Here is a 113,345-nt window from a genome sequence, read left to right as displayed (position 1 = left end):
GTCGGCGTCCTGGCAGTCGCCACGGCATTGTCCGGTTCGGCCGCAGGCGTTGGCTTGGGGCTGGGTTTGTTTGGTGTTCTCTCCATCATTCGGCTCCGGTCCACGGAACTGGCCCAGCACGAGGTGGCCTACTACTTCTCGGCGTTGGCGCTGGGCTTGATCGCAGGCATCGGCGTCGAACCTCTCTGGCTGACGCTGTCCCTCATGGCGTTGGTCCTGCTGGTGATGTTCGTCGGCGACAACCCCCGGGTCCTCCCGGCCTACCGCCACCAGGTGGTGGTGCTGGACCGGGCCATCAACAACGAACCCGAGCTCTACGCCCGGCTGGAAGAAGTCCTCCACGGCACTGTCCACTCGGCCACCATTCAGGAACTGGACCTGGTGAACGACAAAACGATCGTGGACGTACGATACGCGGTGCGGCCCCTCCATGAGGACCTATCCCAGCCGCGGCACGCCCAGCTTGGCTTCAACCAACCAGCCGGTGCGTTGACCCCGGCTCCGGAGGAACTCCCGGCCCAGTCCGTGCAGCCGGTTCAGCCGGCTCACTCCGCTCAGCCAGCACCCCAGCACACCCAGCAATCCGTACCCACCTCGGCCGGTGTCGCATGAGCCGCATCGACGCCGAACCGATCATCCCGCAACTGAGCCAGCTTCCCGCCGTCGGGCTTGAAGAGCTCACTACCGAAGCCGCCCTGCTGACCCGGGTGGACCGAAAGTATCTGGTTCCTTCGGCAACGGCACGCAAGGTCCTGAGCACCTTCAGCTCCGAGGCCCGGGTCTTGGACATGGAAGGGAACCGCACGTTCGCTTACGACTCCGTGTACTTCGACACCGCCGAGTTGGACAGCTACATGCTCGCCGCGCACGGCAGGCGAAGGCGGTTCAAGATCCGTACCCGCACCTACCTGGACAGCGCGGTCAGCTTCCTGGAAGTGAAGACCGAAGGCGCTCGCGAGGCCACCGTCAAGGAGCGCATCCCCTATGAGCTGGGCGACCGGGACCGGCTCACGGAAGAGGGCCTGGCCTACGTGAATGAGACGCTGGCCGCGGCCATCGGTGACATGAGCATCGGACCGCTGGAGCCGGTGCTTTCCACCCGCTACGACCGCACCACACTCTTCCTCCCCGAGTCCGGAAGCCGCGCGACCATCGACTCCGACGTCACGTGGCAAAGCCCAGACGGCCATCCCTGGGTTTTGGACAACGCGGTGGTGGTGGAGACGAAGTCCGGCTCAGCGCCCGGCCCTTTGGACAAGCACCTGTGGGCACACGGCGTCCGGCCTTGCCGCATCTCCAAGTTCGCCACCGGCATGGCCGCACTCCACCCCGAGCTTCCGGCCAACCGCTGGAATCAAACCCTTCGACGCAGGATGCCCCTGCGCCCCCTCCACTGACATTCCCTCCACAGACTTAGGAATCCACTATGCGCTCCTTCCGCACTTCCCTTTCCGTTGCCGCCGTCGCCCTGGCCATTTCCTTGGCCGGCTGCTCCACGGCCGCCACCAGCTCAACGTCCACCGGCACCACCGGCACGTCAACCAGCACCACCCAGCAGGCCGTAACGGCCGGGACCATTGAAGAAGACACCCACTACGACAGCGACGACCTCACGTGGGACGCCGCAACGGAAGTGGCAATCAGCCTGTCCGACGGCGGCAGTAAAGTGACGTCGTCGTCCTCCACCGGCGTGGCTGTAGACGGCAACACCGTCACCATCAGCGCCGCGGGAACGTACCGCCTCAGCGGCTCGCTGAGCGACGGGCAGATCGTGGTTGCAGCCGGTGAGGAGGATACGGTTCGCATCATTCTGGACGGCGTGGAACTGGGCAACTCCACCGGCTCGCCGTTTGTAGTGCAGAGCGCCGACGAAGCGATCGTGTACTTGGACGAGGGCAGCACCAACACGTTAACGGATGCCACCACCTACGCCGACCAGGGCGAGGACTCCCCCAACGCAGCCCTCTACTCCATGGCGGACCTGACCATCGCCGGGACCGGTGCCCTCACCGTCAACGGGAAATCCAACGACGGCATCGTTTCCAAGGACGGCCTGGTGATGGCTGCCGGCAAGGTCACCGTGGACGCCGTGGACGACGGCATTCGCGGCAAGGACTACACAGTGCTGCTGGACGGCGCGTACCAGGTGACCGCAGGCGGTGACGGCGTGAAGGCAGACAACGACACCGACGAGGGGCGGGGGTGGCTGTTGGTCAGCGGCGGCTCGTTGACAGTCAACGCGGGCGACGACGGCGTAAAGGCGTTCAACACCCTCACCGTTTCCGGCGGAACAGTCACCGTGGCCGAGTCGGAGGAAGGACTGGAAGCGCAGCACATTGTGGTCTCCGGCGGCGACGTCACCGTCACAGCGAACGACGACGGCGTGAACGCCTCGGGTGGCTCTTCGACCAGTACCGATGCGGGCACGGCAGGCGGCGGAGGTCCAATGGGTGGCGGTATGGGCGGCGGGGAGACCGTTGGCGACTACACCGTGGACGTCTCCGGCGGAAACCTCACCATCAACTCAGAAGGTGACGGCCTGGACTCCAACGGCAACGCCAGCATTTCCGGCGGGACCGTGGTGGTCAACGGCCCCACCAACGACGGCAACGGGGCCTTGGATGTGAACGGTGAACTCGTAGTCACCGGCGGGACGGTTGCCGCAGCGGGCAGCGCCGGGATGGCAGTAACTCCGGGGACCTCATCCACGCAGTCCGGTGTGCAGTTGACCTTCGACTCTTCGGTGTCTTCCGGCACGCCTGTGCACATCGTCGACGCCACGGGAGCGGTGGTGGCGACATTCGTGACCACCAAAACCATCGCATCCCTGGTGTTCTCCTCCGCCGCGATCACCGACGGTGCGACGTACACGGTGTACACGGGAGGCAGTGCTGACACGGAAGCCGGCGTCACCACAGGCTCCATCGACGGCGCAGAAGAACAAGGCACCGCGACCGCGGGCCAGTACACGCAGGCCCAAGGTCCCGGTGGTGGCGGCGGCCGCTGGTAAGTCAGACAATGGGGGACTGGATTTCGGACCAGTCCCCCATTGACGTGTTTCAGAGTGTTGCTTAGGTTTAATTTGTTAGCGCTAACACAGCCCATCAGCAAGGAACTACGTGAGCAACCAAACCCAATCCCCGGTGAAGTCACCACTCTTCAGGGACCCCATCGAGGACGGTGCCGCAGATCCCACCGTCATCTACAACCCGCGCGAGCAGGCCTGGTGGATGATCTACACCAACCGCCGCACCACGGTCCCGTTCGAGGACGGACTCAGCTGGCTCTACGGTTCCAAGCTCGGAGTTGCATCATCCACGGACGGCACACACTGGGACTACCGCGGAACCCTTGAGGGCCTTGACTTCGAATGGGGCCACAACACTTTCTGGGCACCCGAAGTCTTCGAGCACGCGGGCACTTTCCACATGTACGTCAGCTACATCCGCGGCATCCCCGCCCACGGCAATCCGCATTCCATGGAAATCCACCACTACACCAGCCCGGACCTTCTGGCATGGACCCACCACGGATTAGTTCCGCTGAGCTCCAACCGGGTCATCGACGCCTGCGTGCACCCACACCCCGGCGGCGGATTCCGCATGTGGTTTAAGGACGAGGTGCAAGGCTCGGAAACCTGGGCGGCGGACAGCGACAACCTCTTCGATTGGAAGGTCCGGGGCCACGTACTGACCACACCCTCGGGCCACGAAGGGGCCAACGTTTTCCGCCTGGGCGGCTGGTACTGGATGATCGTGGACACGTGGTCCGGCCAGGAAGTGTACCGCTCTGACGATCTCGATTCATGGGAGAAACAAGGGGTCATCCTGGACGCAGCCATCGGCGACACCTTCGCACGGACCGATGATGTGGGGCCGGGCCTCCACGCAGACGTGGTTGTCAACCATGGCCGCGGATGGATCTTCTACTTCACGCACCCCAGCCGCGCCGGTGCGAGCCACCCGACTGTCGAGAGCCGGCGGTCATCGGTGCTCGTTGCCGAACTCACCGTCCATGAGGGCGTGCTGCAGTGCGATCGGAACGCGGACAGCCTGCTGGTACTGAAGCAGCCCGAGAGCGCGTAGCTTCGCAACAGGGCTCGACGACGGTAAGCGACGTGCCGCCGTCGAGCCTCCACACGGGCAGGCCGTCCCCCTTAAGGCTCCCCGCAAACTTGATGCGAACTTGAGCCAATCGAAAAGCTTCCTTGATATAGCAGCGCCACGCTGGAAGCACGAAGCACCAATACCAAGGGGTTTCGGCAACGAATTCCAGATATGAAACACAACGATGTGGGGGAAGCAATGGAACAGGCATCAGCACTCACCGAGGTGATAGCCATCAAAGGCATCATCCAGGACCAGCACCCCGTGGATTTCTATGCGCTGGGTGTCGCCGGATGCATCGACCGGCTTGCCGCACCTCTCCGGCGCGAGGGCGTCACCGTCCATTGGCACACCCCGCACCACGGCATCGAGATCTCCTCCTCAGCCGCCGCCCTCCTGTATCACGTGGCTCAGGAGACCTTCAGCAACACCCTCAATTACGCCAATGCCAGCGAGCTCACGGTCCGGCTCAACGCCGTCTACCACGGCATCCAGCTCACCATCACGGACGACGGCTGCGGTTTCGAAATCCACGCCGCGCCCAGCGGCCGCAGGCACGGATTCGGATTGCTTCTGATGTCAATAGCAGTACACGACGCCGGCGGGACAGTAGACATCGACTCCGCGGTTGGGCGGGGCACCAGTGTGAGGGTTACTCTGCCGCTGGATTGAGTCCTATTTGGGACCATATTCGGGCGCCCAACCCGTAGCCGCGCAGCTTTGCCGGACGTATTCTATAGCTACTTTTCAGCCGGGTTATCCCTACGGATTGGCACGAAAATGGCGCGGAACAAGGGTCCAAAGATAGGTCTTGGCAAGGTCCTTTTGAGGGTCTTCGGGTTCTTCTTCGTGAGCACCCTCTGCGGAGTTCTGATCACAGGATTCCTGGCACCCGTGGTTGCTTTCACCAGCACCACCGTGGGCGGTTCCCTGGGGTTCTATCAAAGTTTGCCGAGCGAGCTGAACGTTGATTCACCTTCGCTTTCCAGCACCGTGGTCTCCGCGGACGGGCAGCTCATTGCCACCTTCTATGCGGAGAACCGGGTAAAGGTCCCGCTGGAGGAGATGTCCCCGTTCATCCGCGAAGCGATCATCGCCATTGAGGACAACCGCTTCTACGAGCACGCGGGCGTGGACGCCCAAGGCATCATGCGGGCGCTGAGTTCCAACCTGACACAGGGCACCCGGCAAGGCGCCTCCACCTTGACGCAGCAGTACGTCACCAATGTGCTCAACGAGTCCCGCTTATCCGAGGGGCGTCCGGAGGATGTGGTGCTCAGCGGGCAGAAGACCGTGGGTGACAAACTGCGCGAAGTGAAGCTCGCACTTGAGCTGGAGAAGCGGTTCAGCAAGGATCAGATTCTTGAGGGATACCTGAACATAGTGTTCTTCAACCGGAACGCCTACGGCATCGAGGCTGCATCCCGCTATTTCTTCAGCACCTCCGCGATGGACCTGACCTTGCCGCAAGCAGCCCTCCTGGCTGGTCTGGTCAATGGCCCCAGCATTTACGACCCCATTGTGGATCCTCAGGCTGCACTCAACCGGCGCAACCTGGTGCTGGACCGGATGCTGGCACAGGGCAAGATCACGGCTGTGGATCACGGCGTCGCTGTAGCCTCTCCCCTTGAGCTCGACATCACCCCGTCCCTGCAAGGTTGCGCGGGTACCTCGTTTGCCACCTACTTCTGTGACTACGTCTCCCACCTCATCCTTAACGACGAGGCCTACGGTGACACCGTGGAGGAACGTGAACGCTTCCTCTACCGTGGCGGATTGACCATCACCACCACCTTGGACAGCCGGCTCCAGAACGCCGCGCAGGAGCAAGTTGACGCCTCCGCTGGCGACAACCCGGATAAATGGGGCGCCGCGATGAGCACCGTCCAGCCGGGCACAGGCAAGATCCTTGCGATGGCCCAAAACACGGTGTTCGTTCCCCAGGAAGGAAAATACGATACCCAACTGAACTTCAACGTCGATGCCAAAGACGAGAACGGCTACGACCTCAATGGCGCAGGCGGCTTCCAGCCCGGTTCCACCATGAAACCGTTCATCTACGCCGAATGGCTCAATGAAGGCAAGAATCCCACTGCAGTTGTTGACGCTTCCCGCCGGGTCTATCCAGTCGGTTTCCCGTGGCGCTCAAGCTGCGGCAGGGTCCTTGGGGGTTACAGCACCGCGCAGAAAGCCCAGAACCTTGGCGCCGATGACGACCTGCAAAACAACGACGCCGGCTACTACCGGCCAATGCCCATCAACTACGGCCTTTACAACTCCATCAACACGGCCACTTTCGCCACCGCAGCCCAATTGGATTTCTGCGGGATCCAAAAAATGGTGGACACCGTGGGCCTGCACAGCGGCTTGGACAACGCACCGGTCAACATGCACCAGATCGGCAATCTCCTTGGCTCCATTGGAGTGGCCCCTGTGGTCCTGGCGAGCGCCTACGCCACCTTCGCCAACGACGGCACCTACTGCAAGCCCATCGCCATCACCGAGATCAGCGATGCCCAAGGACGCCAGTTCCAAGCCCAGACCCCTGAGTGCAGGGAGGCAGTGAAGCCAGCCGTGGCGCGGGGCGTCAATGCCGTCCTGCAGGATGTTCTCAAAATGGGCTCGGGCGTTTACATCGAACCCAAGGTTCAAAGTCAGGCTCCGGTGGCGGCAAAAACAGGCACGTCCAATAACAACGGCGCCACCTGGGTGGCCGGCTACACCACAACTCTTGCAACGGCGTCGTTCTTCGGGGACACGACGGCGGGCCAGCAGCGGGCCGGGCAAAACGTCACCATCAACGGCAAGTTCTACAAGTCCTTGGATGGCTACATGATCGCCGGCCCACAGTGGGCCAACTACATGATGACAGCCACGTCCCTATACCCTAGCGGGCCTTTCCCGGCACCGGCCCCTCCCCCAGCGCCCACCCCGTCGACACCGCAGCCCACGCGCCGCTGACCCCACGCGTTGCACCCACCTTGCCTCGCGTTGCGAGGCCCGCTCTCCACACAATTCCAAGACCAAACCCTGCAGAGCAGGCCTCACAACGAACTTCTACAGTGCGAGCTCCATCTCCGCCTGCGTGCCGTCGTCCTCATATGCAGTGACGCCGGCGAGGTCCCGTCCGGCGATGTAGCCAAAGGTCAGTGCGGGTCCCAGGTTGATGCCGCCGGCGGGGTAATGCCCGCCCATGACACTTGCTTGATCGTTGCCGGCTACGTAGAGGCCATCTATGGGGTGGCCTTGGTTGTTGAGCGCCCGCCCTCGGCCGTCAGTTTCCACGCCCGCGAATGTCCCGAAGCTCCCTGGCACAACCCGCACCGCATAGAACGGCCCCTTCTCGATAGGCCCCAATGACGGATTCGGCCGGTGCGTGGCGTCGCCGCCGTAGCGGTTGAACGCGGATTCGCCGCGTCCGAAGTCCGGGTCGACGCCGGAACGGGCATTCGCGTTGAAGCGCGCCACCGTCCGGCGCAACTCCGCGGGGTCAATACCGCATTTGGTCGCAAGTTCTTCCAGCGTTCGCCCCTTGATGAGGTACCCGGAGCGCAGGTACGGGAAGAGCGGCACGGGCAGCGGCTTGGCCATGCCCAGAGGGAACCTACGGACAAATCGGCTGTCCGCGATTTGCCACGACTCCACAGTTTCACCGTCGGGAGTCGCTGCGAGGAGGGCCTGGACGTAGTCGTAGTAGCCATTGGCCTCGTTCACAAACCGCTTCCCGTCCGCGCGGACGCCTATGCTGCCCGGCTTCGCACGGTCCATGATGTGGGGGAACACGCCCGTCCGGCCGTTGCGGTACGGCACCAAGGACACCGGGCACCAAGCGGCCGGCGACTGCACTGCGGTGGTGAAGCGTGCACCCACGGCCTGCGCCAGGTTGATGCCATCACCGGTGGTTTCGCCCGGGGACAGCGTCCAGTGCTCCCGGCCCGTGGGCGTCTTCGGAAACAGCTCCTTGCGCCGCTGCACATCGTTGGGGAAGCCGCCGGTTGCCAGCACGACGCCGCGTCTCGCGTTGATCTGCACCTCACCTTCGGTAGAACGCACGACGGCGCCGGTCACCTTGCCGTTTTCATCGCTGAGCAGCGCTGTGGCCGGCGTGGCGACCCGGATGTCCACTCCGAGATCGTCAGCGGATTTCATGAGCCTTCCGGTCAACGCTGTGCCGTTGACCAGTTGCATGTTCCTCCGGTGCGTCAGCAGGTCCAGGAGGTGGAATCCGAAGCGCCAGCCTGCGTGGAACAGGCCCTTGGGGTTGCCCCGGGATGCCGACAGGAACTTACCAAGGTCCGGACCGGCCATGATTCCCATGCCTAGGAACGAGGTTTCGTAGAGCTGATGACGCATCTTCGCCCTCAGTCCAGGCTTGAAGGTGCGGGCGTTCAGAGGCTTAGGACCGACCGAACGATTGCCAGTTCCTGCACCTGGAAGGTCACCGTAGATGTCGTTGATTTTGCTGCCGGGAACGAACTGCAGGGACGTCTTGTTGTGGAAGAAGCCCACCATGTGCGGGGCAGCTTCAAGGAAGGCATCCACCCTGTCAGCCTGGTAGTCGTCCCCGAGAACCTCCCGGAGGTATGTGCGGAAGGTTTCCTTGTCCTCATTGACCCCTTCAGCCTTCGCCAATGGGTTGCCCGGTGCCCAAGCCCAACCTCCGGACCAGGAGGTTGCACCGCCGCAAACCTCTGCCTTCTCCACCACAATCACCTTCATTCCGTGGAAGGCTGCTGTGACAGCTGCAGACATGCCACCGGCGCCTGAGCCGATAACCAGGACGTCGCAGTCCACGGGGCTAGGTGTACTGTCCATCATTTGTTGCTCCCGGTAAGTGCTGAGATGTTGTGTGCTGGGCTGTTGACTGCTGCGGTGGTGACTGCTGTGGTGGTGAGGACGGAATCTGCCGCCGCTTTGAGATGTTTGGCCCATGCCAGTTCGCCCATCTCGGCCGCCCTTTTGTCCGATGGCGTTTCGATGCTGACCGGGGTTCCTGCGGCGAAGGTCGCGAGTATGCTCGCTAGGTGGAATTCACCGTCGCCGGGTACGCCTCGCTCCGAGCGCGACTCGACAATCAGGGCTTCCCTGTTTTCCGGCGCAGCAGCAGGACCATCGCAGAGTTGGACCAAAGGAACCAGATCCGTGGCCGCTTCGAGCTCAGCCGTAGTTGCGCCGAAGCGGTTGACGTGGAGTGCGTCAACAACAATCTTGCAGCCCGCCCGCCGGGACAGCTTCACTGCCTGGGGAAGGGAACGAACGGTTTGGTAGGCGATGGGTTCCAGCGTCGGCATGATTCCGTAGGACTTACCGTCCTGGGTCATCTGCGCGAGGTGGTCACCGAAACGGTCAAGGTCCGGGTCTGCGCAGGCCACCGTCAGTGTTGATGCCCCGAGGGCTTGGCCGGCCTCCATCATTCGCAGCCAGGCTTCGCGTTGATCCTGCCCGCTCTGCAGGCCAGTTCCGTCCAAGAGGAGAAACTCAACATCCTCAACCGTGATCCCTGTATCCGCCATCCGTTGCAGCGTCTCCTTGAGCAGGTGGGAACCGGGCTGGAGATCGTATGGCCGTTCCGTGGCAGTGACTGGACGGACTCTGGCTCCGATGAAGTCGAAGCCCGCCTGTGCCGCGATGCTCACCAAATCCGGCGGTGCGGTTCCGACCAAGGAGAGCTGGGCGATTCCCAGCCGGCGCGTAGGTGTGGTCACTTTCGGGCTCCGTTCAGGGTGAAGTCATGCTGGGTGTCGGCGAGGTCGCTGGAATGCTGCGAATTCGCCGGAACTCTCCGGCGATCCGGCACTGTTCCCGCGATCTCGGCGAAGGGGGTGTCGGCGGAGGGGGTGGCCAGTGCCGCGGCAATGCGCTGGGCTGCGTCGTAACCGCTCTTGACCGCGTTGGACACAATGGCCGGTGCCTTGTCCACGACCGTCCCGGCGAGGGCAATGGGGAGCGAAGCCGCAAAGCTGAGCTCGGCTTCCCGTTGCTCCAATGTCAGCGGTTGCTCCAGCGTGGGCGGCCCGTCCAGCGGCAGCACCGAACGCGAGACCAAAAGATCGCCCGGGGCATCAATCCACTCGTCCTCCACACCCGAGCGCCTGATCCGAACCCTATTGACGCCAGGCTCACCAGTACCGTCAAACTCCTCGATGGTGCTGGACAGGAAGATCCGCACCTTCGGGTTGGCTTCAAGCCGGGGTACTGCGAGGATCTTGGCTCGACGGCCGGACTCGGGGGCAAGGGCTTCCTGTGGTCCGACGATCAGCACAGCAGTACCAAGGGCAGCAAGGGTGTCGGCCACGCTCATGGCAACGGAATCCGCACCCCAAATTGTCACAGCCTCCGGCGCACTGACCACAGCCTCGGGCGCGCTGCCCGTGGGACCGGCCAGGCCGACGTCGAGCACTTCCGGGTGGGCGGCGAGCCATTCCCGGATGTCGGAGACCTGCGGAGAGTCGCCGCCCACGAACCCTGGAGAGGGCCTGCGGCCACCGGTCGCAATGACCACTGCCTGCGCTCCGAAATCGCGGGCCAGCGAGCCGACGTCGAACGTGTCCAGGCGGACTCCCAAGCGAACCTCAACGCCCAGGCGATCGTTTTCCGCGCTGGACCAATCTGCAAAGCGGTGGAAATCCGGCGTCGATTTCATCCGCTCAGCGAGCGCGAATTGCCCACCCGGCCGCACGCCGTCGTCCATCAATGTCACGCTGGCACCGGCTTCGGCGAGTTCGCGGGCAGCGGTGAGGCCCGCAGGCCCGGCGCCGACCACCAGCACCCGGGAGCCCGGGCGAACAACGGGCGTGGGAACGGGAACACGTGAGCGGCCAACTGCCGGATTGACCGTACAGGTGACCTGACCGAGGCCAAGGTTATCTATGCACACATTGCACGCGATGCATGGCCGGTAGCGTTCGCCCCGCAGCACCCCGCCCACGAAGGCAGGATCGGCATGGATGGCGCGGGCAAGGCTCACAAAGTCGCAAGTTCCCTGGGATAGGACTTCCTCGATGATTTCCGGGCTGTTGAGTCGCCCGGCCATACCCAGTGGAAGTCCGAACTGACGGTAGGCCTTGGCGTACTCGGCCAGGATCCCGGGCTTCCACTCCCCCGACTGGACGATCCACTCACCGGCGTCGTAGCTACCCGCAGAGATGTCCAGGAAATCGAGCTTGTCCAAGTGGGCATTGGCGATGATGGCCACTTGCTGTTCGGCGCTGATACCGTCGGCCGGACCTTCCACTACCGAGACACGCATTCCCACAATCGTGTCCGGCACGGCCTGCCGCACGGCGTCGATCACCAGGTTCATGAAGAACTCCGGTGCTGCGAACTCGTCAGTTCGGTGGTTGGAAATGGGCGACATGAACTGATGGATCAGGTAGCCGTGGGCGCCGTGCAGGTTGATCACGTCGAACCCGGCGGCCACCGCGCGGCGGGCCGCAGCCCCATAAGCTTCCACAAGTTCGTAGCACTCAGCGGCGGTGAGCTCCCGCGGAATCTCACCACCCGCCGTCGGGCAGGGAACCGGCGACGGCGCGAGGTTCTTGAAGCCCGAGACTGCCGCTTGGGCGGTGCGGCCACCGTGATTAAGTTCGACGGCGGCCAACGCACCTTCGGCGTGCAGGGCGTCGGTGAGGCGGCGAAGCCCCGGAATCATGTCATCGGTGTGCAGGCCGAGTTGGTGGGTGCGGCCCTTACCGTCAGCGCGGACGTAGGTGGCCTCCGTGGTGACCATGCCGAGGCCGGCCTTGGCACGGGTCACGAGGTAGTCGATGTATTGCTCGGTGATGAAGCCATCCGTGGTGCCATAGTTGCGTTCCATGGGTGCGGAGGCCAGGCGGTTGCGAAGGGTCTTGGGGGTGCGGCCGTTGCGACCCAGGGTCAGGGGCATTCCCGCTGCGGGCGTGGTGGGAGGCATGGTCAGCGAGCCACCTTTTCGCGGCCGCGCAGCTCGGGAATGGCTGCGTGGGAGGGCTGGGCTGGTGCGAAGCGGACGGGTTGGCCGGTGCGTGAAGATTCGTAAACGGCGAGGAGTATCCGCAAGGATTTCAGGGCGTCTTTGCCGGTAATTGCCGGTTCCGTCCCGTTTTCCAGTGCCTGGACAAAGTCCTGGACCTGCAGTTTGTGGAACGGGATCAGCTGGCCGTTGATGACGGACAGATCGACGTTCGGCTCCACGCCTTCCGGGTGGACAGGCTCGACGACGATTTGCTCGCCTACCGCCCACAGGTCCAGCCGGCCGTCGCTGCCTTCCGGAAACTCGGTGAGGGAAGCCGAAGCCCCTGTTTCGCCGGTGATGCGGAGCTGGATTCCGAGGTTGGGAGACACCGCTGTGGAGGCTTCCAGCGTGGCCATGGCTCCGGAGGTGAAAGTGATCACCGCCGTCGCGGAATCCTCTACCTCTATATAGTCGGCGTGACGGTAGGTGTTGACCTTGCCGTAAACCTCGGCCACGTCTCCCAGATACCACTGGAGGAGGTCGATCTGGTGGACCGCCTGCGACATGAGGACTCCACCGCCGTCGCTCTCCCACGTGCCACGCCAAGCATCCCTGGTGTAGTACTCCGGGGCACGGTGCAGCATGACCGAACACTGGGCCATGATGGCGCGGCCCAGTGTGCCGTCGTCGATGGCGGTGCGGATCTTTTGCGACGCCGGCCAGAAGCGGCGCTGGAAGAGTACCCCTAGCTGGACTCCGGCGTTCTCGCAGGCCGCCACCATGCGTTCGGCTGACTCCAGTTTGGTGGCAATCGGCTTTTCGCAGAGTACATTAACCCCCGCCGCCGCAGCTTTCAGCACCACTTCCTCGTGCGTGGGATGTGGGGTGCAGACAGAAACAATGTCCAGGCCCAGGTTGAGTAGTTCCTCCATGCTTGTTACCGCATTCGGTATGCCCCAGGCTTCGGCTGTGGCCCTTGCCCGGTCCGCATCCACATCGCAGACACCAACGATCTGCACGTTGTTGAGGGCACGGAAAGCCTCGAGGTGGTTTCGGGAGATGGCACCGCAACCCGCGATTCCAACGCGGAAGGTACGGGGTGCGGTTGCTGACGAAGTCATGGGTATCCAACTTTCAGGGCATGAGTCGTAGGGGTTTGTGCTGATGTGGCGAGCGCCGGAGTCAGGGGCGCGGCGGGTTGCCCGGAGGCGAACGGGTGCCGGGCGGCTGGGTGCCGCCGCCCGGCGTCGTGCTCTATCTGTTGACCTGCGCGCTACGCGGCTTGCCGAGGTCCTCGAGCGGGACGTTGTAAGTCTCGCGGGCCGTCATGATGGCGATGGCCGAGGCTGCCAGGCAAAGAATGGTGAAGCCCGCTACAGGCCACCAACCGTTGGGGCCGGGCTGTGCAAGGAGCGTTGCGATTGCGGGTGCGAATCCTGCCAGGATCAAGCCGATCTGGCTTCCGATCGCCATGCCCGAGTATCGGACTGCTGCCGGGAACATCTCCGGGAAGAAGACCGTCCACACACCGTTCCAGCAGGAGTAGAAGACGGTCATGTTCAGGAGGCCGAACAGGAAGACCATGGGGATGTTCTGCCCGCTGATGGCCCAGAAGTAGCCAATAGTGGTCAGAGCGCAGCCGAGGGCTCCCACCAGCAGGACCTTCTTCCTGCCGATGCGGTCCGAGATCATGGCGGAGATGGGAATGGTCACCATGGAGAGCCCGATGGTTACGGCGTTCACGGTAAGCATGAGGGTGCGGTCGATGCCCACGGCCGGTCCGGTGGCGTAGGCCAGGGCGTACACGGTGAAGGTGGTCTGCATGACCGAGAAGAGCATCACCACGCCGACGCGCAGGACGTCGCGCCACTGCGTTTTGAAAACTGCGACGGCGGGGATCGCCTTGGGTTTGTTGTGCTCCACGATCTCTTCGAACACAGGCGGCTCATCCAGGCGGGTCCGGATCCAGTAAGCCACAGCGAGAACCACTACCGAAAGCCAGAACGGCACACGCCAACCCCAGCTGAGGAGCTGCTCTTCGGGCAGCGCGGCCAGCGGAATGAAGACGATGGTGGACAGCACCATTCCCGAGGCGTACCCGGTCATCACGAAACTGGTGAAGAACGCGCGGCGGCCTTCCGGTGAGTGCTCCATGGTGAGTGTTGACGCACCTGCGGCTTCGGCGCCGGCGGAGAATCCTTGGGCCAAACGGCCTACCAGCAACAGCGCCGTTGCCCAGTACCCGATCTGCCCGTACGTGGGCAGGAATCCTATGCCAATGGAGGCCACGCCCATGATCACCAGCGTGATCATCAGCGCTTGTTTGCGGCCGATCTTGTCGCCGTAGTGGCTCATCACCAAGCCACCCAGCGGCCTGGCCAGATACCCGACGCCGAACGTAGCCATCGCTCCAAGGAGTGCCACTACGGGGTCGCCGCCCGGGAAGAAGATCTTGGGGAAGATCAGGGCGGCGGCGGTGCCGTAGATGAAGAAGTCGTAGTACTCCAGGGTGGATCCCAGGAAGGAGGCGAGGGCCGCCTTCTTGGGCATTTTGACGTGCTCAACCGGCGCTGCCGGGTTGACGTCCGAGGGCGAGTGCTGCTGCACGTTTCCCATACTGTCTCCTCATTGAGTGCGCGGGAAGTGGCACCGCCATGGTGCCTTGCCCGGCAAAGAATTAGATGAGTCACGAATCGCCGGCTGCCGATTTGTTGGGCAGTCCATCCTGTGGCCGTTGATAACGAATTCAGGATGTGTGGTCCAGGTCACTGGCGATAGTTCCTCTGGGATCGACTGTAGGACCCAGGTCACAGGCCGAGGGGAAACTTCCCGTTGAACGGGACACAGGCATGCCTGGCTTAGTCAGTGGCAGACAACCAGGGCCGGGATCCGTAGGGCCGACGCTCAGCACCCATGGTCCGTGACAGGCCACGGCCAGCGGCCACCAGCACCGGAAGAATCAGCCCGGCGTCCTCGTCAACGGAGGGCACGACGACGGAAATCGCACCTATGACCGCATGGCCCTGGCCGAATACGGGAACGGAGTAGGCGGTGTTCTCCTCCACAAGGACGCCGACCAACCGGGCGTAGCCGCGCTCCCGGATCAGCGCGAGGTTGGCCCTGACTCTTGCAGGATCTGTTTCCGTAGCCGGAGTGGTCTTCTCCAACGCCCCGGCCAAGAATCGGTCCTGCACCCAGCCCGGCATGTGCGCCATCATGGCCATCCCGGAGGATGTGGTGTGGATGTCCAGTCGGCCCGCCACCTCGGCCAGGTTCATGACCGTTCCATGCCGGTCCAGACGCTCCAGGTAGAGCACGCTGTTGTTCTCCACGTCAGGTATGGACAACGCCACATGCTCCCGGACGGCCGCATGAACGCCTTCAAAAACGGCAAACCCCGACGGCGGAACTCCTCCAAGGGGTTGCTGCGGGAGGCCAGCTCCCACATCTTCATGCCGACCCCAAACTCCCCTGAAGCATTACGTTCCAGGAGTCCACTGGAGGCCAAGTCCATGGCCAGCCGATGCACGGTACTGCTGGACATCCCGGTAATCCGGACCAGCTCCTTGAGTGGAAGCCACGGTTGGCCCTTGGAGAACGCATCCATGATTTTCACAACACGCTCAATGACGGACTCCCCCGACGCTGAGTTAGCCATGATGCCTCCCGTTAGCTTCCCGGCAATCCGGCCACCCCGGACGTCCCGGACGTGAACCCAATATAGCCTTGCACTTGACCTTGAAAATGTGGGAGGCAACGTGGAACTGCGGCAAATTGAGGCCTTCCTGGCGGTGGCCGAGGAACTTCACTTCGGCCGCGCGGCGGAGCGGCTCCGGATGGCGCAGTCACCACTGAGCCAAACCATCAAAAAGCTCGAAAAGGACTTGGGGTCGGCGCTGTTCGAACGCAACACCAGGTCTGTCACGCTAACGGCAGCGGGGCATTCACTGCTTCCGCACGCCCGGAAAATCCTCGACGAAGTGGACTTGGCCCGCCGTGCAGTGAACGCCGGAACCGGGACCGTTTACGGCAAGCTTGCCATTGGCTTTTCCGGGGCGTTGAACCACACCACGCTTCCCCCTCTGGCGCGCGCTCTTCGCCAGCATTACCCGCAACTGGAGGTGACATTGCATGGCGGGCTGCTGACCCAGGAAGCACTCCATCAGTTGGGCAACAACGTGTTGGATCTGGCCTTCATCGGCCTCCCCATCGACTCGCCGTCGTTAGCCACCCGCCGGATTGCCACGGAGCGTCTGGGGGTCACAGTTCCCGCGGACCATCCGCTGGCCGGGCAGACGTCGGTAGAGATGGCCGAACTCGCAGGCGACCCCTTCATCACCATGCCTGCCGCTCAAGGGTCCACACTCCGGGACGTCACTTTCGCAGCCTGCGCCGCTGCTGGATTCCGGCCCCGCATCAGCCAGGAAGTGGCCGATCCGTACACAGCACTTTCCTTGGTAGCAGGCGGCGTGGGAATCAGCCTGATGCCCGAATCCATCCAAGGAATCATGCCGGCGGGCACCGTCTTCCTCACCTTGGCAGGGGAGGATGTCCTGCTGTTTTCAGGTCTCGCGTGGAACCCGGCAGCAACGTCGCCGGCCATCCGTGCAGCCCTGCGGTTGGCCGAAGAAGTGCTCCCCACCCCGGCACCCTGATCACTATGTGTTTTTCGCACATAGTGAGAGAGCAACTAAGTATTGGACAAGAGCTAATAGTTTGCCCAGCATTGAGGAAAGCCCCCACTCACTCAATGAAGAGGACACCCTCATGGCCACTTTCGCCGTTACCTACGCTTACTCCCCCACAACATCCGCCAGCCGGGATACGGTCCGTCCGTCTCATGTCGAGTTCCTCAAAGCCCAGTTCGACGGCGGTCGCCTCCTGAAGAGCGGACCCTTCGGTCCCGAGGAAACTCCCGGCGCATTGCTGATCATTTCCGGCGATTCCAAGGCCGACGTCGAAGCCCTCATGGACCAGGATCCATTCCAGCTCGCCGGGCTCATCCAGGAACGCACCGTGCGCCAGTGGAACATCTTCTTTGGCGCTGACACCGTGGTGCAGGACGCTCAGCCCGCGGGCCACGCTACGGGCCAGGTCTGAGGTCCGGGAATGCTCTCCGCAGTCACCGTCTCCCAGGAAACCATTGAATTCCGGGACTCCCCAGAGCCCACCCTCCAATCAGGCCACGCCCTTGTCCGGGTCCACAACGTCACTCTGTGCGGCACCGACCTCCATATCTGGGAAGACGACTACCCCACAGATTTGCCGCTCATCCAAGGTCACGAATTCTCCGGGATCGTGGAGGCCTTGACGCCCGGCGAGGTCTCGAACGACGACGCTGCCATCGCCATCGGCGATCGCGTGGCCGTCAATCCCATCATCTACTGCGGCAAGTGCCGCCCATGCCTGACGGGCCGCTACAACGTCTGCCACAACGTAGGCTGCCTGGGATGCTACTCGGACGGAGCGCTCACTGAACTGATCAGCGTCCCACTGGACAAGCTCTGCCCGGTGCCGGACGAGCTCCCGTTGGATATCGCTGCCATGGGAGAACCAGCATCCATCGCCATGCAGGCAGTCAACCGGGGCCGGCCTGAGGCCGGGGAAACCGCGCTGGTGCTGGGCAGTGGTCCCATCGGCTTATTGGCCACCCTGTATCTGACAGAGTTGGGAGTCACCGTGGTCTGCGCTGATACCGAGCAGCACCGTCTGGATCTCGCCGTCGAGTTCGGCGCCACGGACACTTTGTTGGTGTCCCCGGGGAGCGATTTCCCGGACGCACATCAGGGACCTCGGTTGGATGCACTCACCGATGGCTACGGGCCCCAGCTGGTCATCGAGGCCACAGGCGTCCCTTCGTCTTTGGAGAACGCCATCAGGCTTGTGGCAAGTGCCGGGAGAATCGTCCAAGTAGGCATTTCGCCCAGACAGGCCAACGTGTCCATGAAGGACATCCCTTATAAGGAACTGGACATCATGGGAAGCCGCATGAGCCTCAACCTCATCCCTGACGGTCTGGCCCTCCTGGCCAGACACCCAAAGCAGGCCAGGGCCCTCATGACCCACCGCTTCGCCTTCGCGGACTTGGAACAGGCATACCGCCTGATGCAGGGACGCACGGAAAAGATCGGCAAAATCCTCATCGAGATGCCAGCAGGAACCACCGCATGAGCACCCCCATCCTCACCGCACCCGAGCAACTCAACGCAAGCTACGACGTCGTCATCATGGGCAGTGGCGCCGCCGGGCTGGTGGCTGCCGTCCGCTCGGCCGACGCCGGCCTCAGCGTCCTGGTTGTGGAAAAGGCTGACCTGCTGGGAGGCACCACGGCGGCTGGGGGTGGCGTGATGTGGGCGCCCAACAACCATCTCGCCAAGGCTGCGGGATACCAGGACAGCCATGCCGACGGCGTCGAGTACCTTTCCGAGGCGGCCGGGCACGTGATGACGGCCGAGGAGATCGAATGGTACGTGTCCACTGCGCCGCGGGCCGTGGAATTCCTCAACCGGAACACGAAGGTTTCCATGGTTCCGATCGCCCGTCCGGATTACCACATGGAGTGGAAGGGATCCGCAGATGGGGGCCGGGGCCTGGATAACAACGCGTTCGATCCCCAGGATTATCCAGGCCTTTCGGAACTGATCCGGCCGTCCTCCTATTTCCCGCTGCTCACTATGACCGAGCGCGATGAACTCAATGGCCGTGCGGCCGATCCGGCGCTCCTGTCGCGCCGGGCCTCCTCAGGGATCCGGACCATGGGCGGTGCACTGGTGGGCAGCCTTGTGGCGAGCGCTTTGGATCGTGGTGTTCACATCGTTGCCTCCAGTCCTGTGGAGGACTTGTCGCCGTCCGGCACCGGATGGAACGTGCGTCTCGGCGGCGGCGCCGGAGCGCACGTGGCCGCGACCGCCGTCGTACTCGCCTCCGGAGGGTTCGAATGGAACCCGCGGCTCCGCAGCGCCTTCCTGCCGTATCCGATGACGCCCATCAGCGCACCGTCCAACGAGGGCGACGGGTTGGAACTGGGACTTAAAGCCGGAGCGGCTGTGGAGGACATGTCCGCTGTGTGGGGCGTTCCTGTCATATCGACGGCGGCGCATCAGTACGATGGGCAGCGTTCCGGCCGAATGGGGAACGTCGAGATGACACTCCCGGGGTCCATCACCGTGAACAGCGACGGCAAGCGTTTCGTTAACGAAGCCCTCAACTATCACGATGCCAGCCGGGTTTTCGCGTCCATCAACCCGCACACCGGACGGCAGCAGAACAACCCCGCCTGGCTGGTGTTCGACTCCACCTATCAGGCCAAGTACCCCGTGGCGGGCTCCACTCCGGGCTTGGCAGCCGAGTGGATGGTGTCTGCGCCGAGCCTTGAATTGTTGGCACTGGATCTGGGCATCAACCCGGCCGGGCTGGACGCTACGGTTGCCCGGTTCAACGCTGACGCTGCCCTTGGGGTGGACACGGAGTTCGGACGCGGCGCCACCCCGCAGGACCGATTCCTGGGCGACGCCGGCAACACTCCCAACCCCTGCCTTGCGCCTCTACTTGCGGCACCGTTCTACGCCGTTCCCATCCACGCCGGGGTATTGGGCACTTCCGGCGGGCTTGCCACGGACGCCAACGGGCGAGTGCTCGACCATCGGCAATCGCCCATTCCGGGGCTCTACGCGGCAGGCAACGTCTCGGCCGGCGTGTTCCGAAACAATTACCCCGGCGGGGGCGCCACACTGGGCTCGGCGATCACGCGTGCCTTTGCTGTTGGGGAGGACCTGGCGGCCCGGCTCACGTAGCCGCATCTTAGGGGACACCTACGTTTTGGGGGACGAACGCTCGACGGCGACTACCGCCGTCGAGCGTTGGGCGTTGCGAGGCCCGCTCTGCGCCCTATTTCGTGCGCAAGGGGCGTAAAGCAGGCCCCACAACAAACACCCCCCACGTTGCCAGGCCCACTCTGCGCCCTATTTCGTGCGCGAAGGGCGCAAAGCAGGCCCCACAACAAACACCCCCACGTTGCCAGGCCCACTCTGCGCCCAACTTCGTGCGCGAAGGGCGCAAAGCAGGCCCCACAACGCACGGGCTAGCGGGCGTAGCGCTCCGCGAAGTTCCTGAGCACCCGCATCGGCTCCGTCACGGATGATTGGCGCGCCGACTGGATGAGCTCGTCGGCCGTGTGAGGCGGGAAGTAGCCAGCGTTCTTGTAGATGTCGATGCGCGTGATCAGCCCGTCGGCGTCGAGTTCGGGGTGGAACTGCGTGGCGTAAAGGTTGTTCTTGATCCGGAACATGTGCACCGGGCAGGCAGCTGAACTAGCTAACAGCACGGCGTGTGCAGGGAGTTTGCTGCACGCTTCCTTGTGCCCAACGAACGCCTCAAAAGAGCGGGAGACTCCGTGAAGTATGGGATCGCGTTCTCCCTCCGCCGTTAAAGTGATCTCCGTGGCTCCAACGGGCTCCCCGAACCGACGATCAATCACAGCGCCCTGGTGCACGCCCAAGGTACCAACGCCGTAGCAGGCACCCAGGAACGGGAAGTCATCGGCCACGATTCGGTCCAGTAACGATGAAAGTTCGGCCTCAACCCGGATCTGGTCTGCGCTCTTCTCCTCCACAGGATCGCTGGAGGTGTACGGGCTGCCGCCGACGATCACACCGGAATAGTCGGACAGTTCAAGGGCCGGCAAAGGCCCGGATTCCAGCCGAATGCGGACCAGTTCTTCCGGTTTCAGGCCACAGTACCGGAGGTAGGCCTGGTACTCGTCATCGGCTGCGGCGTCTTCGGCTCGGGTGGCCAGCAAGAGAAAGGGCTTCACAGGCCCAGTCTGCGCGAGGAATGACTGACGGACAAAGTGTGTTGCTAACCGGAGGGGGTTTCTGACAGAGACTCCCTCGCATCGCCGTGGCTGCATAACGTTGTAGGGACCCCTATGAACTAACCCTTTATTCATTCCAGAGGAGCAATCTTTGAAGCAGGACCCCGTGGTCGTCGGAACGCCATCAGCCGAGGCGTCGCGTGCTGCAACGCAGCAACCGAAGAAGATCCCGTGGGGCGGGCTGTTGGTCTTGGCGGCTGCTGGTTTCACTGCTGTCACTACCGAGCTCCTGCCGTCGGGTCTGCTCCCCCAAATCAGCCGTGATCTGGGAGTGGACGAATCGGCCGTGGGTTCTCTGACTGCCGTGTACGCAGCGATCATCGTCTTTACTGCCCTGCCTCTATCCCGGTTCCTCGCTGGACGGTTTCCCCGCAAGACGCTGCTGATAGCCACCGTGCTGGCGTTTGCCCTCAGTAACGTCCTCCTGGCCTTCAGCCCGACACTGGGTTGGGCTATCGGAGCGAGGCTCCTTGGCGGCATAGCCCACGGCATGTTGTGGTCAAGCATGGCCCCGTATGTTGCCCGCATTGTGCCCGCCCATTCAGTAGGCAAGGCCATGGCTGTGGTGTTCAGCGGCAACAGCATCGCGCTGGCCGTGGGTGCTCCCATCGGAACGCTCATGGGTTCACTTATGACGTGGCGTGCCTCGTTCCTGGTGTTGGCCGGGGTGGGCGTCCTGCTGGCCGTATTGGCTTTCTGGCTCCTCCCCGGCGCCCACGACCAAGCCAGCCAGAAAACCCCTTCCCTCCGGGCGGCCATGAAGCTGCCCGGCGTGGTCGCAATCGCCATCGCATGGCCACTCTTGTTGCTGGCCCATTTCACGCTGTTCACCTACGTTGCGCCCTTCCTCCTCGCATCAGGACTGCCGGAGTCCGCCACCAGCATCTCGCTGTCCGTGGTGGGAATTGCCAGCTTGGTGGGCATCTGGATTGCCGGCATGACCGCTGACTCCCGCCCGCGCACCTCGGTGATTGCCGCCGTCGTACTCTTGACGCTGGCGTTCGCCCTGCTTCCCGCGCTGGGCGGCACCTGGGTGGGCGCGTTCGGGTTGATGACGCTCTGGGGCATCGCTTTCGGCGCCGTGGGTATCTATAATCAGGCCGCGATTCTCCGTGCCGGTGGTGAGCACAAGGATGCTGCCAACGGCCTCACCGTGGTGACCATTCAGCTGGGTATCGCCGTTGGGGCTGTCTATGGCGCCTTCGCCCTCACCTCGGTGGGGGCACAGTTGGTGCCTCTGGCCGCGGCCCTGCCCACGGCTATCGCCTTGGTGATCATCATCGCCAGCCGTCGCGGAGGCTACCCCGCCGGACCCCGGGAGAAGCGCCGTTAACATTTCCGAAACATGCCAGTGACGTGATCTTCACGAACGGGGTATTTCTGTAACTTAGCTGCAACTTAGCTCTTCTGAGTCGGAAACATAGCTCACCGAATATTGATCGGGGGGTTGGACTCAACGAGAAGGGAACGCAGGTGGAGATCTCTGCGCAACACGTCTGGATGATGTTGTCGGCGGCAATGGTGCTGTTCATGACCCCCGGCCTCGGCCTTTTTTACGGTGGCATGACCCGCGCCAAGGCAGCGCTCAACATGATCATGATGAGCTTCATCTCTGCGGGCATCGTCGGCGTGGTGTGGGTTCTGTGGGGATACTCGATGACCACTGGCGACGGCTTCCTCGGCCTGTTCGGCAACCCCTTCGCACACTTCGGCCTGCAGGATCTGATCGGCTCGCCCGATCTCATCAAGGCAGGCTTCGCTGCCACGTTCGCCATCATCACAGTGGCCCTGATCAGCGGAGCAATTGCCGACCGCGCCAAGTTCGGAGCCTGGGCACTGTTCGTACCGATCTGGATCACCGTGGTCTACTGCCCGCTGGCCTACATGATCTGGGGCGGCGGCCTCATGAGCGCCGGCGGTGCCGTGACGCAAATCTTCGGCCAAGTCATCGACTTCGCCGGTGGCGCAGTGGTTGAGGTCAGCTCCGGAACCGCCGCTTTCGTCCTCGCATTGATCGTGGGAAAGCGACACGGATTCGCCAAAGACCCCAACCACCGCCCGCACAACGTGCCGTTCATCATGATCGGCGCGGCCATTCTCTGGTTCGGCTGGTTCGGATTCAACGGCGGCGCAGCAACCACCGCCGAGCAAGCCGGCCTCATCTGGATCAACACCCTGGTCACACCGGCAGCAGCAATGCTCAGCTGGCTCATTGTAGAAAAAGTCCGTCACGGTCACCCGACATCGCTGGGTGCGGCGTCCGGCGTCGTGGCCGGCCTGGTGGCCATCACGCCTTCCTGCGCCAACATCAGTCCGCTTGCCGCACTGGGCCTTGGCCTGGTTGCCGGCGCCGCCTGCGCCGTGTTCGTGGACCTGAAGTACAAGTTCGGGTTCGACGACTCCCTGGACGTGGTGGGCGTGCACTTCGGTGCGGGCGTCATCGGCACCCTCTCCCTGGGCTTCATCGCGTTCCCCACCGAGGGCACGGCCGGCGGCCTCTTCTACGGCGGCGGCCCGCAGCAGCTGATTGCCCAAACAGTTGCCGTACTGATCACCATCGTCCTGTCCGGTTTGGGCACACTGGTGATCGGCCGGATCATCCACAAGACCATCGGATTCCGGGTTCCCCTGGAGCACGAAGTCACCGGCGTGGACCTCACCCAGCACGCAGAGTCCGCGTACGAGTTTGGCCTCACCGCCCACGGCCACTTCCGCCAGCAGCAAGCTCACCTCTCAGCCCTGATCGCCCGGAAACCGGCTCCAGCTGCCCCGGAGGCCAAGGAAGACAGCTTCGCTTAAAGTCCTCACACACAGAACAGCAGCCGACGGCGGAACTCAGGTTTCGCCGTCGGCTGCCGTTGTGTGCCCCTCACCCGGGGCCGTTCCAGAGTCGCTGCCACCACGTTCGTTTGCCGGGCGGGTCAGGCTCCGGCTCGGGTGGGGCTGCTGCGGCCCTGCGCTCCCGCCACCTTACAATTTCAGCCTCCACGTCGCGGAGCTTAGTGATCACTGGCGGGCCGCCTTGTAATTGCCGCCGCGCCTCCACCACGCGTTTGTTGAAGTCCTCCAGCAGATCCCGGACTTGTTTCTCGGTGTATTGCAGGTCCACCTTGGCGTCGAGTTCCGAGTCCTCAATCCGCAGTAAGATGGCGGGCGGCCCGATGCCGCTGAGCCGTTCACGCTGGATGAGCCCCTTGACCCACCAGTCGGGGTCGTAGTGCTCCCCCAAACCGGGGATTGGTTTGCCGGCGTACTTCAGGTTGTCGAACTTGCCCTGGTTCATGGCATCGCGGATGAGGTATTCAACCCGTGCAGCGTCATCCACCTTGCGGCGTTTCTCGCGTTCTTCGGCATCCGCGGCCTCAAGCTCTGCGTCTTCCTCGGCATTCCCGCCCCAAGACCGTACTGCCCGCAGTTCCGCGCCCCGCTCGAGCTTCCGTCTGAAGGCGTTGTTCTCGGCATTCACGTTCCCCGCCACCTCCTCACACGGCAGCCCTCGCCTGCCGGAAATCGTGGTCTCTGAGTCCAGTATTGCGCACGCTGTGGGTGGCCCGGGCCTCCACCACCCACATTAAAACTGAAACAGCCCCGACACGCCGCCGAAGCGGAGTGTCGGGGCTGTTGTCCTCCCAAAGTGGGTGGATGGGGCCAGTCTGGGGCACGTGGAGCTACGCGCGAACCGCCATGCTCGGGTCCAGTTGCTCGATGCCCTCCGGCGTCACCAGGACAACCCGGGCCGTGCAAATGTCGTAGAACAAGCCAGTGGCCTCAAGTTGACCGGACGCCAAGGCAGGCCCGGTGACCGGGTGTTCTTCCAGCTTCCGGAGTTGGAGGGCCACGTTCACCATGCTCAATTGGTCCAGCCGGCTGTAACCCTCAGCCGCTGCAGCAATCGCTACAGGGTGGCCGGTCATCAGGGCAGAGTAGCTCGGCCGGGCGTGCTCCAGCCACGTATCAAAGCCTTTGCCCATGGCCGGCGCAGCCCCCTCAGCATCGGCAATGACAGCTTTCATCGCACCGCAGTTGGAGTGCCCACAGACCACAATCGAGTCCACGGACAAGCCCTTGACGGCGAAGGACAGGGCAGAGTCGATCGAAGCATCGCTGCCGTCATTGCACACCACGTTGCCAATGTTCCGGAGTGTGAGGAGGTCGCCGGGCCCGCTGCTGGTGATCAGGTTGGGATTGACTCTGGAGTCCACACAGGCAACAAAGAGCGTGTCCGGATTCTGCCCTTCGGTGAGGTCCTGAACCAGGGGCCGGACCTTGTCTGCGTGCCGCCGGTGATACTTATCGATGCCCAGGAGGATTGACCGCAGCGGCAGCCGCCCGCCGTCGTCGTGAGCTGGGGTGACACCGGCAGGCAACCAGGACGTACGGGGCGGCAGCGGGAATTCGCGCGGGTCTTGGCGCTGCGGGGTGTTGTCCGCGGCGTCGCTGAATGCAGTGGTTCCGTGCTCTTCGAGGATCACGGAGGCGCCGGTGTTGCGCTGCTGCTTCTGCCAAGCGACCAGTGCTTCGCGGAAGGCGTGGTCAAGGTAGTCGGCGTTGAGTTCCACCACCACATCCTGGCCTTCTGGCACGGAATGGAGGACGCGGTTGAGCCGGGGCAGCGCGAAGAAGCTGCAGGAGCCGGCGATGGTCACGCGCCACGGCAGTGCTTCTGCAGAGGGAGCGTGCGCATGGATCTGTGCCCGGAGCACGCGCCACAGGACGCAGAGGGCGGCCAGTGCGAGGCCGATAATGACGCCTTCAAGGAGGTTGAGGGCCACCACGCAGACCAGGGTGACGCTGTAGACGAGGAGGTCTCCCGTGCGGAGGCTGGTGCGGATGTCCGCGACTTTGATGAGCTTGGCGCCGATCACCAGCAGGAGCCCGGCGAGCACGGACAACGGAATCAGTTGGATGAGTCCGGCGAAGAGGGCCGAAAACACCAGAACCCACACGCCGTGCAGGATTGCGGAGGTACGGCTCTTCGCTCCGGCTTCTACGTTGGTGGCACTACGGACAATCACACCGGTGACGGGCAGCCCGCCGAGCATGCCGGAAACGACGTTCGCGGAGCCTTGGCCCACGAGTTCCCGGTTGAGGTTGGTGCGCGAGCCGCCCATTTTGTCTACGGCGACGGCTGACAGGAGCGACTCAATGCTGGCGATCAGTGCCACCGTGATGACGGCCATGGCCGCGGCTCGCCAGTTTCCGTCGGGCAGGCTTGGGAGGGCGATGGCGTCGAAGATGGAGCCGCTGAAGCTGATGCGCTCCACGCTTGGCGCAACCGCAACTGACAGCGCCGTCACGGCGACGACGGCGGCAAGCGGCCCGGGGATCTTCCGGACTGCGGCGGGGAGGAACTTCCACGTCAGCAGAATCGCGACGACGGCCACGCCCAGCAACGCCGAGTGCAGCTCGACGTTGGTGATGGCTGCGGGGAGCGCTGTGAGGTTTTCGATGGCAGATCCAGCGGCCTGACCGCCAAGAAGTACGTGGAGTTGCTGCAGGATGATGGTGATGCCGATGCCCGCGAGCATCGCCTTGACTACCACCGGCGAGACTGCCAGCGCAGCACGCCCGATGCGGCTGACACCCATGAGGAGCTGCACGACGCCGGCAGCAGCGGTGATTGCGCATGTCACCTGCCAGCCGAACTCGTCTACCAGACCGGCAACGACGACGGTCAGACCGGCGGCTGGGCCGCTCACCTGCAGTGGGGAGCCGCCCAGGCTGCCTGCAACAATGCCGCCGACGGCTGCGGCAATGAGGCCCGCCATGATCGGAGCACCTGAGGCGGCGGCGATGCCGAGGGAAAGCGGGAGTGCTACGAGGAAGACGACGAGCGATGCGGGTAGGTCTGCTCCCAGGTTGCTCAGGAGGCTGGTCTTACGGGCCTTGGGGCCTGGCGGGCTGTGTGAGTCGGCGGGAACGGTGGCGGATTCGTTGGACTGCGGCATGGGAACTCCTAGCTCTGGACTGCTGACCTTTCCAAGCTACGGAACTTGTCACCGTTAATGACAACAAGATGTGACAAGCGTGACAAAAGCTGTGAAGATGCGCTTCATGTTGGGACCAATGGGAACTTTGGCGGGGGTTGAGCGCGTTGGGGGTCCGAAGCTTTGGCCGCTGGATGAAACATTGGGACCCGGATCACATTCAATGCGTGGGCGGCTGTAAACTTCGCTGGTTGAAGCGATAGTCGCTCATCGAATTTATTGGGGGTTGAGCCTTGGCTGCTCGGGGTATATCCAGGTCTTTTGTCGGTGCCGCGGGGAGGCGTCTTGCTGCCGGGCTTCTTGTGCTGCTCACGGCGGCGAGCATCCTGGTCGGAGTGGGAGCCGGGTCGGCGCAGGCTGACATTCTGACTGACCAAAAGTTCAAAGGCAGCATGCCTATAGACGAAGTGTTGAATGCCAAGACCAACAAGATCTACGTAACGAACTACACCGCCAAGTCGGTGATGGTCGTTGATGGAAACACCATGACCTCGAAATCGATCGCCGTTACCGAATTTCCCGAGGAAATTGCCGTCAATGAAATTACCAACAAGATTTACGTCTCCCATGCTGGCAGCAAAGTGGTCACAGTAATCGACGGCGCATCTGAAGTGACGACGACCATCGCTCTCGCGGCACGCCCATCGGTTCTCGCCGTCAACAGCACAACCAACAAGATCTACGTTAGCCACAGGGGCGCAGGACTCTCAGTTATCGACGGGTCCACTCGGACAGCTACTCTTTTGCCTTCGCCCTTGGCTGTTGAATCAATGGCCGTTGATGAGACAGCGAACCGGATCTTTGTCACGGATTGGGTCGGTAAGAAGACTGCGGTTCTCGACGGAGCTAACCACACTTTCAGCACCATTGACCTTGGATGTGTCGCCCAGTCCATGGTCTTGAATAGCGCTGCCCAAAAGATTTTCTTTGCCTGCCCGGCCGCCAAGGCATTTGCGGTTCTCGATGGACAAACCAATGCTGTGACTGTTGCTCCAACTGGAACAGATGCGCGTCCCGGGGTCATGGCCATCAACCGCAAAGCCAACATGGTCTATGCCTCAGATGAAGGCGGCCAGTACCTGACGGCGCTCGACGGTGCCACCCTGAAAGTTACTAATACCCCGGTGGACGACACCAATTATCAGAGCATGGCAGTCAACGAAACCACCAATAAGGTCTATGCATCTGATCTTTACAACTACCGTGTAACGGTATTTGATTCGCAGGCAAACCTGCTGGGTGATGTCAGGGACTTCAATAATCCGGCTGACCTGGCCGTGAACGAGGCCACGAACAAGATCTATGTCCTCGACTCAGGTGCCGCTGAAATCCGGATCATTGACGGGAAGAACGTTGCGCCGGTCTTCACCTCCGGTAACCCGCCAAACGCAGGGACTGTCGGGGGCCGGTACCAGCACTACATCACGGCTAGCGGCTCGCTGGTACCCCAGTTCAAGGTTGCAAGCGGCTCATTACCGCCCGGCCTCACTCTGCAATCACTAAATCCTGGCGGGGTGCTAACCGGCGTTCCCACCACACCAGGCACTTACACGTTCCGCGTCGCGTCCACTAATGGCTACGGTTCAGATGCGATCAGCGCACTCCTGACCATCACGATCAAAGCGGCTAGCGTGGGGCACGACTTCAACGGAGACCGAAAGCCCGATGTCCTTTCCCGCGATGGAAACGGGAACTTGTGGCTTTACCCCGGTCAGGGCAACGGTGGCTGGCTTCCGCGGATTCAGGTTGGCCAAGGCTGGAACGTGATGACGTCCATGGTTGCCCCCGGAGACTTCAATGGGGACGGCAATGCCGACGTTCTGGCGCGTGATGGCGGCGGCGCACTCTGGCTTTACCCAGGCAACGGCGGAGGCGGTTGGTTTGCTCGAGTCCAAGTGGGACAGGGATGGAATTCGATGAGCGCTGTCACAGCAGTCGGAGACCTCGACCTTGACGGAAGTGCCGACTTGGTAGCCAGGGACGCGGACAGCTACCTCTGGCTCTATCGAGGGAACGGAAAAGGTGGCTGGCTTCCGCCGAGCCGGATGGGGAACGGGTGGCAGGTATTGACTGCGATGATGGGGCCCGGCGATTTCACCAAGGACGGCGTTCCCGATCTTCTGGCTACTGACGGCCCCGGAGCATTGCAGGAATACAGAGGTCACCAGACACGGTATGAGTGGGGAGTGCATTCGTACTTCACCGGCCCCACCACCGTAGGCAACGGCTGGAACGCCATGACATCAATCATCGGCCCCGGCGACTTCAACGGCGACGGCAACGTGGACCTCCTGGCCCGTGACGCAGGCGGAGCCCTCTGGCTCTACCCCAGCAACGGCCAGGGAGGCTGGCTCCCCCGCGGCCTGGTCGGCTCCGGCTGGAACGCCATGAACCTGATCATCTAGCGCACCACGAAACAAAGCAAAGCGGACGACGGCGGGAACCTCCCGCCGTCGTCCGTTTGCTTTCCGCACACATAACCTAAGGTTCCTTAGTTTAGGCTTGGCATCATGAGCTATTCCGAAGCCCAGCCCGTCCGCATCAGTTCCGAACCTGCGCAGCTGCAAGCCTTGGAGCCTGTGCTCGAAAAAGTGCGGGCAGCAGTGGGCGACGTGCCGACTTTGCTGACCCTGGCCGAGGACATCGGCCGGACCGCCCCAAAGCCCGGAGAAGGAAACACCGCCAAGCTATGGGAACTGTTGGCCTCCGTGACAGCCGTGGACGTCGCGGCCGGACGAGTCCTCGAACCGCACCTCGACGCTCTCGCGATCCTCGCCCAGGCCGGAGTCGAAGCCGGGGCTGACGGCGAACACGAAGGAACATGGGGAGTCTTCGCAGCGGAAGGCCCCGGAACAAAGCTCGAGGCCAAGCGAACCGCAAACGGCAGCTACGTCCTCAACGGATCCAAGCCGTGGTGCTCACTGGCCGCGCAGCTGGACGGCGCCGTCATCACCGCCCACACGGAAGACAACACCAGAGCGGCCTTCGCCGTTGACTTAAAGCACCAAGGCGTGACAGCGGAGACACCTGCGTGGACCAGTCGCGGCCTGCAGGAAATCCCCAGCGGAACAGTCCACTTTGACCAAGTGGAAGCACGGCCCGTCAACCACGGAAACTGGTATTTCCAGCGCCCGGGTTTCGCTTGGGGCGGCATGGGTGTGGCTGCGTGTTGGTTAGGCGGAGCCGTCGCGGTAGCGCGAGACTACACGGATGCGTTGACCAAGGCCGCAGCCAACGGCCGCGAACCGGACCAGATTGCGCTGGCTTCCCTGGGCGAGATCGACCGTATCCTTGCCACCACCACGAGCCACCTCGCCCAGGCAGCGGAACGAATCGACGCCGGTGATTTGGAAGGCTCAGATCCCGACGGACCAAGCCCCTGGCCCGAAGCCCTCCGTATCCGCGGAACTGTTGCCACCGCCGTCGAGCGTGTCCAAACCTTGGTGACGCAGAACCTGGGCCCCGGCCCGCTGGCTTTCGACGAAGCTTATGGCAAGCGCATGGCGGACCTGTCGCTGTACATCAGGCAGCATCACGCCATGCGGGACGACGCCCAGTTGGGCGCCCTGGCTCTGAAAGGGGACCGCAGTTGGTAGCTTTCTCGCACACAGACACCGGCACGTCGGAGTCGGAATGGGCTGCCAGCGGGGTTGCTGCCTTGCCCGAACTGCCCCTGAGCGCAGACGAACTGGCTGACATGACGTTCGTAGTTCTCGCGGCCCACCCGGACGACGAAACACTGGGTGCAGGCGGTTTCCTTGCCAAACTTCATGAAGCCGGAGCTGCAGTGGAGGTTCTGCTGTGCACCGCCGGCGAAGCTTCGCATCCTGACTCGCAAACCACGACGCCGGAACAGCTTGCCGCTGTCAGGCTCACGGAGTTCGACTCGGCAGTGTCCGGGCTGAATCCCAGCGCCACGTGGCGGTTCCTGGAACTTGCCGATGGGCAGCTCGCGGCCAGCACGGAGAGGATCGCGGACTCTCTTCGGGCAGCGGTTGCGGGAAGGCCGGCAGACAGCGTCACGATTATTGCCCCCTATCGCCATGACGGGCACACCGACCATGACACCCTTGGCAGCATCGCCGCGGAAGTCGCGGCACAGGGCGGCCATGGCCTGCTGGAGTATCCCATCTGGTACTGGTTGTGGGCTGGTCCGGATGACTCCACATGGAACTCGTGGGTGCGGGTGCCGTTAGCGGATCAGGATCAGCGCGCCAAACAACGGGCAATGGGTGCCCACCTCTCCCAAACGAAGCCGCTGTCCGATCAACCCGGAGATGAGACGCTCCTTTCAGATACGTTCCTTGAACACTTCAGAAGGCCATGGGAGGCCTTCGCTTGGCATCCTTCCACGGCCGGGAGCAACAGTGCCGCGGACGCCGAGCGGATCTTCGACGAGGTCCACTCCAGGGAGGAAGATCCCTGGAGTTACACCACCAGCTGGTACGAACGGCGCAAACGGTCACTGACCTTGGCCGCGCTGCCGGAGGAATCATATGAATCCGGGCTGGAACTGGGTTGCTCCATTGGCACTCTCAGCGAGGAACTCGCCCAGCGCTGCCAACAGTTCCTTGGAGTGGACGCCAGCAGCGCAGCCCTTGCTCAGGCAGCTAAGCGGCTCTCACGGTTCCCCTCGGCAGAGACCCGGCACCTGACCATGCCCGGCGAGTGGCCCGAGGGCACTTTCGATCTTGTGGTGCTGTCCGAGACGGGCTACTACCTTTCGCCGGATGAACTCACGGAACTCCTGGCGCGGATTGAAGCGTCCACGCGGCCCTGCGGGACCTTGGTGTTGTGCCATTGGCGGCACCCGATTTCGGGCTGGCAACTGGACGCCGAAGCGGTCCATGCCATGGCTCGTAAGAAACTCGGCTGGCCCACGCACGGCCTCTACCGTGAGAAAGACTTCATGTTGGAGATCCTTCTGGCACCTGAGAGGACGCCATAACCATGACCGGGCCTTTGGAGATCAAGAGCGTGGCAGTGGTCATGCCCGCCCACAACGAGGACCAACACATCGGGAAGGCACTGGTGGCACTAAAGGCCGCCGCGGACGCACTCAACCGTGATTGCCCAGGCGTGGAGGCCAGGATGGTGGTGGTCCTGGATCACTGCACCGACCGCTCTGCGGAGATTGCCGCGGCGCACACCTCCGGCGACAACCGCTTCAGCGTGGTCAACGTGAACCTGCGCAGCACGGGCGCGAGCCGGGGCTTTGGCTTCCGCGCTGCCTTGGAAAGCCTGCGAGCTAATGACACCGCCGGTATCTGGCTGGCCACCACGGACGCCGATTCCGTTGTTCCCCGGCACTGGCTGACGGGGCAAGTGGAATTGGCCAACGCCGGAGCGGACGCCCTCCTTGGGTCCGTGGAACCCGACCCGGCGGACATGGACCCGGCCATCCATCGTCGTTGGATGGAACTCCATCCGTTCCGGGAGGACCACCAGCACATCTACGGCGCCAACTTGGGAATCCGGGCCTCGGCCTATATCAGTGCGGGAGGCTTCCCCGGGCTGCGCTCTCACGAGGACCGTGTTCTGGTGGAACGGCTCCGTCACCGAGGTTTCGCAGTGTCAGCCACGGACACCATCCGCGTTGTAACCTCTGGGCGGACACATTCCCGCGCGCCGGAAGGGTTCGCCGCGTATCTACGCTCCCTCGCAGCCGAGCTTCCGACTCCCGCCAGCGGCTGATAGCCAGCGGCTAAACCGCCAACGCCCCCTCCAACGCGGCAATCGCAGCCTTCGTGATCGTTCGGCGTTCGCCCGTTCCGTCAACGCTGAGCAGAATCCCCCGGTTCGAGTACGCCGCCAGCACTGGCTGCGTTTGGTCCCGATACAGCTCAAGCCGCCGCTGAATCACGGGTTCGGTATCGTCGGCGCGTCCCTGTTCCTGCGCCCTGCGGAGCATCCGGGAAAGCAATTCGTCGTCTGATGCGGTCAACTCGAGAACTACTTCAAGGGTTTGCTGACGGTCGGCCAGGATCTCGTCCAGGGCGCCGATCTGGATGACCGTCCGTGGGTAGCCGTCCAACAGGAACCCGGCCGCCGCGTCCTCTTCATCAAGCCGCGCCCTCAGCATGGCCGTGGTGACGTGATCCGGCACAAACTCCCCGCGATCCATATAGCCGCTGGCTTCTGCCCCCAATTCCGTTTTGTCGCGGACGTGGTCACGGAACAGCTCACCAGTGGAAATGGCGGGGATCCCAAAATGCCGGGCAATGTGCTCTGCCTGCGTACCTTTACCGGAACCGGGAGGACCCATGATGATCAATCGCGCCATGACACTGGTCCGTTTCGAGAGGCAACAGGGACTTAACCATACGCCGACGACGACGGGAGGCACCCGCCGTCGTCGGCATCTTTTTGCTTTGAGTTCAGTGATCAGGCATTGGCAAGCACGGCGTCGATCTGCCCGACTGCTTCCCGCATTCCCTCATCCATGCCCATCTCGACCATCTTCTGCATCTGTTCTTCGGAGTCGAAGGTGGACGTGATGGTCATGCGGGTGCGGTTTTCCAGGGGCTCGAGTTTCACGGTGGCGTGGGTGATACCCAGGTCATCTACCGGCTCGCCTTGCTCGTCGGCGAATCCGTCGTCGAACTCAAGGTGGTCCGGGGAGTTGATGGCGGTGAATCTCCACCAGCCCCGCGCTTTGGTGCCGTCCGGCCCGGTCATGTAGTAGGCGGCCTTGCCACCAACGGTAAATTCATGCGTCTCAAAAGTGGCCGGCCAGGTGGGCGGTCCCCACCAGCGCTCAAGCTGCCGGGGGTCTTCCCAGATCCTCCAGACGCGCTTCACATCGGCATCGAATTCGGAAACAATGCTGAAGCTCAGGGCCTCAACGTCCTTGTTTACGCTGACAACAGTCATGGCAGATCCCTTTCATCATCTTCGGCGAGTATGTCCGCAATCCGGTCGGCTCGTTGCCTCCAGATCATTTCCAGTTGATCCAGCAGATGGCGGGCTTTCTGTAGTCCTTCATAGTTTCCCCGCACGATCTGTTCCCTCCCACGCTTCTCCTTGGTCACCAGGGAGGCCCGTTCCAGGACCGCAACATGTTTTTGTACGGCCGCGAAACTCATGGTGTAGAGCGCAGCAAGCCCGGAGACCGAGTACTCCCCCTCGGTCACCCGGGCCACGATGTCCCTGCGGGTGGCATCGGCCAAAGCCTGAAAGATCCGGTCGATCTCGGCGTCGGAGAGGTGTGTACGGAGCTGATCTACAACCATTTGGTTGTACGATACCCCCGCACGCCATGCCATGTCAACGGGTTATCGACGCGACAGTCCGCCGGCGACAGTTCGCTGGCGACACGCACATTCACCAGGGCCACCCACCCGCGCCACCAATCGCCTTCCCGGCGCTCTCTCACATAACGCGCCATTTCCGCCGACGCTCTATCACCGGGTGATAGAGCGTTGGGCGAAAAGGGGCTGTTATGTGAGAGAGCGCTTGGGCTGACCGGGCCTGTTATTTCCCTCCTCAAAGACCGACAATGTAAGTATGCTGATTATTATCGGGCAAGACTAAGAGGAGGACACAGTGACCACAAAAGTGAACAAGACAATCATGGTCAATGTCCCGGTCAGTACGGCCTACAGGCAGTGGACCAAGTTCGAGGAGTTTCCACACTTCATGGGCGGCGTTGAGCGCGTGACACGGCTCAGCGACGACCGGCTGGAATGGGTGGCCCAAATCGCGGGCGTCCATCGCCGCTGGGAAGCCAAGATCGTCCAACAGGACCTGGACCGAGCGGTGGCATGGGCCGCCGTTGAGGGTGCCAAGAACGCAGGTTGGGTTGATTTCAAAGAAGCAGGCCCAAGCCAGACGTCACTGCATCTGTCCTTGGAATACGAACCGCACGGCGTCCTCGAGTTCCTGGGCGACAAGTTGCACATTGTTGAAAGGCAGGCTGAGTCAGACTTGAAGAAGTTCAAGGAGTACATCGAAAAGCAGGCACCGGAGACCGGCGACGAGAACCCCAGGCCAGGGACTGCCGCTGCCGGGGCGTCGGCTACCCCCGCCTCGGACTCGACACCGATCGTGGATCCCATCACCCACCCGTTCGATCAGACCAACGGCTTGGCCGACGTGGATGGTGACTCCGACGAAACCGCCGAGAGCGACACGCGCAGTGCCGCAGAACGGAAGCAGGACGAGGACCGCGGACCGGGCTTCATACCGCCACAGAGCGGCTTCCTGCCTGGACAGCACTAATCGCTCGCGAAACAACCATGACAAGAAGGTAACAAGCGCATGGTGATCGCTTCAGGTCTCCTGGGAGAGTATCTGGTGGAGCTGCCGGTGAAAGTCAAAGGCTGACTTATGACAGCTGGCGGGAGCTCAGCGCCAGCTCTGGTTACACGGAGTAATGAGCAACGTGTAATCGGTCACACTTAGCCGAATTGACTTGTCAACGGCGCCGGGCAGCATGAACCATGAATGAGGGAATTCGTTCCCGCACAAGCTGAATCAGCAATCCTCACCGACGAGGATGCGGGCCCCGGGCGAAGAAGCTTGGGGCTGTCACCGGCCTGAGTGAAAGTACTGACAATGACGACACATACTGACTCCATCACGCTGAAAATCTGGGACAAGTCGGCAATCGACCACACGATCGATGCCGCCATTGAATCCCTCTCCCACCGCGCTGCCGCCGAAAACTGCGGAATCGCGGTAACCCTTAGCGGCCCCAAGACCTTCACGGTCAGCCTGAACCGCTAAGCAGCTCAAGCTCCACGAAAGAGGACGACGCCGGGACGCCCCGACGTCGTCCTCTTGCGTTAAAGCGCGCCACGCCACATCAGTACACCCACCCCAAATGAGTACAGCCATCCCAAAGTCAGTACAAGTGGGCCCCTACCCCGAAACGTGACGGAGCTCAGAAAGTCCTGAGCAAACCTTGAGACTTCCTTGATGGTTTCCCTCCCCTGATCTTGCGTTCGCGTTGGAACTCTAAGTGAGTCAACGCTTCAAGGCACGAACGGAGGGATCACAATGCTCACGGAAACAACAGCGGCACCTGCCCCGGCAAGCGCCCCGGACACTGCAACCAGGCGTCGCCGATCCCACCGTGCGGCTGGCGGGGTAGTCACCGTCCTGGTTCCGGCGCACAACGAGTCCGCCGGCATCACCGAGACGCTCCACTCCCTGAACAACCAGACCCATCGCCCGGATCGCGTCATTGTGGTGGCAGACAACTGCACTGACGACACTGAAGAACTTGCACTAGCCCAGGGTGCCGAGGTGATCCGCACTGTGGGGAACAAGGACAAAAAAGCCGGTGCCCTGAACTTCGCCCTCAGCCAGCTCCTTCCTGATGCCGACCCCGAGGACTTGGTCCTGGTACAGGATGCCGACTCACAACTGGCCCTGGACTTCATTGAAAACGCCACCAAGAACCTGCTGGCCGACGAACTGCTCGGCGCCGTTGGCGGAGTGTTCAGCGGCGGCCCCGGCGGCGGCTTTGTGGGCCACCTCCAGCGCAACGAATACGCCCGCTACGCCCGGGACGTGAAGCGACTTCACGGCAAGTGCCTGGTGGTCACCGGCACTGCAGCCCTTTTCCGTGTCAAGACATTGCGCGACGTCGTAGCCGCCCGGTTGAAGGGCACACTCCCTCCCGGCAACGGCAAGGGCGGCGTCTACGATACGTCGGTTTTGACCGAAGATAACGAACTCTCCTTTGCCCTGTTGACCCTGGGCTACCGCATAGCATCTCCCTCGAACTGCACGCTGGTCACAGAGGTCATGCCCACGTGGCGTGAACTGTGGTCCCAGCGGCTCCGGTGGAAGCGCGGCGCGGTGGAGAACTGCGTGCAATACGGATGGACCAAAGTGACTCGGCCGTACTGGGGACGCCAGTTCCTCTCCATGATCGGCGTCGTAGTGACGCTGGCTTACTTTGGTTCCCTCCTGTTCGCGCTGATATCCGGAATGGGCCTGAACCTTCAGCCTTTCTGGATTACCGTCACCGGCATTTTCATCCTGGAACGCATAGTTACTGTGCGCTTCCGGGGCTGGAGGTACATGCTCCTGGCCGCAACCATGTACGAAACCGTGATCGACATCTTCCTCCAGGCTGTTCACGCCAAGGCGTACCTGGATGCAGCATTCAACAGAAAGAAAGTTTGGTAACTGACTCATGTACAACAACCCAGTAGCCCCAGTGACAGGGGCAGCAGCAGCCGGAATGGGTTCCGGAACGCTCGCATTGACCGGTGCAGGGGACCTCTTCTGGTTCGCACTGGCAGCCTTTGCCATGCTGGCACTCGGCCTTGCCATCAAGAGGATCGTCCCTGTCCGGGCCCAAAAGGGCTAGGCCGGAGCATCCAGGCCGGCCACTTAGCCCGCAGTTGTGTCGCTACCCCCAGCGCGACACGACTGCGGGCTGAGTGCATCCGGACTACCGGCCTACAGAACCAGTGCCGTGCCGGCCGAGAATTTAGCCACCGTGGTGTAGCCGGCCTTGGAACCTGTTACCCGCACACTCATGGAATCAGCCTGGTCAGCGCTCACCAGCTTGTAGCTCCTGGAGGTAGCTCCGGCGATTGCCGCACCCGACCGGTACCACTGATACGTCAGGGTGCTCCCGGACGTCCACGTTCCGGGGTTGGCCGTGAGCGTAGAACCCACGGCGAGCGTTCCGGTGATGACGGGGGTTGGGGCTACCAGCGTCCCTGCCACCACGGTTGCCGTGGGTGCGGACTCCTTGGTGGCTGTGGCATATCCGGCTTTGGTTCCCGTTACACGAACCGTCAGAGTGCTACCTTGGTCGGCTGCTGCAAGGACCCGGGCGGCACCGGTTGCGCCGGCAATTGCTGTGCCGTTCCGGAACCATTGGTAGCTCAGGGCGGTTCCTGTGGTCCAGGTTCCCGGTGCTGCTGTCAGCGTTGAGCCCACAGCGGCCGTGCCTGAGACGGTGGGCGTTGGTGCGGTGAGCTGACCTTGATCTGCAGGCACGAAGGAGAAGTCACGGATGGTCACCGTTTCAGGAGAAACGTGTGCGGCGTCCCCTCCGCCACCACCGGTGACCCACAGGTTGAAGTGAATTTGCTCCTTTGCCGGAAGCGGGACAGTAGAACCTTCAAGGACAGTCCGCTTCAGGAGGGTTCCGTCGTAGCCCTCGCCTGCAAACGTCTCATACGTCAGCTTGCCCGGTTCCCACACCATCCTGTGAGTGAGAATTGGAGCATTGGTGACATCGAAGGTGACAGTGTTGTTTCCCTGTCCGGGCGGCAAGGTGGCGTCAAACCAATATCCATGCCCTTGGGTCACCGGCCAATCCTCACCGTACGCGGCGCCCCCGCCCCAGGCCGAGGCCTCACAAAGGTCAATCTCCGTGTATCCGGGCTCGGCATTGGGATCGTACGTGAACAGGCAACCCCACACCACTTCCTTCTGCAGGGAACTGACGTCTTTTTCCACGGTAGTGCTGTACGTTCCGTACCCGAAACCTTCACGCGTGGACTGGAACTCAGCACCCTTCGGAGCCGAGCCGGTGGGGTTGCTGATGGAGAGCTTGACGTACCCGTTGGCATCCGGGTTACTCACATTATTCGCATCCCAACTGGCGTTATACATGGGCGCCCCGCCCCAAAAACGCTTCTGCCAGTTGAAACCTTTCCAGGCAAAACTTCCCACCGGGCCGGGATCCTCAGCCATGGGCGTGGTGTCCGCCGCATGTGATGGACCTATTCCTGTGAACATCGATAAACCGACCGCAACGATGACGGCCAACCCCATTGCTTTTCTTCCCCCATGTGGAAGGAGCCTCACTGACAATGCCATAGCTGTTTCCTCCTGCTGATGCGCCCAGACCCGTCAACGGCTGATGCCGGTGACCGCAACGACGTTCCACCCCCGAGGAACGCCTGTCCTCGATTATCAAGTAGCAAGGGCCCTGTCGGAAGGAAAATGAACAAGCAAAAATCATTGGCCCGACATCAGTTGGATAACGGCGCCAACTCCACGAGTAGCCTTGACGTGTCCGAGAGACTTTTTCCGCCTCGCCAAACCCGGGAGGGAACATCACAATCCGCAGCGCTGGCATCCTCCTTCACCGGCGAAACACGGCCGGGCAATTGGAGCTTTGGATAGCCCATATGGGTGGACCCTTTTGGGCCCGCAAAGATGAACACGCCTGGTCTATTCCCAAGGGAGAATTCCCTGAGGACGAGGACGCACTGGTTGCCGCCCAGCGGGAATTCACTGAAGAAATAGGCACACCGCCACCGTTGGCGGATTACGAACTTTTGGGCGTTTTTAAACAGCCCTCCGGAAAGCTGATCACCGCGTTCGCGGCAGAAGCCAGCGACTTTCAACCGGAAAAGATTGTCAGCAACACCTTCCCCATGGAATGGCCCAAGGGCTCGGGTGCCATCAAGGATTTCCCGGAGATCGACGACGCCAGGTGGTTTGAGGAAACAGTGGCCCGGACCAAGCTCGTCAAAGGGCAATTGCCCATTGTGGACGCACTGGTCCGGCACCTTGATGAGAAAACCCTATAAGGCCGACCAGCCGCCGTCGGACGCCAGAATGGCGCCGTTGACGTTGGTGCCGTCGTCACTGAGCAGGAAGGTGATGGAAGCAGCCAATTGTGCTGCGGTTGCGGGGGTGGGAACAGTGGCCTGCATCAGGGGACCCAAGCGTTCAGCAGCCAACTGCGATCCCCAGTTCGCCACAATGTTGGTGATGGTTGGCCCCGGAGCCACAGCGTTGAAGCGAAGCCCCTTGGGTCCGTACATCACGGCAGAATTCTTGGTCAGGCCCACCACCGCATGTTTGGACGCGGTGTAGGCGGCCCCGGCGGCCGAACCACGCAGGCCTGCCTCGGAAGCAACGTTCACGACGGAGCCCGTTCCGGCATCGAGCATCAGTGGTACCACTGCGCGGGTGAGGCGCATGAGGGACGTGACATTGATCCGGAAAACCCGCTCCCAGAGCTCGTCATCAACCTCGTGAATCGGCGCAAAGTTGTCCATGATTCCCGCAACGTTGGCCAAGGCGTCCACACGTCCGTCCGCAGCGGCGATGACAGAGGCCACCGTCTCTTCAGAGGAAATGTCGCCAGCCACCGGTATCAGGTCCAGGCCGGCGTTCTCCTCCACAAGAGCCTCCAACCGTTCTTGGCTGATGTCGGCAGCAATGACCCTGCCGCCCTCCTTTGCAATCCGAAGCGCGGTCGCCTGGCCGATTCCCGAGGCTGCGCCCGTGACGATGATGGTCTTGCCGGCGAAACGGCCGTTGGTAATGGCCTCCTGCCATGAAGCGTCGTTGCCCATGATGTCCTTCCGATGATTGCTGGGTGATCCCGCCAGCTTATGACACTCTGTGTCATTATGTAAGAGTGAATACTGGAGGAATGACTTCGGAAGTTGCCAAACCCCCGCGTCCCAGCGGCCGGCCCGCCACCATTGACCCAGACGCCGTGGCCGGACTGGCCTTGGGCCTCTTCGCTGAACACGGGTACGAGAACACCTCCATGGAGGACATCGCCAAGGCCGCCGGAATCGGACGCAAGAGCCTCTACCGCTACTTCGCCAGCAAAGCCGACCTCGTGTGGGGCGGAAGCGAACCGGTGGTGGAAGCCTCGACGCTCGCCTTCGGCTCGTTCCACGGCCCCGGAAAGTCCGACGGCGGCGTGCTGGCCGGGTTGCGCGCGGCGGCGATAGCGGGGGTTGCCGTCATCCCGGACCTGTCCGTCACACGCGGCAGACTCCGCCTGATTGCCGAGCACCCTGAACTGACCAGCCGCAGCTACGAGTCCCTGGCACCGCAGCGCGAAAGGGCCCTGGCTTTCCTTGTTGAGAATGGCTTGCCCGACTCTGCTGCCCGCTACCTGAGCGCCGCGTACCTCGCAGCCACCTTCGAAGCATGGATGCAGTGGGCGGCCGGCGCGGATCCAGATCCGACCCCGTTCCTGCTGGCCGCCCTGGAGGTTTTGAAGGTTCCCGCTGGCTAGCGGCTCTTTCTGGCGATGAATTGCCGGATCCACTCAACCGTCTCCCGGTGGTCCAAGTGAAGGCCGTGCCTTGCACCAGGAACCCTCACCAGGACGGAGCGTTGGATGTGTTCACGGAGCAGCAGTGCATTGGGCAAGGGCGTGAGCACGTCCTCAGTTCCATGGAGTAAGAGCGTGGGGGCTTGGATGAAACCGAGATGACTCCAGGCGTCGTGCTCGCGGCTAGCGTTAAAGTGTCGCGCCTTGGCCCATGCCGACGCGTGGGAGTTGAAGAACGTGTGAACCGCCGCAGGATTGCTTTGCGCCCATTCAGCATCGAAGAAGAGCGGCTCCAGCCGGGACATATCTCCACTGGTCAAGGCGTCCAATGCCTCTCGATCCGGCTGGGTCACAGCGTCGGGCCACTTTCCACCGCTCGTTGCGGCAAGAACCAGCGTACGGACTCTCTTCGGGTAGTCGATGGCCAACCACTGGGCTATGCGCCCGCCCATCGAATGACCGTACACGTGTGCTAAATCCACACCCGCGGCGTCAAGGACGGCTACGGCATCCTCGGCGAGAAGCCGCGTCGTTTAGCGCTCGGCGTCACCCTTCCCACTCCGACCAATCCCGCGGTGATCGAAGCGAATGACGCGGTATGTGCGGGACAGAAGTTCCGCCGTCGGACCCCAACCGTCCATGGACGTGGCCTGTCCTGCGATCAGGAGCATTGGTTCACCCTCGCCTTCGGACGTCCATGCGAGTTCAGCGCCGTCGGCGGCCTCAGCAAAGTTCACCGTGCCACAGTATCCGGGCCGCCCTCAAAGCGCTGCGGCGCAGGACACAGTGTGTCAATCAGCAGTGAAGATGTCCTCGATGGCGCAGTCGAAGGTCCTGGCAATCTGGAACGCCAACGGCAGCGAGGGATCGAACTTCTCCCGCTCGATGGAAATCACCGTCTGGCGGGACACTCCGAGCGCGGCAGCCAGATCCGATTGCGTCCAGCGCCGTTCCGCGCGACGCTCCGCGAGGTTGTTCTTCACTTCAGAGCCCGGTGGCGGATGACGAGGTAGCGCGCTCCAACGTCCACCGCGCTCAAGCCGACCAGGGCCAGAAGGATCGGAAGGGCATCCACAGCGATGCGTCCGATGACCAGCACCATAGCAGCCGCGATGGTGGCGACGAGGACGTCGATGAAAGATCCGGCGCCGGCTTGGCGCATCCACTGCAGCTCCACGCTCTGTTCGCCGTGGGCATCGCGGGCCACCGTGTGGTTCGACACGAAAACCTTGGCACCCAGCGACATAGCCGGGTAAACGGCACAAAGGGCTCCGATCCCCGCAGCTAGCCAGAAGTCATCCGGGTTTGATGCACCCACCAGGACAGAAACCGCCATGGTCAGGATGATGCCGAGCGACACCGCCAACACGTAGTGATGGAACGGTGCCCGCCTAGATGTAAAGGAAGCTTTACTCATCTTCAAAGTAAAGCACCCTTTACATGTGGAGGCAATGGTTGCGCATCGGGGCTAGCGTTGGGGGATGAGCGCTGACTACAGGTACGACGTCGAGGTGCTGCACCTTTTGGTGTCGCCGGCACACGCCTACTTCGGCCGCGCCCGCGAGGGAGCTGCAGATGTCCCCACCACCGACGCGGACCACGCGGAATTGGTAGCGGGCAAAGGCATCGTTGGCGACCGATTCTACGGCAAGGCCGCACACATGGATGCTGCCGTGACGCTGTTCGCGGTGGAGGCACTTGAGTCCATGGCAGCCGAGCTTGGGGCTGGACCGTTTGACCCTCTCCTGACCCGTCGAAATGTGGTGCTGCGAGGCGTTGAGCTGGCTCCCCTGCCCGGACACGAGTTCACCCTTGAGTCCGGCGGAGACACCGTGCGGCTCAAGGCCGGGCGACCCGCCCACCCCTGCGCCTGGATGGATGAAATGCTCGCTCCGGCGCCCACAAGGCGATGCGGGGGCGTGGTGGCGTCCGGTGCCAGGTGATCACAGGCGGCGTGCTGCATCGAGGCCCGGCAGTACTCGTGAGCCCCGTGCCGCTCGACCCTGCTAAGGCCGGGGACGCCAACGTGCTGAGGCCATCGAGGTTGCCATAATCCCGTCGCTTCCAGCCCTTCTTTGAGCCATCAGTACACCAAAATCAACCTATACTAGTTGCAAAGCGGCCCATCGGCGTCGAAAGTTGGGCCAGAAGCGACAGGCCAGAAGCGTACGCCGCGCCTCACACCTCAGAGACGGGCGCCGCGAACTGGGCCTCGTACAGTCGCGAGTACGCCCCACCCGCGGCCAGCAGCTCCGAGTGTGTCCCCTGCTCCACGATCTGCCCGGCCTCCATCACCAGAATGAGATCGGCGTCCCGGATGGTGGAGAGCCGGTGGGCGATCACGAAGCTGGTTCTGTCGGACCTCAACGCGTTCATGGCTTTCTGCACCAGCACCTCTGTCCGGGTGTCCACGGAGCTGGTGGCTTCATCCAGGATCAGCACCGATGGCCTGGACAAAAACGCCCGGGCTATGGTCAGCAACTGCTTTTCGCCAGCGGAGACATTCCCGCCTTCGTCGTCCAGCAGGGTGTCGTAGCCCTCGGGCAAGGACCGAACAAAGCGATCCACATAGGTTGCCTGGGCGGCCTCCACAATCTCGTCCTCGGAAGCCGTGGGACGACCGTAGGCGATGTTGTCCCGGATGGTCCCGCCGAACAGCCAAGTGTCTTGGAGAACCATCCCCATCCGCGAGCGCAGTTCCTGCCGCGAGAGAGACGCAATATCCACGCCGTCCAGGGTGATGCGCCCGGAGTCCAGCTCGTAGAACCGCATCATGAGGTTCACCAGGGTGGTTTTCCCTGCTCCCGTCGGCCCAACAATCGCGATGCTCTGCCCCGGCTCGGCAACCAGACTGAGGTCGGTGATCAGCGGCTTGTCCGGCGAGTACCGGAAGGACACATTCTCGAACACGAGCCGCCCGCGGCCGGCACCTGCCTCGGAAGGTGCAGGCTCAATAGATTCTTCATCCTCATCCAGCAGATCGAACACCCGCTCGGCTGATGCAACGCCGGATTGCAGCATGTTGGCCATCGAGCCGAGTTGGGCCAGTGGCATGGTGAACTGCCGCGAGTACTGGATGAAGGCTTGGACGTCACCCAACTGCATGGAACCGGAGGCGACTTGCAGGCCACCCACTACGGCGATCCCCACGTACACCAGGTTTCCGATGAACGTCATGGCCGGCATGATCAGGCCGCTCACGAACTGCGCCCCGAAGCTCGCCTGGTACAACTCCGAGTTCTTGAGACGGAACTTTTCCTGCACCTCGTTCTGCCGTCCGAAGACTTTCACCAGCGCATGCCCGGTGTAGGTCTCCTCGATCTGGCCGTTGAGTTCACCGGTGTTCTTCCACTGCGCCACGAACAATTTCTGCGAGCGTTTGGCGATCAGCAGTGTGGTTCCCAGCGTCAGCGGAATGGTTACCAAGGCGATCAGGGCCAGCAGCGGTGAGAGCAGGAACATCATCACCAGCACACCCAGCACGGTCAGAAGGGAGGAGACCACTTGGCTGATGGATTGCTGGAGGCTTTGGGAGATGTTGTCCACATCATTGGTGACGCGGCTGAGCAGTTCTCCACGCTGGATCTTGTCGAAATAGCGCAGGGGGAGCCGGTGGATTTTCGCTTCGATCCGCTCGCGGAGGCGGTACACGGTCCGCTGAACGACGCCGTTGAGCACGTACGCCTGCATCCAACCGAACGCTGAGGCCAGGACATACAGCGCCAGCGCCCACAGCAGCACCGAGGACAGCGCAGCAAAGTCGATTCCGACGCCGGGAGTGAGCGTCATGGCGCTTAGCATGTCGGCCTTGCTGTCGTCGCCAGAAGCGCGCAAGCCCGCGATCACGTCGGCTTTGGAGGCGCCGGCGGGAAGCTGTTTTGAGACGACGCCGGCGAAGATCAGGTTGGTGCCTTCGCCCAATAGCCTCGGACCAATGACAGACAAGGCAACACTGGCCACGGCGAACACCAGCACCAGCGTCAGCCAGAACCGCTCCGGCCGCAAGGTCCCCAATAGCCGCCGGGCTGAAGCACTGAACTTCGATGCTTTCTCAGCCGGAATGTTCATCCCAGCGAAGGGTCCTCCGCGGCCCGGTCCCATGGCTGGCCGTTGAGGACCGCGCGGCCCGGCTGATACTGCACTCATGCTGCCTCCTCCGCCGCGAGCTGGGAGGACACGATTTCCCTGTAGGTTTCGGAGGTCTCCAGCAACTCATGGTGCGTTCCGCGCCCAACAATCCTGCCGTCGTCGAGCACTAAGATCTGGTCCGCATCCGCGATGCTGGACACGCGTTGCGCCACGATCACCAGCGTGGCTCCGTTGGTGTGGCGTTTGAGGGCCTGCCGGAGCCGGGCATCGGTGGCGGTGTCCAAGGATGAGAAGGAGTCGTCAAAGATGTAGAGCTCCGGCTGTTTCACCAGTGCCCGGGCGATCGCAAGCCGTTGACGTTGCCCGCCGGAAACGTTGGTGCCGCCTTGCGAAATGACCGCATCCAGTCCGCCTTCCATTTCCTCCACAAAATCCCGGGCCTGAGCCACGGACAGCGCCTGCCACAGCTCGTCCTCAGTGGCATCGGGTTTGCCGTACTGAAGGTTGCTGCGGACCGTTCCGGAGAAGAGGTAGGGCCGCTGCGGCACCAGCCCGATGTGGCCCCAGAGCAGATCCGGGTGCAGTTCGCGGACGTCCACGCCGTCCATCCGAACCGACCCGGAGGTGGCGTCGAACAGCCGAGGCATGAGGTTCACGAGCGTGGTTTTGCCGGCCCCGGTGCTGCCGATGATTGCGGTGGTCTCCCCCGCTTGGGCGGTGAAAGAAAGCCCGCTCAGCACCGGCTGCTCGGCACCAGGGTAGGCGAATCCGACGTCGTGCATCTCCAGTTCGCCGCGGCGGATACCGCCGGTGACAGGATTCGACGGCGGCTGGACGCTTGATTCGGTGTCCAGCACCTCGCCGATGCGATCGGCCGAAACGGACGCGCGCGGGATCATCACAGCCATGAACGTGGCCATCATGACGGACATCAGGATCTGCGTGAGGTAACTCAGGAACGCGATCAGGGTGCCAACTTGCATGGAGCCGTCCTCGATCCTGAAGGATCCGAACCAGATCACCGCCACGGAGGAAACGTTCATCACCAGCATGACCACAGGGAACATGAGAGCCATCAGACGGCCGGCCCGCAGCGCAACGTCAGTGACGTCGTCGTTCGCTTTGGCAAAACGGGCGGCTTCCATGTCCTCCCGGACGAAGGCCCGCACCACACGGATACCGGTGAGCTGCTCACGGAGGACCCGGTTCACGGCGTCGATCCGGACCTGCATCTTGCGGAAGAGCGGCACCATCCGCGTCACGATCAAACCGACGGCCACCAGCAGCACCGGCACGCAGACGGCGATCAGCCAGGAGAGTTGGGCGTCCTGCCGCACGGCCATGATCACGCCGCCAATGCTGAGCATGGGTGCCGCCACCATGAGCGTGCAGGACATGAGCACCAGTTGTTGCACCTGCTGGACGTCATTGGTGGAGCGCGTGATCAAGGACGGCGCCCCGAATTTGGTGACCTCCTGCTCGGAGAACTCCCCCACCCTGCTGAAAATTGCGTCGCGAAGATCCCGGCCCATGCCCATGGCGGCCTTCGCGCCGAAATACACGGCCACCACCGCACACGCGATCTGCACCAGGGTAATGAGGAGCATGAGCCCGCCCATGCGCAGGATGTAGTCCGTGTCCCCGGTGGCGACGCCGTTGTCGATGATGTCCGCATTGAGTGTGGGAAGGTACAGGGACGCGATGGACTGCGCCAGTTGGAAGAGAACGACGGCGATCAGCAGCCGCTGATGCGGCCGCAGGAAGCGAACAAGAACCTTCCACAGCATAGGGTCTCCGAACCAAGGGTTGTGAACCGAAGGCCAGTTTACGTCTGGTTGCTGTGGGCAACTAGAGGGATGTGAGGGGTAATGTCAGGGACTCCCTCACACCGGTCCGGCCCCATAACGTCGAAGTAGTCATCAGCCCGAACTGCAGAGGAAACCAATCATGGAAAAGCGCACACTCGGTACCGGCGGCCTGGAAGTTTCCGCCATTGGCATGGGATGCATGAGCATGAGCGGCGGCTACAGCGAACGGCCGGATCGCGACGAAATGATCTCCCTCATCCGCACAGGCGTGGAACGCGGCGTGACGTTCTTCGATACCGCCGAGATCTACGGGCCCTACGCCAATGAGGAACTTGTTGGCGAAGCATTGGCACCGTTCAAGGATCAGGTGGTCATCGCCACCAAGTTCGGCTGGGACATCGACCCCGCTGAGCGGAAGCCAAGCGGCAAGGTCACCAGCAGGCCCGAGGTCATCAAAGAAGTAGTTGAGGGATCCCTGCGGCGGCTCCGCGTGGACGCACTGGACCTCTACTACCAGCACCGCGTCGATCCGGAGGTGCCAATCGAGGACGTGGCAGGTGCCGTCAAGGAATTGGTAGACGCCGGAAAGGTGAAGCACTTCGGTATGTCGGAGGCAGCCGCAGGCACCATCCGGCGAGCCCACGCAGTTCTCCCCGTGGCTGCGGTTCAGAGCGAGTACTCGTTGTGGTGGCGCCGTCCGGAGGAAGAAGTCCTGGGTGTATGCGAAGAGCTGGGGATTGGTTTTGTACCCTTCAGCCCACTCGGCAAAGGTTTCCTGACCGGCACCATCAACGCTTCCACCAGCTTCGAATCCGGCAACGACATCCGCAGCACCATCCCCCGGTTCACGCCCGAGGCCATGCAGAACAACCAGGCCGTGGTGGACCTCCTCGCCGGAATCGCTGAACGAAAAGGCGCGACGCCGGGCCAGATCGCCTTGGCATGGCTGCTGGCACAAAAGCCTTGGATTGTTCCCATTCCCGGCACACGGAAACTGCACCGCCTGGAAGAAAACCTGGCCGCGGCCGACGTCGAACTCTCATCTGCTGAGCTGGACGAAATCGAGGCGGCCGCGGCGAAAATCACCGTGGAGGGTGGCCGCTACAACGAGGCTGGCGAGCGGATGACCAACCTGTAAACCCGTGCCGGCGTCGCAGCCGGACAGTAGGCTGGAAACGTTCGTGTTGAACCGCATCGAAGGGACTTGAGTTTTGGCTTACATCACCGTCGGAAACGAAAACAGCACTGAGATTGAGCTTTACTACGAGGACCATGGGACCGGCCAGGCAGTGGTCCTGATTCACGGCTACCCCTTGGATGGGTCCTCCTGGGAGAAGCAGACAGCCGCACTGCTGGACGCCGGCTACCGCGTCATTACCTACGATCGCCGCGGGTTCGGTAAGTCCAGCCAGCCCACGGAGGGTTACGACTACGACACCTTCGCCGCTGACTTGAAGACCTTGCTGGACACGCTGGACGTGAACGACGCCGTTCTGGTGGGATTCTCCATGGGCACAGGCGAGGTGGCGCGCTACATCAGCACCTACGGTTCGGCCCGTGTTGCAAAGGCCGTGTTCCTCGGTTCGTTGGAACCGTTCCTGCTGCAAACCGACGACAACCCGGACGGCGTGCCGCAGGAAGTCTTCGATGGCCTCGCCGCCGGCGTCAAGGCTGACCGCTACGCCTTCTTCACCGAGTTCTTCAAGAACTTCTACAACAGCGACACCTTCCTGGGCACGGATCGTCTCAGTCAGGAAGCCGTGAACGCGAGCTGGAACCTGGCCAGCAAGTCGGGTGCTTTCGCCTCGGTGGCCGCCCAGCCCACGTGGCTCACCGACTTCCGTGCCGACATCCCCAAGATTGACGTGCCTGCCTTGATTGTTCACGGCACTGCGGACAACATCCTGCCGATCGACGTCACCGGCCGGCGTTTCAAGGACGCCCTGCCCAGCGCCGAGTACCTGGAAATCGAAGGCGCGCCGCACGGCTTGCTGTGGACGCACGGCGCCGAAATCAACGAGGCCTTGCTGGCGTTCCTCAAGAAGTAAAGCCCGGGAGTTTGTGTACAGCAGATGACCTTTAGAAGGCGTTTTAAGGGCATTTGCTGTACACAAACTCCTACTTCTTCAGGCGAAGCTTCCGCGCCTTCTTTCCCTTCCGCAGGTACTCGTCCAGCGTCGCTTCAGCGGCGGTGCTTTCCATCACATGGAGCACTCCATAGGTGAAAGCGCCGTTGCTGACGCCCGGCGCGGACCCCAGCTTCAGCAGTTCCGTTTGGGCCACGACGCTGTCCTGATGGTCGCCAAGGATCGATTGAATCCTGTGGGCGGCATCCTCCAGCTTCACCGCGGGTTTGCCGTGGATGGCCTCCACTGCCGCTGCGGCAAAACGCAACTTTTTGGCGGCCTTCCGCACTTCGTGGAACGCCGTGTCGCGTTGAGGCCCGACGGCGGCTCCCACCGCTGCGTCATGCCGTTTGCGGAGCCTTTTGCCGGCTTTGTTGACGAGCCTTGCCGTGGCCTTCTTCGCCGGCGCGGAAGCCTCTGATGTCAGCGGCGGATGACTAAGAAAGGACTCCAGATTGTCCAGCAACGTGAAGTAGCGCGGGCTGTTCAACCGGTTCTTCACGGCAGACATCGCATTCCGGGCCCTCAGGGTCATTCGCTCTTCCAACTCGTCCCCGAGCTGACCCAGGACAAGCTTCCCCGGCAATTGATCGAGGCTGACCTTCAACCGTTCGTGCAAAACCTCCACATCGCGGTACCGGCCAAGTGTCTTTGCAAGCGATTTCAGCTCCCTTTCCAGATCCTTCACCGCGGCCTGCGCGAAAAGCTCGCTATAACCATGCAGCACTGCACGGATTCGGCGAATCTGGGACCTCATTTGGTGGACTGAATCGTCCCGGGCGAGGCGTACGTGGGAGTCCTGGAGGAGCATCTCAGCCACCTGCTCCTCCAGATAAAGGAGCACTGGTGTCACTGCAGGACCACTATCGCTGGGCGCTTCACGTTCTGTCTGTTCCGACGTAGGCCAAGCGTCGCCCAACGCAGTAGCCAGTTTGGAGGTACGCTCGCTCGGCTTTGCTCCGGCCTGGGAAAGTTGCTGTGTCAGTGTGCCCAGCAGGGTGTCGTCACCGTCGTCAGTTCCATCCGGTGCCAGCTCCACCTCCCATTCCCGCCAGGTCATATCGCGCGGTTCGCCGAGCATCGACCGGGCGCGGACGCGGTCATCCACAAAGTCGGCCATGCGGTGGCCATCCTTGCCGTACAAGGAGTAGCTGGTACGTTCCGTGTTCAGAGTTGCGATGGCGGCCACTGCATCACCCCGGGTGTAGGCCAGTATGCGGTCCATGAGTTCAACCGGGACAGTATCGGCAGTACCCAAAGGTGCCTGAATCTCCGTTCGCCGTCCCGCGCTATGTGGGAGCTTCAAGTGCCAGCCTGCATCGGGTCCCCCTGTGCGGCGGCGCAGCGTGATCCCGCGGGCGGCGAGGGCCAAATGCCGTGTATCGAAGTAGACGGCTTCCAGGTTGTACGTGCCAGGCTCGCCCACACGGCTTACCCCGTCAATCGCGTCAAGGCGTGGCAGCGGCGTGGACGCTTCGGCGTCGAATTTCTGCTCAGCTTCCACGCTCCAAGACGTTGCCATCGCTGTCAGAACTCCTTCTGCCGCTGGTCTTAGCTATGCCGCGAGGGCCGGCCCTTGTGGTGGCCGGCCCTCGCTAGTGCTACTGATGATTCGATATCCAGTTTGAACCAGTCCTCAGCCTGGCGCCAGAGTGCCTAGAGACCAGGAGCGCGCGGCTGGGGCGGCTCGGCAGGCCCCTCATTGGCCGCGGGGGCTGAGAGATCCGGGTCGACGGACGGGAATTCGGCTGTTGCCACTCCCCCGCTACCAAAAGGTTCACCGGTGTCATCAACATCGCCCCCGGACACCGTGCCGCGCCAAGCACCCGTTTCATGGCCTTGGGCTTCAATGAACTTCTTGAACTTGTCCAAATCCGCGCCAACCCGGAGGCTGTCCGCACCAAGGGCTGAACCCGCCTTCTCAGCAAGGCCCTCGGGTTCCCAGACAATCTCAACGTTCACCCGCGTGCGGCTGGCGTCGAGGGGCTCAAAGCTTACGGTGCCGCCGTTGCGGGGCCCGTCAACGCTGGCCCAACTCACCAAGGTATCCGGGACTTGCTCTATGATCTGCGCGTTGTACTCGCGCTTCACTCCACCCACGTTGGTTGAAAAGTGCAGGCCGGTCTCGTCAATCTGCTGTACGGCCTCCACTCCATTCATGAACTGGGGGAACGCCTCAAACTGTGTCCACTGGTTGTAGGCGACAGATACGGGGACATCCACTTCGACTGATTTATGGACGGTAGCCATAGATTTTGCTCCTTCGATCTCGTCTCGGGTGCTCATGCTGTACTGCTGGTGGCGCGCCAGCCAGCTGGCTGCTTAACCAGTGGCGCGCCTGTCTAAAGCGCGCCAGCCAAAGCTCTTAGCCGGCGTCGAAACTTTCTTCGTCATCGTCGTTGGGAGACTCTTCCTCAGGAAGGTCGTTGCCGCTTCCGTCCGGAAGGTTGCCGTTATTGCCGTCAGGCAACGAGGACTGCTCCGCGTGGGCCTGCTCCTCAGTACCGCCGAATCGGCCGGCACCGGGCTCGCCCGCACTGTCTGAGTCCTCAGGATTCAGGTGGCTGAGGTTTGGCGCGCCAGTGCCCTCTCCGAGGGAAGCCTCCTCGATGTCTTCTTCCACGCGGGGCTGTGCCTGCCCTCCGCCGGCTTCCTGCTCCGCGGTAGGAGTGCCGTAGCCTCCCACTTCCTCTTCCGGTGTGGCATTCTGCTTGTCCATGTGAACTGTCCTTTCCCTGAGCGGTGGAACGTGTTAATGGAACACTTCGAACCTATAAGGCCCCTTGGTGGCATGTCCATGCCTTTGACGATAATAGTCAGCAAACTTAGTAAAAGGCCATTCGGGGGCTAGGATGCCGCCGCGGGTTGGATGCCGCGGGTCGGATGCCATCACGGCAGGCGCCATCAGCGGGCGTGAGTGTGCGCGGGCTTGAGTGCGCGCGGGCGCCAACGCGCCGGAGAGGTGTCCTGCGGATCTACTTATGACGGCTGTGGAATCTCACAGCCACCCTGAGGATCCAAGCCTGTGTAATTCAGCGGGCCGGCAACGATATTCAGCGCTATGGTGGCAAACTGCGAACACTGCGCGGGCGGTGATGTGAAATATCCCCGCTGACCGGCAGCAATAGCTCCAATAATGAGCCACACCACCACCAACAACCCGATGATTGAACCGATTCGCATCTTTTTCCCAATCGCTAAGACAAGGCCCGGCAATTAGCAGCAAACCACAGATCCTGGTTTGCCATGAGAGCGCGGCCGCGGACGGGATATCTCCTGCTCGCGGCCGCGCTGGTGCCGATCAATCCGTAGGATTTGTTTCGGTAGTCAGACCACGCGGGTCCGCGGTCTTCTCGTCCTTTTCTTCGGCTGGTCCGGGCGGACTGGCCGATTCGCTGGGACCGGTATCGACGGCGTCGTCCGGACTTTCCGACGAAGCATCACCTGCAGGCACTTGGCTGCTTTGGCCGGGCGTCCCCGGATCCCTGGGAATAGGGTTGCCGGGGGTGGTGGTCCCATCGCGAACTTGGGCAAAACCTGCAACTTCGCTTGGGTCTGTTGTCATACGCGCGACCGGCCTCGGCCTACTACCCAGCCAATCAGTGCCAGCACCAGCAGGATGATTCCCACCCACAGCAGGAAGCTGAGGGCCTGATTGAATCCGCCTACCAAGAGCAAGATGATCGCTATAACACCGGCGATTATTAAGAGAGTGTTCATTGAGCTACGCATCCCTTTCAATAACTGTTGTCTATTCAGGAAGGCGTCCGCTGGTACTCCATTACTGAAGCGCCACCCATGCCAACGGGCACCGATGAGAGAATTTCTTCCCTATATCGCTTACGTACCCCCACGGAATTAGTTCAAACGGACCCTCTGCCCGTGAAGGGGTACGTACATAGCATCATGATAGGCGCGCATTAGGCCGGAACGAAGTATTCAGAGAGGAAACTTAGTAGCCCTTTGTGGAGAACGCTCCCAAGGCGCGGCTGATCTCCAAAGCAGTCCCCGCCGCCGCCTCGCCGTACTCCTGGTACTTGGCCGGAACAATTCTGCTTGATGGTCCGGAAATGGAGATAGAGCCCGCCGCGACACCGCCCGTGCCCAACAAGGGAACACCGATTGATGTGATTCCTGTGCTGAGGCCTTGCTCGTTGATGGAGTACCCCCGGGCCCTGGTGTCTGCGATCATCGCCCGAAGCCGGGCAGGGTCTACTACGGTCTGGGGCGTCAAAGCTTCCAGCGGACCGGCCAGATATTCATCCACAAATGCGTCGTCGGCTGCCGAAAGGTAGGCCATCCCCGTGGAGGAAGCGTGCATGGGGAGCCGCGAACCCAGGGGCAGGAACGCCCGGAGAACGTGCGGGGTGTCCAGGCGCTCGATGATCAGCATGTATCCGCGGTCCGGCACGGCCAAGTGAACGGTCTCGGTGGTGTCCAGCTGCAGCGCGTTCAGTGGGCCCATGGCGGCGTCACGAATGACCGAACCGCTGCTTCCACGGCTCGCAACAGCAAAGGCGTGGTTGGTCAGCACCCATTTCCCGGCCTGGGATTCCGACTGCGTCACCCACCCCAATTCACCCAGTGTCCTAAGCATGCGCAGCACCGTCGCTTTGGGTACGTCCACCTCGCGACTTAGCTCAGACAGGCCTGCCGGCTGGTTGTCCGAGACAGCCTCCAATACACGAATCGCCGTGACCACGCTCTGCGTACTCATCCACACTCCTGCTTGACCGACTTCCCTCAGTGCCCTACATTACAGGCGACTTCCCAAAATGAACCAACGGTTCATCCAGTGAACCGATGAAGCAAGCTAAAGTTTTGCAGGCACGAAAGGTGCACACCATGCTCAAACCACTCCGCGGGATAACCGTTATCGACCTCAGCCGTGCCCTCGCCGGCCCCTACTGCACCGCGCTCCTGGCCGACATGGGTGCCAGGATCATCAAAGTGGAAAGCGTCAACGGCGGTGACACGGCCCGCCAGTGGCCCCCGTTCCAGGACGGCCATAGCTTGTACTTCGACTCCGTTAACCGCAACAAGGTGTCCGTTTGCTTGGACTTCTATTCAGATGAAGGACGCGAGATCCTCTCGGGCTTGATCGAGGACGCGGACGTCCTGGTGGAAAACTTCAAGCCCGGCACACTGGAGAAAATGAGTTTCACTCCTGCCCGGCTGGAAGAGCTGAACCCGGGGCTCGTGGTGGGCTCCGTGACCGGATTCGGAAACACCGGCCCCCTCAAAGACGACGCCGGGCTGGACCAGGTCATCCAAGGAATGTCCGGCCTGATGTCCGTCACCGGCCCCGGACCGGGCTCGGCCTACCGCGTAGGTGTGCCCATTGTGGACATCACCTCAGGAATGATTTGTGCTTTTGGAATCGTGGCCTCGCTCATGGGTGCACGGAACGGCGAGCGTCCCAGCCGAGTGTCAACCTCCCTGCTGGAAACAGCACTGAATCTCTCCGCTTTCCAAGGGCAGAAGGCCCTTAGCCTCGGCGAAGCACCCACGCCGCAGGGCAACAACCACCCTGTGATCGCCCCCTATGGCATGTTCGCCACGGCCACGGAGTCCATCAACATTGCCGTGGGAAGCGACAAGCAATGGCGGGCGTTCTGCGGCTTGCTCGGTGTTCCCCGGGCCGTAGAGGACCCCAGGTTCGTTACCGGGGCGGACAGATCTGCCAACAGGGATCAGTTGTCGGAGCTCATCGAAACTGCCCTGGCGGCCAAATCCGCCGCCGAGTGGGTTCCTCTGATCAGCCAGGCCGGCATACCTTGCGGCCCTATTTATGACTACAAGCAGGCCCTCGCCTCGGAACAGGTTGCCGCCTTGGGACTCGTGCAACGCCGCGAGCGCCTGGACGGCTCCGAGCTCCCCCTGCTCCGCGGCCCCCTCAGCTTGGATGGCGAGGCCAGCGCAATCCTCTCGCCCCCACCGCTTCTGGGCGAACACACCGCAGATGTACTGATGGAGTTTGGAATGACGCACGACGACGTCACCCGGCTTGAGCGCGAGGGCCGCATTGTGTGCGGGCCGGCAAAGATCGGAGCACAGCGATGACCACAGTTTCTGACGTCAGGGCTGGCCGTATGGCCGTCTCGATCACTGACGGTGTGGCCACCGTGGAGATCAGCAACCTGGCACAACGAAACGCCCTGACCCGGTATATGTGCTTGGAGATCCAGGAACTGATGCCGCGTCTGGACGCTGATCCGGACGTTGCCCTGGTGGTGCTAAGAGGGACCGGGGACACGTTCTGCGCCGGGGCCTCCATCAGTGAACTCTCTTCGGTGCTGGTGGATCCCCAACCGGACGGCACCACCGTGGATCATCTCAGTGGGGCCGATTCCGCCATCGCTTCCCTGTCCAAGCCTTCCGTCGCTTTGGTGGATGGCGCCTGCATGGGCGGCGGCTGGCAGATCGCCTCAGCCTGCGACTTCATCATCGCCAACGAACGTGCAGTGATCGGGCTGACTCCGGCCAAGATCGGGATCATTTACCCCCGCCCGGGCATCGAACGGCTCGTCCGGCTTGTGGGACATGCCAACGCCAAGTACATCCTCCTCAGCGGACTGACGTTCAGCGCAACCGAAGCCCGGACGCTCGGGCTGGTGGCCGACGTCGTGCCTTCCGAATCCTTTGAAGACAAGTGCGCAGCACTTGTCAGCACGCTGCGGAGCCGCTCCCGGTTCTCCATGCATGCCATGAAAAGACTGATGGACGCCGCCCCATCCGATGTTGATCGGGAATGGGCTGAGGCTTGGTCGGCGATGCCGGACAGCCCGGATATGGGGATCGGCATCAGCGCATTCCTGAATCGGCAACAACCCCGCTTCACGTGGCGGCCTGTGGACTAAGCTGCCCCGTGATGTGATCTGCGCCTCAATCGGCACAAGTGGCGCCCTCCCCGCGTTGTACATGGAACGAGTTGTACAGAAGACGAAGGGAGGGCTCATGCTCATTGTTCTGACGGGAATTGACGGCTCAGGAAAAACGACGGCGGCCCGTGCCTTGGTCGATTCGGCTCGCGCTGAAGGACGAAGCGCCCTGCTGCTCAGTAATCACGCTGCCCGGCGGAGGATGTCGCTGTTGTCCCAGCGGTTTGGATGGACAGCGGCACCACGCGTATTGGACTTCATTGAAACCGGCGTTCGATTGTTCAACGTTCTGGTCAACCATGCACGGGCCCGGCAGTTTGATGGCCTGGTGGTGATGGACCGCCACCTCCACTGCCAGCTGGCACTCCGGAAAGCATACGGCTTGCGGCGTGGGCGGCTGCTTCCGTGGCTGCTGGAGAAGCTACCCGCAGCCGACCTGCACGTCCACTTCGACACAGATCCCACCGTTGCCCACGCGCGGGTCATGGCACGTGGCACGGACCAGGAGACGGTTGCCGAACTGACGGCATTCCGGGATGCTTACCGTTCCCTACCTGAGTATGAAAGCTTTGTTGAGGTGGACGCCAACGGCGAGCCCGGCAACGTCCTGGCCCAGCTGAACCGGGTCATCACCTCCGCCAGCAAATCCCCCGGCCACTTGACCAGGTGACAGATAACGTCCTACTGAGCGCTCATTGGAGCGCTTGCTATCACCCAGTTGGGCGGCCCGTCGCACTCAGGCCACGCGACCACTGGACTAGTTCCCCATCCCACAACCAGTAGGCTCGCCCCATGCGCACACTTGGCAAACACTCCCATGGACGTCACCAATGATTTCAGAGGCCCGAATCAGTCGCGGCTCTCAGAAGGTCATCGCTAGCGTGGTGGGCCTGCTCTGTTTCTTCATCATTGCAACGGCCATTCCCAGCGGAGTTCTGATGATGAGCGCAGCGCTGGTTGCGGCGATTGCGCTCCTGACAGTTTCGGTACTCCGAATAAGCGTGACCATCGAAGCGACAGGCCAGAACCTGACGGTCAAATGTCGGCCGTTCTACTCCAAGACAATTCCGCTGCAGGACATCGGTGATGCCTCCCCTGCGCCATCCAGTTCCATGATCGAAGGCTTCGGCGTCCGGTACTTGGGCCAGCGAACGTGGGGGCTGCTGGTCGGCGGTCCGGCCATCGTCCTGGAGACCCCCAGCCGCACGTGGCTCATCTCCACGCAGGACCCCGAGTCCACAGCAGCGTCCATCCTGACCCATGCTGGCAAACTGAGGGACAGATGACGGCCTATTGAGCCCTCAGTAGAGCGTTTGCTGTTACCCAGGTGGGTGCGCAGGTACGTTATTCTCTCGGCCGCATCAGCGGCGGGTTCAGTACCGCGCGGGTGGGCTGGCCCGGCGTCGGACGCGCCTCGGGGGCGAGCCTGAACAGGGCAGCCGGCCGACCGGCGTCGCCCGTTGTCATTCGTCCTGTGTCCTCCAGGAAGCCCGGCGTTCCGGTGGCTTTTCTGTGGAAGTTCCGCGGGTCAAGGCGCGTCCCCCACACTGCCTCGTACACTGCGCGGAGCTGGGCGATGGTGAATTCTTCGCCGCAGAATGCGGCGCCCAAGGGTGAGTATTCGAGTTTGGACTTTGCCCGCTCCAAGGCGTCGTCAAGGATGCGTGCGTGATCGAAGGCCAGCTCAAGCTTCCCGTCAAGGATGTCCCGCACCGGATACCAAGCGGCATGTTCAGCGTCGCTGCCCGCCGACAACACCGGAAAGTCCGGTGCCAGGAGCAGGTGCGCCACAGTGAGGACGTCACCGCGGGGGTCGCGCCCCTTCGGGCCATAACTACCCAATTGCTCCAGGTGCCCGGGAAGATGCTCGACGCCGGTCTCCTCCGCAAGTTCCCGGCCCGCAGCTTCAAGCAAATCCTCGCCCGCAAGGACGAAGCCACCCGGCAGTGCCAGCTTGCCGCGGAAGGGCTCGATGAGCCGGGTGATGAGCATGACGTTCAACTGGCCGTCGCGCACAGTGAGGGCGACGACGTCCACCGTCACCGGGAAGCGCTCGGGTGCTGGATGGGATGCAGACATGCGTCAATTGTAGATAGTTATCGTCATGTTGACAATAAAGTTCGGCGACCCCTACTGTGTAGTTATCGTCAACTTGACGAGAAGCAAACGAAAGAGGCGAACATCATGGCAAACATCAAGCGCTACCCCTGGATCAGCCACTTCCTTGGCAGCCCCACCGGTTACGTCGTCCACCTCCAGAAAGGGTCCGTCAGGCACCAAGGAGTTGGTCAGGCATTCTTCTTCCGCCCCGCGAACTCCGTGTTGAGCGAGGTACCCGTGGACGATCAGGAACTGCCCACCCTCTTCCACGCCATCACCCGCGACCACCAGGACGTCAGCGTTCAGGCCAACGTCACGTACCGCTTCATTGATCCCGTGGCCGTCTCCACCCGCCTCGACTTTGGCTTGCAAACTGCGGGCAAAGCACCTGCAACCGGACGCGAGCAGGTCTCCACGATCATCGGCCAGTTGTGCCAGAGCCACGCGATCGACCAGATCGCCACCACCACACTGGCCGAGGCACTGGAACGCGGAGTCAGCCAGCTCCGGCTGGTCCTCACCGAGGCACTGCGGGCCGACGCGAGGCTCCAGTCCACCGGCATCGAAATCCTCGGCGTGCAGGTACTGGCCATCCGACCCGAGGCCGACGTCGAACGTGCGCTGCAGACACCCGTGCGTGAACAGCTCCAAGCCGAAGCGGACCGGGCCGTGTACGAGAGGCGGGCGGTCGCCGTCGAGCGTGAACGCACCATCTCCGAGAACGAGATGGCCAGCCAGATCGAGCTGGCCGTACGGCGCGAAAACCTGGTGGCCCAAGAGGGCGCGAACGCCCGCCGCGCTGCTGAAGAGAAGGCCGCCGCGGGACTCATCGAGGCCCAAGGTTCAGCGGAACGAAAGGGTATTGGCGCAGCAGCAGAGGCGAAGCAGATCCGGCTCGTAGGCGAAGCAGCTGCAGCCCGCGAAGCCGCCACCATGGAGGTCTACCGCGGCATGGAAAAGGCCACCCTGCTCGCTTTGGCACTCAAGGACGCAGCCGGCAGCCTGCCGAACATCGGGAACCTCACCATCACCCCGGACCTGCTGAGCGGAGCACTCGCCGGGCTGTTGAAGGAACCCAACGCTACAGCCGAAGCCAAGTAAGGTCACCCCATGGCAACCCCGCGCATCGTCATCGTCCACCGGCGGACCGAACTCCAGGAACTCCTGGACCGGCACGCCACCCGCGGCCAGGCCGAATTTTTCCTCCGCACCCGCGGCCGCAGCATCCAGGACGTTCAAGACCGGCATGACCGCCTGACTGACGCGCTGGCAACCATCAGGGCTTCCGTACCATCTGATTGGCGGCAAGCCGAGGTGGAACGCGCAGACCTCAGCCGGTTCCTGCTCACCGCCGAGGACATTATCGCCGTGGTAGGTCAGGACGGACTCGTGGCGAACGTTGCCAAGTACCTGAATGGCCAGCCGGTGATCGGCATCGATCCTGAGCCAGGCGCAAACCCGGGCGTACTGGTCCGGCACACCCCCGCAGCGGCCGCAGCACTTATGGCTAGTGGCGATGCTGCCCGCCTTCGCTGCCAAAATCTCACCACCGTGACGGCAACCCTCGACGACGGTCAGCAGCTTTCGGCGCTCAACGAAGTTTTCGTCGGGCACGCCTCACACCAATCCGCCAAGTACTCCATCACGGTCCCGAGCTTCACGGTTCCGGGCGGGCAGAATGAGCGGCAGTCGTCGTCGGGCCTTATCGTTTCCACGGGCACCGGCGCCACGGGCTGGTGCGCCTCGATCGCCTTGGAACGCGGCGGACGGGCCCTCCCGGCACCCACCGATCCGCGGCTCGCGTGGTTCGTCCGCGAAGCATGGCCCTCCCCCGTCACTGGAGCTTCACTGACCGAGGGTGTCCTGGAAAGCGGCGAGGTTCTGCGGATTACCGTCGCTTCCGATCAGCTGGTGGTCTTCGGCGACGGCATGGAAGATGACCGGCTCACGGCATCGTGGGGACAGGAGATCACGGTGCAGTTGGGGCAGAAGCCGCTACGGCTGGTGGCATGACGTCCACTGACCCAGCCGATTGATAGGCATAAACTATCGGAGCCCCCACCCAGGATCCGAAAGAAACCCATGGACACGCGAAAGCTCAAGTACTTCCTCGCCGTCGTCGATCATGACGGGTTCAACCGGGCAGCCGAGCATCTCCTCATTGCGCAACCGTCGCTGTCCCAGACCATAGCCGGCCTGGAGAAGGAACTCGGCGTTCCGCTCTTCCACCGCATCGGCAGGCGGGCCGTGCTGAGCGAGGCGGGCAAGGAGTTGGTGGGACCAGCCAGGCTGGTTATGCGGGACCTGGATGCAGCACAGGCAGCCGTCCAGTCCCTGCGGGGGATCCGCAGCGGGAAGCTGGACATCATCACCATGCCCTCCCCGGGAATCGAGCCCCTGACCTCCATGATCTCGGCGTTCACGCAACGCCATCCGTCCGTTCGGCTCAATGTTGGTGCGGCTTTCACTCCGGAGGAAGTGATCGAGTCGGTGCGCAGCGGCAGCCACGAGGTAGGGCTGGCCGGTTCTTCGACGCCGGTGAAGGTACCCGGCGTCGAGGTCCTTGAACTGGAGCGGCAACCGCTCATCCTAATCGTCAATCCACGGGCGGACACGTTCCCCTCCACCCACACAGCGATCCAGCGCGAGGAACTCGGCGGCCACCGGCTGATCGCCAGCCAGCGGGGATCACTCATGCGCTGGCTCGTGGATGATGCGTTGGCCCATGGCGTGGAGGTGGAGATCGTGGTGGAAGTTGCCCACCGGACCTCCATATTGCCGCTGGTCCTGGCCGGTGTGGGGCATGCCGTGATGCCGTCGTCGTGGGCGCCCACTGCTCATAAGGCCGGGCTCCGGACCTTGCTGGTGGAACCGGTGAACTACCTGGATGTCGCGGTGCTCAGCCGGAAGGAGAACCTCACCCCTGCGGCCAAGGCCTTCCTACAGGTTGCTGCCTCCCACACCGCCAGCACTGCTGGGACCAGGGAGTGATAGGTAGTACCTATCAGCCGTATCGAAACCTGGTCTTGGACGCCGACTACCCCTCCGCCGTCTACTTGAAGAGGAAGAACAGTGTGACCCGGCTAACAGGCTCACTGCTAACAAACTCAACGAGGAGGTAGGCATGAGCGCCACCCAGAAATTCAGCATCGCATCTATCCCCGCCGACGGCGTAGGCAAGGAAGTTGTTTCCGCCGGCCGCCGCGTATTGGACGCTCTGGCTGAGAACTCCAACGGCAAGTTCGCGTTCGACTGGACCGAATTTCCGTGGGGATCGGAGTACTACGCAAAGACCGGGCTCATGATGGATCCCAAGGGCCTGGAAGCCCTGAAGGACTTTGACGCCATCTACTTTGGAGCCGTTGGCTGGGAGAACGTACCGGACCACATCAGCCTCTGGGGCCTGCGGCTGAACATCACGCAGAACTTTGACCAGTGGGCCAACATCCGCCCGGTCAAATTCCTCCCCGGCGTCCAGTCCCCACTCCGCAAGGCTGACAACACCGAACTCGACTGGGTGGTTGTCCGCGAGAACAGCGAAGGCGAATATGCCGGCCTTGGTGGTCGCAACCTGAGCGGCCGAGGCCCCGGCAACGAAGTCGCCCTTCAGACTGCGCTCTTTACCGAAAAGGGCTGCGAGCGCATCATGCGTTTCGCGTTCGACCTCGCCCGGACCCGCACCGTGAAGAAGGTTTCCTCGGTCACCAAGTCCAACGCGCAGCAGTACGGCATGGTGCTCTGGGACGAAGTCTTCAACCGCGTGGCCCTGGACTACCCGGATGTCCAGACCGAGAGTGTGCTGGTCGATGCGATGAGCGCCAAATTCATCCTCAAGCCCGAGGACCTGTCGGTGGTGGTGGCGTCCAACCTCAATGCCGATATCCTCTCGGACCTCGGCTCGGCACTGGCCGGCAGCCTTGGCCTGGCCGCCAGCGCCAACCTGAACCCGGAGCGCCGCTTCCCGTCCATGTTCGAACCGGTCCACGGCTCCGCACCGGACATCGCCGGCCAGGGAATCAGCAACCCGATCGGTGCGATCGCCAGCGCCGCGCTCATGCTGGACCACTTCGGCCTGCATGAGGAAGCCCGCCGTGTGGAGGCCGCCATCGAAGCCGCCACCGGTTCAGGCCACTTGACCCGCGACGTCGGCGGCGACGCCACTACCGAGGATGTCACCGAGGCCATCATCAAGGCACTGGTCACCACTCTCGCAACCGTCTAAAGCGCGGACTCAAACGTTCGACGGCGGCCGGCCCGCCGCCGTCGAACGTTCCCTTCAGTTTCACTCCAGAGACATTCCACAACGAGGTAGGAATCATGGACCACAGCAGCACCCACGGCGCAGCCGCTTCCGGCACATCAGCCACTTCAGGCACCAAGGCGCCACCAAAGACCCGCTGGTACAGGCAGTTGTATTTCTGGGTATTGACCGCAATCGTTGTCGGCATCCTGGTCGGATGGCTTGCCCCCGCGGCCGGCATCGCCATGGAACCGATCGGCACCACGTTCGTGGATGCGATGAAGATGCTCATCGGACCCATTGTCTTCCTGACCATCGTGGGTGGCATCGCCAGCGTGGCCGACCTGAAGAAGGTGGGAATGACGGGCTTGAAAGCCCTGACCTACTTCCAGATCGGGACCATCTGCGCCATGCTTTTCGGCCTCGTGGCCATCAACATCTTCCGGCTCGGTGACGGCGTCAACGCAGATGCGAGCACTATCGAAACCTCCGACTCCGCAGCCAAGCTGATCGACGCCGGCCAGCACCAGGAATGGTGGCAGTTCCTCACGCACATCATCCCCGAAAGCATGGTCTCGCCCTTCGTTGAAGGCAACATCCTGCAGATCATCTTCATCGCAGTGATCTTCGGCATCGCCCTGAACGCCATGGGCAAGGTCGGTGCCCCCGTGCTGGACGGCGTCCAACGCCTCACCAGCGTGATGTTCAAAATTCTGGGCTTCATCATGAAGGCCGCCCCGCTGGGTGCCTTCGGGGCCATGGCCTACGCCGTGGGCAAATACGGGGTCTCCTCACTGACCAGCATGGGCGGACTGATCGCCCTGTTCTACGTCACCTCGATCCTGTTCGTCGTGATCGTCCTCGGCTCCGTCATGGCGTTCCTGAAGCTGAACATCTTCACCATGATCCGCCACCTCAAAGAGGAATACATGCTCATCCTGGGCACCTCCACCGCCGAGCCCGCCCTCCCCGGCCTGATGCGCAAGCTGGAGCACGCCGGCGTGAAGAAGGAGACCGTTGGCCTGGTAGTCCCCACCGGCTACAGCTTCAACCTGGACGGCGCCGCGATTTACCTCTCCCTCGCCGCCCTCTACATCGCCCAGGCCACCAACACGGACCTCACCATCGGCCAGCAACTGGGCCTCCTCGCCGTCATGCTCCTGACCTCCAAGGGCGCGGCAGGCGTTGCGGGCGGCGGGTTCATCGCCCTCACCGCAACACTGACCACCCTTGGCACCATCCCCGCGGCCGGCATCATGCTCATCTTCGGCATCGACAAGTTCATGTCCGAATGCCGCGCCCTGGTGAACTTCACCGGCAACGCCGTCGCCACGCTCTTCATCGCCTGGTGGGACCGCACCCTCGATGCCGACCGCGCCCGGCGGGTCTTCCGCGGCGAACCGGTAGAACCGTTGCCCTCCGAGGACCCCGTCCACGCTGACCAGGTCACCGACATCGACGACGACCTGATCGAGTACGGGCACCACGGGCCAAAGGACCCCTCATCTGGTGCGGGACCTGCCTCGGACCATGGACCATCCAGGCCAGCCGCCTCAGCCGACCGCCGCCCCGCCTACTCGGAGACCGTCTGAGATGACCCGCACCGTTCTCATTGCTCCCGACAAATTCAAAGGCAGCCTCACCGCCGCCGAAGTAGCCGCTGCACTGGCAGCAGGGCTCCGCTCAGCAGGGTCGGATGGTTCCGGAACGGTCCAGTGCGAGCTCCTTCCCCTCGCAGACGGAGGTGATGGCAGCGTTGACGCCGCCGTCACCTCCGGCTTCGACCGCCACTCCGTCACCGTCACCGGCCCCACCGGGCAGTCGGTTCACGCCACCGTAGCGTTCGACGGCGTTACGGCAGTGGTGGAGGTCGCCAACACCTGTGGCCTGGCCGTCTTGCCGGGCTCCGCCCTTGCCCCACTGGATGCTTCAAGCCGTGGGTTCGGCCAAGCCGTCCGGTTCGCGTTGACGCTGGGTCCATCCCGGGTTGTGCTGGCTTTGGGCGGCAGTTCCAGCACCGACGGCGGCATGGGAATGCTCACCGCCCTGGGCCTGCAGTTCCTGGACAACTCCGGTTCTTTGCTGGAGGGCACCGGCCGCTCGCTGCCCCGCCTCCACTCGGCGACCGGCTCCCTCATCCCGGAGCTGGACGGCGTCGAACTCATCCTCGCCACAGACGTCCACAACCCCCTGCACGGGCCCACCGGCGCGGCGGCCGTTTTCGGCCCCCAGAAGGGCGCCACCCCCGCCGACGTCTCAACGCTCGACGCCGGGCTGGTCCACTTCGCTTCAGTCCTCACCGACGCCGGACTCGCTGATCCCGGACTTCCCCACCACCCCGGTGCCGGAAGCGCCGGCGGCATCGGCTTCGCCTGCCTGCTCCTCGGCGCAAAGCAGGTCTCCGGCGCAGACTACTTCCTGGACCTTCTGGACTTCGACACCCGCAAAGACGCCTGCGATCTGGTCATCACCGGTGAAGGAAGCATCGATGAGCAGACGCTGGCCGGAAAGCTGCCCGCCGCCGTCGCCCGCCGTTCCCTTGGGCGGCCCATCGTCGCCGTCGCGGGACGCTCACTGCTGGTACGTGAACAATGGACCGAAATGTCCCTGACGTCCGTCTACGCACTGACCGACTACACGGACAAGGACTCCTCGATGGACCCCGGGTTGTCGGCAGAGTTGCTGCGGTTTATTGGGCGGGAGATCATCGAGGACGTGTTGGGGATGGCACGGGCCTGAAGGGAGCCAATTAATCCACTCGGTGTAGCATGGGTGGCTGGCCCGCCTCCTGTAGGCTCGGGCACTCCATGTCCAGACTCATACGAGGAGCCTCGTGAGCTACCCCGAGAACACTGTCCAGACGCCCGCCCCGGCCATAAAGCCTTCCGGTAAGCCCGGCCGGGACGCCCTCTGGGGATGGTTGATCGGCCTACTCTCCGGCATTCTGGGGCTCGCGCCGTGGTGGATTACAGGTGCCACGCTTCCGCTACAAAATTTGTGGGCTACGCAGGTTATGCCAGCTCAGATGCCTCCTGCCCTTCTACCCCTGAGCCAGTACGAGGCGACCACCATCGTCGCCCTGCTTACGGTCGGCGGAGCGCTTGCCGGATTGGCCGTTCGCGTCTGGTCACCAACCCGCCGCCGACTCGCCATGTGGTGCGCGGCTGCCGGCGTCTTCGCGGTGCACTTCACCGCCACCGTGCAATCGTTCTCCGTGTTGCACGAGGGACTGGCTCCGGGAACATTGTCCAGCCTCTATTTCGGCGGCCTTCTGGCGGGCGTGATCGGCTCAGTGATTGCGTCGTTTGTGGCCATGCTGCTCATCGCGTCCCCATCCCACGTCAAAGCCACCATCGGCTTTGGCCTCATGGCCATTCCGGTCACTTCCTGGGCTGTGGTGTGGATAGCGAGCGTAGTGGGTTTCCTCAACGTTCCCACCGCGGTGCCTACTGTTGCCCGATGGGTTCCGGCCGTGCTGGTGGGTTGTGCGCTGGCGTGGTGTGGTCTCCGTCCACCCCGGCGCGCGGTTGCCTGGGCACTGAACATTCTCTTCCTGTGGCTGCTTCCGGCATTGTTCACCGCCGTCCAATCCGTCCTCGGAACCCGGGTGCTGGCCGGAGACATCCCAGAAATGTTGTCGAGGGGCCGCGAAGTGTTCATACGCGTCCTCGGACCGGACGGAGGGGCGTTGCCCACGATTCTGCTGGCTCTTGCCATCGGATTGGTGGGCGTCGGCGTCCAGGAAATATTGTCCCGCCGGGGTTCCCGGCAGGGAGCCAGCCAGTAGAGCATCCGCCGGCGGACTCTTGGTTACCGCGGCGACGTTGTAGTCGCCTCCTGCTCTGGCTACCGGGGCAATGGAGGCAGCAGCACCCGCGTCTCACCGACGTCAAGCGTGACCTCACGGGATGAGTCCACGTCTGCGGGAGTCTTGATGACGTAGGTATGTGGGGCCATGTCGGCTGTGCAGGCCTGTGCATCATGGGTCGCGACCTCCAACTTCACGTGCTGTGAATTGAGCACCTGAATCGACGAGGGGAAAGCCGGACAGCTGGAACTGCCGCTGAGGGCGACCGCAAACTTTGCACCGGCGTCCAACCATCCGGCCGCTGGACCCAAGGAAAGGTACGGCTCCTTGGCGTGGGTATCCAGATCAGCGGTAATCGCCTCCGACGGAAGTCCGCCCCTGAAATCAGACTCGGAAATGGACGATGGTGAGGCCGCGCATCCTGCGAGTATCGCGGCCAAGCCCACAACAGTGACACCACATGATTTCCCCATAAAGCCGAGGCTACGCCGTCAACGCAATCCTGTGCGCACCGACGTCGATGTTCAGCAAAACAAAGCAGCGTTCGGGCGATACTTGACTCTGACACTGTGGAAGACGAGAGAACTGAGTCATGTTATCCATCGGAGCTTTCGCGCAGATCGGGCAGGTGACCCATCGGATGCTGCGGCATTGGGACACCGCGGGTTTGCTCGTACCAGCCCACGTTGACGAGTTCAGCGGCTACCGGTCCTATGATCCGTCTCAACTTGAGCGGCTTCACCGCATTGTTGCCCTGCGCCAGCTTGGCTTCGGCCTCAACGACATCTCGTCGATTCTTGACCAAGGCGTCGAGGCTGATCGGATCGCGGCTCTCTTGCGGATTCGCCGCGCAGAAGTTGAGCAGGAACACCGGATCGCTGCTGCAAGGCTCCTGGACGTGCAACGCCGGCTCCATCTCATCGAGAAAGAGAATCACATGTCACAGATTGAAATTATCGAAAAATCCCTGCCGGCCGTACGCTTGGCAGCCCGCCGCGCGGTCGTAGCCGAACAACCCGAGGTTGCAGGCACCGTGGGGCCCGCCTTTGACGCTGTCTCGCAGATCATCGGGGGCGAAAGTGGAACGTTGGAGACACCGGTTGCGCTCTACGAGACAGTTGAAGACGGCCTGCAAATCATCGCAGGCTATGCCTATTCGGGACCAGCCCGCGAAGGCTTCGAGATCGTTGAACTGCCCCAGGTCGAGAATGCCGTCTGTGGCGTTCACTTAGGCTCCATGGAACACATTGCGGAGAGCTGGCAGGCGCTTCATTCGGAGATCTTCGCCCGGGGGCTCGTACACTCCGGTCCGTGCCGGGAACTGTACGTCCGGGCGGTGTCAGACGATCAATCCGACTGGGTGACCGAGCTGCAGCAGCCTGTTCGCCGCGCCTGAGGCATCGCGAGGGTTTCCCACAGTTAGTGGTGGACGCGGTCCGAATGCGGAGTCCTGTTATGGACGCCGCATTCGGCAGCTCACTGGCCACCCGCAACAGGTGGCAACAATTCCGTCCGTGGTGTGGTGGCTCGAAGCACGCGTTGGACGTGCAGGCCCGCCCAATCGGGCTCAAAGGCATGGGTGCGAAGGAGCCATCGGTGGAAAACCGGACCCAAGAGCAGTTCTGCAGCTGAGTCCGGATCATCGACACCCCCTTGACGAAGCCGGTCAGCAATTGCCCTGAGTTCAGGCAGCAGCAGCCGTTCCCGATATTGGGAGGCCAGCACCTCATCAGACTGGATGGCTGCGGTGACGGCTCGCAGAAGGGGCTCCTGCGTAGAGTTGGTCAACTCTACGATCGTCGCAACGACGAGTGCTTCCAGGTCAACCGCCAGATCGCCCGAGTTGGGGACGTGGACCATGCCGTCCTCGCCGAAGCTCCGCGCCAGGAGTGCATCGAACAGAATCGCCCCGGTCGAGGGCCAGGTGCGGTACAGCGTTTGCTTGCTCACTCCGGCCCGCGCCGCCACACCTTCCATCGAAATGCTTCCGAGGCCGCCTTCCCGGACCAGGGTCAGTGCCGCCTCAAAGACCAATATTCGAGTTCGCAGACGCGCCATATTCCTAGGGTACCCGCTAAAACGAGACGGTCCGTCCAGTTATTGATATGGTGGAATCATGGCTTCACCCCAAACATGGATGATCTCTGGCGCGAACCGAGGGCTGGGACGCGCTCTGACTCTCGCTGCACTCGAAGCAGGTCATGCAGTAGTTGCTACGACACGAGGTGCTCACTCGCTGCCGGACCACCAACGCCTCCTGGTGCAGGAACTCGATGTTCGCGACCGGCGGGGCGCCTTCGCCGCCGTCGATCAGGCCGTCGCGGAATTTGGGCGGCTGGATGTGCTCGTAAACAACGCGGGATACGGCCTCATCGGTGCGGTAGAAGAAGCAACCGAGGACGAAGCACGCGCCATCCTCGACACGGACCTCCTAGGTCCACTCTGGCTTAGCCAAGCCGCGATTCCGGTCATGCGCCACCAGGGACGTGGGCACATCGTCCAGATCTCAACTGTCGGAGCCGTGGGGACCATGCCTATGCTGGGGCTCTATAACTCGGCCAAGTGGGGCCTGGAGGGATTCACCGAGGCGATGGCTGCCGAGGTGGGCCGGTTCGGCATCCGGGTCACCTTGGCCGAGCCCGGTGCGATCGATACAGACTGGGCCGGCGGCAGCATGCATTTCTGCGCTCCGCTTGCCGCCTATGACGGACTGCGAACCGAACTGTTCGGCACCGCAAGCGTACCTTGGCCGCCGTCGGAAGCCGCCGGGGGAACTTCACCAGAGGATGTGGCAGCCGTGATCCTCGCGCACGTAGGGGACGTAGATGATCCGCGACTTCGACTTCTTATTGGTGACGACGCACCGGGTCAGGTGAAGGCGGCGCTGAAACTGCGTTTCGAAGATTACGAGCGGGACGCCCGCTTCAGCGATCACCAAGCCGGAAGCGGCCTTCGGGCGCCCGTTCCTGGCGACAGCGGACGCTGCTTAGCTCTGCGACTCTCCCCGAAACCCGACGCGAAGGCTGCTCCACCGCTTCCCCGTACGAATCGAGCTGCCAATCTATCGCCAGGCGATCGCCGAACAACCGCCAAACCCAATCCCGGTCGGCTGGGTAGACCGTCCACTCCACGGAGTCGCCCACTTCGATGAGCAGATGATCTTCCGCAATTTGCCAGTCCGTGAGCCACACAAGCATGCCACCATCGTCGCAGACACCGGCAGCGTCCAGGGTGCACGATGTGGCGTCGTGTGGGGCCAGGAACGGGGGCGGGACCCCCCGCGCCGCCCGGCGCCTTACCCTCAATCCGCCCTTGAATTCAACCGTTGTCCCCAGGCAAACCCCGCGATAGGGTGACCGGACCGTCCACCACATCACCGTCTGGAACAACTCTGGGAGACACCATGACTCATGTGAGACGTCAATTGGCTGCGGTCACGGCAGCATTGGCACTGACCGCGACGAGCGGCGCGATGGCCAGTCCGGCCTTCGCCGACCCCCGCCAAACCGACAAGACAGCCACGGCCACAGGTTACGGCGGTGCCGTCAGCACGGTAGATCCAGAGGCTTCCGCAGCCGCAATCGAAGTACTACGAAAGGGCGGCAATGCTGCCGACGCCGCCGTGGCCGCAGCAGCAACCCTGGGTGTTACCGAGCCCTACAGCGCCGGCATTGGAGGCGGTGGCTACTTCGTCTTCTATGACGCGAAGACCAAGCAGGTGGGAACTATTGACGGGCGCGAGACAGCTCCGGCGGGTATCAAGCCGGACGCCTTCATCAACCCCGCGGACCCCGACGGCAAGCCCTACAAATTCACACCGGACCTGGTCACCAGCGGAGTCTCCGTGGGCGTCCCCGGCACGCCCGCCACGTGGGAGCGCGCGCTGGAACGCTGGGGAAGCATGGACTTGGGAGACGCGCTGAAACCAGCCATCAAGGTGGCAAACCGCGGTTTTGTTGTGGACCAGACCTTCCGCCAGCAAACGTTGGACAACAAACTCCGGTTCGACGCGTTCACCTCCACACGGGACCTGTTCCTGCCCGGTGGTGACGCTCCCGCCGTCGGAAGTGTCTTCAAGAACCACGATCTTGCGGCGACGTACAGGCAACTGGCCAAAGAGGGCACTGACGCCTTCTACGGCGGCCCTCTCGCCGAGGAAATCGTCAAAACCGTGCAAGCTCCACCCAAGACGGCAACAACAGAGCTTCCTGTCCCCGTTGGTTCCATGACCACCCAGGACCTGGCCAACTACAAGGTGGTGGACCAAGATCCCACAAAGGTTGAGTACCGCGGCTACGACGTCTACGGCATGGCTCCTTCCAGCAGCGGCGGCACCACGGTGGGTGAGTCCCTGAACATCCTGGAAAACTACGACCTCAAGGGCATGACGCCAGTGGATGCCCTGCACCACTACTTCGAGGCCAGCTCGTTGGCCTTCGCGGACCGCGGCGCTTACGTTGGCGATCCTGCTTTCGTGAAGGTCCCCACCAGCACGCTGCTGGACGACGTCTTCGCCAAGGAACGCTCCTGCGAAATAGATCCGGCGGCGGCAGCTCCCAAGCCAGTAGCCCCCGGCAACGTAGAAACGTACGACGGCGCGTGCCCGGCTGCTGCTGCACCGCTCGCCAATGAGACGGATACAGAGAACATTTCCACCACCAACCTGACGGTCGCCGACAAGTGGGGCAACGTGGTGGAATACACGCTGACGATCGAGCAGACGGGCGGTTCGGGAATCGTTGTTCCGGGCCGGGGCTTCCTGCTGAACAACGAGCTGACTGATTTCAGCACCGTCTATGACCCCAAGGACCCCAACCGGATCGAACCGAACAAGCGGCCGCGGTCCTCGATGTCGCCCACCATCATCTTGAAGGACCAGAAGCCGTTCCTGGCACTGGGCTCCCCCGGCGGATCGACCATTATCACCACTGTGCTGCAGACCATCCTGAACCGCGTGGACTTGGGCATGACGGTTTCGGAGGCCTTGGCTGCCCCGCGGGCTGCACCCCGGAATGGTGCAACCATCAGTTCGGAGCCAGCCTTCATTGACGCGTACGGCCCTGCGCTGGAGTCGTTGGGGCACGATCTGGTTCCGGCCGGGGACGCTTTCACGTCCGCGGCTGAAATCGGGGCGGCAACCGCCGTCGAGTTCAATCCGGACGGATCTTTGACCGCGGCAGCCGAGCCCCAACGCCGTGGCGGAGGTTCGGCGATGGTGGTGAAACCGGCAAAGCCTGGAAAGTAAACCTTGGCGCAGTAGATCCATTCACGGTTGGCGGTTTTTCCTGACCTCCCGGTTGAACCTCCACAGTGTCACCAAGGACGCGGCCGCTATGAAGATCCCGGAAAGGATGGACCACCACGTTTGCTCTGAATCGGAGACGAAAACGGTCACGGCATAGGCGCCCAGGACCAATGCCAGAAAGAGCCATACCAGCGGACTGCGGTTCATTGCGAATTCCTTTGTTGAAGTAGATGAAATGTCATGCCAGATCCCGCTTCAGAAACATCCCGAACGCAACCGCTGTAACCACTACAAGCCAAATCATGGCCCCTGCAAAAGAACCTGTGGCTGGTATGTGGATTGCTATGTGGTCAGCCCAGTCAGCGGCCAAGACTGGGAAGAGGAATTGTTCGGTGTTCCTTGAGGTGGCTGATAGGAGGTCAGGAAGTACCAGGCTCAACGGCACCGCGAAGAGGCTCACCATGTGGCTCCGGATGAGGGATCCCAGCGCAAAGCCCCACATCGATCCCATAGCGGCCGTGCCAGTGAAAGCCAGAACTGCATAGGGTGTAATTCCCCAAGCGCTGTCCATAAGTTCTCCGGAAACTCCGAACAGCACTCCAACGGTTGTTCCCGCAAGGAGCGCCGCCAGGACGGTGCTGACTAACCTGGCAGTGAACGCCGGTGCGCGCTGAAACAGCAAGACCCTGCGCGTGAAACAGCCCGCCCTATAGTCCGAGGTAAAGGAGAACGACCCCATCACCGCAGCCACTATGAGCATGAGCGACATGCTGGCTTGACGGAGAACAAGGTCGAACCCCGGTGATGTTTGAGATTCCAGTCGCCCCATGCCAATGAGTACGCCCACGAGCCCTACCACCAAGAGGGCGCATAGGGCTGATCCCAGCCACAACCAGGGCCTTCTGACGTCAGAGTGAAAGGCTGACACCATCTAGAACTCCTTCCCTAGGAGAAGACGCACGGCACATAGACCTGCCGCCATGAGCCAGCCAAGGGATACAAGGAGAGCAGGAAATGGTGCCAGAAGTCCGTCGAAGGGCAGGGACGCAATTCCCGCCAAAGCTCCGGAGGGAAGCCAGCGCGCTACTTCCGGTGCACTTGCCATGAGTGGCACCTCGACGGCCAGCGGAATCAGCAGGGTGAGTATGGTGGTCGCGTAGTAGTGCCGGATGATCCAACCCAGCGAACATCCCCACAATGAACCCATGGTCGAGGCCAGCACCACACCCGGCATCTGGTTCCAGGACTCTGCCGCCAGCAGTTTGCCCAGAACACCTGGGGGCAGTGAAAACGCCGCACTTACGCCCCAAAGCACTGTTCCTGTGGTGACCGTAGCGAGGCCAACAATCGCTGCGGCCAAGTATTTGGATATCAGCACCTGCTTCAGCCCTGACAACACCACACTGCGCCGGAGTGTTCCGTAATAGGATTCCCGGGTGACCACATAGCTTCCTGCGAACGTAGCCACGGGTGCAATGCTTGCTGAAAGAGTCCAAAATGTCCGGACGTTGTCCGCGGCGGATAGCCCTTCTGAGTTATCTGGCCAGCCCAGGAAGTTTGCAACGAACCAAGGGACCAATGCGGTAAAAGCCAGAATGCCGAGCACTGAATAACCGCTGACATACCGCAGGAGCTCTGCACGGAGTCCACTGCCCATGGAACTTACTGCCGTTCCATTCACCGGTTGCCCTCCAGAATCTTGAAGTACGCGGATTCCAGGCTGCCCCCACCGAGCGCTTTGGCCTCCTTGAGGGTTCCTCGAAACAGGGTCCTTTGCCTGAGAACCACAACCTCGTCCGCAACCTGTTCCAACTCCATGAGTTGATGGCTGGAAACGAGGGCGCTCCCGCCGGATGCGGCGAATTCCCGGAGGAACCTCCGCAGCCACTGGACACCCTCAGGGTCCAGGCCGTTAGCGGGCTCATCAAGAACAAGCATCTCCGGACTGCCCACCAGGGCGGAAGCAATCCCCAGGCGTTGCCGCATTCCCAGCGAGTAGTCCCGTACCTTCTTGTTTCCTTGAGCTGCGAGATCCACCAACTCAAGGACGCGATCCACAGTCTCCGGCTCAGCCCCCACGGCCAGCCGGCAGATCTGCAGGTGCCGGCGTCCTGTCAGCCCGGGCTCCACGTCCATTCCGTCCAGGTTCACGCCAACTTTGGTGGCGGGCCGGGGCAGTATCCGGTAGTCACGCCCGAAGACGGTTGCACATCCGGACGTGGCCTCCACAAGACCGGTCAGCCCTGCGAGCGCTGTGCTCTTTCCCGCCCCGTTGGGTCCAATCAGGCCCACCACCCGCCCGGCCGGGACATCGAACGTTAGGTCTTCAACAGCAAACCGCGGGCCTCTCTTCTTACTAAACGCCTCGAAGCTGGCGTGGACAATCATGAGTGCCCTCCCTTGGATTCGGTGGTTTGCCCGGACTGCACTGGCCACAGCGGCGAGTTCATGGCCGTATCCAGCAGCCACTCCCCCAAGCTCATCTCCCGCTGGCTTGTCACTTCAGCACGACCAGACGAGGACAGGTTCATGCCTGATTCCAACTCGCTTGGGTAGGCAAGTACCGGCAGGTTGTTCCCGGCCAGTGCAACCGGGGCTATGGTGTCCAGCGCTGCCATGGCGTTCGACGGCGGCGGGTCACCAATGGTGGCCCGGCCCAGGTTCTCGTGGATGATCATTCCCTGCGATTGGAGCGTGACGTGATCGCCGGGTTCGAACGCGGCGCCGGAACCTTGCAGCGGTGCCACGATATTCAGTTCGCCGTTTACGTAGGTGTAGCCGGCTACGGTCACGGGTCTTACTGGAATGGAGGCTATGAGTGCTCCGGCGGCCACAACACCCAAACCGACAACCAGAACCTGCCTCCACGCTGGGCTTCCATTCTTGGTTGCTGCACGGAAAAAGGCGACGACACCCTTGGCGGCCATCACCAGCAGCAGGCAAAGAACACCGAAAACAACCAGGTGCCCTGCATATCCAAGTTGCAGGAAGATGGGCACAAGCCTTTGGTAGCCGATCACCATGAAGGCAATCCCTGACAGGAAGCTTGCTAGACCGAACCAGGGCAAGAGACCTTGGTTCGGGATACAGCGCCGGGATCCGAGAACGCGGGAGCTGACGACGTCGGCCAGCGCATCGATCGATTTCTTCCGGAGATGGGGAAGGTCCACGGCGGACATCAAAGCCACGTAACCGTCCAGTTTGATGAAGGGAAAGAGGTTCAGCACCGCCACGGCGTAGCAAATCAATCCGTAGAGAACAGCTGCGTCCTTCACTGATGACTCCGGGAGGAACACTTGCACTGCGATCACAATGCTCCCCAAGGCAACGTGCACCAAAGGACCGGCAAGAGCGACGAGCACCCGCTGCCTGCGCGAACTTAGCCGCCACCCATCGGTAACGTCGCAGAAGAAGGCTGGTGAGAGGTAGAACAGCATGATCCCGATCCGCCGCGGCGTGCCCCCAAAGTAGGTAAGCGCCATGCCATGGCCCAGTTCGTGCAGCAACGTCGACGCGAACATCGCTGCCACCACGTACAGATAGGCCTCCATAGGAAGAGGGGTAGACAGGACACGCCACATGCTGGGCCCCGCAAAAGACGCACCGATCAATCCGCTGAGCAGGAGAAGCAACGCTGTGACGGCGCCTGCAGGTCTGATCATGGCTGTGACTGCCGGGCGGAAACTCTCCAACAGCTGTGCCGGATTGAAAAGGGTGAACTGCACTGTGAAGGGCGGCCTGAACTGGATCCGTCGAGTCTCAGCCGGACCCGCGCCGTCGTCGAAAATTCCCGTGTGCGCCAGCTGGCGCACAATCCCTTCCACGTCCGCAGGCGTCCAAAGTGGTCCCAGCAGCTGGGCGATCTGGGCCGGTTGCATGGAGCCGTCCACCGCTTTCAAGACATCGGCGACGTCGGAGGAGACCCGCGCTTTCGGCACGCCATTGATGGCGACAATCCACGGCCCGCCTTCCTGCAACGGCCGGTCGATGGAAGCTGCCGACGCGAGCTGCACCGGCCACTCGAGCCCGCCATGTACAGCCTTCCCGGGCCTGCTCATATCAACGGATGAGGCGTTGCAGGGCAGCCCGGCATCACGAACAGCTCCTTGGTCTCGTCCATGGTCAAGGGAACAGCCCCCGGGCAGATGGTCTTGCCGGCCGTCCAACCCAGCTCTTGGATAGCTGGAGGAAGCCTATGCGTGAGGTTGACCCAGTGGGTGCGAATGTTTCGTCCGGCCAGGTACTGCACCAGACCATCCACGTCGGGCGTGGGCCGGCATCCAGGAAAGCTGGATGGTTTGAAGGACCCAACCCACTGCCGCAATTCGGCTACCGCCGGTGCAGTCGTCCAGAAATCAGCGCGGGAATCGTCGTCGGTCACGGGTGCATACGTCCCTGCGGTGGGCGAGCGGCCGGAATCCGAACCGGTTGGGACCCGCCCGGCAGAAGGCATGCGTGTGTGGAACAACTCCCGGATTTGGAGACCTTCTTGAAGCGCTCCCCTCAACGCCACCACTGGGTCCGAGGCAGATTTGAGTCCCACAGCGCCGAATCCGGCTGAACCGTTTTCCTCAGTAATGATGCACACGGCGGTCAACAGCGGAGCATCGTTGCTCGGAATGAAGGCGAGGATGGGCTCAACACCGGCTGCCCGGGCAGCCACAAGGAGCAGGCTAAGTCCTCTGGCTTCAGAAGACTGGCGCACCATCACGGGCATGCTCTCTGCGTCGAACTTTTCCAATGGGATCCTCTGACGCCACGCTGTAAGGAAGGCGTCGCGTTCCATGACTTCTGCGATCCCGGAGCGCTGGGCGAAGGATTCCGAGGGTCCGGACGCCGCGCCGTTGGGCGAGGGATCGAAGTACCTGTCCCACGGTTTCGTTTGTCCGCATCCAGGGGAGTAATCAACAACAGGGGCGGGCACTAGCGAGGGCGCGCCACTCAACAAGTCGATGGCACGGTACCAAGGGAAGTCCCAGTCCAAGGCGGAGGCGCATCCCAGGCCGGCGCCGACAAAGTCAATTTTGGTGCCGGGGCTGCCGTTCCCGGCCAGCAGATACTCGGAATCTTCCGGCACGGGAACCAGGGCGAATCGTTCAACCGCTTCGCCGGCGCCTCTCGTCAGAGACGCCCGCTTTGTGACATCAAAGGCCCCTACTGCAGAAGCGATCCGAGCACCCGGTGTGCTGTTGGCTAATCGCCCCACGGTTCGCCACAGCCCCACATCATTGGGTACATAGATGGAGGCTTCAGACACCAGCCCCAGGGAAGGGTGCAGCGTTCGTACGGGATCTACGCTCATTTGCCGCAAACCCATAGCTCCACATCATTCAAACCCGGGCTTGGCGACGCTATCCGTACCGGGCGGCGCTCAATAGTCTTTAGTCCTTCTGCAGCGATCTCTTCCTCGAGGAGGCTGTTGCTCAGGAAGGCGACGTCGCTTGCGTAGGCGGAGGACCTATATGTCCCGTCCAAGCCAAAACTGACATGGATCATGGTCACGTGACGCGCTCCGTTGGCAGCGTCCCGGCCTTCCGCAGTGATCAGGAACGAATCGTCCCCCAGAGCTGAAACCGTGCAGCGGCCTCCACTGCCTAGTGGGGCTTGGTGGTTGTCCGCGTTCAGGACCGTCAGTAGGAATTGACCGTCCGGCGTTAAACATTCGCGCACTCTACGGAACAGCTCCCAGCGCCCCGCCGGATCAAGGAGCGTGATGGAACTGGCACCGAGAACCACACAACCGAAACCGCCGTCGATCTCAAAGCGGGACATGTCCGCCTCCACCAGTTCAACCTTTACATCGCGGGGGTTGAAGGCTTTGGTGTCTGCCTTCTCCTTCAGCATGGCCAACATTTCCGGTGACGAATCGACCGCGGTGAGTGGACGCCCCAAGGCAAGGAGGGGTCGCGTGATCCGTCCGGACCCTGCCGCTAGTTCCAAGATAGGCCCGGAGGTTTTCCGCGCAGCGGCCAGGATTTCGGGAAGCTCGGTGAGGTCGTTGGCGGTGATCTGGTCGTAGAGTCTCGATCCCGAAACGCTATACAAATCCTCAGGAGGATCGACGTGTCCAAGGATCCGCAAAATGGCGTCGGCGGTCTCATCTGGTGCGGTGTTCATCAGCTCGTGCTCTCCGGGAGTCGGTGTGGTGGTGTGGGTTCACGCGGGTGGTGGCCAAGATGGCACCACCCGCGTGGACTTGCTTAGGTAGCGGCGAGGCCGACGACGACGCCGGCAATGATGATGACGTCACCAACGCGGATGTACCACGGTGTATCGTCCGGGGTGTCGAGGTTTTCCAGCTCTTCGATGGTCAGCTGAAGGTTCGAGGCTGCGATCATTGACTTCTCCTTTCTTAGGTCTCTGGATACGGAGCGGAGCTTGTGTAGCGGACCCCTGATTAGGTGATGCTGACGGCGATCAGGCCGATGGCAACTCCTTGGGAAACACCGATGAACCAGTTGTTGAAGTCCGGGGTATCCATCGACTCGATCTCCTGGACGGAGATGTTGAGCTGATTTTGCATTCGTTTTCACCTCCCTTCAGTGCGCGTTTTGAGTTGGCTGCGCGATCAGGTGATGGCCACCGCGATGCCCACCAATGCCAGTCCTGCCGTGATGCCCTTGATGCGTTCGTCCCAGTCGTCCGGAACGTCCATGGCCTCCAGCTCTTGGATGTTGAGGTCCAGGGCTTTGAGTGCTGTGCTGTTCATGTACTCACCTCCTTCCTCTTGTCGCTCGTAGATCACCCGGTTGGGCGGACAAGACTGTGGGTCCTCGCCGCGCTATGGAGGACGTACTGAATCTGCGCGGCGTCGATGCCGCGAAGCATGGGCAGTGATCCGCCCCAGTTTCGGATAGCAGCTTCCGTGGTTAGGTGAAGCGTTTCGCCGCCGATGTTCTCGAGTCCGGCGATACCCCACCGCCGGATCAGGTGGTTGATACCAGGAGCCGGATCCGGGTCCAGCTCAGGGACCGCCTCGGTGACCGCGGACCACAGTTGTTGGAGCCTCCGGCGGTCGCCCCAGGCTGCTGCACCGTTGGTGATTTCGGCCCAGATAGGCCCGATCACAGACGCTGTCGCCGTCATTTTTCTCGCCCCTGTCACGTACGCGAGCTCGTTTGCGAGGTACCAGTGCCTTGCCCCGTAGGGGTTGCGGCCCATGAGTGCCCATCCGGTGTGCGTCTCCATGCTGAGGCGGGCCGCAGTTAGGCGGAGTTCCGCCGTATCGTAAAGAGTCAGCCGCTCTCCCAACCGGACCATCCGTTGGATGAGGACATGGCCGTCGTCGTCAAAGATGCTGTGCTGGCTGCCAACCATGGTCCCCGCCACTCTCAGCAGAGCTTCAAGCAGGCCTTCGAAAACCAGATACTTGGGCAGGGTGGCCAGATGCCCGGCGTCGAGCATTGCCACGTCACCCGCCAAGTTACGCGAGGCAATCAAGCGGCGTCCGACGGCGGTGTCCAGGCACGCTACAGCGCTGACTTCAGCGCCGGTACCCACCGTGGACGGCATGAGAATGGTCTTGGGACGATCGTTGGGGTTAGTGATCGGTGGCAACACCAACAGTCCGGAGCGCTTGGCGTGGCGTTCAGCGAATATGGTCAAAGCGGGGTCAGCGGTAAAGATTGCGGCGAGCTTTACCGCGTCAAGGACTGAACCGCCGCCAAGTCCCACCACCGTCTGAAGTCGGTTTTCGCGGATGAAGCGGCCCACGGTCCTCAGCGTTTCCACGGTGACGGGCTCCGCAGTCAATTCCAGGACAGCTGAACCTTTGAGGTCACCTTCAAGAAGTTTGTCTCGGTGCACTTTGAGGTCCCGATCGACTACCAAGCCCGTTCTGCCGCGAGTGAGGCCGCCCACGTACTTTGGTGCCGTCCCGTCGTCGGCAATGACGCATCGGGTCCTCAAGCCGTGATCGGCAATCACTCGAAAACTCCGTCGCGTTCGGCACTGAACAGGCCTGCCTTTACTGCGGCCCGGAGCTCTGCAAAGTTGTCCTCCGTGTAAGTCAGGGCAGGCAGCAGTTGGATCCGCCCAGGCCCCGGCTGGACTATGGAACCGGCTTGATGAATGTTCCTCACTACAGCCAGGACGCCGTCGGAAGAAAGCGGCATGCCGTTTTTTGCGTGAAGCTTGAGGCCGCGCATACAGCCGCGACCCGTTGAGTTGCCTACACCCGGGGTGTGTTGAAGGTCTTCAATGAGTTGGTTGAGACCCTCAGCCACCTGCTTGTTCAGGGTGTGGTGGTCCAAGCGCTTCATCTCAGCGATGGTGCTGAGGATCGCGGCACATGTTGCCGGGGTTCCAGCTTGGGTTTCCCCGTGAACAAAGATGGACTCTGATGCGTCAAAGAGTTGGGTTACGCGATGGGCTATCAAGAGGGCGGCGCAAGCGCTGGTGCCATTGGTCAGGCCCTTTGACGTAATAATAATGTCCGGCTGTTGAGGCCAGGCATCCGAGGCGAACCAGCCTTCTACCCTGCCGAAGCCGGTGGCAACCTCGTCGGCGACCACCAGGTAGCCGTGGTGGTCCCGGTGTTTGATGACCTCCTCAATGAAGCCGTCCGGCACTGATTCCGCGCCTGAACCCAGGACCGGTTCCATGATGACGGCCGCGATCCTGTGCCCTTCCCTGTGCATCAGCCGGGTGAGTTCCGCGCCGTCGTCGTCGAATCTGATGTGGCGGATATTGCGCCGGTCCACGCCGTAAACTGCCTGTCCGAGTTCATCACCGCTGAGGGCTTGGCTTCCATAGGTCAGCCCGTGGTAGCTGCCACTCAGGCCAACAATGAGCTTCCTCTCGGGCTGGCCGTTCAAAACAAAGTACTGGCGGGCGAGCTTCATCGCTGCGTCATTGGCCGCACCGCCAGAGGTGGAAAACACCACTCGTTGGAAGTCATGTGCAGGCAGACTCAGGAGGGCCCTTGAAGCCTCGACCGCTTTCCGGTGGGACGTGCGGAACAGCGGAAGGTAGGAGGCGGCGTGAAGTTCTGTAGCCACGGCTTCAGCTATTTGTTGGTTTCCGTAACCGAGATTGGTGTTCCACAGGCCGCTCTTTGCGCAGATCCGTTGCCGGCCGTCCTCGAAGGTGACGTGCACGCCGTTGGCGCTGACCGCCGTGTAGCCGGCCTCGTCGAAGTCATGCTGGGTGGTTAGCGGAACCCAGAGGGGAAGTTGTGTCCGCGGGGTTGGCAGGACCGGCTCAACAGTCATCGGCCCGCACCCATGATGTCGATGCCCAGCTGTTCAAAATGCGTGACCACCGCTCTGGCGGCACTCTCAGCCACATCAGCTGAAACCTTGAGTGCGGGTGCCACCACCCTGGCGGCAACCTGGATGTCTCGCATGGTGGAGACGGCCTCAATAATGGCGGCGGCGTCCGTGCCGATCTTGAAGAGCCGGCCCGTCTTAGGGTCCAGCAGGGTGTATTCGGCAGCCCGCTTGAGGATAAAAGGAGCGTCCGCTGACGGGAGGCCGTCATTGAGAGTGGCGCCGTAGAGACTGGTGCCGAATCCGACCAGGCTTGTGGTGGCCCGGTCTTCACGGGGAATGAACTTCCAAGCATCCAAGGCGGCCAGGTAGCGCGGGATCCAGGTCCTGGCCTCAAGGGAGTCCTGAATGTCCCAGGGGTAGTAGACAGCGGCAACGGCGGACTCCGGCCTCAGAGAAACGGCCCGGACTCTGATGTCCGGAAGCGAGTCACCTACCTTGCCGATTTTGGTTCCGTAGGGACCGGACCTGACGGAACCATCCCAGGTGATGTGAAGCCGCGTCAGCAACAGGGTGTCCTTCGCGGCCCCGCTCAACAACCCGCGCTCCGCCAGGACGGCGTTGACCTCAGTGAGTTGCTGGACAAAATGGCCGGAGCGGACAGCTTCTTCTGCATCGTCGAAAAAGGCTTGCCAGTCCTCCTTGGTGGTGATCCTGACTACCGTCACACCCACCAGATTGACGAACGGGATAGCCACATAGTCCTGAATCTCCAAGCTGAGGGTGCCGTCCACCAGGAGCTCTTCCCCCGCGGCGTCGAATGACCCCGATGCCGTGACGATGCCGTCATCGACTTTGTCGCCGTTCAGAACCAGAACCGTAGAGCCTTCGCCGGCAAGAGTCTTCGCGTAATCGGCGTGCTCGGGATTCTCAACAAAAATAACGTGACCCGGTATCCGTCCGGGTACCCCTGTGATCCACTGATCCACAGCGGCGGCAATGCTCTGTTGCTGACTCAGCTTCATTTCCCCAACCCCATAGTTGTCTTCACCGGCAGCTCCGCATTTAATCCGGGGCTGCGTTCTGAGAAGGACACTATGGGCGGGTTCATGGCCCACAGGGCGGAAAGGCGAAACTAGGTGGTGATTTGGCCGAAATTAGGGGTCAATTTGGAGCAACTAGGTGGCGTTTTGGGGTGGCCTAGGTGTGCGGAGCCAGCGTCTGATTGCATGACATCGGGCTCGGCTTGGGAGCGGCTATGCTGGGGCCCTCGCCGATTTGGGGACGTCTGAACATGAAGAAGAAACACGGTAAAAGTGCCAACAGCTATTGGCTGACGCTGGCTGGCTGTTACGGGCTGACCATCGGCGCCGCCACCATGGCAGCGATGCCGTGGCTTTTGATTGTGGGCGGCGTTTTCATTGTCTTCCCCTTGATCGTGGGGTTCTTCTACGGCCAGATCGGCCGGAAGGTCCAGTACCACCTCGCCCCGGAAAAACCGGCGATCGTCATCACAGCCACGGCATTTGCCATCGTGGCGATGTTCCTGCGCGGCTCACCCATCGTCGCCTGGGCCGGGCCACTTCTGGGCTTTGCCACCTTCGTCGGCACGTACCTTTGCCTACGCCGTTATGGTCACTTCCATCGGAGTGCCCCCGAGTTTTCGCTCAATCAGGAAAGGGAGCACGCAGGCTGATCTCCGGCGGTCAGGCTCGCGTCATCGGTCGCCGGTTAGCATGCCTTATGGAATCCTTCACCTGGGCTAAACCCTCCACTGATCACTCGGCACGAACCAAGGTAGCCGTCCTGCTTCCCGGTTCCGGGTACCCGGTTGAGGGCCCAGTCCTGTTCTGGGTTGGTGAAATGCTGGGAGCACTGGGCTGGCATGTTCAGGCTGTCCGGTGGACTCCTGACGATTTGCCCAGTGCTGGCCCTCAAGAGTTCGCGGCCGCTGCCGCTAAGACGGCTTTCGCGGCCGCACCAGACGCCGATCAACGATTGATTGTCGCCAAGTCCTTAAGCACTTTGTGTATCCCTTGGGCCGAGGAAGAGCGCGTCCCGGGTATCTGGCTGACGCCGCTGCTCACAGACGAGAGGGTCAGAAGTACTATCAGCATGTCTTCAAAGGAGGATCTCTTTATCGGCGGTTCATTGGACAAGCTGTGGGACGGCGGACGTAAGTCTGAGAGTGCCGGTACGTTCTTTGAGGTGCCCGGGGCCGATCATTCCCTGCAAATCCCGGAAGATTGGCGGGCCTCCCAACTAGCTCAAACCGAGGTGTTCGATCGGATTGAGGCGTTTGCGGCGGGGCTGCCCTCTACTACATAACTGCGCAGCCGACGCCAGTGGTTGTCCCGTCAGATGAAACCTAAACGGCCTAGAAGCTTGTACGCTTCGGTGTCCTCGCATGTTGGCATGGATAGCTGCGTCACGAACTGCGAGCTGCACGCACTCGATAGGTGGGAGCATCGACGCGCCCCTGTAAGCGCATTCAGGCATCTTAGGTTCGGTCAACAGGCGGACCTTCGGCGCAGCACTTCTGTGCTGATGCAGCGGCTCCCTTGTACGCAGGCAGATGGTACGACGAATTGGGGGATATAGGCCTATGGCGGCATGGGGGACAGCAGCCGTGGATTTGTCGTGCGCGCGGTTTACATGAGGAAGCCAAGGACTGCCTCGGCGGGTGTGGCTGCCGTGGCCGTGAGCCTGGCCGCGCTTCAGCTCGGTAACGGTATGGCCGTTGGGCTCATTGGAGCTGCTGGCGCAGGAATTGCGACGTGCCTGAGAGTAGGAATCGGAGCTTTGGCGCTCCTTCCTGCCCTCTGGTTTGTAAGATACTCCGCTGTGGTATCCCTGCGCCGCATCGTCGGCTACGGTGTCGTTTTGGGATTGATGCAGCTTTGCTTCTATCAAGCAATTTCCCATATTTCGCTGTCTCTAGCGGTTTCCATTGAATTCATTGTCCCCTTGGTACTCGGCTGTCTGTGTACGCGCCCTCGGGCGGTCCGGCTTGCGGTTTTGGGCGCCGTGGCAGGACTTTTCCTCATTGTGGACTACGCCAGCCGACCGGATCCCGCGGGAATCCTGTGGGCCGTGGCTACCGGGATTCTGTTGAGCGTTTATATCAAGGTGGGGACGACTATGCCGACTGCGTCCCATCCGCTGGCAGTGTTATCCAAGGCTTTGTGGGTCGCGTTCCTAGTTGTTCTAGCAGGGCAGATCCTAACCCCAGTTCCTGACTTGCAGACAGCAGACCGGTGGGTGGGCCAGGCGCTTGTCGTGGCACTGCTGACCATAGCTATTCCATTTTCTCTGGAACTTTTCGCCATGAAGCGTCTTCGCGCGCTTCCCTTCGCAATGGTGTCGGCTTTGGACCCCGCGTTGGCTGCGATCGTCGGCGTACTAGGCCTTAACCAGTACTTGGACGGCCGACAGATCACGGGGCTGATCGTTCTCACCGGGTGTGCCGTACTTAGCGTCTGGACGGATGCTCGCGCCCAAACAAGCAGACAACTGAAATCTAAAAAACGAGGAGCATAAGTTGAAACCAATGAATTGCTGTGGCACCCACCTTGTCTGACTCGTTCCTCCACACGTGCCGGGACTGAGAGGGATGCGTTTGTGGCTGCTGTGGGTGCGGGGTTGGACGTGGGCGGGCATGGATGACACCTCAGCCTCCCTTTAGACTCCATCTGAACATCATTCCGTTCTTTTTCTGGTACTACCCCACGAGAATTTGGCCCCGAAATATTTGACGACGCTGTATCCAAAAGTTCCAGCAAGGATTTTCGGAGTTCTTTCCACGTTGCGTGCCGGTGCTCCAATTCTTCAAACCCCGCATTTGTCAGTTGATAACATTTTCGCAGCGGACCGGTAGGTGATATTTCCCACCTATAGGTGGCTATTCCTTGGTGCCTCAATCGATTCATGAGTGCGTATAAATCACTTTCACATTCGCTATATTCTGGCCAATATATGGCCCGATGACCGCCTTCGGAATAGGACTCGTCGTGATGGCCATTGCAGTCGCAGTAGATCGATTTATTGGGTTGCGCCGAAGGCAACGGCTAATCGCGGGAGAGCATGAGTGAACGCACTTACGCCACCAGCCGCCCCTCCGGACGTTGACGCAAGGACATCACAGCGAGCGCGTACAGCAACCCCCGGGCCACGCCGAACAACCACGGGAACGGCAGGTCGAAGCCCAACCAGAACACCGCTTCGACAGGTAGGAGAGCCAGCCCAAGAACAAGCCCGGACCGGCGTCCCTTCCATGCGAGCCAAGCAGCCCACGACGCCACCAACACCACAACCAGGAATGCCATCAGCAGCGACACGAAGACCCAGCCGTCCAGGCCGTCCCACGGTCCCGCGTACATCGGGAACAGGTCCATGAACATTGGTAGATACCCGTTTTGGAGGAGGTAGATGCTGACTGGAATCGCAGGAATCCCGAACGCCGCCGCGTAAATCCAGGTCAGCACGGCCGCCACACGCGCTTTCTGCATAGCCTTCCCTCGATTCGGCCCGCCCTGATCCACTGCTCAGTACAAGCAGATAAATCCAGTGTGGAACAGAGGATTCACGAGTGGAAGCCCTCTGCGCTAGGCTTCCTCGAACCAGCCCCGCGCCGGGTTGGAGACCTCGGGCGCTTCCCGGAAAACGCCGGGCTGCGCCACCCAGCCAACCCCGTTGGCGATGACCTTCTGGATCTGCGGCTGGTGGTACACCGGGTATTCCTGGTCGCCGGGGCTGAAGTAGAAGATCCGTCCCTTGCCGCGGGAGAACGTCACGCCGGAGCGGAACACCTCTCCCCCAGTAAACGAGCTGATGAAGATCAGGTCATCGGGTTCTGGAATGTCGAACAGTTCGCCGTACATTTCCTGCTGCGGAATCACGATAGGGCTCTCAATGCCGGCCGCGATCGGGTGCGAAGGCTTCACCGTCCACACCAGCTCGCGTTCGCCCTCGTTGCGCCACTTCAGCGAGCACGTGGTCCCCAACAATCGAGTGAAGATCTTGGCGAAATGCCCGGAGTGCAGGACCACGAGGCCCATGCCGCCGAGGACATGCCGCTGCACGCGCTCCACTACTTCCTCAGCGACTTCCCCATGGGCGATATGCCCCCACCACAGCAGCACGTCGGTCTGCTCCAGAACTTCTTCGGAGAGCCCGTGCTCAGGATCGGCGAGTGTCGCCGTCGTGATTTCGGAGTCCGGGTAAAAGCCGCGGAGCCCGGCGGCGATTGCGCCGTGGATCCCTTCGGGGTACATCTCGCCGATCGTGGCGGGCTCGTTACGGGCCTCGTGCACGGCCTCGTTCCAGACGACAATCTTCAATTTCGCATCAGACATTTCAGAGCACCACTTCACGTTGTTCGAGGGCGGATTTGTAGCAGGCATCGAGCACCAGGGCACGGCTCAGGGCGAGTGAGCCGTCATGGCTTCCCCATACAGTTTCGCCGCCGCGCACGGCAGCAATGAAATCGTCGACGACGGCCTGGTGGGCTCGCCCGGGTTCGGCCACCACCTCAAAGTCGGCGTTCTCGCCGTCCTTCTCGGTGAAGACGTGAACGTCCGCTACCGGGTTCTCGGAGGCGCCCACCGAGCGCAAGTCCGCTCCGCCGTCGGTCCCGTAAACGGTGAAGTCCATCAGGTCGCGCTCGTCGCGGTACGTGGCCCATCCCGCTTCGAGGATCAGGGTCCCGCCGCCTTCCAGCCGGATGAATGCGGAGGCGAAGTCTTCCACTTCAAACTTGTGGCTGGAGTTCGACGCCGTGTACCGGGCGTTGCCGCCGAGGCCGCGCGGACCAAGTTCGGAATGGGTGGACGCCGAGACGGCCAGCACCTTGGGCTCGCCCAGGAGGTGCAGCGAGTAGTCCAGGACGTGCACGCCGATGTCGGCAAGCGGGCCGCCGCCGGCGAGTTCCGGGTTGGTGAACCAGCTGCCCAGCATCGGAATGCCCTGCCTGCGCAGCCAGGATGCCTTGGCGTAGTACGGGCGACCCAGCGTCCCGGCGTCGATCACTTCCTTGAGCGCCTGGATGTCGCCGCGGCGGCGGTGGTTAAACGCAACGTCAAGGACGCGGCCAGCCTTGCGGGCGGCGTCCACCATCTGTTGACCCTCGACGGCGTTACGCGCCAAAGGCTTTTCGCTCAGCACATGCAGTCCGCGCCCGAGCGAGGCAATGGCGATGGGCGCGTGCAGGAACGTCGGCACGGCGACGCTGACGGCGTCGAGGCCTTCGAGCTCGATCATGTCTTCCCAGCGGGCGAACGCGTGGGGGATGCTGTATTCCTCCTTCAGCTGGGCAAGAAGATCAGCTTCCATGCCGGCGACGGCGACAATTTCGACGCCGTCGATGTTGCTGTACGCCTTGAGGTGCTGCTGGCCGGCCCAACCGATGCCCACAACTCCCACCTTGAGGGTTGCGGACGGGGCCTGCTGCTGAATGCTCACGTTGTTCCTGTTCTTTCTGTGGTTACTAGGTTTGGGGTTAGCCCTTGACCGCGCCGGCCGTCATGCCGGAAACGATCCGCTTCTGGCACACGAGCACCAGGATCACGAGTGGGACGGTGATGATCACCGACGCTGCGCTGATGGTGCCGAGGGGTTGGTCGAACTCGCTGGTGCCGCTGAAGAACGCAATCGCCACCGGGACGGGTCGGGCTTCGGGCGAGGTGGTCAGTGTGACGGCCAGGAGGAATTCGTTCCAGACCGAGATGAACACCAGGATCGCCGTGGTCGCCAGGCCGGGAACCGCCAGCGGCAGGATCACCTTTCGGAAGGCGACAAACGGTGTGGCGCCATCCATGTACGCGGATTCCTCCAGCTCACGCGGGATCTCCTTGAAGAAGGACGTCAGCGTGTAGATCGCCAGCGGCAACGCGAACGTCAGCTTCGGGATGATGAGGCCGAGCAGAGTGTCGTACAGCCCGATCTCGCGCCAGATGGAGAACATCGGGGCCGCGATGGCGATGGCCGGGAACGTGGTGACCGAGAGGATCAGCGTCAGGATCATCGCCTTGCGGCGCATCTTCAGCCTCGCCAGCGCATAGGCGGCGAAGGACGCGAACACCAGCGCCACCGTTGTAGTCACGACGGCGATAATCACCGAGTTGCGCAAGGCCAGGAGGAACTCGGGGTTCTGGAAGACCACCAGATAGTTCTCGAGGGTCGGCTGGCTCGGGAAGAGCTCGCCTTGGGACAGGCTCGCACCCTTCTTAAGGGAGGTGTTCACCAGCCAGTAGAACGGGATGAGCGAGAAAGCCATGACGGCCACCACGAACACCCAAACCAAGGGGTGCAGCTTCGATTCCCCACGCAAGCGACGCTTCGGCGCCTTGCGCCCGGTGGTGAGTTCCGCCGTCGGGCGTTCTGCAATCAGCGTGCTCATTGTTCCTCCTTCGCGACGTCGCGGATGTTGCCGCCGGCGAAGCGGACGTAGATGACCGAGACCACCATGACGGTAAGGAAGGTCAGGATGGACAGCGCCGAGCCTTCGCCCACCAGCCGATTTTCGCGCAGTTGCGTGTAGGCGAGCATGGACATGGATTCGGTGCCGTTGGCGCCGCGGGTGAGCACGAACGGGAGGTCGAAGACGCGGAGGGCATCCATGGTGCGGAAAATCGCGGCGAGGACGATCGCCGGACGCAACAGCGGCAGGGTGATGTTCACGAAGGTCTGCCATTTGCTGGCGCCGTCAAGTTCCGCGGCCTCGTACGTTTCCGCGGAGATGACCTGCAGGCCAGCCAGGATGATGAGCGCCGCGAAGGGCGTGGTCTTCCAGACGTCGGCCATGACGATCACGGCCATCGCGTAGCCGTGCTCACCGAGCCACACGACGTCGCCGCCCGGCAGCCCCAGCGTGGAGAGGACGTTGGTGACCAGGCCCATATTGGGCTGGAACATCGTTTGCCAGGTGATGGCGCTGACCACGGTGATGATGGCGTACGGCAGCAGAACCACGGTGCGCAGGACGGCCCGGCCCTTGAACGCGAGGTTGAGCAGGAGCGCCATGGCCGTGCCGAGGACGAGTTCCAAGCTGACCGACAAACCCGCGAAGAGGAAGGTCTGGCCAAACGCAGCCCACCACTCTTGGCTTGCCAGGGCGTTGATGTAGTTTTCCAGGCCGACAAAGCGGGACAGGCCGGCGGTGCGGACGCTGTACTGGTTCAGCGAGAGCCAGATGGCGTAGCCGATGGGGACTGCCGCAACCAGCGCCATGATGACCAGCGACGGTGCGGTCATGCGGAAGGCGAGCTTGCGCTCGGCGCGGTCGCGGCCGCTTGTTTTTGCTGGGCCGCGGCTTGCCGGGATTGTTCTGATGGCCATGACTAGAAGCTCGCCTTGGCGGTGGTGATTTCCTCGGCCATCTTCTGCACGGCTTCCTCGGTGGAGGCAGTGCCGGAGAGGACGGCATAGACGTTCTTGTAGATCGCCTGGCTGATCTGCGGGTAGACCGGGGAGATCGGGCGCGGCTTGGCACCCTTCACCGAGGCGAGGAGTTCCGTGGCGAACGGCATCTTCTGGAGAACCGCCGGGTCAGAGTAGGCAGCTTCGTTGACCGGGGCCTGGGAGTAGTCCATAGCCACGTGCTTCTGCCAGTCCGGCGTGGTGGCGAAGTCGATGAACGCGACAGCTCCAGCCTGGTTGGTGGAGTGGGCCGAGATCGCCAGGTTCCAGCCGCCCAGCACGCCGGAAGCCTTGCCGCCTTCCCATGCCGGCAACGGCGCGACCGCGAAGCTCGACGCCAGCGGTGTCGCGTTGAGCAGGCGATACACGTGCGGCCAGTTGCGCTGGTATCCGAAGTCGCCGGACTCGTACGCGAGGCGGGCGGGGTCTTCGTTGTAGGTGAGGACGGCGCGGTCGGCTGAGCCGTTCTTGAGGCCGTCGCTCATGAAGTTGAGGACGTCACGGGTTTCCTTGGAGTCGATTGTGACGTCGCCCTGGTCGTTGAGGACTTCGCCGCCTGCGCTGTAGAGCATTTCGAGGAAGTTCACCGTGAGGCCCTCGTACTGCTTGCCCTGGTAGACGTATCCGTTGCCCGGGGCCTTGGCGGCTTCCGCGTAGAGCTGCTGCCAAGATTCGGGCTTGGCCACCTTGTCCTTCTGGTAGTAGATCAACCCGGCGTTGGTGAAGAACGGCGAGCCCCAGTACTTGTCCTGGTACTTGGTAGTTTCCACAGTGGAGGGAATGAGCCGGTCCTTGTTGGCCTCCACCAGCTTGGTCTGGTCCAGCAGCCAGCCCTGCGAGGCGAACTCGGAGGTCCAGATGACGTCCGTGACAAAGAGGTCGCACTCAGTGGACTTGCCCTCGAGCCGCTGCACGATCTGCGTGCGGGCCTCATCCGTGGTGGCGCCGATCTCGGTGTACTTGGCCGTGACCTTGCCGTTCGCCTTGGTGAACGCCTCCGCTGTGCCCTTGTAGATACCGCTCGCGTCCTTGACGCCGCAGATGTTCACGGCGCCGCTGGCATTAGCGCCCGACGCCGGATCGGCAGCTGCCGCTTGCTCGGCACCTTGGGGTGCGGCTCCCCCGCCGCATGCGCTGAGGAGGAGGGCGGCTGCTACTGCGGTTGCGGCTCCGAGGCCCTTCGTCTTTCGGGTGGCTTTGTTCTGGAGCGGTAGAGCAGGTCGGTTCAAGTCCACAAGTGGCTCCTTTGGTGACTGTGGGTGGCGTTCAGTGCGCGTTCTGGCTGTCCCGCGTGCTGAGGGTGGCTTCTTTGCCGGTGTTGCCTGTGGTTCGTGGAATCGATTCCAAATGTGTTCAAAAGAATCGGCCTTGCGGCCGTGGAATCGATTCCAAAGTAGTGTGACAGGGACCACTGAGGGCTGTCAACCCTCTTTATTTTGTGGAGTCTCGGATGACGAGTTCGTGCGGGAGGAACGTCCGGCCGCGGCGGTGTGAGCCCTCGACGGTCATCCGGTCCAGGAGTTCAGCGAAGGCGACTCGGCCCATCTCATACGCCGGCTGTCTTACGGTAGTGAGCTCCGGGACGCACATTTCTGCCTGGGCTGAGTCATCGAAACCGGCTACGGCGATGTCCTCGGGAACCCTAAGACCGGCGTCCGTGAGTTCACGGACGCAACCTGCTGCGACTACGTCGGTTCCGCAGAAGACTGCATCCGGAAGGTCTTTCGTCTCCAGGAGCTTCTTTGTGAGACTACGACCGGCGTGGAAGCCGAAGTTGCCCTCTCCCAGCAGGATCTGGTCTTCTTCCAAGCCTGCTTCCTTGAGGGCCTGCCGGAATCCTTCTTCGCGCAGCCGGCCTGAACGGGCGCCTCTATGGGCAAGCATTGCCAGCTTGTTGGCGCCGGTATTGATCAGGTGTTTCGTGATGTCGTATGCGGCTTGGCGGTCATCGATGGACACGCCGAACGCTGCCTCGGCGTCGACGATTTCACAGACCTGGACCACGCTCATTTGCTCGGCGACGGTGTTGACGTCCTCGTCCGGCATCGTCGGCGAAAAGATCACCAATCCGTCTACGGAGCCGTTGCGCAGCATATCGACTAGTTGCTGTTCGCGGTCGAGGTCTCCGTCGGTGGCTGCGATGAGGCTGACGTAGCCGGAGTCCGCGGCGGCGTCGCCGACACCTCGAAAGACTTCGCTGATCACGAGCGAGTCCAGATTCTTGGCGAGGGCAAGGACGCGCATTGTGCGGTCTCGTCTTAGGTCTCGTGCCGAGGCGAGAGGGCGGTAGCTGAGCTCCTTGATGGCGGCGTTGACCTTCTCCTTGGCCGCCGCGCTGACCGCCGAACTTCCGTTCATGACGCGCGATACCGTCCCCACGGACACACCCGCAGTCTTCGCGACATCCTGAACTGTCGGCCGAGCCATTCGTATGTCCTTTCGCGGGCAGTGAGGAGGATCCTTGCCGCCATGCCTCTGCCGTACCAACCGGCGTTCCTCAGCATAGCTGGAGTATGGAGAGCGATATGGGCTGATGGGTCAGTCGAAGTTACACCGCTGGCGCGATCACTGAAATCGGTCATAAGGGTACCGACTCGGGGATGGGGCGTGCCGTGCCACTACGCTACACAAAGAACCAACACCACCTGCCAAAGTCTCGTCAAAGGCGTGAACTCATCAACATTGAGAAAATCAAGATGAGACAGTTTGCTCAGACATCGCAAACCACTGATACAAAGGCATATGGATTGACCATGACGTTAGGAGAGGGGTTGCGTCAAAGGATCCATTGTTGAGATTCTCATTTAGCGGGTGGAAGACTTCGATCCAGAGGAGTTCACCCTGTAACGTAACTTCGTCCCGGCATTGCCGTTGACTCCGTTAAGTCAGGGGAACCATCACAATGAAGATCCCTTACGTATTACTCCGCGCAGGTGATGGCCTATCCGTCACTGACAATCACGTCCTGCAAATGCTTACGCACCTTGAGTGGGATGCAGCCTCTCTTACGTTGTTCCATCGTGAGGGTTGGTTTGCTTATCCCAAGGTTGTGGCAGTCAACTTCAGAGTTCGACCATTGAGTTTTGCTGGCTCACTCCGCACAGTCAGCAGGACGAACAAGCGCTAGCAAATGCTCGGCCGATAGCGGTGGCCCCCTGGCACATCCCCTGCGTCGTGACGCTCCTGCACTTGGTTCTCCGGCCCGAAGACGACCTTTATTGGTCACCCAACTGAGTGCTGTGATCGGCTCCTCGTGGGGCTGGCTCTTGATTTGCTGTGTCACTGGACGGAGCCACTAGCTGGGCAGCTACCCTGAACTCATGGGTGAGCTTGAAGACGCGCTGGCGGCTAAAAGGACGCAAGATGCTGCACGGATGCTGCAGGAAGCGGCCCGAGAGCGGGAAGCCCGAAAACAAGGGGCCGAGCTGGCAAAGGAATTCCTGCTCGCCGCCTCACGTCTCGGGATAAGACCGGACAAAGTCCTCGAGCATGTGACGTTCGAGTACCACGAGCATCCGAACTCCAGCAGCCGGTACGCGGACCGGACGCGCGGTAAAGACATCTCACGAGTCAAGGTCGCAGAGTGCTGGGACATCTATGAGTACCTGTTGACCACGGATGGCCATCGGGCTGTCCCCACCTACGCACGCTCCGAGACCCACCGTCGTCTCTTCGGCAAGCCGTACAGCATCGGAGAGGAAGGCTGGGAAATGTGTTTAGTCTCTTCGGATTTTCATGGCTACGTCGGTGACAACTACCGATCCCTGAAAGAGATGATGGTCGAATACATCGGCCGACGTGGTCGGGCATAGTCGTGCTTCCCCTTGCATGGCGGTGTGATAGTTTGTCAAGCCCGCGAGTTCACTTGGTGGGATCGTCATGATCGATATCGGAAGCCGACTCTAGCGAGATTCTGTCAAAATGGGCGGTCGCCGTTCGGCGGTTTTGCCGAACGACTGCCACAGATACAGGTGAGAGAAATAAGGGGGAACATCTTGACACAGGACTGGACGGAGCGTCTTAAAGCGGCCTTCCCGGACCAATCGCACTTAGTAAACGGGAAAGCGGAAAATTTTGATTTTGCTATCGACCGCATAAATTTGTTCGGTGGCCAATCGATTCCACTCCAGCGTGCAGGGGTCACCGCCATTGTTGGTGCCAACAACGCCGGCAAGTCAACGGTGCTCCGCGAAGTGTCGGAAAAGCTATCCCACATCCCCGGATACCACGAGCAACCTCGAGTGGCCGTCGACTCACTTGATCTGTATGCCCAAGGTAGTGAGGCCGATGTCGTTTCATGGCTGGGGCAGAACTCGGATTTTGTGGTCAGAGATTCATCCGCAGGCTTCCAATTAGGAGGGAATGTCCTTCCCCCTAGCTCCCTGGTTATGACCTGGAAGGATCCGCCCATGGAACTTGGGCACCTAGCCAGTTCTCTGGTCTTCTATGGCAATGCCCAAGGTCGTTTCGCGCTTGGAAGTGTGGCGGAGATGCGTGAAATGGCTGGGGATCCACCACAGCATCCGGTTCACTATCTACAGGACTCAAAAACTCTCCTCGAAGAGGTGAGTAGCGTGTCACGGGACGTGTTCGGGCTCCCGCTGACTCTTGACACGCTTGGTCGCGCGGTTCGCCTCCGCGTTGGGGAAATGGGAATGGAAGCGCCCCGCATAAACGACATTCCCGTCGAGTATCGCGATCGGATGGCATCTCTACGACCGCTCGATGAGCAAGGTGACGGAATGCGGAGCTTGATGGGCCAATTGCTTCCGATCGTTACAGCGACTTATAGGGTCGTCATTCTCGATGAACCTGAAGCGTTCCTGCACCCGCCCCAGGCTCACGCTCTCGGTGCACAGCTGGGGCGCTTGGCCGCAAAAACAGGCATTCAGATTCTTATTGCGACTCACGACCGCAGCTTCATAACCGGGCTTCTCGATTCAGGAGTAGACGTTTCGGTCGTTCGGCTGTCCCGGAGCGAGGGCACTCCAAAAGCAAGCCAGCTCGATGCAGTCCAACTGCGGGGCCTCTGGACTGACCCGGTACTGAAGTACACAAATGTGCTGGACGGTCTCTTCCATCGTCTTGTGGTGCTTGCGGAGGCCGAAGGTGACTGCGCATATCTGGCCGCAGCAGTCGACTGCGACCGCCGGACGGAGGGACCTCTACCCAGAAATGAAATTTTGTTCATCCCCACTGGTGGAAAAGATGGCATGGCCAAAGTAGCTGCTGCACTTACCGCCGTTGATGTTCCGGTTGTGGCCGCCCCCGATCTGGATATGCTCTCCGACCAAAGGAAGCTGCAAACCTTAGTCGAGTCTGTTGGCGGAAATTGGACGGATGAGATGACCAAGCAGTGGAGGCTTGCAACCGTCGACCTGAAAGCACGAAGAGAACCCGCCAAAGTCGGCCATGTGCTGGACGCAATTATCGCCGCACTGAACGGAAAGCGAGACGCACAATTCTCTCCTAAAGATAAAGAGGCCGTGCTCGCCCAACTCCGAACCCAGGGCTCGCCATGGACCCCGGTTAAGGACCATGGCATGTCGGCCTTCAAGGGCTCCGCCCGGAAGGCAGTTAGCGCGCTCCTCGAGTTGCTGGAGGATGCAGGCATAGTCCTGGTTCGAGAGGGGGAACTCGAGCGTCTCGCCCCAGAAATCGAAGCGAGGAAGGGCCCTGGCTGGTTGCAGGCTTCGCTGGCAGACGGGCAGCAATGCAACCAGACGACCCAAGCGCACATTGACCGCATCCTGAGCGCTGGGGCCGCAAAACTTGATCGTCAACGTCCCGAATCAAAATGAGGACGGCCACGAACCTATCGCTGAGCGGTCCTTGTCGGTCCTCCATCACTTGCCGGTACAGCCCGGCAAGTAGCCTACCGAAAGCCCCGAGCACCCCAGCGAACATCGATTTAGGGCGCCCGTTCGCCAAAGCAAGCTCACTGCGACTCAGAAGCCCATCCCCAACTCTCTGCTAATACACTTCACGGCGAGACGATATACCAAGACGTTTTCCAAGGCCGAGGGCCCCTCAACTCAGGGAATTTCTTGCTGCTTCTGTTCAGGGGCACGGCCATCCACCCTGTCTTATGAATCATTAGTTTCCTAAGACACCCGTACGCCAAGGCTCAAAAGTGTCTGTACTCAGCGCCACACTGGTTCCATGGAAGGAATCCACGAGCTGCAGCCGCGGAAATGGGGGCTGTTCGAGCCGGTGGTGGCGATAAACACCGCGGACGGATCGGTTGCATTTGCTGAAGAGATGGCGCGGAGTGCAGGTGCGGCGTACTACGACCACTATGGATTTAGAGGTTCCAAGCAAATTGTCTGCATCGATTGTTTGGAAGATGGATCCACGGTGCCTGTCGTACTGGTTGAGACGAGGGACCGCGGCAATTACTTCCGCCACCCTCCAGGAGCATCTCCTTGGGGAAAAGGACAGCATGGGGAAACAGCCCAACATGTTCAAGGCAAACGTCTACTCGCCAACTGGGCAAGGAATCAGGAGTGCATAATCCCTGGATCAGTCCGGGAAGAACATTGGCTCGATGGAGCGCGCCTAAGAAGTGACGTTGGGGCGACCCTGAGTAGCGGAGTCGATATAGCATTTGAGCTTCAGCGTTCCCCATTGAACACGGCGGACTGGGCCAGGCGCCATGGCGGTTACAACCGACGCCGGGTGCTGGACATTTGGCTGTGGTCCCCCACTGTTGTCAGGCCTGTAGTTGGACCACCTGGCCGCAGCGTAGTAATCGATATTGAACGCAAAGCTGTTGGAGTTCTACTCTGCCGCGGCGGTGAAGCTGGTTACATCCACCCCACAGCCCTGCGTTACCCCTTCAGCCCATCCTTCTTCGCGCTTGCTCCACTCGAGCAGTGGGGCATCCTGCCCAGTGGAGAGATGAAGCTACCAGCCTCACTCCAGAAGTACATTCTCCCTGGATAGCGCATGGAAGAAGCCTGCGCTTCTTGAGGCGACGCACTTTGGATGTCAGAAACGTTCGTCTCCCATTCTGACCAACTTAGATATCGACCTTGAGTTCTGACTCTTCGGAAATCCATACTCCCCCGGGCACCGTCCTTCAGATTATGCCTGAGGTCAATAACGGTCGTTTTTGACTCCGGCAGGGCAGGCTGAGGGATGATCGTGGCGGGTCGGCTGGGACGGCAGGTGAGATCTCATTGGGTCATAGTGGCAGCGTTACGGTAGCGGTTGGCGAGTACGGTAAATGCCTCGGCGAGTTGGGGAGGGTCGAGGACCTCCATCGGCACTTCGAAGCGGCCGTATGATGAGGCGAGTGAGCCCCAGGACCACGATCCGGACTCGAGCGTGCAGCGGTCGTCGCCGTAGGGGCGGACGGTGCCGTCGCCTGCGAACGGCAGCACTTCCTCGATGGGTAGATTGAGGATGACAGTGCCGCGGCAGGGCCACTGATTGACGTTGGCGCCTTTGAAGCGGGCGGAGACGAATTCATTCACGTCGCCTCCCGGTACCTCGCGTGGGGTGAATCTGGGACCGGTGGGGGTGCGAGGTGTGATCCGGTCGGCGCTGAACATGCGCCAGTCGTCTCGCTGAAGGTCCCAGGCGAGGAGGTACCAACGGCCCTGCGCGGTGACGAGGTGGTGCGGCTCAACTCGGCGGGGAGGGTGAAACGGGTCCTCTGTAGGCGCGGTGCGCGGCGCGTAGTCGAAGCGGAGAACCTCGCAGGCGCGGATCGTAGTCGCCAGCGACAGCAGCACCTCCATGGAGATAGCCCCGGGCATTCCTTCTCTTGGCCGCTGCAGGATTGCGGTGACCTCCAGCGCGTCGAGACGGTGACGTAAGCGTGGAGGCATGACCTGCCGCATCGTGGCCAGAGCCCGGATGGCACCCTCACCGATTTCAGCCCCCGCGATGGTGGCGGTCTGCAGTGCGATAGCGATCGCCACGGTCTGATCGTCGTCGAATAGCATCGGCGGCAGTTCACTGCCAGCTGCGAGCCGGTACCCGCCGTCGCTTCCCATTGTCGCGTCAATCGAGTAGCCCATCTCACGGAGGCGCTCGATGTCGCGCCGCACAGTCCGGTCGCTGACCTCAAGCCGCTCAGCGAGCATTGAGCCCGGCCAGTCACGTCGAGTCTGCAGCAAAGACAGCAAATTCAGGAGTCGCGACGTTGGGGTGGTCATGTCTTCAACTCTACGACCGAAGTAGGACACTAGCTGACCTACTGGACTGGAAGGCTGGAACATACCAGCCGGGTTCGGTCGGTATCCAACGTTAAGGAGCAACAAATGAGCATCCAGACCACCACCCACCTGAACTTCCTCGGCGACGCTCGCGCAGCGCTGGAGTTCTACGGCTCTGTCTTCGGCGGCAATATCATGATCAACACCTACGCCGACTTCGGAATGCCCGCAGACGTCCCGGGCTCGGACAAGGTGGTTTTCGGGGCCGTTGCCGCCGAGAACGGCTTCCGCATCATGGGCTACGACATCCCCGGCCGGACCGAGGGCGGTATCGCCAGTGGTGGCGCGACCCACCGCGTGAACCACACGACGGTAACTGAGCAGGCTCTGTTTGTCTCCATCAGCTCCGACAGCATCGAGGAGCTGCAGGGCTACTGGGACGGCCTAGCCGCCGATGCCAAGATCGTCGAGCCCCTCGCCGCCTCCACTTGGAGCGCCGGCTTCGGGATGCTCACCGACCAGTTCGGCGTCACCTGGAGTGTCAGCGTCACCGCGAACTGATCCGCAGCCTGCACCCATCGCAGTACCCCCGCTACATTCCCGCTGGTCTCCGTACAGAGCGTTAGAGCGATTCACCGCTCGTATTCGCTCTGTTGCCCTCGAGGACGGCCAATCATCCCGGCACGTGCCGTCGCGGCTCGGGGTGTTGTGGCCGCCGTGCCTGGCGCCTGCGGGAATGAGGCTTTCATGAGGCGTTGCATCTTCTCCAGGCGTGGGTCACTTTGAGGCGCGGTTTCGGGCTCTTGTGGCTCGTCCGGTTTTGCTGCGTCGGCCATGAGCTGATCGATGCGTGCCGTGTTGGTTTGGGCGGCTTTGAGTGCTGCGGTGTGTTTGAACGGTTCTGCCAGCGCCTTGTCTGCTTGCTCGATACGGGTGAGGGCTTCCTGGCGTCGTGTTTCGACGTCGGCGGCGAGCCGTGGCAGGGAGGACACCCTGTTTTCGAGTTGCCTGATGGTGCCAAGGTCAGCTGAGAGCAGACCCTTGCGGGATATCTGGGTGGTCGCCCTGGGCACACCCTCGACACGTACCTCTACCGTGGAGCGGTCGAGGTCCCGTCCGGGTACGAGCTTGGCCCGGAGTTCGTGGCCTCCGAGGGTGGCGATGGTGCCGAGTTCGTCGTCGCCGTAGAGGTTCATGAGCCGGTGGTCTTGCCTGCCTGCCCATGTCCGGAGGGCTTCGGCGGCGTCGGTTCTGTTGTCGAAGCTCTGGCCGCCGATGGTGGCTTTGAAGGCGTCCGCGGTGGTGTCCACGGTCCGCGCTACGGCGGCGTGGATCAGTGGCAGGTCTTGGGCTGCTGCGTCGGCTGCGGCTTGTTCTCCGCGTTTGGTGTGGTTCACCGCGACGAGGTTGCGGTTGTACGCCCGGTCCAGGCGGCTGAGGCGGGCGAGTTTCTGGTCGGCGACGGCCTTTTCCAGTACCAGCGGGTTGCCGCTGGTGATGGCTTTGGCTTGGGCGAAGTTCAGGGTGTCATCCCCGATGTCTTCGATTTCCCTGACGTCCAGACGACGGCGCATGATCTGGTTGATGAACCGGTACTTCCGCTCCAGTCCCTGCCACGAAGGAATCGAAGGATTCCTTGGTGACGACTTGGGAGATGCGCACTTCGCGGTTCTGGTTGCCCTGGAGCAGGATGCGGCCGTGGCGTTGTTCGACGTCGGCCGGCCGCCATGGCGCGTCCATGTCCACCAGGTGCACGGCACGTTTTTGAATGTTCGTGCCGACACCAATTTTCGAGGTGACCCAACCAATACGGCGATTTGTCCGGAACGGGCGGCTGCGAACAGCCGACCTTTCTCGTTATCGTTTTTGGCTTCGTGGATGAACCTGACCATGTGTTCGGGCACTCCCCGGCGGCGGAGCTGGTCTTTGAGTTCGCCGTAGACGTTCCACCTCTTCGAAGGTGTGCCGAAGTCGCAGAAGACCAGCTGCAAGGCACCACGGGCCGGTTCCAGTTCCCCGGTGGAGGGGTCGGTGAAGATGCGGTCTTTGTGTTCTTCGTACACGCTGGCCAGCAGGTCAGCTATGGCGCTGATCTTGGTGGGTCCGTGCTGGAACAATGCGGGATCCACGAGCCTCAAGTCCAGGGCGCGCGGTGGAGAGCGCCCGCCGGGCGCTGGCCCTGGACCAGCCCGTGACGGCGACCAGCTCGTCCAGAACCAATCCCTTGGCGTTCTTGAAGACTTCGCATAATCGGCTGCGTACTTCTTCGTGATTTCCCTACGCGTTGCCATCGACAGGTCCCCCCTCATCGTTGCCGCCGCGCCCACAGCGGCCCGTGATTTCGCGAGCGTTTGTCAAATGAGGCACGCATGCCGTGTCGCGAGCACTACGTGTGAGTCTCGGTCCCCCTTGACTCCCACCCCCTCCTTCCCTAAACTTTTCATAAAGCAGAATCTAAATTCCACAAAGCGGAAACTGAAGCCAAGCACCAAGGCAGCAGCCAAGCAACCCGGAAGATAGATCAAAGCCCCTCCTCGGAAGGACCTACGATGACGTACACAGTGAACTGCTCCATCCTCCTGACGGAGCTGCCCTTGCTCGAGCGCCCCGCCGCCGCGAAGGCAGCCGGTTTTGACGCCGTCGAGTTCTGGTGGCCCTTCGAAACCTCCGTCCCCACCGACGCACAAGTAAGCGAATTCGAGAACGCCATCAAGGACGCCGGCGTTCAGCTCACGGGCCTGAACTTCAACGCCGGCAACATGCCCGGCGGCGACCGCGGCCTGGTTTCCTGGAAGGGACGTTGCTCCGAATTCAAGGACAACATCGACGTCGTAGCCGGCATCGGTGAGCGCCTCGGCTGCAAGGCCTTCAACGCCCTCTACGGCAATCGCCAAGACGAGTTCACCCCTGAAGAGCAGGACGAACTCGCCGCCAAGAACCTCGCCGCAGCAGCTGCCGGCGTCGCACGTATTGGCGGCACCGTCCTCCTCGAACCGGTCAGCGGCGCACCCAAGTACCCGCTCCTCACCGCCGAAGACGCACTCAAGGTCATCGCCCGCGTCAAGGCAGAATCCGGCGCACAGAACATCAAGCTCCTCGCCGACTTCTACCACCTGGCAGTCAACGGCGACGACGTCGAATCCGTCATCGAGAACCACGCCAAGGACTTCGGCCACATCCAGATCGCCGACAACCCCGGCCGCGGCGCTCCCGGAACCGGCAACCTCCCCCTCGGCGAATGGATCGCCCGCAGCCGCGAACTCGGCTACGACGGCTACATCGGCCTCGAGTACAAGGAACCGCAGGAATCGGCCTTCAGCTGGGCCATCCGCCAGCGCGCCAACGCCAACTAGCATCCAGCACACCTGAGCTAAAAAAGACTTTCAGAAAGAGAACAACAATGAGCAACGTTGCAGTCATCGGACTCGGAATCATGGGCCTCCCCATGGCCATCAACCTCGTCAAGGCCGGCCACACGGTCACCGGTTTCAACCGCAGCCAGGACAAGATCGACAAGCTCGTCTCCGAAGGCGGCCAGGGTGCCACCAGCATCGCTGACGCAGTCAAGGACGCCGACGTCGTCATCACCATGGTCCCGGACTCCCCCGATGTTGAGGGTGTAGTCAGCGGCAAGGACGGCGTCTTCGCCAACGCGAAGAAGGGCACCATCTGGATCGACGCATCCAGCATCCGCCCGGACGTGGCCAAGCGCCTCTCGGACGACGCAGTAGCAGCCGGCATCCGCCCGCTCGACGCTCCCGTATCCGGTGGCGAACAGGGCGCAATCGACGCCGTCCTGTCCATCATGGTCGGCGGCGAAGCGGCTGACTTCGAGGCAGCACAGGATGTCCTCAACGCAGTGGGCAAAACCATCGTCCACGTCGGCCCGTCCGGCTCCGGCCAGACCGTCAAGGCAGCCAACCAGCTGATCGTGGCCGTCAACATCCAGGTCCTCGGCGAGGCCATCGCCTTCCTTGAGGCCTACGGCGTAGACACCGACGCAGCACTGAAGGTCTTGGGCGGCGGCTTGGCCGGTTCCAAGGTTCTCGACCAGAAGGGTCAGAAGATGCTGGACCGCAACTTCGACCCCGGCTTCCGCCTGGCCCTCCACCACAAGGACCTCGGCATCGTCACCTCCGCAGCCCGCGAAGCCAACGTCGCTGTCCCGCTCGGCGCAGTCGTCGCACAGCTCGTCGCCGCAACCGTCAACCAGGGCGACGGCGGCCTCGACCACTCGGGCCTCTTCAAGCAGGTCCTCCAGCTCAGCGGCCGGAAGTAAAGCACCCCCGGCCAAAGCCGGACTAAAGCAACGAAAGCAGGGAACCCGCCGTCGTACTTAAACGACGGCGGCTCCCTCACCACACCCAAAAACACCACAGACTTCGCCCGAAAGGGCAAAAAACAAGGAGTACACCATGGCAAAGATGCGCACCGTTGATGCGGCCGTAGCCATCCTGGAAAAGGAAGGCGCAACCGAAGCTTTCGGTCTGCCCGGCGCAGCGATCAACCCCTTCTACTCAGCAATGCGTGCCCACGGCGGCATCCGCCACACGCTGGCCCGCCACGTTGAAGGCGCCAGCCACATGGCCGACGGCTACAGCCGCGCAGCTGATGGCAACATCGGCGTCTGCATCGGCACGTCGGGCCCCGCTGGCACGGACATGATCACCGGACTGTACGCAGCCCAGGCTGATTCCATCCCCATGCTCTGCATCACCGGCCAGGCACCCGTAGCCAAGCTGCACAAGGAAGACTTCCAGGCTGTGGACATAGAGTCCATCGCCAAGCCGTTGACCAAGTTCGCCATGACCATCCTGGAGCCGGGCCAGGTTCCCGGTGCGTTCCAGAAGGCCTTCCAGCTGATGCGTTCGGGTCGTCCGGGCCCGGTTCTGTTGGACCTGCCCATCGACGTTCAGATGGCCGAGATCGAGTTCGACATCGACGCCTACGAGCCCCTGCCCATCGAGAAGCCCAAGGCTTCCCGCAAGCAGCTGGAAAAGGCTTTGGACCTGCTGACCGCATCCCAGCACCCGCTGATCGTTGCCGGTGGCGGCATCATCAACGCAGGTGCTTCGGCCCAGCTGGTTGAGCTGGCCGAGATCCTGAACGTTCCGGTGATCCCCACCCTGATGGGCTGGGGCGCCATCCCGGACGACCACCAGCTGATGGCCGGCATGGTTGGCCTGCAGACCTCGCACCGCTACGGCAACGAGACGTTCCTGCAGAGCGACTTCGTGATCGGCATCGGCAACCGTTGGGCCAACCGCCACACTGGCGGTCTGGACACTTACACGGCCGGCCGCAAGTTCGTTCACATCGACATTGAGCCGACGCAGATCGGTCGCGTTTTCTCGCCGGACTTGGGCATTGCGTCCGACGCCGGTGCGGCGCTGGACGGTCTGTTGGAGCTGGCCCGCGAACGCCAGGCAGCAAAGACCCTGCCGGACTACTCGGGTTGGGTTGCCGAGTGCCAGGAGCGCAAGGGCTCCCTGCACCGCAAGACCAACTTCGACAACGTGCCCATCAAGCCGCAGCGCGTGTACCAGGAGATGAACAAGGCCTTCGGCCGCGACACCACCTACGTGTCCACCATTGGTCTCTCGCAGATCGCCGGCGCACAGATGCTGCACGTGTTCGGTGCCCGCAAGTGGATCAACGCAGGCCAGGCCGGCCCGCTGGGTTGGACCGCTCCCGCTGCCTTGGGCGTTGTTCGTGGAACCCCGGATGCCACTGTTGTTGCCCTGTCCGGTGACTACGACTTCCAGTTCATGATCGAGGAACTGGCCGTAGGCGCACAGTTCAACCTGCCGTACATCCACGTTGTGGTGAACAACAGCTACCTGGGCCTGATCCGTCAGAGCCAGCGCGGCTTCAACATGGAACAGAACGTTTCCCTGGCCTTCGAGAACATCAACTCCCCGGAGACCAACGGCTACGGCGTGGACCACATCAAGGTTGCCGAGGGCTTGGGCGTCAAGGCCATCCGCGTTGAGGACCCGAACGACCTGCCTGCCGCTTTCGACAAGGCCAAGGCTCTGATGGGCGAATTCAAGGTTCCCGTGGTGGTTGAAGTAATCCTGGAAAAGATCACCAACATCTCCATGGGCGTTGAGATCAACGGCGTGAACGAGTTCGAAGAGTTGGCAGAGACCGCGGCGGACGCACCCACCGCGATCCTGACCAAGGCCTAGAGAAAACAGTAAGGAGGCACCGGAATGCGTGTTGTCATCGCCCCGGACAAATTCAAGGGCTCGCTGTCCGCGCCCGACGTCGCCGAGCACCTGGCAACAGGGCTGCTGGCGGGCTACGGGCACAACGGCTTTGAAGCAACACGCATTCCGGTGGCCGACGGCGGCGAAGGAACCATCGACGCCGCCATCGGCTCCGGCTTCACCCGCCGGACCACCACCGTCACCGGCCCGCTCGGCGAGCCAGTGAAGGCCGACTTCGCGGTGCGGGACCAGGAAGCTGTCATCGAAATGGCGGCAGCTTCCGGTCTCGCCCTCCTCCCGGACGGCCCCACGTCGGAAACGGCCAAGACAGCCACCAGCATCGGCACGGGCGAGCTCATCCGCGCCGCGCTGGACCTCGGCTGCCGCAAGATCATCCTGGGTGTAGGCGGCAGCGCCAACACCGACGCCGGCGCAGGAGTCCTGCAGGGCCTCGGCGCCGTCTTCCTGGACGAGAACGGCAACGAGCTCCCCGGCGGCGGTGCCGCCTTGGCACAGCTGAACAGCATCAACTTCTCCAACTTCGACGTCCGCGTTGAGGCAGCGGAGTTCGTGTTGGCGTCCGACGTCGACAATCCCCTTTTGGGGGCCAGCGGAGCCCCAGCCATCTTCGGTCCGCAGAAGGGCGCGACGCCGGACGACGTCACCTCGCTCGATGCGGCACTGAGCCACTTCGTCGACGTCCTTGCATCCACAACCGGGCAACATGCCAAATTCGCGGCCAAGGCAGAAGGCGCAGGAGCAGCAGGCGGCGTTGGCTACATTGCCATCGCGGCGCTGAAGGCAGAGCGGCGGCCGGGCATCGACGTCGTGCTTGAATTCACTGAACTGGAAGAACGCCTGAAGGGCGCCGATCTGGTGATCACCGGAGAAGGCAGCCTGGACGAGCAAAGCCTGCTAGGCAAGACCCCCATGGGCGTCTCGCGTGCAGCGCAGCGGAACGGGGTTCCCGTGATCGCAGTGTGCGGGCGGAGTACCCTAAGCCGGGAACAACTCACGGATGCCGGCTTCCACACGGTCCACGCACTGACCGATCTGGAAAAAGATGTCCAAAAATGTATCGCTGAAGCAGGTCCGTTGCTTGAACAATTAGGTAAGCACATAGGCGTGTACCTGGCGGAACGGACCGAAAACAAGGAGTACCTCAATGTCTGAAGCAATCGGCGCCTATGACCTCGTTATCCGGGGCCAGCGCATCCTGACCACCGCCGGTATCGCAGCCCGCGAAGTCGGGATCCGCGATGGCATCATCGTGGCCATCGAACCCCTGGGCAACGGCCTAACGGGCAACGAGGTCATCGAACTCGCAGACGACGAAACCCTCATCCCCGGCCTGGTGGACACCCACGTCCACGTCAACGAGCCCGGCCGCACTGAGTGGGAAGGTTTCGCCTCCGCCACCCGTGCCGCAGCTGCCGGTGGCGTGACCACCATCATCGACATGCCGCTGAACAGCATCCCGCCCACCACCACCGTGGACGGCCTGGAGCAGAAGCGCGTCGTAGCCAAGGACCAGGCGTTCGTGGACGTCGGATTCTGGGGCGGCGCCATCCCGGGCAACAAGGCCGACCTCCGCCCGCTGCACGACGAAGGCGTCTTCGGCTTCAAGTGCTTCCTCCTGCACTCCGGCGTGGACGAGTTCCCCCACCTCGATGCTGACGAGATGGAAGAGGATATGAAGGAACTCAAGTCCTTCGACTCCCTCATGATCGTGCACGCCGAGGACTCCCACGCGATCGACCGCGCCCCGCACCCCGGCGGCGACCACTACGAGACCTTCCTGGCATCCCGTCCCCGCGGCGCCGAGAACAAGGCAATCGCCGAGGTCATTGAACGCGCCCGCTGGACCGGCGCCCGCGCCCACATCCTGCACCTCTCCTCCTCCGACGCCCTGCCGATGATCGCCTCGGCAAAGCGCGACGGCGTCAACCTCACCGTTGAGACCTGCCCGCACTACCTGACGCTCATGGCCGAAGAAATCCCCGACGGGGCCACGGCCTACAAGTGCTGCCCGCCCATCCGTGAGGCCTCCAACCGCGAGCTCCTCTGGAAGGGCCTGCAGGACGGCACCATCGACTGCATCGTCTCGGACCACTCCCCCTCCACACTGGACCTGAAGGACCTGGAAAACGGCGACTTCGCCGTGGCATGGGGCGGCGTTTCCTCGCTGCAGCTGGGCCTTTCCCTGATCTGGACCGAAGCCCGCCACCGCGGCATCCCGCTGGAACAAGTTGTCTCCTGGATGGCTGAGAAGCCCGCCGCGTTGGCCCGCCTGCACAACAAGGGCCAGCTCGCTCTGGGCTACGATGCCGACTTCTCCGTCTTCGCCCCGGACGAAGCCTTCGTTGTGGACGTCACCAAGCTCAAGCACAAGAACCCGATCACGCCGTACGACGGCCGTCCGCTGGCCGGCGTCGTCCGCAAGACCTACCTGCGCGGCACCCCCATCGACGGCCAGAACCCCGGCGGCAAGCTGCTCCGCCGCGGCAACGTTTAGGTCAACCGTCATGGCAGTCAATGCCTACGGGCCACCGCCGTCGCGAGGACCCGCAGCACGCGGCGTCTCCGCGCGGCGCACCGGCCTGAATCCTCGGAACCTCAACGATCGGAACGGCCTGACAGCGCACGGGCTGGCCCTCTGGGTCAACCCCGCCGAGGGCGACGAAATCGATCCTGAGGTCTGGGAGCGGGCAGCACGACTTGTGCTGGCCCGTGCCATGAAACTTGCCCCGGAGGCGGAAGTCCGCATGTGGCCCGCCACCGGGGCAGAGCACTCCGGCGTCGGCGACACTTCCTGGGGCGGCACTCCGCAGGAAGCCGCCGACGCCGGTACCAACGGGCGCTCTTCGAGTACGGTAACGCTCGCCGATGCCCTCGCGGACGCCCGTTCGGACGCCCGCGCTGCCGGAAATTCACCCTCCAACGGACAATTCACCAGCGCACGCGAGGGTGATTTGTCCGGCGGAGGGGGACGCACCGAAACCGGAAGAGGGGGTCAGTCCGAAACGGGTGACAGCACCGCCGTCGAGCCCGTAACGTTGGCGAGCCGCCGCAGCCAACTTGCGGTAGACCTCGCCGCTGAAGTAGTCCTCCTGGATGGCGAGCCGGTTGCCTTTACTGGCATGGAATACAAGCTGCTCCGCTACCTCGTGGTGAACTGCTCCCGGGCCATCAGTCGTGAAGAATTGCAACGTTTTCTGGAGTCATTTGACCTCCCCGGCGCGGCATTTCGCTCGATCGACGTTTATGTTGGAAGGGTGCGGCGGAAGCTCGGCTCCGCCCGACACACCGTCGCCACCGTCCGTGGTGGCGGCTACCAGTTCGTGCCAGGCCCTTATGCCACAGTGCGCGGACCTGCGGAATACAGCATCTAAGTTCGCTGTTCTGTCCTATAGACAATCCGTTTTTTGAATGATGAATGCCGGCTGTTTGCCGGTGAAACGTAAAGGATCGCCATGACCCAGAAACTCCTCGTCGGAACGCAAGCACCTGATTTCGCGCTTCTCGACGCCGACGGCACCAAGGTCTCGCTGTCCGACTACCGCGGACGCAACGTCATTGTGTACTTCTACCCGAAGGCCGCCACCCCCGGCTGCACCACCGAGGCCTGCGACTTCCGCGACAACCTGGCCAGCCTGCAGGGCAAGGGCTACGAGGTTATCGGGATCTCCCCGGACGCTCCGGAGGCATTGTCCAAGTTCACGGGTGACTTTGCGCTGACCTTCCCGCTGCTCTCCGACGAAGACCACAAGGTTGCCCTGGCATATGGCGCCTGGGGCGAGAAGCTAGTTGACGGCGAGATCCACGAAGGCCTGGTCCGCTCCACCGTTGTGGTGGACGGCGAAGGCACCGTGAAGCTCACCCAGTACCAGGTTGCCGCCCAGGGCCACGTCCAGGCGCTCAAGGAAGAGCTGGGCGTCTAACCCTCTCTCACATCCCGCGTGCTTGAGCGAATCGCTCTCTCACATAACTGCACAAATCGTGTAACGCCCGCCCACTTTTGTGAGCGGGCGTTTCATGTGTCGTGACTAAACGTGACAAATACCCAGCAGCATTAGTTAATGGAGCCATGGTCTCTCCCACGCCCGTGCGCCACGCTGTCGTTGTCGAAGACGATGCTGACATTCGCGGACTTCTTGTTCTCGTCCTGGAGCAGCTCGACTTTGTGGTGACCGAAGCACCTGACGGTCTCTCCGGCGTCGAGGCTGTCCGCAGAACCAACGCCGAATTGGTGACGCTGGACATCAACCTTCCGGACATCGATGGCATGGAAGTCTGCCGCCGACTCCGCGAATTCTCGGACGCATACATCCTGATGCTCACGGCCCGTGCCGATGAGATTGACCGGCTCAACGGCCTGGACACAGGCGCCGACGACTACATCAACAAGCCTTTCAGCCCCAAGGAACTCCAGGCCCGTATCCGCGCCTTGTTCCGCCGGGCCCGCACGCCTGCCGCACCCGCCGAGGACCAGCGCCAAACGGACGAGCTCGCCCGCGCAGCGGTGGTGCAGCAGAGCCTCTTGCCGCGCGAAACGGTCCGCCTCAAGGGCTACGACGTCGCAGGCGCCTTCCGCCCTTCGCGCAGCGTGGGCGGGGACTTCTACGACTGGTACCAGACCCGCGACGGCATGCACCTCACCTTCGCCGACGCCATGGGCAAAGGAATGGGAGCCGCCCTCATCGCAGCAACGGTCCGTGCAGTGATGCGCTCGGTAGCTGACACCCCGGCCATTGACGCCGCGTTTGGCTCAGCCAGCGCCACCATCACTTCTGACTTGGACCAGTCGGGGTCCTTCGTCACCATGTTCCACGCGCGGCTGGACAGCGCCAGCGGGACAATGAGCTACATCGACGCCGGTCACGGCCTCGCGCTGCACGTTCCTGCTGAGGGGGCGGCTCGCCGCTTGGTTTCTGCGGGTCCGCCGGTGGGGATTCTGGACGACCAACTGTGGCCGGCTTCGGAGCTGCAACTGGAGCCGGGCGATTCCTTGGTGATCGTCAGCGACGGCGTGTTGGACGCGCACGATTCCCTGGAGGAGTTCCAACGGAACGTGGAGAAAGTGGCGCGCACCGGGCCTACGTCGGACGACGTGTGCGCCGCCCTGCTGGAGTTGGCACCGGCGTCAACCGCTGAAGATGACGTAACCGCCGTCGTCGTACGCCGAAAACCACACGCAGAACTGTAGATAACAAAAGGGGGGATTTGTGACACGTTTCTGGACCCGGCTGATCGTTCTTCTCACAGTCATTTTGGGCGTCAACTATGTTGCGTGGCGCTGGATGGCCTCGCTGAACTGGGACGCGTGGTGGATCGCGGTCCCGCTGGTGCTTGCCGAGACATACAGCCTGATTGACGTGATGCTGTTCGGCCTGACGGTGTGGAACATCAAGTTCCGCAAGCCACCGCCTCCGGCCCCCGAGACTGCCACCGTGGACGTTTTCATCACCACCTACAACGAGCCCCTTGACCTGGTGATGACCACCGCCCTGGCCGCCAAGGACATTCGCTGGCCCCACAGCACCTGGATTCTCGACGACGGCAACCGCCCGGAGATGCGCGAACTCGCCGAGTCGAACGGGATCGGTTACGTGACGCGAACCGCCGATTGGACCCCGGACATGCCGCGGCACGCCAAGGCGGGCAACTTGAACAACGCGCTGATGCTCACCTCGGGCGAGTACCTGTTGATCCTCGACGCCGACCAGATCCCCGAGCCGGACATCCTGGACAAGACGCTGGGCTACTTCAACGACGACAAAGTGGCACTGGTCCAGACCCCGCAATACTTCATCAACGTCCCCGCCGACGATCCCCTGGGCAGCCAGGCACCCCTGTTCTACGGTCCCATCCAGCAGGGCAAGGACGGGTGGAACGCCGCGTTCTTCTGCGGCTCCAACGCGATCCTCCGCCGGGAGGCCCTCATGCAACTGGGCCTGGTGGGCTACGTCAAAGCCACCGAAAAGAGTATCCGGCGTGCCCTCGCTGCATCCCGGACCGCCATCAAGAAGGCCCGGCGGTCACCCGAGGCGGAGAATCCGCTGGTGGAGCAGATGCTCAACGAGGTTGAGGCTGCTACCGAGTCCGCCCAGAAGGAACTCGAAGCCGGGGCATCCCTCAGCGAAATCACCTACCGGGTCCGCCGCCAAGTGGATGACGCTGTGCGCACCCTCGTGGCCGCCGACTTCTCCGCACTCCAATCCGACCTCGAAGAGATCGCCGCCATGGAACTCGCCCACGTCGGAGAGTCGGGCGTGACCACCGTGGCGAGTGACGCCGTCGACCGCATGTCCGGACGCGACTGGTCCCCCTTGGGCGCGCTCGAATCCGTACACGCCGTCCTTGACGCCATCTCCGTGGAACGCTCCGACGAAGCCCAGCCGATCATGCCGCTGGCCACCATCTCCGTCACGGAGGACATGGCCACCGCCATGCGCCTGCACGGCCTGGGGTGGAAGAGCGTGTACCACCACGAAATCCTGGCCAACGGTCTGGCGCCCGAGGACCTCAAAACCATGCTCACCCAGCGCCTCCGTTGGGCCCAAGGCACCATGCAGGTGCTGCTCCGCGAGAATCCGCTGGTGCAACGCCGGCTCACGTGGGGCCAGAGGCTGATGTACTTCTCCACCATGTGGAGCTACCTGAGCGGATTCGCGGCCGTGGTGTATTTCGCCGCGCCCATCATCTACCTGACGCTCGGCATCCTCCCGGTGAGCAGCCTCAGCTACGACTTCTTCATCCGCTTCATCCCGTTCATGGTGGTGAACCAACTCTTGTTCCTTGTGGCCGGGCACGGCATTCCCACCTGGCGCGGGCAGCAGTACAGCCTTGCGCTGTTCCCCACCTGGATCAAGGCCTGCACGACGGCGGCACGGAACGTTTGGTTCGGGCGTCCCCTCGGGTTCGCGGTCACCCCCAAGGCACGCCAGAGCGGCGGACCCAGTTGGAGCCTCATCCGTCCCCAGATCATTGTGGCGGTGCTGCTTGCCATAGCGCTGGTAGTTGGCCTTATCCGGCTTCTTGCCGGAATGTCCGAGCCCTTGGGCACACTGGTGAACGTGGCATGGGTTGCGTTCGACCTGGTGGTCCTGAGCGTTCTGGTCAAGGCAGTTTTGTACAAGGGTTTTGAGCCTGAAGGTGTTGGGCCGGAGCGCCCCGAGGAGAGGAATGCAGATGCAGTTTAGCTACGAGGTCAAAGACTCCTACGCGGAGGTGAAGAGCGTGGGCCGGCTGAACATGGTTGCTGCGCCCAAGCTGCGCGAAGTAGTGAACGAAGTGGTGGCCGGTGGGTCCAGCCGTGTTGTGGTGAACCTGGCCGAGACCGACTTCATGGATTCCTCCGGGCTCGGCGCCCTGATCGGCTGCCTTAAAGCCGCCCGACAAGCCGGCGGGGACCTCCGGATCGCCGGCGTTCAGCCACAGGTCAAGATGGTCCTGGAACTGACCAACATGGACAGGGTACTCACGGCCTACCCTTCAGCCGAGGAGGCGTTCGGCGATGACTGAGGTCATTGCCCGCCGGGGATTCCACGGGCCGTCCAATGAGGAAGCAATCGAAGCCATCCACAACGAGCTTGATGCCCTCTGGGACGACGCCTCCTTCGTGCCGGACATGGACCGGATGACGTTCGCTACGGCCGTGATCGAGGCCGCCGCAAACATCGTGCAGCATGCGGAGCCTGTGGCGGAGAAGCCCGTAGAGATCGACGTCGACATCAGCGTCCAGCCCTCCCGGCTGATTGCCCGGGTCAGCGCCCACAACGCCCGGGAGCCCTTCGCGGATGACATGCAGGCGTCCATGCCGGATGCGGAGGCGGAGTCCGGGCGTGGGTTGGCGCTCATCGAAGCCTTGGTGACCACAGTGACCTTCGAACGCCAGGACGGCACCAACACCTGGATCCTGACCCGCAACACCTAACCCTCTCTCACATCCCACCGGTCATAACCGCACGCTCTCTCACATCCCACCGGTCATAACCGCACGCTCTCTCACATCCCACCCCCTTGAACCGAACATTGAAGTGCAACGGGTTGTTCTGCCCATGGCCAAAGCGCAACGCAGCGTGACAGCATTCGGTGAGATCCGCCGTCGAGCACTAACAACATTGGGGAACGAAATGAACCGCCGCATGCACCGAAACGCTTGGGCGCTTGTTGCTGCCCTGGCGGTGGTGACCGTTACTGCTGGCTGCAGCAACACCCCTAACGACCCAAAACGGGAACCCAGCAACGCTCCGGCCGTTACCGTCGAGCCCGCGCCCGTGGCCGAAAGCGCCGCCAAGTACAACGCGCTGACCGCTGACCTAATTACCGCCTTGGAAGCGAAAATGCCGGACATCACCTGGACCGTGGATGATCCGGCAAGGATGAGCCGCACCCAAGACGGCAGGTGCATGCTCTCGCCGCGAAGCATGAAAAGCAGCGCAGACATCGTGGAGCCCTCCAAGAACTTTGAGGACGTCTTCGCCGCAGCCGATCCCGTCCTGGAAAAGCACGGATTCTCTGCCTTCGACGGCACGGATCCAGTCCCGGGCGGCTGGGTGGTCACGCGCAGCACGAATGGCTCCGGGGCCACGGTGACCATCGAATCCAAGAGCCCGGCGTACCTCAGCGTCACTGTTCCGGTCACGTCCGAGAACTGCGATTCCAACGAAATTCCTCAGGGGGACAGATAAATGGCGGGATTCTACGGTGCTGATATTGCCCAATTGCGGGCACTCGCCAAAACGATGTCGAGGCAGTCCGAACGGATGACCTCGCTGTCCATGGAACTGAGCAACCTCATCAGCAACGCGCCGTGGGATGGTCGCGACGCCGTGATGTTCCGCACCGCTTGGGACTCCGAGCACCGTCCCATGCTGAAGAAGATCTCCAGCGAACTGCAGAACCAAGCCAACGAGCTGATCCGCAATGCGGACGAGCAGGACAAGTCCAGCTCGGGTTCCTCGGGCTCCGATCGTTCCGGGCGGGGAGATTCGAACCCTCCCGGCGACCCGGGTCCACTGGATCCGGATAAGCCCGACGTCGATGTGCCCGGCGATGTCCGCAACGACCCCGATGCCGGGGACCCCAGCGACATCAATCAAGGACAGATTGGCGACTGCTGGCTGTTGGCAGGAATCGGTTCGGTGGCCCAGGTGCTGGAGCGCGAAGGCAAACTCGACGAATTCCTCGAAGAACACATGCGCCCCGTGGGCGACCCGCCAACGCACTGGGTTGTCACTCTTTACGAAGATGGCGAACCCGTGGAGGTCACTGTGGAGGCCAAGTCTGTTGACGGCGGAGTCCGCGGCGCCGACGGCGAACCCAACTGGCTCTCCATCTACGAACGCGCGGCAGCCGAGCACCGCGGCGGGTCCTATGACGACATCGACGGCGGCTTCAGCAACGAAGCCATGGAGCTGATGACCGGGCAGTCCGCTGACAAGGATGGCGAACTGAACTTTGATGCTATTGAGGACAAACTCTCGGACGGCCAGGCCATTTCCGTGGGCACCGAGGACGTCAAGGACGACGACTTCGACTGGGTCTGGGAGTCCGACGAAGTCAACCGAACCGACGTCGTGCCCAACCATGCGTACGTTGTGGTTGATGTGAAAACCAACGACGACGGCGAAAAAGTGATCGTCTTGGCCAACCCGTGGGGACCCTCCGGCGGTTACATGGAAGGCGACGACGACCTCAAGTCCGGCACCCTGGAACTGACCGAGGATGAGTACAAGGAAAACTTTGACTCCGTGTACTCCGTGGACGTGAAGTAAGGATGGCCGTGGAACAGCTGGTAACAGTCAAGCAAGGCATGCAGCCCACTTTCGACGGCGTCAAGGTCGGAGTGGTCAAAATCGGCATCGCGGACGGCGCTCCGGCCATCCAGTTCTGGATCCGGACCGCCGAACAGCAGCGAAAGCAGGCCTTCCGCGAGGGGCAGTCGGTCACCCTTCCGGGTGCTGGCCTGCTGACGGTCACGTCGATCCAACCCGCGGAAGGAACCACCGCCGCATCGGCGACCTTAACGTACGACGCCGGTAACGACACCGATTGAGCGTCGGCGCCGGACGGGGTGAGAGAGCGATCCGATTAAACGCCCGGGACGTGAGAGAGCGATCCGGTTTGCGGTCGTCAAGTT

The 113,345-nt window shown here is 62.2% G+C and carries 110 protein-coding genes and 5 pseudogenes (1 of these 115 running past the window's edge); 61 read left to right on the top strand and 54 right to left on the bottom strand.

Features of this window, described 5'->3' with window-relative positions:
- The 6 genes from EU811_RS08180 to EU811_RS08155 form a co-directional block, all read left to right on the top strand.
- Positions 1-612, top strand: the 3' portion of a protein-coding gene (locus EU811_RS08180; RefSeq protein WP_142937984.1) for a DUF4956 domain-containing protein. It extends 117 nt beyond the left edge of the window; only the last 612 of its 729 coding nucleotides appear in the window; its start codon lies off the left edge, out of view; it ends in the stop codon at positions 610-612.
- Positions 609-1,397, top strand: a complete 789-nt coding sequence (locus EU811_RS08175) for a polyphosphate polymerase domain-containing protein (protein ID WP_142937983.1) — start codon at positions 609-611, stop codon at positions 1,395-1,397. Before EU811_RS08180 ends, EU811_RS08175 begins: the two co-directional genes overlap by 4 nt.
- 29 nt (positions 1,398-1,426) lie before the next feature.
- On the top strand, positions 1,427-3,010 hold the full coding sequence (locus tag EU811_RS08170) for a carbohydrate-binding domain-containing protein (RefSeq protein ID WP_142937982.1): 1,584 nt from the start codon (positions 1,427-1,429) through the stop codon (positions 3,008-3,010).
- A 109-nt stretch (positions 3,011-3,119) separates the two neighbouring features.
- Positions 3,120-4,085 (top strand): family 43 glycosylhydrolase, encoded by a 966-nt coding sequence (locus EU811_RS08165; RefSeq protein WP_202979307.1) that lies wholly within the window; start codon positions 3,120-3,122, stop codon positions 4,083-4,085.
- Between the two features lie 192 nt (positions 4,086-4,277).
- Complete coding sequence (locus EU811_RS08160; protein WP_165450172.1) at positions 4,278-4,778, top strand: sensor histidine kinase; 501 nt, start codon at positions 4,278-4,280, stop codon at positions 4,776-4,778.
- A 108-nt stretch (positions 4,779-4,886) separates the two neighbouring features.
- A complete protein-coding gene (locus EU811_RS08155) occupies positions 4,887-7,067 on the top strand; it encodes a transglycosylase domain-containing protein (RefSeq protein ID WP_142937981.1) in 2,181 nt (726 codons plus the stop codon).
- 96 nt (positions 7,068-7,163) lie between these two features.
- On the opposite strand, the gene EU811_RS08150 is transcribed toward EU811_RS08155, so the two are convergent.
- From EU811_RS08150 to EU811_RS24135, 7 genes are all read right to left on the bottom strand, one after another.
- Positions 7,164-8,924, bottom strand: coding sequence for an FAD-dependent oxidoreductase (locus EU811_RS08150; protein ID WP_162520267.1), 1,761 nt, complete (start codon positions 8,922-8,924; stop codon positions 7,164-7,166).
- Positions 8,921-9,811 carry a sugar phosphate isomerase/epimerase family protein gene (locus tag EU811_RS08145; protein WP_142937980.1) on the bottom strand — a complete coding sequence of 297 codons (891 nt, stop codon included), beginning with the start codon at positions 9,809-9,811 and terminating at the stop codon, positions 8,921-8,923. The genes EU811_RS08150 and EU811_RS08145 overlap by 4 nt, the downstream gene beginning before the upstream one ends.
- Positions 9,808-12,018, bottom strand: a complete 2,211-nt coding sequence (locus EU811_RS08140) for an oxidoreductase (RefSeq protein WP_142937979.1) — start codon at positions 12,016-12,018, stop codon at positions 9,808-9,810. The genes EU811_RS08145 and EU811_RS08140 overlap by 4 nt, the downstream gene beginning before the upstream one ends.
- 2 nt (positions 12,019-12,020) lie before the next feature.
- Positions 12,021-13,160: a Gfo/Idh/MocA family protein gene (locus EU811_RS08135; protein ID WP_142937978.1), complete on the bottom strand. Its 1,140-nt coding sequence runs from the start codon at positions 13,158-13,160 to the stop codon at positions 12,021-12,023.
- Positions 13,161-13,293: 133 nt separating this feature from the next.
- Positions 13,294-14,655: an MFS transporter gene (locus tag EU811_RS08130; RefSeq protein WP_142937977.1), complete on the bottom strand. Its 1,362-nt coding sequence runs from the start codon at positions 14,653-14,655 to the stop codon at positions 13,294-13,296.
- A gap of 242 nt (positions 14,656-14,897) precedes the next feature.
- A complete protein-coding gene (locus tag EU811_RS24140) occupies positions 14,898-15,386 on the bottom strand; it encodes an IclR family transcriptional regulator domain-containing protein (RefSeq protein ID WP_238703345.1) in 489 nt (162 codons plus the stop codon).
- Positions 15,314-15,697, bottom strand: a complete 384-nt coding sequence (locus EU811_RS24135; RefSeq protein WP_238703344.1) for a helix-turn-helix domain-containing protein — start codon at positions 15,695-15,697, stop codon at positions 15,314-15,316. Before EU811_RS24135 ends, EU811_RS24140 begins: the two co-directional genes overlap by 73 nt.
- Positions 15,698-15,797: 100 nt before the next feature.
- Here EU811_RS24135 and EU811_RS08120 point away from each other — a divergent pair, with 100 nt between their 5' ends.
- From EU811_RS08120 to EU811_RS08105, 4 genes are all read left to right on the top strand, one after another.
- Entirely contained in the window at positions 15,798-16,694 is an 897-nt protein-coding gene (locus EU811_RS08120) for a LysR family transcriptional regulator (RefSeq protein ID WP_142937976.1), read from the top strand.
- A gap of 112 nt (positions 16,695-16,806) precedes the next feature.
- On the top strand, positions 16,807-17,139 hold the full coding sequence (locus tag EU811_RS08115; RefSeq protein WP_142937975.1) for a YciI family protein: 333 nt from the start codon (positions 16,807-16,809) through the stop codon (positions 17,137-17,139).
- Positions 17,140-17,148: 9 nt separating this feature from the next.
- Entirely contained in the window at positions 17,149-18,210 is a 1,062-nt protein-coding gene (locus EU811_RS08110) for an alcohol dehydrogenase catalytic domain-containing protein (protein ID WP_142937974.1), read from the top strand.
- Positions 18,207-19,832: an FAD-dependent oxidoreductase gene (locus tag EU811_RS08105; RefSeq protein ID WP_142937973.1), complete on the top strand. Its 1,626-nt coding sequence runs from the start codon at positions 18,207-18,209 to the stop codon at positions 19,830-19,832. Before EU811_RS08110 ends, EU811_RS08105 begins: the two co-directional genes overlap by 4 nt.
- Before the next feature lie 287 nt (positions 19,833-20,119).
- Here EU811_RS08105 and EU811_RS08100 read toward each other — a convergent pair whose 3' ends face one another.
- The gene (locus EU811_RS08100) at positions 20,120-20,851 is read right to left on the bottom strand and encodes a glutamine amidotransferase (protein ID WP_142937972.1); all 732 of its coding nucleotides are present in this window, start codon (positions 20,849-20,851) and stop codon (positions 20,120-20,122) included.
- Positions 20,852-21,017: 166 nt separating this feature from the next.
- On the opposite strand from EU811_RS08100, the gene EU811_RS08095 reads away from it, so the two are divergent.
- Both EU811_RS08095 and EU811_RS08090 read left to right on the top strand, forming a co-directional pair.
- Positions 21,018-22,244, top strand: a complete 1,227-nt coding sequence (locus tag EU811_RS08095; RefSeq protein WP_142938009.1) for an MFS transporter — start codon at positions 21,018-21,020, stop codon at positions 22,242-22,244.
- Positions 22,245-22,384: 140 nt separating this feature from the next.
- Positions 22,385-23,710 (top strand): ammonium transporter, encoded by a 1,326-nt coding sequence (locus EU811_RS08090; protein WP_142937971.1) that lies wholly within the window; start codon positions 22,385-22,387, stop codon positions 23,708-23,710.
- Between the two features lie 70 nt (positions 23,711-23,780).
- On the opposite strand, the gene EU811_RS08085 is transcribed toward EU811_RS08090, so the two are convergent.
- The gene (locus EU811_RS08085) at positions 23,781-24,377 is read right to left on the bottom strand and encodes a DnaJ family domain-containing protein (RefSeq protein WP_142937970.1); all 597 of its coding nucleotides are present in this window, start codon (positions 24,375-24,377) and stop codon (positions 23,781-23,783) included.
- A 202-nt stretch (positions 24,378-24,579) separates the two neighbouring features.
- Positions 24,580-26,859: a SulP family inorganic anion transporter gene (locus EU811_RS08080; RefSeq protein WP_142937969.1), complete on the bottom strand. Its 2,280-nt coding sequence runs from the start codon at positions 26,857-26,859 to the stop codon at positions 24,580-24,582.
- Positions 26,860-27,290: 431 nt separating this feature from the next.
- Here EU811_RS08080 and EU811_RS08075 point away from each other — a divergent pair, with 431 nt between their 5' ends.
- From EU811_RS08075 to EU811_RS08060, 4 genes are all read left to right on the top strand, one after another.
- Entirely contained in the window at positions 27,291-29,303 is a 2,013-nt protein-coding gene (locus EU811_RS08075; protein ID WP_142937968.1) for an FG-GAP-like repeat-containing protein, read from the top strand.
- Positions 29,304-29,408: 105 nt separating this feature from the next.
- Positions 29,409-30,494: an acyl-CoA dehydrogenase family protein gene (locus tag EU811_RS08070; protein WP_142937967.1), complete on the top strand. Its 1,086-nt coding sequence runs from the start codon at positions 29,409-29,411 to the stop codon at positions 30,492-30,494.
- On the top strand, positions 30,488-31,846 hold the full coding sequence (locus EU811_RS08065) for a bifunctional PIG-L family deacetylase/class I SAM-dependent methyltransferase (RefSeq protein ID WP_142937966.1): 1,359 nt from the start codon (positions 30,488-30,490) through the stop codon (positions 31,844-31,846). The genes EU811_RS08070 and EU811_RS08065 overlap by 7 nt, the downstream gene beginning before the upstream one ends.
- 2 nt (positions 31,847-31,848) lie before the next feature.
- A complete protein-coding gene (locus EU811_RS08060) occupies positions 31,849-32,592 on the top strand; it encodes a glycosyltransferase (protein WP_142937965.1) in 744 nt (247 codons plus the stop codon).
- Positions 32,593-32,602: 10 nt separating this feature from the next.
- Here EU811_RS08060 and EU811_RS08055 read toward each other — a convergent pair whose 3' ends face one another.
- The 3 genes from EU811_RS08055 to EU811_RS08045 form a co-directional block, all read right to left on the bottom strand.
- Entirely contained in the window at positions 32,603-33,181 is a 579-nt protein-coding gene (locus EU811_RS08055) for an adenylate kinase (RefSeq protein WP_142937964.1), read from the bottom strand.
- A gap of 101 nt (positions 33,182-33,282) precedes the next feature.
- Positions 33,283-33,771 carry an SRPBCC family protein gene (locus EU811_RS08050; protein ID WP_142937963.1) on the bottom strand — a complete coding sequence of 163 codons (489 nt, stop codon included), beginning with the start codon at positions 33,769-33,771 and terminating at the stop codon, positions 33,283-33,285.
- Positions 33,768-34,130: an ArsR/SmtB family transcription factor gene (locus tag EU811_RS08045; protein ID WP_142937962.1), complete on the bottom strand. Its 363-nt coding sequence runs from the start codon at positions 34,128-34,130 to the stop codon at positions 33,768-33,770. Before EU811_RS08045 ends, EU811_RS08050 begins: the two co-directional genes overlap by 4 nt.
- Positions 34,131-34,443: 313 nt before the next feature.
- Here EU811_RS08045 and EU811_RS08040 point away from each other — a divergent pair, with 313 nt between their 5' ends.
- The 4 genes from EU811_RS08040 (at position 34,444) to EU811_RS23785 (ending at position 37,222) form a co-directional block, all read left to right on the top strand.
- Positions 34,444-35,118 (top strand): SRPBCC family protein, encoded by a 675-nt coding sequence (locus EU811_RS08040; protein ID WP_142937961.1) that lies wholly within the window; start codon positions 34,444-34,446, stop codon positions 35,116-35,118.
- A gap of 336 nt (positions 35,119-35,454) precedes the next feature.
- A complete protein-coding gene (locus EU811_RS08035; RefSeq protein ID WP_178994140.1) occupies positions 35,455-35,625 on the top strand; it encodes a hypothetical protein in 171 nt (56 codons plus the stop codon).
- 273 nt (positions 35,626-35,898) lie between these two features.
- Positions 35,899-37,038: a glycosyltransferase family 2 protein gene (locus tag EU811_RS08030; RefSeq protein WP_142937960.1), complete on the top strand. Its 1,140-nt coding sequence runs from the start codon at positions 35,899-35,901 to the stop codon at positions 37,036-37,038.
- A gap of 7 nt (positions 37,039-37,045) precedes the next feature.
- Positions 37,046-37,222: a hypothetical protein gene (locus tag EU811_RS23785; protein ID WP_165450171.1), complete on the top strand. Its 177-nt coding sequence runs from the start codon at positions 37,046-37,048 to the stop codon at positions 37,220-37,222.
- Between the two features lie 92 nt (positions 37,223-37,314).
- Here the strand turns inward: EU811_RS23785 and EU811_RS08025 are convergent, their stop codons facing one another.
- Positions 37,315-38,565, bottom strand: coding sequence for a hypothetical protein (locus tag EU811_RS08025; protein WP_238703343.1), 1,251 nt, complete (start codon positions 38,563-38,565; stop codon positions 37,315-37,317).
- A 365-nt stretch (positions 38,566-38,930) separates the two neighbouring features.
- Between EU811_RS08025 and EU811_RS08020 the strand changes: the two genes are divergently transcribed.
- Positions 38,931-39,410, top strand: coding sequence for an NUDIX domain-containing protein (locus EU811_RS08020; RefSeq protein WP_142937959.1), 480 nt, complete (start codon positions 38,931-38,933; stop codon positions 39,408-39,410).
- Here EU811_RS08020 and EU811_RS08015 read toward each other — a convergent pair.
- A complete protein-coding gene (locus tag EU811_RS08015; protein ID WP_142937958.1) occupies positions 39,405-40,184 on the bottom strand; it encodes an SDR family NAD(P)-dependent oxidoreductase in 780 nt (259 codons plus the stop codon). The two genes, EU811_RS08020 and EU811_RS08015, sit on opposite strands and share 6 nt — an antisense overlap.
- 80 nt (positions 40,185-40,264) lie before the next feature.
- Between EU811_RS08015 and EU811_RS08010 the strand changes: the two genes are divergently transcribed.
- A complete protein-coding gene (locus EU811_RS08010; RefSeq protein ID WP_142937957.1) occupies positions 40,265-40,864 on the top strand; it encodes a TetR family transcriptional regulator in 600 nt (199 codons plus the stop codon).
- Here EU811_RS08010 and EU811_RS08005 read toward each other — a convergent pair.
- The 4 genes and pseudogenes from EU811_RS08005 to EU811_RS07995 all read right to left on the bottom strand — a co-directional run.
- Positions 40,861-41,412 (bottom strand): annotated as a pseudogene (locus EU811_RS08005) (alpha/beta fold hydrolase); the annotation flags it as partial. The gene EU811_RS08010 and the pseudogene EU811_RS08005 overlap by 4 nt on opposite strands.
- Before the next feature lie 24 nt (positions 41,413-41,436).
- The gene (locus EU811_RS24130) at positions 41,437-41,640 is read right to left on the bottom strand and encodes an alpha/beta fold hydrolase (protein WP_238703341.1); all 204 of its coding nucleotides are present in this window, start codon (positions 41,638-41,640) and stop codon (positions 41,437-41,439) included.
- A 54-nt stretch (positions 41,641-41,694) separates the two neighbouring features.
- Entirely contained in the window at positions 41,695-41,886 is a 192-nt protein-coding gene (locus EU811_RS08000; protein WP_142937956.1) for a helix-turn-helix transcriptional regulator, read from the bottom strand.
- The gene (locus EU811_RS07995) at positions 41,883-42,320 is read right to left on the bottom strand and encodes a hypothetical protein (RefSeq protein WP_142937955.1); all 438 of its coding nucleotides are present in this window, start codon (positions 42,318-42,320) and stop codon (positions 41,883-41,885) included. The genes EU811_RS08000 and EU811_RS07995 overlap by 4 nt, the downstream gene beginning before the upstream one ends.
- A 64-nt stretch (positions 42,321-42,384) precedes the next feature.
- On the opposite strand from EU811_RS07995, the pseudogene EU811_RS07990 reads away from it, so the two are divergent.
- A pseudogene (locus tag EU811_RS07990) lies at positions 42,385-42,956 on the top strand (MOSC domain-containing protein).
- A gap of 125 nt (positions 42,957-43,081) precedes the next feature.
- Here EU811_RS07990 and EU811_RS07985 read toward each other — a convergent pair.
- Both EU811_RS07985 and EU811_RS07980 read right to left on the bottom strand, forming a co-directional pair.
- Positions 43,082-45,049, bottom strand: coding sequence for an ABC transporter ATP-binding protein (locus EU811_RS07985; protein WP_142937954.1), 1,968 nt, complete (start codon positions 45,047-45,049; stop codon positions 43,082-43,084).
- Positions 45,046-46,779, bottom strand: coding sequence for an ABC transporter ATP-binding protein (locus EU811_RS07980; RefSeq protein WP_142937953.1), 1,734 nt, complete (start codon positions 46,777-46,779; stop codon positions 45,046-45,048). Before EU811_RS07980 ends, EU811_RS07985 begins: the two co-directional genes overlap by 4 nt.
- A gap of 160 nt (positions 46,780-46,939) precedes the next feature.
- Here EU811_RS07980 and EU811_RS07975 point away from each other — a divergent pair, with 160 nt between their 5' ends.
- Positions 46,940-47,938, top strand: coding sequence for an aldo/keto reductase (locus EU811_RS07975; RefSeq protein WP_142937952.1), 999 nt, complete (start codon positions 46,940-46,942; stop codon positions 47,936-47,938).
- Positions 47,939-48,011: 73 nt separating this feature from the next.
- Positions 48,012-48,848 (top strand): alpha/beta fold hydrolase, encoded by an 837-nt coding sequence (locus EU811_RS07970; protein ID WP_142937951.1) that lies wholly within the window; start codon positions 48,012-48,014, stop codon positions 48,846-48,848.
- 70 nt (positions 48,849-48,918) lie between these two features.
- On the opposite strand, the gene EU811_RS07965 is transcribed toward EU811_RS07970, so the two are convergent.
- The 6 genes from EU811_RS07965 to EU811_RS07940 all read right to left on the bottom strand — a co-directional run bounded on the left by EU811_RS07965 (position 48,919) and on the right by EU811_RS07940 (position 53,643).
- On the bottom strand, positions 48,919-50,448 hold the full coding sequence (locus tag EU811_RS07965) for a CYTH and CHAD domain-containing protein (RefSeq protein WP_142937950.1): 1,530 nt from the start codon (positions 50,446-50,448) through the stop codon (positions 48,919-48,921).
- A gap of 134 nt (positions 50,449-50,582) precedes the next feature.
- Complete coding sequence (locus EU811_RS07960; RefSeq protein ID WP_142937949.1) at positions 50,583-51,176, bottom strand: SRPBCC family protein; 594 nt, start codon at positions 51,174-51,176, stop codon at positions 50,583-50,585.
- A 115-nt stretch (positions 51,177-51,291) separates the two neighbouring features.
- Positions 51,292-51,645, bottom strand: coding sequence for a hypothetical protein (locus EU811_RS07955; RefSeq protein ID WP_165450170.1), 354 nt, complete (start codon positions 51,643-51,645; stop codon positions 51,292-51,294).
- A 582-nt stretch (positions 51,646-52,227) separates the two neighbouring features.
- Complete coding sequence (locus EU811_RS07945) at positions 52,228-52,491, bottom strand: hypothetical protein (protein WP_142937947.1); 264 nt, start codon at positions 52,489-52,491, stop codon at positions 52,228-52,230.
- Positions 52,488-52,646 (bottom strand): hypothetical protein, encoded by a 159-nt coding sequence (locus tag EU811_RS23780; protein WP_018778776.1) that lies wholly within the window; start codon positions 52,644-52,646, stop codon positions 52,488-52,490. The genes EU811_RS07945 and EU811_RS23780 overlap by 4 nt, the downstream gene beginning before the upstream one ends.
- A gap of 232 nt (positions 52,647-52,878) precedes the next feature.
- Positions 52,879-53,643: an IclR family transcriptional regulator gene (locus tag EU811_RS07940; RefSeq protein ID WP_142937946.1), complete on the bottom strand. Its 765-nt coding sequence runs from the start codon at positions 53,641-53,643 to the stop codon at positions 52,879-52,881.
- Positions 53,644-53,771: 128 nt separating this feature from the next.
- On the opposite strand from EU811_RS07940, the gene EU811_RS07935 reads away from it, so the two are divergent.
- The 4 genes from EU811_RS07935 (at position 53,772) to EU811_RS07920 (ending at position 57,093) form a co-directional block, all read left to right on the top strand.
- Entirely contained in the window at positions 53,772-54,989 is a 1,218-nt protein-coding gene (locus EU811_RS07935) for a CaiB/BaiF CoA transferase family protein (RefSeq protein ID WP_142937945.1), read from the top strand.
- Entirely contained in the window at positions 54,986-55,786 is an 801-nt protein-coding gene (locus tag EU811_RS07930) for an enoyl-CoA hydratase/isomerase family protein (RefSeq protein ID WP_142937944.1), read from the top strand. The genes EU811_RS07935 and EU811_RS07930 overlap by 4 nt, the downstream gene beginning before the upstream one ends.
- A 97-nt stretch (positions 55,787-55,883) precedes the next feature.
- A complete protein-coding gene (locus EU811_RS07925; RefSeq protein WP_142937943.1) occupies positions 55,884-56,477 on the top strand; it encodes an AAA family ATPase in 594 nt (197 codons plus the stop codon).
- A 160-nt stretch (positions 56,478-56,637) separates the two neighbouring features.
- Positions 56,638-57,093, top strand: coding sequence for a hypothetical protein (locus tag EU811_RS07920; protein ID WP_142937942.1), 456 nt, complete (start codon positions 56,638-56,640; stop codon positions 57,091-57,093).
- Positions 57,094-57,151: 58 nt separating this feature from the next.
- Here EU811_RS07920 and EU811_RS07915 read toward each other — a convergent pair whose 3' ends face one another.
- Entirely contained in the window at positions 57,152-57,886 is a 735-nt protein-coding gene (locus EU811_RS07915) for an NUDIX hydrolase (RefSeq protein WP_142937941.1), read from the bottom strand.
- A gap of 105 nt (positions 57,887-57,991) precedes the next feature.
- Between EU811_RS07915 and EU811_RS07910 the strand changes: the two genes are divergently transcribed.
- The 7 genes from EU811_RS07910 to EU811_RS07880 all read left to right on the top strand — a co-directional run bounded on the left by EU811_RS07910 (position 57,992) and on the right by EU811_RS07880 (position 65,934).
- Positions 57,992-59,008 (top strand): SPFH domain-containing protein, encoded by a 1,017-nt coding sequence (locus EU811_RS07910; RefSeq protein ID WP_142937940.1) that lies wholly within the window; start codon positions 57,992-57,994, stop codon positions 59,006-59,008.
- Between the two features lie 9 nt (positions 59,009-59,017).
- Positions 59,018-59,920, top strand: coding sequence for an NAD(+)/NADH kinase (locus EU811_RS07905; RefSeq protein ID WP_142937939.1), 903 nt, complete (start codon positions 59,018-59,020; stop codon positions 59,918-59,920).
- A 69-nt stretch (positions 59,921-59,989) separates the two neighbouring features.
- Entirely contained in the window at positions 59,990-60,898 is a 909-nt protein-coding gene (locus EU811_RS07900) for a LysR family transcriptional regulator (RefSeq protein ID WP_142937938.1), read from the top strand.
- Positions 60,899-61,031: 133 nt separating this feature from the next.
- A complete protein-coding gene (locus EU811_RS07895; protein ID WP_142937937.1) occupies positions 61,032-62,129 on the top strand; it encodes a tartrate dehydrogenase in 1,098 nt (365 codons plus the stop codon).
- Between the two features lie 95 nt (positions 62,130-62,224).
- Positions 62,225-63,739 (top strand): C4-dicarboxylate transporter DctA, encoded by a 1,515-nt coding sequence (gene dctA / locus EU811_RS07890; protein ID WP_142937936.1) that lies wholly within the window; start codon positions 62,225-62,227, stop codon positions 63,737-63,739.
- A 1-nt stretch (position 63,740) separates the two neighbouring features.
- Entirely contained in the window at positions 63,741-64,886 is a 1,146-nt protein-coding gene (locus EU811_RS07885; protein WP_142937935.1) for a glycerate kinase, read from the top strand.
- A 94-nt stretch (positions 64,887-64,980) separates the two neighbouring features.
- Positions 64,981-65,934 carry a hypothetical protein gene (locus EU811_RS07880; protein WP_238703340.1) on the top strand — a complete coding sequence of 318 codons (954 nt, stop codon included), beginning with the start codon at positions 64,981-64,983 and terminating at the stop codon, positions 65,932-65,934.
- Between the two features lie 59 nt (positions 65,935-65,993).
- Here EU811_RS07880 and EU811_RS07875 read toward each other — a convergent pair whose 3' ends face one another.
- Positions 65,994-66,428 (bottom strand): hypothetical protein, encoded by a 435-nt coding sequence (locus EU811_RS07875; protein ID WP_142937934.1) that lies wholly within the window; start codon positions 66,426-66,428, stop codon positions 65,994-65,996.
- Between the two features lie 119 nt (positions 66,429-66,547).
- On the opposite strand from EU811_RS07875, the pseudogene EU811_RS24125 reads away from it, so the two are divergent.
- Together EU811_RS24125 and EU811_RS24120 are read left to right on the top strand one after the other, a co-directional pair.
- A pseudogene (locus EU811_RS24125) lies at positions 66,548-66,700 on the top strand (MerR family transcriptional regulator); the annotation flags it as partial.
- A 192-nt stretch (positions 66,701-66,892) separates the two neighbouring features.
- Positions 66,893-67,351 carry a GyrI-like domain-containing protein gene (locus tag EU811_RS24120; protein ID WP_238703347.1) on the top strand — a complete coding sequence of 153 codons (459 nt, stop codon included), beginning with the start codon at positions 66,893-66,895 and terminating at the stop codon, positions 67,349-67,351.
- Positions 67,352-67,431: 80 nt separating this feature from the next.
- Here the strand turns inward: EU811_RS24120 and EU811_RS07865 are convergent, their stop codons facing one another.
- Complete coding sequence (locus EU811_RS07865) at positions 67,432-68,013, bottom strand: TetR/AcrR family transcriptional regulator (RefSeq protein ID WP_142937932.1); 582 nt, start codon at positions 68,011-68,013, stop codon at positions 67,432-67,434.
- A gap of 58 nt (positions 68,014-68,071) precedes the next feature.
- On the opposite strand from EU811_RS07865, the pseudogene EU811_RS24715 reads away from it, so the two are divergent.
- A pseudogene (locus EU811_RS24715) lies at positions 68,072-68,617 on the top strand (SDR family NAD(P)-dependent oxidoreductase); the annotation flags it as partial.
- A 262-nt stretch (positions 68,618-68,879) separates the two neighbouring features.
- Here EU811_RS24715 and EU811_RS24710 read toward each other — a convergent pair.
- The gene (locus EU811_RS24710; protein WP_446698045.1) at positions 68,880-69,152 is read right to left on the bottom strand and encodes a DUF6578 domain-containing protein; all 273 of its coding nucleotides are present in this window, start codon (positions 69,150-69,152) and stop codon (positions 68,880-68,882) included.
- Positions 69,153-69,358: 206 nt separating this feature from the next.
- On the opposite strand from EU811_RS24710, the gene ggt reads away from it, so the two are divergent.
- Positions 69,359-71,200, top strand: coding sequence for a gamma-glutamyltransferase (gene ggt, locus EU811_RS07855; protein WP_142937931.1), 1,842 nt, complete (start codon positions 69,359-69,361; stop codon positions 71,198-71,200).
- 21 nt (positions 71,201-71,221) lie between these two features.
- Here the strand turns inward: ggt and EU811_RS07850 are convergent, their stop codons facing one another.
- From EU811_RS07850 to mpaB, 13 genes are all read right to left on the bottom strand, one after another.
- Positions 71,222-71,407, bottom strand: a complete 186-nt coding sequence (locus EU811_RS07850; protein ID WP_142937930.1) for a SoxR reducing system RseC family protein — start codon at positions 71,405-71,407, stop codon at positions 71,222-71,224.
- A gap of 31 nt (positions 71,408-71,438) precedes the next feature.
- Complete coding sequence (locus EU811_RS07845) at positions 71,439-72,131, bottom strand: hypothetical protein (RefSeq protein WP_142937929.1); 693 nt, start codon at positions 72,129-72,131, stop codon at positions 71,439-71,441.
- Entirely contained in the window at positions 72,132-72,668 is a 537-nt protein-coding gene (locus EU811_RS07840) for a hypothetical protein (protein ID WP_238703338.1), read from the bottom strand. It lies immediately after the preceding gene.
- A gap of 209 nt (positions 72,669-72,877) precedes the next feature.
- A complete protein-coding gene (locus tag EU811_RS07835) occupies positions 72,878-73,588 on the bottom strand; it encodes an ABC transporter ATP-binding protein (RefSeq protein WP_142937927.1) in 711 nt (236 codons plus the stop codon).
- The gene (gene mpaP / locus EU811_RS07830; RefSeq protein ID WP_142937926.1) at positions 73,585-75,258 is read right to left on the bottom strand and encodes a daptide biosynthesis intramembrane metalloprotease; all 1,674 of its coding nucleotides are present in this window, start codon (positions 75,256-75,258) and stop codon (positions 73,585-73,587) included. Before mpaP ends, EU811_RS07835 begins: the two co-directional genes overlap by 4 nt.
- Positions 75,255-76,502 carry a YcaO-like family protein gene (locus tag EU811_RS07825; RefSeq protein ID WP_142937925.1) on the bottom strand — a complete coding sequence of 416 codons (1,248 nt, stop codon included), beginning with the start codon at positions 76,500-76,502 and terminating at the stop codon, positions 75,255-75,257. The genes mpaP and EU811_RS07825 overlap by 4 nt, the downstream gene beginning before the upstream one ends.
- Positions 76,499-77,317, bottom strand: coding sequence for a daptide-type RiPP biosynthesis methyltransferase (gene mpaM, locus EU811_RS07820; protein ID WP_142937924.1), 819 nt, complete (start codon positions 77,315-77,317; stop codon positions 76,499-76,501). Before mpaM ends, EU811_RS07825 begins: the two co-directional genes overlap by 4 nt.
- An 83-nt stretch (positions 77,318-77,400) precedes the next feature.
- On the bottom strand, positions 77,401-77,538 hold the full coding sequence (locus tag EU811_RS23505) for a daptide-type RiPP (RefSeq protein ID WP_160147629.1): 138 nt from the start codon (positions 77,536-77,538) through the stop codon (positions 77,401-77,403).
- A 59-nt stretch (positions 77,539-77,597) separates the two neighbouring features.
- Complete coding sequence (locus EU811_RS24555) at positions 77,598-77,723, bottom strand: daptide-type RiPP (RefSeq protein WP_274595832.1); 126 nt, start codon at positions 77,721-77,723, stop codon at positions 77,598-77,600.
- Positions 77,724-77,768: 45 nt separating this feature from the next.
- On the bottom strand, positions 77,769-77,909 hold the full coding sequence (locus tag EU811_RS23500; protein WP_160147628.1) for a daptide-type RiPP: 141 nt from the start codon (positions 77,907-77,909) through the stop codon (positions 77,769-77,771).
- 32 nt (positions 77,910-77,941) lie between these two features.
- On the bottom strand, positions 77,942-79,126 hold the full coding sequence (mpaC, locus tag EU811_RS07815; RefSeq protein WP_142937923.1) for a daptide-type RiPP biosynthesis dehydogenase: 1,185 nt from the start codon (positions 79,124-79,126) through the stop codon (positions 77,942-77,944).
- Entirely contained in the window at positions 79,123-80,412 is a 1,290-nt protein-coding gene (gene mpaD, locus EU811_RS07810) for a daptide-type RiPP biosynthesis aminotransferase (protein WP_142937922.1), read from the bottom strand. Before mpaD ends, mpaC begins: the two co-directional genes overlap by 4 nt.
- On the bottom strand, positions 80,409-81,434 hold the full coding sequence (mpaB, locus tag EU811_RS07805) for a daptide biosynthesis RiPP recognition protein (protein ID WP_142937921.1): 1,026 nt from the start codon (positions 81,432-81,434) through the stop codon (positions 80,409-80,411). Before mpaB ends, mpaD begins: the two co-directional genes overlap by 4 nt.
- A 269-nt stretch (positions 81,435-81,703) precedes the next feature.
- On the opposite strand from mpaB, the gene EU811_RS24115 reads away from it, so the two are divergent.
- The 3 genes from EU811_RS24115 to EU811_RS07795 all read left to right on the top strand — a co-directional run bounded on the left by EU811_RS24115 (position 81,704) and on the right by EU811_RS07795 (position 83,949).
- Complete coding sequence (locus EU811_RS24115) at positions 81,704-82,105, top strand: hypothetical protein (RefSeq protein WP_238703337.1); 402 nt, start codon at positions 81,704-81,706, stop codon at positions 82,103-82,105.
- A gap of 47 nt (positions 82,106-82,152) precedes the next feature.
- The gene (locus EU811_RS24110; protein ID WP_238703336.1) at positions 82,153-82,737 is read left to right on the top strand and encodes a hypothetical protein; all 585 of its coding nucleotides are present in this window, start codon (positions 82,153-82,155) and stop codon (positions 82,735-82,737) included.
- 516 nt (positions 82,738-83,253) lie between these two features.
- Entirely contained in the window at positions 83,254-83,949 is a 696-nt protein-coding gene (locus EU811_RS07795; RefSeq protein ID WP_160147627.1) for an EamA family transporter, read from the top strand.
- 290 nt (positions 83,950-84,239) lie between these two features.
- Here the strand turns inward: EU811_RS07795 and EU811_RS24705 are convergent.
- The 8 genes and pseudogenes from EU811_RS24705 to EU811_RS07755 all read right to left on the bottom strand — a co-directional run.
- Positions 84,240-84,473: pseudogene (locus EU811_RS24705) on the bottom strand (PadR family transcriptional regulator); the annotation flags it as partial.
- 33 nt (positions 84,474-84,506) lie between these two features.
- Complete coding sequence (locus EU811_RS07785; RefSeq protein ID WP_142937919.1) at positions 84,507-84,917, bottom strand: hypothetical protein; 411 nt, start codon at positions 84,915-84,917, stop codon at positions 84,507-84,509.
- 96 nt (positions 84,918-85,013) lie between these two features.
- On the bottom strand, positions 85,014-85,763 hold the full coding sequence (locus EU811_RS07780; protein ID WP_142937918.1) for a ThuA domain-containing protein: 750 nt from the start codon (positions 85,761-85,763) through the stop codon (positions 85,014-85,016).
- Position 85,764: 1 nt separating this feature from the next.
- Positions 85,765-86,868 carry a Gfo/Idh/MocA family protein gene (locus EU811_RS07775; RefSeq protein WP_142937917.1) on the bottom strand — a complete coding sequence of 368 codons (1,104 nt, stop codon included), beginning with the start codon at positions 86,866-86,868 and terminating at the stop codon, positions 85,765-85,767.
- A gap of 37 nt (positions 86,869-86,905) precedes the next feature.
- Positions 86,906-87,805, bottom strand: a complete 900-nt coding sequence (locus tag EU811_RS07770; protein ID WP_011776118.1) for a carbohydrate ABC transporter permease — start codon at positions 87,803-87,805, stop codon at positions 86,906-86,908.
- The gene (locus EU811_RS07765) at positions 87,802-88,743 is read right to left on the bottom strand and encodes a carbohydrate ABC transporter permease (RefSeq protein ID WP_142937916.1); all 942 of its coding nucleotides are present in this window, start codon (positions 88,741-88,743) and stop codon (positions 87,802-87,804) included. Before EU811_RS07765 ends, EU811_RS07770 begins: the two co-directional genes overlap by 4 nt.
- Positions 88,744-88,745: 2 nt before the next feature.
- Positions 88,746-90,059: an ABC transporter substrate-binding protein gene (locus EU811_RS07760; RefSeq protein ID WP_142937915.1), complete on the bottom strand. Its 1,314-nt coding sequence runs from the start codon at positions 90,057-90,059 to the stop codon at positions 88,746-88,748.
- Between the two features lie 196 nt (positions 90,060-90,255).
- Positions 90,256-91,251, bottom strand: coding sequence for a LacI family DNA-binding transcriptional regulator (locus EU811_RS07755; protein ID WP_142937914.1), 996 nt, complete (start codon positions 91,249-91,251; stop codon positions 90,256-90,258).
- An 893-nt stretch (positions 91,252-92,144) separates the two neighbouring features.
- Here EU811_RS07755 and EU811_RS07750 point away from each other — a divergent pair.
- From EU811_RS07750 to EU811_RS24700, 3 genes are all read left to right on the top strand, one after another.
- Positions 92,145-92,636 carry a hypothetical protein gene (locus EU811_RS07750; protein ID WP_142937913.1) on the top strand — a complete coding sequence of 164 codons (492 nt, stop codon included), beginning with the start codon at positions 92,145-92,147 and terminating at the stop codon, positions 92,634-92,636.
- A gap of 183 nt (positions 92,637-92,819) precedes the next feature.
- Positions 92,820-94,625: an ATP-dependent nuclease gene (locus tag EU811_RS07745; protein WP_142937912.1), complete on the top strand. Its 1,806-nt coding sequence runs from the start codon at positions 92,820-92,822 to the stop codon at positions 94,623-94,625.
- 361 nt (positions 94,626-94,986) lie between these two features.
- Entirely contained in the window at positions 94,987-95,769 is a 783-nt protein-coding gene (locus EU811_RS24700; protein ID WP_446698044.1) for a competence protein CoiA family protein, read from the top strand.
- 233 nt (positions 95,770-96,002) lie between these two features.
- Here the strand turns inward: EU811_RS24700 and EU811_RS07735 are convergent, their stop codons facing one another.
- The gene (locus tag EU811_RS07735) at positions 96,003-96,989 is read right to left on the bottom strand and encodes a helix-turn-helix transcriptional regulator (RefSeq protein ID WP_142937910.1); all 987 of its coding nucleotides are present in this window, start codon (positions 96,987-96,989) and stop codon (positions 96,003-96,005) included.
- Between the two features lie 105 nt (positions 96,990-97,094).
- On the opposite strand from EU811_RS07735, the gene EU811_RS07730 reads away from it, so the two are divergent.
- A complete protein-coding gene (locus tag EU811_RS07730) occupies positions 97,095-97,550 on the top strand; it encodes a VOC family protein (protein WP_142937909.1) in 456 nt (151 codons plus the stop codon).
- Between the two features lie 71 nt (positions 97,551-97,621).
- Here the strand turns inward: EU811_RS07730 and EU811_RS07725 are convergent, their stop codons facing one another.
- Entirely contained in the window at positions 97,622-99,118 is a 1,497-nt protein-coding gene (locus EU811_RS07725) for a hypothetical protein (RefSeq protein WP_238703335.1), read from the bottom strand.
- A gap of 420 nt (positions 99,119-99,538) precedes the next feature.
- Between EU811_RS07725 and EU811_RS07720 the strand changes: the two genes are divergently transcribed.
- The 14 genes from EU811_RS07720 (at position 99,539) to EU811_RS07655 (ending at position 113,261) form a co-directional block, all read left to right on the top strand.
- Entirely contained in the window at positions 99,539-100,342 is an 804-nt protein-coding gene (locus tag EU811_RS07720) for a hydroxypyruvate isomerase family protein (RefSeq protein ID WP_142937908.1), read from the top strand.
- Positions 100,228-101,268: a 2-hydroxy-3-oxopropionate reductase gene (locus EU811_RS07715; protein WP_274595831.1), complete on the top strand. Its 1,041-nt coding sequence runs from the start codon at positions 100,228-100,230 to the stop codon at positions 101,266-101,268. Before EU811_RS07720 ends, EU811_RS07715 begins: the two co-directional genes overlap by 115 nt.
- A gap of 136 nt (positions 101,269-101,404) precedes the next feature.
- Positions 101,405-103,180, top strand: coding sequence for a glyoxylate carboligase (gene gcl / locus EU811_RS07710; protein WP_142937907.1), 1,776 nt, complete (start codon positions 101,405-101,407; stop codon positions 103,178-103,180).
- 24 nt (positions 103,181-103,204) lie between these two features.
- Positions 103,205-104,374 (top strand): glycerate kinase, encoded by a 1,170-nt coding sequence (locus tag EU811_RS07705; protein WP_142937906.1) that lies wholly within the window; start codon positions 103,205-103,207, stop codon positions 104,372-104,374.
- Positions 104,367-105,716: an allantoinase AllB gene (gene allB, locus EU811_RS07700; protein WP_142937905.1), complete on the top strand. Its 1,350-nt coding sequence runs from the start codon at positions 104,367-104,369 to the stop codon at positions 105,714-105,716. Before EU811_RS07705 ends, allB begins: the two co-directional genes overlap by 8 nt.
- Positions 105,717-105,726: 10 nt before the next feature.
- Positions 105,727-106,593 (top strand): winged helix-turn-helix domain-containing protein, encoded by an 867-nt coding sequence (locus EU811_RS07695; protein WP_142937904.1) that lies wholly within the window; start codon positions 105,727-105,729, stop codon positions 106,591-106,593.
- Between the two features lie 81 nt (positions 106,594-106,674).
- Positions 106,675-107,142, top strand: coding sequence for a thioredoxin-dependent thiol peroxidase (bcp, locus tag EU811_RS07690; protein ID WP_142937903.1), 468 nt, complete (start codon positions 106,675-106,677; stop codon positions 107,140-107,142).
- A 146-nt stretch (positions 107,143-107,288) separates the two neighbouring features.
- Positions 107,289-108,407: a PP2C family protein-serine/threonine phosphatase gene (locus EU811_RS07685; protein WP_142937902.1), complete on the top strand. Its 1,119-nt coding sequence runs from the start codon at positions 107,289-107,291 to the stop codon at positions 108,405-108,407.
- Positions 108,408-108,426: 19 nt separating this feature from the next.
- Positions 108,427-110,403 carry a glycosyltransferase family 2 protein gene (locus EU811_RS07680; protein WP_142937901.1) on the top strand — a complete coding sequence of 659 codons (1,977 nt, stop codon included), beginning with the start codon at positions 108,427-108,429 and terminating at the stop codon, positions 110,401-110,403.
- Positions 110,393-110,725, top strand: coding sequence for an STAS domain-containing protein (locus EU811_RS07675; protein WP_142938005.1), 333 nt, complete (start codon positions 110,393-110,395; stop codon positions 110,723-110,725). Before EU811_RS07680 ends, EU811_RS07675 begins: the two co-directional genes overlap by 11 nt.
- Complete coding sequence (locus EU811_RS07670; protein WP_142937900.1) at positions 110,718-111,137, top strand: ATP-binding protein; 420 nt, start codon at positions 110,718-110,720, stop codon at positions 111,135-111,137. Before EU811_RS07675 ends, EU811_RS07670 begins: the two co-directional genes overlap by 8 nt.
- Positions 111,138-111,348: 211 nt before the next feature.
- Entirely contained in the window at positions 111,349-111,894 is a 546-nt protein-coding gene (locus EU811_RS07665) for a hypothetical protein (protein ID WP_238703334.1), read from the top strand.
- Positions 111,895-112,980: a C2 family cysteine protease gene (locus tag EU811_RS07660; protein WP_142937899.1), complete on the top strand. Its 1,086-nt coding sequence runs from the start codon at positions 111,895-111,897 to the stop codon at positions 112,978-112,980.
- Between the two features lie 8 nt (positions 112,981-112,988).
- Complete coding sequence (locus tag EU811_RS07655; RefSeq protein ID WP_142937898.1) at positions 112,989-113,261, top strand: hypothetical protein; 273 nt, start codon at positions 112,989-112,991, stop codon at positions 113,259-113,261.
- The last annotated feature ends 84 nt before the right edge of the window (positions 113,262-113,345 follow it).

Source organism: Arthrobacter sp. TS-15 (assembly GCF_006964045.1).
Classification (GTDB): Bacteria; Actinomycetota; Actinomycetes; order Actinomycetales; family Micrococcaceae; genus Arthrobacter.
The sequence above is the reverse complement of the archived record's forward strand: the minus strand, read 5'-3'. Positions and strand labels throughout refer to the sequence as shown.

Excerpts from the sequence above, each read along its gene's own strand:
- EU811_RS08175 (WP_142937983.1), top strand. The coding sequence starts at position 609 with ATGAGCCGCATCGACGCCGAACCGATCATCCCGCAACTGAGCCAGCTT.
- EU811_RS08170 (WP_142937982.1), top strand. The coding sequence starts at position 1,427 with ATGCGCTCCTTCCGCACTTCCCTTTCCGTTGCCGCCGTCGCCCTGGCC.
- EU811_RS08160 (WP_165450172.1), top strand. The coding sequence starts at position 4,278 with ATGAAACACAACGATGTGGGGGAAGCAATGGAACAGGCATCAGCACTC.
- EU811_RS08155 (WP_142937981.1), top strand. The coding sequence starts at position 4,887 with ATGGCGCGGAACAAGGGTCCAAAGATAGGTCTTGGCAAGGTCCTTTTG.
- EU811_RS08150 (WP_162520267.1), bottom strand. The coding sequence starts at position 8,924 with ATGATGGACAGTACACCTAGCCCCGTGGACTGCGACGTCCTGGTTATC.
- EU811_RS08140 (WP_142937979.1), bottom strand. The coding sequence starts at position 12,018 with ATGCCTCCCACCACGCCCGCAGCGGGAATGCCCCTGACCCTGGGTCGC.
- EU811_RS08135 (WP_142937978.1), bottom strand. The coding sequence starts at position 13,160 with ATGACTTCGTCAGCAACCGCACCCCGTACCTTCCGCGTTGGAATCGCG.
- EU811_RS08130 (WP_142937977.1), bottom strand. The coding sequence starts at position 14,655 with ATGGGAAACGTGCAGCAGCACTCGCCCTCGGACGTCAACCCGGCAGCG.
- EU811_RS24135 (WP_238703344.1), bottom strand. The coding sequence starts at position 15,697 with ATGGCTAACTCAGCGTCGGGGGAGTCCGTCATTGAGCGTGTTGTGAAA.
- EU811_RS08115 (WP_142937975.1), top strand. The coding sequence starts at position 16,807 with ATGGCCACTTTCGCCGTTACCTACGCTTACTCCCCCACAACATCCGCC.
- EU811_RS08110 (WP_142937974.1), top strand. The coding sequence starts at position 17,149 with ATGCTCTCCGCAGTCACCGTCTCCCAGGAAACCATTGAATTCCGGGAC.
- EU811_RS08105 (WP_142937973.1), top strand. The coding sequence starts at position 18,207 with ATGAGCACCCCCATCCTCACCGCACCCGAGCAACTCAACGCAAGCTAC.
- EU811_RS08080 (WP_142937969.1), bottom strand. The coding sequence starts at position 26,859 with ATGCCGCAGTCCAACGAATCCGCCACCGTTCCCGCCGACTCACACAGC.
- EU811_RS08075 (WP_142937968.1), top strand. The coding sequence starts at position 27,291 with ATGCCTATAGACGAAGTGTTGAATGCCAAGACCAACAAGATCTACGTA.
- EU811_RS08070 (WP_142937967.1), top strand. The coding sequence starts at position 29,409 with ATGAGCTATTCCGAAGCCCAGCCCGTCCGCATCAGTTCCGAACCTGCG.
- EU811_RS08060 (WP_142937965.1), top strand. The coding sequence starts at position 31,849 with ATGACCGGGCCTTTGGAGATCAAGAGCGTGGCAGTGGTCATGCCCGCC.
- EU811_RS08055 (WP_142937964.1), bottom strand. The coding sequence starts at position 33,181 with ATGGCGCGATTGATCATCATGGGTCCTCCCGGTTCCGGTAAAGGTACG.
- EU811_RS08050 (WP_142937963.1), bottom strand. The coding sequence starts at position 33,771 with ATGACTGTTGTCAGCGTAAACAAGGACGTTGAGGCCCTGAGCTTCAGC.
- EU811_RS08045 (WP_142937962.1), bottom strand. The coding sequence starts at position 34,130 with ATGGTTGTAGATCAGCTCCGTACACACCTCTCCGACGCCGAGATCGAC.
- EU811_RS08035 (WP_178994140.1), top strand. The coding sequence starts at position 35,455 with ATGACGACACATACTGACTCCATCACGCTGAAAATCTGGGACAAGTCG.
- EU811_RS08030 (WP_142937960.1), top strand. The coding sequence starts at position 35,899 with ATGCTCACGGAAACAACAGCGGCACCTGCCCCGGCAAGCGCCCCGGAC.
- EU811_RS23785 (WP_165450171.1), top strand. The coding sequence starts at position 37,046 with ATGTACAACAACCCAGTAGCCCCAGTGACAGGGGCAGCAGCAGCCGGA.
- EU811_RS08025 (WP_238703343.1), bottom strand. The coding sequence starts at position 38,565 with ATGGCTGAGGATCCCGGCCCGGTGGGAAGTTTTGCCTGGAAAGGTTTC.
- EU811_RS08015 (WP_142937958.1), bottom strand. The coding sequence starts at position 40,184 with ATGGGCAACGACGCTTCATGGCAGGAGGCCATTACCAACGGCCGTTTC.
- EU811_RS08010 (WP_142937957.1), top strand. The coding sequence starts at position 40,265 with ATGACTTCGGAAGTTGCCAAACCCCCGCGTCCCAGCGGCCGGCCCGCC.
- EU811_RS07995 (WP_142937955.1), bottom strand. The coding sequence starts at position 42,320 with ATGAGTAAAGCTTCCTTTACATCTAGGCGGGCACCGTTCCATCACTAC.
- EU811_RS07985 (WP_142937954.1), bottom strand. The coding sequence starts at position 45,049 with ATGAGTGCAGTATCAGCCGGGCCGCGCGGTCCTCAACGGCCAGCCATG.
- EU811_RS07980 (WP_142937953.1), bottom strand. The coding sequence starts at position 46,779 with ATGCTGTGGAAGGTTCTTGTTCGCTTCCTGCGGCCGCATCAGCGGCTG.
- EU811_RS07975 (WP_142937952.1), top strand. The coding sequence starts at position 46,940 with ATGGAAAAGCGCACACTCGGTACCGGCGGCCTGGAAGTTTCCGCCATT.
- EU811_RS07965 (WP_142937950.1), bottom strand. The coding sequence starts at position 50,448 with ATGGCAACGTCTTGGAGCGTGGAAGCTGAGCAGAAATTCGACGCCGAA.
- EU811_RS07960 (WP_142937949.1), bottom strand. The coding sequence starts at position 51,176 with ATGGCTACCGTCCATAAATCAGTCGAAGTGGATGTCCCCGTATCTGTC.
- EU811_RS07955 (WP_165450170.1), bottom strand. The coding sequence starts at position 51,645 with ATGGACAAGCAGAATGCCACACCGGAAGAGGAAGTGGGAGGCTACGGC.
- EU811_RS07945 (WP_142937947.1), bottom strand. The coding sequence starts at position 52,491 with ATGACAACAGACCCAAGCGAAGTTGCAGGTTTTGCCCAAGTTCGCGAT.
- EU811_RS23780 (WP_018778776.1), bottom strand. The coding sequence starts at position 52,646 with ATGAACACTCTCTTAATAATCGCCGGTGTTATAGCGATCATCTTGCTC.
- EU811_RS07940 (WP_142937946.1), bottom strand. The coding sequence starts at position 53,643 with ATGAGTACGCAGAGCGTGGTCACGGCGATTCGTGTATTGGAGGCTGTC.
- EU811_RS07935 (WP_142937945.1), top strand. The coding sequence starts at position 53,772 with ATGCTCAAACCACTCCGCGGGATAACCGTTATCGACCTCAGCCGTGCC.
- EU811_RS07930 (WP_142937944.1), top strand. The coding sequence starts at position 54,986 with ATGACCACAGTTTCTGACGTCAGGGCTGGCCGTATGGCCGTCTCGATC.
- EU811_RS07925 (WP_142937943.1), top strand. The coding sequence starts at position 55,884 with ATGCTCATTGTTCTGACGGGAATTGACGGCTCAGGAAAAACGACGGCG.
- EU811_RS07920 (WP_142937942.1), top strand. The coding sequence starts at position 56,638 with ATGATTTCAGAGGCCCGAATCAGTCGCGGCTCTCAGAAGGTCATCGCT.
- EU811_RS07915 (WP_142937941.1), bottom strand. The coding sequence starts at position 57,886 with ATGTCTGCATCCCATCCAGCACCCGAGCGCTTCCCGGTGACGGTGGAC.
- EU811_RS07910 (WP_142937940.1), top strand. The coding sequence starts at position 57,992 with ATGGCAAACATCAAGCGCTACCCCTGGATCAGCCACTTCCTTGGCAGC.
- EU811_RS07905 (WP_142937939.1), top strand. The coding sequence starts at position 59,018 with ATGGCAACCCCGCGCATCGTCATCGTCCACCGGCGGACCGAACTCCAG.
- EU811_RS07900 (WP_142937938.1), top strand. The coding sequence starts at position 59,990 with ATGGACACGCGAAAGCTCAAGTACTTCCTCGCCGTCGTCGATCATGAC.
- EU811_RS07895 (WP_142937937.1), top strand. The coding sequence starts at position 61,032 with ATGAGCGCCACCCAGAAATTCAGCATCGCATCTATCCCCGCCGACGGC.
- dctA (WP_142937936.1), top strand. The coding sequence starts at position 62,225 with ATGGACCACAGCAGCACCCACGGCGCAGCCGCTTCCGGCACATCAGCC.
- EU811_RS07885 (WP_142937935.1), top strand. The coding sequence starts at position 63,741 with ATGACCCGCACCGTTCTCATTGCTCCCGACAAATTCAAAGGCAGCCTC.
- EU811_RS07875 (WP_142937934.1), bottom strand. The coding sequence starts at position 66,428 with ATGGGGAAATCATGTGGTGTCACTGTTGTGGGCTTGGCCGCGATACTC.
- EU811_RS24120 (WP_238703347.1), top strand. The coding sequence starts at position 66,893 with ATGTCACAGATTGAAATTATCGAAAAATCCCTGCCGGCCGTACGCTTG.
- EU811_RS07865 (WP_142937932.1), bottom strand. The coding sequence starts at position 68,013 with ATGGCGCGTCTGCGAACTCGAATATTGGTCTTTGAGGCGGCACTGACC.
- EU811_RS24710 (WP_446698045.1), bottom strand. The coding sequence starts at position 69,152 with ATGCTTGTGTGGCTCACGGACTGGCAAATTGCGGAAGATCATCTGCTC.
- ggt (WP_142937931.1), top strand. The coding sequence starts at position 69,359 with ATGACTCATGTGAGACGTCAATTGGCTGCGGTCACGGCAGCATTGGCA.
- EU811_RS07850 (WP_142937930.1), bottom strand. The coding sequence starts at position 71,407 with ATGAACCGCAGTCCGCTGGTATGGCTCTTTCTGGCATTGGTCCTGGGC.
- EU811_RS07845 (WP_142937929.1), bottom strand. The coding sequence starts at position 72,131 with ATGGTGTCAGCCTTTCACTCTGACGTCAGAAGGCCCTGGTTGTGGCTG.
- EU811_RS07835 (WP_142937927.1), bottom strand. The coding sequence starts at position 73,588 with ATGATTGTCCACGCCAGCTTCGAGGCGTTTAGTAAGAAGAGAGGCCCG.
- mpaP (WP_142937926.1), bottom strand. The coding sequence starts at position 75,258 with ATGAGCAGGCCCGGGAAGGCTGTACATGGCGGGCTCGAGTGGCCGGTG.
- EU811_RS07825 (WP_142937925.1), bottom strand. The coding sequence starts at position 76,502 with ATGAGCGTAGATCCCGTACGAACGCTGCACCCTTCCCTGGGGCTGGTG.
- mpaM (WP_142937924.1), bottom strand. The coding sequence starts at position 77,317 with ATGAACACCGCACCAGATGAGACCGCCGACGCCATTTTGCGGATCCTT.
- EU811_RS23505 (WP_160147629.1), bottom strand. The coding sequence starts at position 77,538 with ATGATCGCAGCCTCGAACCTTCAGCTGACCATCGAAGAGCTGGAAAAC.
- EU811_RS24555 (WP_274595832.1), bottom strand. The coding sequence starts at position 77,723 with ATGCAAAATCAGCTCAACATCTCCGTCCAGGAGATCGAGTCGATGGAT.
- EU811_RS23500 (WP_160147628.1), bottom strand. The coding sequence starts at position 77,909 with ATGAACAGCACAGCACTCAAAGCCCTGGACCTCAACATCCAAGAGCTG.
- mpaD (WP_142937922.1), bottom strand. The coding sequence starts at position 80,412 with ATGACTGTTGAGCCGGTCCTGCCAACCCCGCGGACACAACTTCCCCTC.
- mpaB (WP_142937921.1), bottom strand. The coding sequence starts at position 81,434 with ATGAAGCTGAGTCAGCAACAGAGCATTGCCGCCGCTGTGGATCAGTGG.
- EU811_RS24115 (WP_238703337.1), top strand. The coding sequence starts at position 81,704 with ATGAAGAAGAAACACGGTAAAAGTGCCAACAGCTATTGGCTGACGCTG.
- EU811_RS24110 (WP_238703336.1), top strand. The coding sequence starts at position 82,153 with ATGGAATCCTTCACCTGGGCTAAACCCTCCACTGATCACTCGGCACGA.
- EU811_RS07785 (WP_142937919.1), bottom strand. The coding sequence starts at position 84,917 with ATGCAGAAAGCGCGTGTGGCGGCCGTGCTGACCTGGATTTACGCGGCG.
- EU811_RS07780 (WP_142937918.1), bottom strand. The coding sequence starts at position 85,763 with ATGTCTGATGCGAAATTGAAGATTGTCGTCTGGAACGAGGCCGTGCAC.
- EU811_RS07770 (WP_011776118.1), bottom strand. The coding sequence starts at position 87,805 with ATGAGCACGCTGATTGCAGAACGCCCGACGGCGGAACTCACCACCGGG.
- EU811_RS07765 (WP_142937916.1), bottom strand. The coding sequence starts at position 88,743 with ATGGCCATCAGAACAATCCCGGCAAGCCGCGGCCCAGCAAAAACAAGC.
- EU811_RS07755 (WP_142937914.1), bottom strand. The coding sequence starts at position 91,251 with ATGGCTCGGCCGACAGTTCAGGATGTCGCGAAGACTGCGGGTGTGTCC.
- EU811_RS07750 (WP_142937913.1), top strand. The coding sequence starts at position 92,145 with ATGGGTGAGCTTGAAGACGCGCTGGCGGCTAAAAGGACGCAAGATGCT.
- EU811_RS24700 (WP_446698044.1), top strand. The coding sequence starts at position 94,987 with ATGGAAGGAATCCACGAGCTGCAGCCGCGGAAATGGGGGCTGTTCGAG.
- EU811_RS07735 (WP_142937910.1), bottom strand. The coding sequence starts at position 96,989 with ATGACCACCCCAACGTCGCGACTCCTGAATTTGCTGTCTTTGCTGCAG.
- EU811_RS07730 (WP_142937909.1), top strand. The coding sequence starts at position 97,095 with ATGAGCATCCAGACCACCACCCACCTGAACTTCCTCGGCGACGCTCGC.
- EU811_RS07720 (WP_142937908.1), top strand. The coding sequence starts at position 99,539 with ATGACGTACACAGTGAACTGCTCCATCCTCCTGACGGAGCTGCCCTTG.
- EU811_RS07715 (WP_274595831.1), top strand. The coding sequence starts at position 100,228 with ATGGATCGCCCGCAGCCGCGAACTCGGCTACGACGGCTACATCGGCCT.
- gcl (WP_142937907.1), top strand. The coding sequence starts at position 101,405 with ATGGCAAAGATGCGCACCGTTGATGCGGCCGTAGCCATCCTGGAAAAG.
- EU811_RS07705 (WP_142937906.1), top strand. The coding sequence starts at position 103,205 with ATGCGTGTTGTCATCGCCCCGGACAAATTCAAGGGCTCGCTGTCCGCG.
- allB (WP_142937905.1), top strand. The coding sequence starts at position 104,367 with ATGTCTGAAGCAATCGGCGCCTATGACCTCGTTATCCGGGGCCAGCGC.
- EU811_RS07695 (WP_142937904.1), top strand. The coding sequence starts at position 105,727 with ATGGCAGTCAATGCCTACGGGCCACCGCCGTCGCGAGGACCCGCAGCA.
- bcp (WP_142937903.1), top strand. The coding sequence starts at position 106,675 with ATGACCCAGAAACTCCTCGTCGGAACGCAAGCACCTGATTTCGCGCTT.
- EU811_RS07685 (WP_142937902.1), top strand. The coding sequence starts at position 107,289 with ATGGTCTCTCCCACGCCCGTGCGCCACGCTGTCGTTGTCGAAGACGAT.
- EU811_RS07675 (WP_142938005.1), top strand. The coding sequence starts at position 110,393 with ATGCAGTTTAGCTACGAGGTCAAAGACTCCTACGCGGAGGTGAAGAGC.
- EU811_RS07670 (WP_142937900.1), top strand. The coding sequence starts at position 110,718 with ATGACTGAGGTCATTGCCCGCCGGGGATTCCACGGGCCGTCCAATGAG.
- EU811_RS07665 (WP_238703334.1), top strand. The coding sequence starts at position 111,349 with ATGCACCGAAACGCTTGGGCGCTTGTTGCTGCCCTGGCGGTGGTGACC.
- EU811_RS07660 (WP_142937899.1), top strand. The coding sequence starts at position 111,895 with ATGGCGGGATTCTACGGTGCTGATATTGCCCAATTGCGGGCACTCGCC.